The following is a 115,343-nucleotide window of genomic DNA, read 5'->3' as shown; positions in this document are numbered from 1 at the left end:
GGAAACCGCGTAGAAGACGTTGGAAATGCTATTCAAAAATACACTGAGGCGCATGGTTATGGTGTAGTTCGTGAATTAGTAGGTCACGGCGTAGGACAAAAAATGCACGAAGATCCTGAAATGCCAAACTATGGTAAAAAAGGAAGAGGAAAGCTTTTTGTTGAAGGAATGGTTGTAGCGATCGAGCCTATGATTAACATGGGAACCCGAAATATCAAACAATTAAAAGACGGTTGGACAATCCTTACTGCCGATGGAAAACCAAGCGCACACTTTGAGCATGATGTAGCTATAATTGATGGGAAACCAGAGATATTATCGACTTTTGGATACATCTACAAAGCGTTAGGAATTGTGAGTAATGAAGAAGATGAGTTTAGAAAAACACCTTTGGTATTGTAATGAAGAAACTATTTAAATTAATACTTAATACTATACCGCGTCCTTTACTGATCAGATTAAGCTATGTAGCACGTCCCGTTCTTGCCTTTGCATTAAAAGGAACTACATTCACTGATCCTATTGACGGAAAAAGTTTTAAAATGTTCTTGCCTTACGGTTACGGAACACAAAGAAACAATGTGCTTTCGCCAAGTACACTTTCATTGGAAAGACACCGTTTATTATGGTTGTATTTGAATGAGCAAACTAATTTTTTTACTTCAACAGCAAAAAAGAAAGTGTTGCATTTTGCGCCGGAACAAGCTTTTTATAAATTGTTTCGAAATCAAAAAAATCTGGAGTACACCACAACCGATTTATTTTCCCCTTTGGCAGATGTAAAAGCGGATATTTGTGATTTACCATTTGAAGACAATCAATATGATGTTATTCTTTGCAATCACGTTTTGGAACACATTCCAGATGATACTAAAGCAATGCAGGAATTGTATCGCGTTTTGAAACCCGGTGGAATGGCAATTTTACAAATTCCACAAGATTTGTCCAGAGCCACTACTTTTGCTGACGACAGCATTACGGATCAAAAAGAACGCGCTAAAATATTCGGGCAATACGATCATGTTCGAATTTATGGTAGAGATTATTTTGACAAACTAAGAAGCATCGGTTTTAAAGTCGTTGAAGAAGATTACACCAATAAAATAGCACCCGAACTAGTAGAAAAATATTGTTTGGCCAAAGGCGAAATTATTCCGGTATGCTTTAAATAGATTTGGAGTAAATCGAATCAACAATTGGCATAATAATAGTGTTGCTTAATTCATTACATTTACATTTCAGCAATTCAAAACACATGCTTAAAGCCTTTTTTCGAAAAATAGCATTTCTTTTTATAATTACCTCGGCAACTGCACAAGTAGAAAAAGAGGTCGCTCCACCCTATAATGTAAAGACGATTTCTTTTGTTCAAAGCAATCAAAATGTAATTCCAATTTTTAAATTAGGGGAAGGTTTTCAATTGCAATTCGACGACCTATTTGGCAATGAAGCTGATTACTACTATGAAATAACTCATTGTGATTATAATTGGAACCCAACAGACATTCCTAAAAGCGAGTATTTAAAAGGTTTTGATAACCAAAGAATTTCAGATTACACCAATTCTTTCAACACATTACAAATCTATTCTCATTATAGACTGGCAATTCCCAATCAGTACACACAATTATTAATCAGTGGTAATTACATCCTGAAAATTTTAAACGAAAATAAAGAAGTCGTTTTTTCCAGAAAATTTATTCTTTATGAAGATCTGGTTACAGTACCTACTCAAGTAAAAAGAGCGAGAACTGTTAGCAATTTAGATACTAAACACAATTTAGAATTCACTATTAAATCAAGCACCATTACTTTTCAAAATCCACTTAAAAACGTAAAAGTAGTTTTACTTCAAAATGGAAAATTAAATGATGCAATTACAAATATTGTCCCTCAATATACGATTGGAAACGATTTGATTTATAAGTATGACACTCAAACTCAATTTTGGGCAGGAAACGAATATTTATACTTTGAAAACAAAGACATTAGAGCTGCCAATAACAATGTGGCCCGTGTAGATTCAAATAATGAGATTTACAGCTCTTATTTATACACTAATAATGCACGAACTAATTTTTTGTACTCCGTAACACAAGATGTCAACGGGAATTTTGTCGTGAAAAATATAAACGCAACCAATAGCGAAATTGAAGCTGACTATGCATGGGCCTATTTTAGTCTTTCGGCTCCAACTTTTAGAATGAATAAAGACATTTACATCACCGGAATGTTCAACAATTATAATACAACTCCAGAATATAAAATGGATTATAATGAAAAAACGAACCGATATGAAAAAGCCATTTTAATAAAACAAGGATTTACTAGTTTTCAATATACAGTTGCTGACAGTAAAGGAATCATCGATCATGAAAATGCAATTGATGGGAATTTTTATCAAACAGAAAATGATTATTCGATAATGGTTTATTACAGAGAAAACACCAATCGATACGATCGAGTAATAGGAAAAGGAACTACAAATTCCATAAATACCATCAACTAAAAAAATTTATGAAAAAATGACTATACAAAATCAATTTTTTGTAAATTTGTCATTATTAAGCACCTATTCATATATTTAGTATGGTTTCGCAAATAACAAGAGGCATAAAGATATCAGTATTGACTAGTTTTGAAGGGACCTACTTCAAAAACTATAAAATTCACTTTGCTTTTAGTTATGAGATCACAATCGAAAATCACAGTAAAGATTCTGTTCAATTGATTTCTCGCCATTGGGAAATTTTTGATTCTCTAAATGATGTTGAAGTAGTTGATGGCGAAGGAATAATTGGAAAAAAACCTGTTTTAAAACCAGGCGAATTTCACACTTACAGCTCAGGTTGCTTATTATCGTCTCCTTACGGTGCAATGAAAGGGTATTTTAATATGATTAATTTTACTTCAACAAAAAATTTCAAAGTCATAGTACCTACCTTTAGATTGTGCGCTCCATTTGCATTAAACTAAATCATCACCTTAATTTCTGGAAGCTAATCCAGCTATTCATTACAAGTCCTCATAAAAATAATCATTTTTGAAAGCCCTAAAAAGAGCTTCCGTTGGTCGCTTTTTTAGAACTGCAAAAAAAGATTATTTTATTCCGGGCTTTTCATTTCTATCTGGGCTATAATACAAATGATATAATTTACCACCAATAGTTTTATACCTGCAAATGACGATTTTTAAAACAATCCTTCGTACTTTTGTGAAAAAATTTACCACACTTAAACATTCGCTAATTTTATAATTTTACAAATATGTTAAAAGGATTTTTTCATGTACCAAAAGCGGTAAACGAACCAGTAAAAGGATACGCACCAAATTCACCAGAAAAAGCAGCTGTTCAAGCAGCTTACGCAAAAATGTGGAATTCTAAAATCGATATACCATTATACATTGGAAGCGAAGAAATTAGAACTGGAAACACAAAAAACATGACCGCTCCTCACGATCACAAACATATCGTAGGAACGTATCATCTAGCCGAAAAATCTCATGTTGAGCAAGCAATTGCAAATGCATTAGAAGCTAAGACTGCATGGGCAAATATGGCTTGGGAACAAAGAGCCGCTATTTTCCTGAAAGCAGCTGAATTGATTGCAGGTCCTTACAGAGCAAGAATAAATGCCGCAACAATGATTGCGCAATCAAAAAATATCCATCAAGCAGAAATTGATGCTTCTTGTGAATTCATTGACTTTTTACGTTTCAACGTAGAATTCATGACACAAATTTACAATGATCAGCCAAAATCTAACTCTGATATGTGGAACCGCTTAGAATACAGACCTCTTGAAGGTTTTGTATACGCGATTACTCCATTCAACTTTACTGCTATTGCCGGAAATCTTCCTGCAAGTGCTGCAATGATGGGGAATGTTGTGATTTGGAAACCAAGCGACAGCCAAGTTTTCTCTGCACAAATCATCATTGAAGTATTCAAAGAAGCGGGAGTACCTGATGGCGTTATTAACGTTGTTTTTGGAGATGCTTTGATGATTACCGATACTGTTTTGGCAAGTCGTGATTTTGCAGGAATACACTTTACAGGTTCAACGCATGTATTCAAAGATATTTGGGAAAAAATTGGAACAAACATTCACCATTACAAAACATACCCAAGAATTGTTGGAGAAACTGGAGGAAAAGATTTCATCATCGCACATCCAAGTTCGAATCCAAAACAAGTAGCAACAGGAATTGTTCGTGGTGCATTTGAATTTCAAGGTCAAAAATGTTCAGCAGCTTCAAGATCTTATGTTCCTAAAAGTTTGTGGCCAGCGATAAAAGAACAACTGATCACTGATACAAAATCAATGAAAATGGGTTCTCCAGAAGATTTTGGAAACTTTATCACTGCAGTAATTCACGAAGGTTCTTTCGACAAATTAGCTCTTTTTATTGACCAAGCCAAAAAAGATACTGATGCCGAAATTATCGTTGGTGGTAATTATGATAAATCTGTTGGTTATTTTATTGAACCAACAATTATTGTTACAACAAACCCACATTATTCCACAATGGAAACGGAATTGTTCGGACCTGTAATGACGATTTTCGTTTACGAAGACGACAAATGGTTAGAAACTTTGGAATTAGTAGATACAACTTCAGAATATGCTTTAACAGGTGCGGTTTTCAGTCAAGATCGTTACGCAATTGAGCAAGCGACTACCAAATTGCAAAATGCGGCCGGTAACTTCTATATCAATGACAAACCAACTGGAGCAGTTGTAGGAATGCAACCTTTTGGTGGTGCAAGAGCATCAGGAACTAACGATAAAGCGGGTTCAGCATTGAACTTATTGCGTTGGGCTTCGCCAAGAACTATCAAAGAAACTTTTATCACTCCAGTAGATTACAGATACCCATTTTTGGGAGAATAAGCAACTCCTATAGCTTGAAAGCCGAAAGTCTTAAAGGACTTTTCTAAGATAAAAAAAGCCAAATCTAAAAATTTAGATTTGGCTTTTTTCGTTTTTTCAAAGACACTTCTATCTTTTGACTTTAAGACTTTTGAACTTATGACTATGATTGAAACTTCAACGGCAAATGCACCACTTTCTTAGTTTCAAAGAATTCATCTTCAAAAAAGTCTGCTAAATTATATTCCTTAGCTTTCGGGAAATCCTTCAACTCTTCCGTTAAATCACCGCCTTTTAGATAGAGAATTCCGTTTTTCAATTCATGTTTATTATTCTTTTTGATTTTGGTTTTTACCCAAGAAACAAAATCAGGCATATTCGTAACAGCACGACTCACGATAAAATCGAAATCTCCTTTTACGTTTTCAGCGCGTAATTGTTCTGCTTTTACATTTTTAAGTTCTAATGCTTCAGCAACAGCTTGAACCACTTTTATCTTTTTGGCAATAATATCAATCAGAAAAAAACGGGTTTCAGGGAAAAGAATCGCCAATGGAATTCCAGGAAATCCTCCGCCCGTGCCAACATCCAGAACATAAGTTCCCGGTTCAAATTTTATAATTTTTGCAATTCCCAATGAGTGTAGAATATGCTTGGTATATAAAGCATCAATATCTTTTCGCGAAATGACATTGATTTTTTCGTTCCAATCGTGGTATAAAAAATCCAATTTTGCGAATTGCTCTTTTTGAATATCAGTCAAATAAGGAAAATACTTAAGAATCTCGTCCATGTTCTAATTTTTTAACAAAAGTAATACTTTAGAGTTGAAATATTTATCTCAATTTTGTATATCCAAAAATTTATAATAATTACCTTTGAACTTTATTAAATCATATGAACAAGACCGCTCCTACATTTGCAAAGCAAGACAATCTGAAGTTTTTCAGAACTCTTAACTCGCGGGTAAACAATTACTTCAAGGAAAACAATATCCAAAAAACTGGAAATTGGAGACTTTATTTGAAAACCATAATCTTGTTTGCAGTTTTTCTTGCGCCTTATTTTTTAATCCTAACGTTAGATATGCCGTTTTGGGCACACCTTCTTTTAACAATCGTTATGGGAATTGGAATGGCCGGAGTAGGAATGAACGTAATGCATGATGGGAACCATGGTTCTTATTCCAATAAAAATTGGGTTAATAAATTCATGGGAGGAACTATTTATGTTCTTGCAGGAAATGTATACAACTGGCAAGTACAACACAACGTTTTACACCATACTTACACGAATATTCCAGGTCACGATGAAGATTTAGATGCCGGGCGTGTCATTCGTTTTACAAAAGAAGCTAAATGGTATAACTTTCATCGTTTTCAACAATATTACTCTGTTTTTCTCTATGGATTATTAACTTTCAATTGGGCTATTACAACTGATTTCAAACAGATGAGAAGTTACCTAAAAAGAAAATTATCCTATGGTGAAGCCAAAAGCCCAAAAATACTTTGGACCACTTTAATCATCACTAAAATAATTTACGTTTCCATCTGGATCGTTTTACCAATCGTTATTGGAATCACTTGGTGGAAAGTCCTTATTGGTTTCTTCGTGATGCATTACACTGCAGGATTAATTCTTAGCGTTGTGTTTCAATTGGCACATGTTGTGGAAGAAACGACCAATCCATCTCCAAATGAATTAGGGGAAATGGATAATACTTGGGCAATTCATCAATTGTTTACCACAACCAACTTTGCTCCAAAAAACAAAATTGTAAACTGGTATACCGGAGGATTAAACCACCAAATAGAGCACCACATTTTTCCAAATATCAGCCATGTACATTATGGTAAAATTGCGAATATTGTAAAAGAAACTGCTCAAGAATGCAACTTGCCGTATTACGAATATAAAACAATGCGAAGTGCTGTCATCGCACACTTTAAGCATTTGAAAGAACTGGGAATGAAACCGGAACTTACATAATAACAATACATCTTAATCGAAAACAAATAAACTAAAAAATAATAATTAACCTCCCTTAATTCCTAAATGGGAATACGGGGCTTTCAAAACTTTTTTAATGAATAATCCACTTTCAGACAGAATTAACAATCTAGCTACATCACAAACACTAGCAATGGCTGCTTTGGCCAGAGAATTAAAAGCACAAGGAAAAGATATCATCAGCTTAAGTTTAGGCGAACCTGATTTCAATACGCCAGACTTCATCAAAGAAGCAGCAAAAAAAGCAATTGATGAAAATTATAGCACCTATTCTCCAGTAGAAGGATATGCTGAATTAAAAGAAGCAATCTGCAGAAAATTCAAAAGAGACAATAATTTAGACTACAAACCATCTCAAATTGTAGTTTCAACAGGAGCAAAACAATCCTTATACAACATTGCACAAGTAATGTTAAACGATGGTGATGAAGTAATTTTACCAGCTCCTTACTGGGTTTCTTATTTCGAAATCGTAAAATTATCAGGTGGAGTTCCTGTAGAAGTTCCTACATCTGTAGATACGGATTTCAAAATCACACCAGAACAATTAGAAGCAGCCATCACACCAAAAACAAAAATGATGTGGTTCAGTTCTCCTTGTAATCCAAGTGGATCGGTGTACAACAGAGAAGAATTAACGGCATTAGCAAAAGTATTGGAGAAATATCCAAACGTTTACGTTGTTGCTGACGAAATCTACGAGCACATCAATTTCTCAGGGACTTTTTGCAGTATTGCATCAATCCCAGGAATGTTAGAAAGAACAATTACTGTAAATGGAGTTGCCAAAGCTTTTGCCATGACAGGATGGAGAATTGGATACATTGGCGCACCAGAATTCATTGCTAAAGCCTGTACAAAAATTCAAGGTCAGGTAACTTCAGGAGCAAATTCTATCGCACAACGCGCTACCATTACAGCAGTAGATGCTGATCCAAGTGTATTAAAACACATGGTTGATGCTTTCCATAGCCGTAGAGATTTAGTAGTAGGATTATTGAAAGAAATTCCAGGAGTAAAAATCAACGTTCCAGAAGGTGCTTTTTACGTATTCCCAGACGTTTCTTCTTTCTTTGGAAAAACATTGAAAGGAACCGAAATCAAAAATGCAATGGATTTATCAATGTACCTTTTGGCCGAAGCTAACGTAGCAACGGTAACAGGTGACGCTTTTGGAAATCCTGACTGTATCCGTTTCTCTTACGCAACCAGCGACGAGATCTTGAAAGAAGCATTAAAAAGAATCAAAGATGCTTTGGCACTATAGTCAAAACTCATAAAGTCGAATGCTGGAAAATCAAAAATCCAACTTAAAATACCATAAAAACCTCAAGATATTCTTGGGGTTTTGTTGTATTTGGGCGTGACCACAAGGGTCGGGCTTTTTGCTGCAATCTTTATATTTTTAAAGAAAAAAGATAAAGGATTTCCGCTGCAATCCCTCACGCAAACCCTGCCAAAATCCTATTTATTCTAATGTAGTACGGAATGTTCATTATTTGCTAAAATATTTATAATCAATCGATAAAATAACAACAATTTACAAATTTGTAATATTAATTGTATATATTAGCTCAAGAAATGAATCATTCTAAAAAATATTTTAAAAAATGTTTACAAACCAAGAAGCTGAATATTTATTAAATCTAGAAAAAGTTTTAGTAAACCCTTATCAAACTATTGATTTAAAAAACAAAAAGAATAGAATTGAATTAATTTCTAATCAAGATTCCGATTACGCCTTTTGGATTGAAATAACTACAAATCAAAAAATAATCCTTAAAACCTCAATTCATCATTTAGAGAGCAATTCACATATTGGTCTTCTTAGAATTGATTTTAAAGGAGGACATCATAATCCTGAAAATATTAATGATACATTACCCGAATTTTTAAAACCATATGCTGATAAATGGTTTCTACCGAGCGAACCACATATGCATATTTACGTCGAAGGTTATAAACCTCTAGCTTGGGCTATTCCATTGACAGAAATTGATTTCCCAATTAAAGAAATTAATCAATCATCAGATTTGTCGGATTTAATATTTAACTTTGCTAGAAGGATAAATTTAAAATCCATAATAAATATACAACACGCACTACTTTGAATTGGGTAAACACATCTGTCGACAATTATTATAATTGGTTAAGAGAAAAAACTTTTATCCAAAAAGACCTTACTACGGATTGGTTTTTAATAAATACACCTTTTATTGGTGCATTTAACGATACAATTGAAATTTATGCTCAAAAAAATGGTTCTCAATTAAAATTGAGTGATAATGGAGAAACAATATCTAATTTAGAAATTCAAGGATTACAAATCCAAGGATCAAAAAGAAGAAAATCATTATTAGATTCAATATTAATTAATTACGGTGTAAAAATTGATAATGACGAATTGGTAATTGAAACTAATATTGATAAATTTTCACAATCGAAACATAATTTTCTTTCAGCAATAATTGAGATAAATGACTTATATGTTTTATCAAACCATAATGTTGCATCAATATTTAAAGAAGATGTTCGAAATTATTTAGATTCCCAGAATATTATATTTACACCTGATTTTATTTCGAAAGGTTCGACTGGGTTAGAATTTAATTTTGATTTTCAAATTGCTCAAAGAGAGAAAGAAATAGTAATTAAATCTTTCAATACTATTAACAAATCCAACTTGCCTACATTTTTATTCTCTTGGGATGATATTAAACCTGTTCGAGAAAAAATCACAAAAAAAAATGTAACTGCTATTGCTATAATCAATGATATTGATAAAGAAGTTAAAACAGAATTTTTAGATGCCCTTAAATCTAAAAATGCTAACTTCATTCTTTGGTCTGAAAAAGATTCTGTTGAAAATAAAAAATTACTTGTTGCATAATCTAAATCCCGATAGTATAGCAACTCTTTCCGCACCTTTAAACAACAGCAACAGAAAAATAACCAAATTAATATCAATAATCAAACCCAAACCACCATGCTCACCGCCATCAACCCAAAATTACCCATGCGCAACAAAGCGATTACACGGGATTTCTATGTGAACCAATTGGGTTTTCAGGAATGGGGAAATGCCGACTTTGACGGGTATTTGATGGTGCAAAAAGACAGCATTGAAATTCATTTTTTTGAGTTTGCTACCCTTGATCCTACTGAAAATTATGGCCAAATTTACATTCGGGTGCAGGGTATTGAAAGCGTTTATAGCAACTTCTTGAACAACGGCGTTGCCATTCATCCCAACGGCCCTTTGGAAATTAAACCTTGGGGACAAAAAGAATTTTCTATCCTCGATCCAGACAACAACTTACTTACTTTTGGGGAAAGTTTGTAACTAAATCAGTGACAAACCGTGCAATGGAATTATTTCTAAAAAAATCGAGTGCTGAATTAGAAATCTTGGATAATTTATAGGAACTTTGTGGACTTTTTTAGGCGAAAGCCCAAAATCCTAAAGTTTTAGAAATTAATAATTTATCATCAACTCGATGAAGAAAAAAATAGAGATACTTGCTCCTGCTAAAGATTTAATTCATGGAATGGCAGCCATCAATAGCGGTGCCGATGCCGTTTATATTGGAGCACCACAATTTGGAGCCCGTTCTAACGCTACAAATTCTATCGAAGACGTAGCCGCATTAGTAAAATACGCACATTTATTCCATGCCCAGGTTTTTGTGGTTATCAACACCATTTTGTACGATAACGAACTCGAAACCTGCCGTCAGATGATTTGGAAATTGTACGACATTAAGGTTGATGCGCTAATTGTTCAAGACATGGCAATCATGGAAATGGACTTGCCACCAATCGTTTTACACGCCAGTACTCAAGCGAACAACCGCGATGCTGACAAAATTAAATTTTTGAAAGATGCAGGAATGAAACGTGTGGTTTTGGCCCGCGAATTGAATCTGCACCAAATCAAAGAAATAAGTTCCGCTTCGGATGTAGAGTTGGAGTTTTTTGTGACTGGTGCCTTGTGCGTTTCTTTCAGCGGAAACTGCTACATGAGCGTTGCCAATGGAGAACGTAGCGCCAACCGCGGTTCTTGTGCACAAAACTGTCGCTTGCCGTACAACTTAATCGACGGTCACGGTGAGACTTTAATCAAAAACAGCCACTTACTTTCTATAAAAGATTTTGACGTGTCTGACCAGATTCCCAATCTTATTGAAGCCGGAGTTTGCTCTTTTAAAATCGAAGGCCGATTGAAAGATATTGTCTACGTAAAAAATAATGTTTCGTACCTGAGACAAAAACTGGATGCTTTCCTCGAAGAAAATGATAGTTATGCCAAAGCTTCTTCAGGAAAATGCACCTTTACATTTGATGCGGCATTGAACAAAAGTTTCAACCGCGGCTATACTGATTATTTTGTAAATGAAAGACACCAATCCATTGGTTCTTGGGAAAGTCCAAAATCCAAAGGGCAATACATTGGTAAACTCATCAAAACTATTGGTGGCGCTTATGAAATCGAAAACGGAGAATTGTTAAACAATGGCGACGGACTGTGTTACATTAACGAAAATAATGAAGCTGATGGAATTTATGTCAACAAAGTCGAAAATGGCTTGGCATATCCAAACGTACTCAAAGAACTAAAAGCAGGAACTTTCATTTACCGCAATAATGATGCTGCTTTCATTAAAATAGTGGAGCGCGAGGACAGTGCCATTCGAAAAATTAGCACTACTTTATTGCTGACCGAAAACGAAAATGGTTTCGAATTGATTGCTACCGATGAAGATGATTATGTGAGTACCGTAAACTTGGTTCACGCCAAAGAGCAGACAAAAAACAACGAATCTATTGCTGAAAACATCAAAATACAATTGGCCAAAACAGGTTTCACACCCTACACCGCCGATGAAATAAACATACTATTTTCGCAAAACTGGTTTCTTCCTATTTCTAAAATCAACGAAATGCGAAGAACGGTTTACGAACAATTATCGGAAATTCGTCTCGCCAATTACAAATGCGAAGAACACCAAATAGTTAAAACATCGCATCCATATCCGGAAACCAAACTGGATTTCATGTACAATGTATCCAATAAACTGGCGCGAAAATTCTACGAACGTCACGGCGTTACCGAAATTGAAAAAGCATTCGAATTGCAATGGGACCCTGGAAAATCACGCGTGATGACCACCAAATATTGCATTAAATACGAATTAGAAAGATGCCCAAAATACCATCGTGAAAACATGGATCAAAAACTCAAAGAACCATTAGTCTTAAAACAAGGAGAACTGGAATACAAACTGAAATTCAATTGTAAACCTTGCGAAATGGAAATTTGGGAGAAAGACGCTGAATTCGAAATCGAAGAAGACCACGTTCACTAAAACACTAATATATTTTTTCAACCATTAAGAAATTAAGCGAAATGAAACTTAATTTCTTAATGGTTTTTTATTTGCTTAAAATGAATGGCAATCTTCATTTTTAAAACCTGCTATTGAACACAAAATAACTGGCACTTTTGCAGTCATAAAAAAGCAATTCAGTATTTTTACATTCCAATTAAGATCACAAAAAAAAATGAAAATACTACTGCTCGGCTCTGGTGAATTAGGAAAAGAATTTGTAATCGCGGCACAACGCATCGGGCAAACCGTAATTGCGGTTGACAGTTACGAAAATGCGCCTGCTATGCAAGTTGCCCATGATTTTGAAGTCATCAATATGCTTGACGGAGATGCGTTAGATAAAATCGTCGCCAAACACAAACCAGATTTCATCGTTCCAGAAATTGAAGCCATACGCACCGAGCGTTTTTATGATTACGAGAAGCAAGGAATCACTGTAGTTCCTTCTGCGAAAGCGGCAAACTTCACCATGAATAGAAAAGCGATTCGTGATTTAGCTTCTAAAGAATTAGGTTTAAAAACCGCAAACTACCGTTACGCAACAACTGCCGAGGAATTGCAAAAAGGAGTTGAAGCAGTAGGAATGCCCTGCGTGGTAAAACCCTTAATGTCTTCGTCTGGAAAAGGACAATCAACCATAAAAACCGAAGCCGATATTGAAAGAGCATGGAATTATGCTGTGGAAGGTTCCCGTGGCGATGTGGTAGAAGTAATTGTAGAAGCATTTGTCAAATTTAATTCGGAGATTACTTTATTGACTGTGGTTCAAAACAACAATCCCACTTTGTTTTGTGCCCCAATAGGTCATAGACAAGAACGCGGCGATTATCAGGAAAGCTGGCAACCCGCCAGAATTTCCGACAAGGATTTATACGAAGCGCAAGACATGGCCGAAAAAGTAACCGAAGCTTTAGGCGGTGCAGGACTTTTTGGAGTCGAATTTTTCCTGGCTGATGATGGGGTTTATTTCTCGGAATTATCGCCCCGTCCTCACGATACTGGAATGGTAACACTGGCAGGAACACAAAACTTCAACGAATTCGAATTGCATTTACGTGCTATTTTGAGTTTGCCTATTTTCGAAATTACATTAGAAAAAGCCGGAGCGAGCGCTGTAATTTTAGCTTCTGAAAATTCAAATAATCCAACGTACTCTGGTATAGAAAAAATTGCTGCTTTACCAAAAACTGATTTCAGGATTTTTGGAAAACCAACTTCTCGTCCGTACAGAAGAATGGGCGTTGCACTTGTCAATGATACTTTAGAAACACCAATTGAAGAAGTAGTAGAAAAAGCAAAAAATGCAGCAAGTTTGGTTATCGTACATTCGTAATTTAATATCGATGGTGTTGTCAAGTCGAGCGCAGTCGAGACTCAACGGTTAATCTCGACTGCGCTCGACTTGACAAACGTCTTAAGGAAACGGCATTGATTCCCCATTACTTTTTAAAAATGCGGAATGCCGTCGGAGTCATTCCATTATGTTTCTTAAACAATCTTGTAAAATACGAATAATCTTCATAACCCAATTCCGTTGCAATTTCATTGACAGTAAACTTTCTATCCATCAACATGCGTTTGGCTTCGAGTATGATTCTGCCTATAATTACCTCAGTGGTGGTTTTTTGCAGTATTTCATTGCAAATTCGGTTCAAGTGTTTTAGCGTAATATTGAGTTGAGCTGCATAAAAAGAAGGCGCTTTTTCCTTTTTAAAATTATTTTCTAAAACCAATTCAAATGTTTTGATTTTCACATTATACGAATGGACTTCGTGGAGATGTGTTTCATTATATTTTCTGGCAATTTCAATGTGAATAATGTCTAACAGATTCATGATTTTATCTTGCTTCAACAATTGATTTGCCTGAGTTTCTATAATTAGAGTTTCAAAATAAGGAAAAATCGCTTTCGACTCGAATACATCAAAAACTATTTCAGGCTTATTGTCTACCGAAGAATAAAACGGATAATCCCCAATGGTTTTTTGCCCAAAATAAAGATTATATATTTCCTGCGAATAAAAAATTACGAAGCCTTCTACATCATCAGATAAATCCCAATGGTGTATTTGTCCGGGTTGCAGGAAAAACATACTTCCAGGTTGAATGGCAAAAACATCAAAATCAATTTCATGCATTCCCGAACCTTTGGTAAAAAAAACCAGAACATACGAATTATGCCGGTGTGGCTCTTCAACAAAACTATGGTCGACTAAATGATTTTTGAATGTATTAATATACAAATCACTATTCACGGAAGTACAGTTAAACCGCTGAATGTTATATATAGGGTATTTTTTCATAATCAAAAAATGTCTTTATTGTGCTATAATAAGCGAATATAAAAAACATATACCACATGAATAAGAAATACCTTTGATAAAAATAATTGACCATGTCAAACGCTATTGTTCATATCCTCAATAATGATTGCCCTCATTGTGAAAAAGGCAAAGTTTTCAATGAAAAAAGTATATTTTTCAATTTTGGATTTCCCAAAATGAACGAATATTGCTCCCATTGTCACTATAAATTCGAAAAAGAACCTGGCTATTTCTTTGGAGCCATGTACGTAAACTACGGTTTGACAGTAGCTCAGGCAATTGCAACCTATGTTATTGCCCAATTTTTCTTCACCGAAACTTTTGATTTAAGAATCATTCCTATTATTGCCGTTGTCATTGTTTTCATGGCTTCTTTCAACATTCGCCTTTCCAGATTATTATGGATTTATATGTTTAAAAATTATTCTTTATAGAAAAACTGTTCCTCGTTTAACAATTACAAATGCGAACTTGATTAGAACCGTAAAAGTGCTAAAATAGCCCCGATAAAGCCGGTATCCTCGTAGCATAGCGAAGAGATAAAGGCGAAAGCGGGACAGTTCGTGATTAAAAAACAGAAAAAGAGCTGCTCCTAAAAGTCATTCCAATAAATCCCAAAAAAGTAGTATTTTTGCAATTCGATTGAAACTAATTTTTCAATCTTTACATTTTTCAATCTTTAAATTAAAAAAATGAAAGCATACGTATTTCCAGGTCAGGGTGCGCAATTTACAGGAATGGGCAAAGACTTATATGAAAACTCCTCATTAGCAAAGGAATTATTCGAAAAAGCTAATGACATTTTAGGCTTCCGCATTACAGACATCATGTTTGAAGGAACCGCTGAAGAGTTGAAAGAAACCAAAGTTACACAACCGGCAGTTTTCTTGCATTCAGTGATTTTAGCAAAAACGCTTGGTCAAGATTTCAAACCAGAAATGGTTGCTGGACATTCATTAGGTGAATTTTCAGCATTAGTGGCCAATGGCGCTTTGTCTTTTGAAGATGGATTAAAATTAGTTTCACAACGTGCTTTGGCGATGCAAAAAGCCTGCGAAATAAAACCTTCAACGATGGCAGCGGTTTTAGGATTAGCTGACAATATTGTGGAAGATGTTTGCGCTTCTATTGATGGAATCGTAGTAGCCGCAAATTATAACTGCCCAGGACAATTAGTAATTTCAGGAGAAACATCGGCAGTAGAAAAAGCTTGTGAAGCAATGAAAGCCGCAGGTGCAAAACGTGCTTTATTGCTACCCGTTGGCGGTGCTTTTCACTCTCCAATGATGGAACCGGCAAGAGAAGAATTGGCAGCTGCTATTGAAGCAACTACGTTTTCAGCTCCTATTTGCCCAGTGTACCAAAATGTAACCGCAAGTGCTGTTTCTGATGCTGACGAAATCAAGAAAAACTTAATCATACAATTGACTGCTCCTGTAAAATGGACACAATCTGTACAACAAATGATAAAAGACGGTGCTACTTTGTTTACCGAAGTAGGTCCAGGAAAAGTATTAGCAGGATTAATTGGAAAAATTGACAAAGAAGCTGTTACAGCTAATGCCTAATTAGTTTACTAAATTTATAATACTATCCTCATAAATTAAATTTTGTGAGGATTTTTTTTATCTTTATAGGATGAGTTCAATCAATTATTAATTTTTTTAAAATGAAAAAAATGAAAAAGGCACTTTTAGGATTAGCATTTGTTGCAACTTTAATGACTTCTTGTAAAAAAGAAACAAAAGACGAAGTACACGAAGCAACAGAAGCAGTAGGGAATGAAATGGATGAAGCTATAGATACAGCAGCAGTAAAAGTTAATGCTGCAGCAGATTCTACAAAAGTTAAAGCAGGAGAAGTTCTTGAAAAAGGAGCTAAAAAAATGGATGAAGCCGCTGAAAAACTAAAAGAAGCAGGAAAAAAATAATCCAAAAAAAGAAGTAAGCCATCTCAAAACATAATTTGAGACGGCTTTTTTTTATTTTCTAATTTTCTGCTCCCATTTCCAGGCACTAGCCATCGCTTCTTCAAGCGTGGATTGCGCTTTCCATCCCAGAATTGTATTCGCTTTATCAGTATTAGCGTAAGCCGAAGTAATATCTCCCTCTCTACGACCTACAATTTTATAAGGCAGTTTTTTACCGCTTACTTTTTCGAAAGTATGAATAACTTCTAAAACGGAGCTTCCAGTTCCAGTTCCAAGATTGAAAGTTTCTACTTTTGCTGTGTTTTTTTTATTTAACAAGCGTTGTAAAGCAATAACATGAGCTTTTGCCAAATCGACTACGTGAATATAATCCCGTACTGCTGTACCATCAGGAGTGGGATAATCATCACCGTAAACTGATAATTCAGTTCGCAATCCAAAACCCGTCTGAGTGATAAATGGTACTAAATTTTGTGGAACTCCAATAGGTAATTCTCCTATTTCAGTCGAAGGATGCGCTCCAATGGGATTAAAATAGCGCAACAGAATCGCATTAATATTGGTTACTTTGACAGTATCCGTTATAATTTCCTCTCCTATTTGTTTGGTGTTACCATAAGGCGACATAGCCGTTTGAATAGAAGCATCCTCAGTAATTGGCATTTTTTCGGCTTGACCATATACTGTACATGATGAACTGAAAATAAAACTAGCTTCTGTTTTTTGTTGTAATTCCTGTAGCAGATAAACCAAAGTATTGATATTATTTTCATAATATAATAATGGATCTTCAACGCTTTCGCCAACTGCTTTTGAAGCCGCAAAGTGTATTACTCCTGAAATATCGTGATGCCTTTTAAAAAAATTCTGCACTTTTTCTTTTTCGCGCAAATCCAACTTTTCAAAAGCAGGAACTTTTCCCGTGATATTCTGAATTCCGTCTAATACGCTCAATGATGTATTAGAGAGATTATCTACAATTACTACTTCAAAACCTTCGTTTTGCAATTCAACAACGGTATGAGAACCAATAAAACCTAAACCTCCTGTTACAAGTATTTTCATAGCTTATCTATTGTTATAAATGCGATTTTATCACATCTCAATTCATAAAAAAGACGCAATAAATTGCGTCTCTGTATTATTATTTTAAAAACTCTAAAACACTTTCCGTAATGAATTTTATTTGCTCATCATCCAATTCAGTGTGCATTGGTAAAGAAAGTACCTCTTTCACCAACTGATTGGTTACCGGAAAATCTTCTTCTTTATAACGCGAATCCAAATATGCTTTTTGCGAATGCAACGGAATTGGGTAATAAATAGCACAAGGAATTCCTTTATCTAATAAATGTTGCATTAAACCATTTCTATCAGCATCAATAATTCGTAATGTATACTGATGAAAAACATGGCAATCACAAATATCGCAAATGCTTGGTGCAATAATATTCTTATGCCCTTCAAAAGCCGCAGAATATTTTCTGGCAGCATCTTGTCTTGCTTTGCTATATTGATCTAATAAAGGCAATTTAGCATTTAAAACTGCCGCCTGAATGCTATCTAAACGTGAATTTACACCTACTACATCATGATGATAGCGCTCGTACATTCCGTGATTAACAATTCCGCGAAGTTTGTGAGCTAAAGCATCATCATTGGTAAAAATAGCTCCACCGTCTCCGTAACATCCCAGATTTTTAGAAGGAAAAAATGAAGTTGCTCCTACATGTCCAATTGTACCGGCTTTCTTTTTTGTTCCATCCGAAAATTTACAATTGGCTCCAATAGCTTGTGCATTATCTTCAATAACATATAAATTATACTCCTTAGCAATAGCCATAATTGCTTCCATATTAGCAGCACGGCCAAATAAATGTACCGGTACAATCGCTTTTGTTTTTGGCGTAATCGCTTTTTTAATTCCTTCGATAGAAATATTCATATTATACATATCCACATCAACTAAAACGGGTGTTAATTGCAGTAAAGCAATCACTTCCACTGTCGCTGCAAAAGTAAAATCGGCAGTAATAACCTCATCACCCGGTTTTAAACCCAATCCCATCATGGCAATTTGCAAGGCATCAGTTCCATTTGCACATGGAATTACATGCTTTACATCAAGATATTCTTCTAAAGACTTTTGAAATTGATGAACTTGAGGTCCGTTGATATAAGTATTTGTGTCTAAAACTTCCTGAATAGAGGTATTTACGACGGCTGCAATTTTATCATATTGACTTTTAAGGTCAACCATTTGGATTTTTTTCATTGAAATTTATATTTAAAGTTCAAAAGTTTAGGGTTTCTAAAAAACACAGACACTTTCTTAAACCGAACAACAAAAATAGTTATTTAATGAGTTTAAAGCAATGAAACCCTCATTAAAAAATAGCATCGAGATAACCACAGAAATCACAAGCAAAATTTAAATATTTCTTTCGGAAGAAATTAATATAAAGAAACCGTATTTTAGCCCCAAAATTTCATTGATGCTTTTTATTTATAATTTTATTGTTCGAATTGCTGGTTTTATATTAAAAATCGTGGCCCTTTTTATCCCAAAAATTAAACTTTTTGTGGAGGGTCGTAAAGTCGTTTTCCCCATATTGGAACAAAAAATAAAACCTTCTGACAAAACGATTTGGTTTCATGCTGCCTCATTAGGTGAATATGAACAAGGTTTACCTGTGATTGAAAAAATCAAAGAAAAATTTCCCCAACATAAAATCGTTGTCACTTTTTTTTCACCTTCGGGTTATGAAGTACGCAAAAACAATATTGTTGCGGATGTCACGGTTTATTTGCCATTGGACACTAAAAAAAATGCACAGGAGTTTTTAAAACTTGTCCATCCTGATTTAGTATTTTTTATTAAATATGAATATTGGCTGAATTACTTAAGCGAACTTAAAAAACAAAACACACCTACTTATTTAATTTCGGGAATACTAAGAGAAAAACAAATGTTTTTTAAATGGTATGGAGGTTTTTATAGAAAAGCGCTAGATACATTCACTTACTTTTTCGTACAAAATGAAAACTCCAAAAAGCTATTGTTACAATTAGGCAAAACAAATGTAGCTGTTTCTGGCGACACACGTTTTGACAGGGTTGTCGCTATTTTAGAAAAAGACAATACTTTGGATTTTATTGCTGCTTTTAAAAACAACACACTTACTATTGTGATTGGCAGTTCTTGGCCGAAAGATGAAAATTTATTAGTTGACTTTATAAATTCAAATAATTACAATGTCAAATTTATAATTGCACCACACAATATAAAAAACGAACAAATTCAACAACTAAAAAATAGCATTACTAAAAAAACTATACTTTTTTCTGAAAAAGGAAACGAGAATTTAGCGGACTATGATGTTTTAATCATCAATACTATTGGTATTCTGACCAAAATATACAGCTATGCAGATATTGCATATGTGGGCGGAGGGTTTGGCAATCCCGGTGTACATAATATTCTAGAACCAGCCACTTTTGGCATCCCAATAATAATAGGACCAAACTACTCTCATTTTGCTGAAGCAACTGCATTAGTAAATTTAGAAGGATGCGTTTCCGTTTCCAATAAAAAAGAACTCAATGCTGCTTTTACAAACTTAATTCAAAACGAGGTAGAACGACAGGAAAGAGGCCATATTTGCGACACTTTTGTACAAATGAATGAAGGCGCCACAAATGTAATTATGAATACTATTTCAAATTTTGAAATACATTAATATTTTAGAATTAAACAAAAGAGTCTTCATTTAATCGTGAGATTTATTCTTAATTTAGAATAAGCAAAGAATAATAAATTAAGCAAAATGCGTTAAGCAAAATTTTGCAAGAGTCGCATTTATCAAATAAGAACGAAAATAATTCATAAAATTGTCGTTCTGGCACAATAATTGGTACGAATGAGAGTGTTGTCAAAAAATATTATTTTTTAAAAAAAAAATAAAAAAATATTTTACATATTAAAAAATTTATATCTTTGCCACGAATTAATAATTAACCTTTTATAATAAAGTAAGATGAAAAAAGTATTTTTAAGTTTAGCTGTTGTTGCTGTTTTAACTGTTGTATCATGTAAAAAAGCTGAAGCTCCTGCTGAAGACGCTGCTGCTGTAGTTGATTCTGCTGCTGTTGTTGTTGATTCTGCTGCTGCTGTAGTTGATTCTGCTGCTGTTGTTGTTGATTCTGCTGCTGCTGTTGCTACTGAAGCTGCTGCAACTGCTACTGAAGCTGCAAAAAAATAATTAGAATTTAAATTCTAAAAATTTTAAAGCCATCCGCTAAGCGAGATGGCTTTTTTAGTTACTTATATCACTTGTTTAAAAAACTGATATAATACAAAAAGAGAGAGCCGTGTTTATTAACACGGCTCTCTCTTTTTTAAACACTATTCACAATAAACTACCAATCATCGAAAACGAATTGATCAACTGAAAAATCCAATATTTCTGCTTTTGAAGCATATAAAACAATTTCTTTTACCCCCTTCTCCAGCATTAATGCTGTAGTATATTTTCTGCTTGTTGCAAAATGACTCCCTCGAAACATTAGTTTAAAAAAAAACTTCCCACCAGATGTCTTAAACTTTAAAAAGTCAGCCGATACAATATCTTCCTTTAACTTTTCAATATCTTCCTGACACTCAAAATTGAGTTCATAACTTAAGCTTGTAAAAATAATTTTCCCCTTCCTAGAAGTGAAAACAAATTTATACTCATCATTAAATCTTTTACTAATAACAAAAGCTCCCATGAAATTGTAGATTTTAAATTGCAGACTTCATATTCTAAACACGGAGCTTAGAATTCACTTTTATAAAATTTATTTCTTAGCAGTTACAAATTCTTATAAAATAAAAAAGCTCCAAACATAGTTTGAAGCTTTTTAGTACTCAGAGCGGGACTTGAACCCGCACGAACATTGCTGTTCACTGGATTTTAAGTCCAGCGTGTCTACCAATTTCACCATCCGAGCATTATGTGGTGTTGGAGCGAAAAACGGGGCTCGAACCCGCGACCTCGACCTTGGCAAGGTCGCGCTCTACCAACTGAGCTATTTTCGCATTTTCAATTTTTTAAAAGAACCGCTATACTTGTTGTGTATTGCGGATGCAAATTTAGGACATTTATTGAATTAAACAAGTCTTTTTTATAAAAAAAACAGAGATAAAAGTTAACTTTCTGATAACGTAAACTTTAAAACAAAAAAAATTATTTTCTAGTCAACATTCTCTTAATTTCATTAAGTTTCATCAAAGCTTCCATAGGCGTAATGGTATTTATATCTAAGTTTATGATCTCTTCTTTTATTTCCTCCAATAAAGGATCGTCCAGATTGAAAAAGCTCATTTGCATTTCGTCTTTTGCAGCTTTGATTCCGTTCAACGCATCACTAGAATGATTCTTTTCTAATTTCTTTAAAAGTTTTTGCGCTTTCAAAATTACGATTTGAGGCATTCCAGCCATTTTAGCTACATGTATTCCAAAACTATGCGCACTTCCCCCTTTTACTAATTTTCGAATAAAAAGCACGGTATCTTTCAATTCTTTGACAGCAACATTGTAATTTTGAATTCTAGGCAATGATTCACTCATCTCATTCAACTCATGATAATGCGTTGCAAATAATGTTTTGGGCTTTGAAGGATGCTCATGTAAAAACTCAGCAATTGCCCAAGCTATTGAAATCCCATCATAGGTACTCGTTCCTCTCCCAATTTCATCTAATAACACCAAACTTCTATCAGAAATATTATTCAAGATAGAAGCTGTCTCATTCATTTCGACCATAAAAGTAGATTCTCCCATCGAAATATTATCGCTTGCTCCTACTCTGGTAAATATTTTATCTACAACCCCCATTCTCACGCTTTCTGCAGGAACAAAACTACCCATTTGAGACAAGAGTACAATCAAAGCCGTTTGGCGTAAAATAGCGGACTTCCCGGACATATTCGGTCCAGTTATCATAATCAATTGCTGTGTTTCTCTATCCAAGAAAACATCATTGGCAATATAAGGCACTCCAACAGGCAATTGTTTTTCTATAACAGGATGCCTTCCGTTTTTAATTTCCAGTTCGAATGATTCGTCGAGTTCTGGACAAACATATTTATTTTCGATAGCCAATTGCGTGAAAGAACACAAACAATCCAATTGCGCCACCAAATTTGCATTCATTTGAACGGGTTTGATATATGTGGCAATCCAACTCACCAATTGCTCGAACAACTCTACTTCTATTTTATGAATTTTCTCTTCGGCACCCAGGATTTTAGTTTCGTATTCTTTTAATTCTTCAGTAATATAACGCTCCGCATTAACCAAAGTTTGTTTTCGAATCCATTCGGTCGGGACTTTATCTTTATGCGTGTTTCGCACTTCAATGTAATACCCAAAAACATTGTTGAACGAAATTTTCAAGGAGGAAATTCCCGTACTTTCGGATTCTCTTTTCTCTATTCCTTCCAAGAATTCTTTTCCAGAAGTCGATATGGCTCGCAAATCATCTAATTCTGCATTAATTCCTTTAGCAATCGCATTTCCTTTGGCAATAGCAACCGGAGCATCTTGATTTAATACAGTTTTGATTTTTTCGCGCAATAATTCACAACTGTGCAAACTGTCACCAATTACTTTTACTGCCTCTTGCGAACTTTCTAACGCCAAGTTTTTTATTGGAATAATCGCATCTAATGATTCTTTCAAGTAAACTACTTCACGAGGCGAAACTTTTCCAGCGGCAATTTTCGAAATCAAACGTTCCAAGTCTGAAATTTGTTTGATTTGATTTTGAATGTTTTTCAAAACATCCTGATTCTCTTTTAAGTAAGAAACAACCTGATGACGTCGTTGTATTTTGACACTATCTTTCAAAGGAAGTGCTAACCATCGTTTCAACAATCGCCCACCCATTGGTGAAAGCGTTTTATCAATAACATCAAGAAGCGTAACTGCATTGGGATTATAACTGTGATATAATTCCAGATTTCGAATGGTAAAACGATCCATCCAAACGTAAGCATCTTCTGCAATACGCTGAATAGCAGTTATATGCTGCACTTTGTTATGCTGTGTTTCGGATAAATAATATAAAATTGCTCCCGAAGCAATAATCCCTTCTTTCAATTCTTCGATTCCAAATCCTTTCAAAGAAATGGTTTGAAAATGCTTAGTTAAGGTTTCGAATGCATAATCTTCCTTGTAAATCCAATCTTCCAAGTAAAAACTATGGTACTCATCACCAAAAATTTCTCGGAAATCATTTTTATTATTTTTTGGAATTAAAACTTCGCTAGGATTGAAATTCTGCAATAATTTATCAATATATTCTGCATTTCCTTGTGCTGTAAGGAACTCCCCGGTAGAAACATCCAAAAATGAAATTCCTATTGATTTATTAGCAAAAAAAACAGCCGCTAAAAAATTATTCGTTTTAGATTGCAAAACCTCATCATTCATAGAAACCCCAGGAGTAACGAGTTCCGTAACGCCGCGTTTCACTATGGTTTTGGTCATTTTTGGATCTTCAAGCTGATCACAAATCGCCACTCGAAGTCCCGCTTTGACTAATTTTGGTAAATACGTATTTATAGAATGATGCGGAAAACCTGCCAATGCGGTCTCCGTTTCTGACCCCGCTCCCCTTTTGGTTAACGTTATCCCAAGTATTTTTGAAGCACGAACGGCATCCTCTCCAAAAGTTTCATAAAAATCCCCTACTCTAAACAATAAGCACGCATCCGGATATTTCCTTTTGATCTCATTGTATTGCTTCATTAAAGGCGTTTCTTTAACCGTTTTCTCTTTAGATGCCAAGTTATTTTATATTTAAAAAATGAAAAAAAATGTGTCAGCGAATTTAAATATTTTAATGTGAATAAGTAGCACTTCAAAAATTTAATTTTTTTAAGGAAAAATTAAGTTATTGGCATGATTTTTTCTCTAAATTTGTTTTACTAATTTAAAAAACAAGAAAATGAAAAAAATAGTTACACTAGCGTTATTATTAGTATTAGGAGTTACTGCTTCTAATGCACAAGAAACATCAAAAGTTACAAAAAAAGCAAAAACTATAGCTGCTAAAGTTTCTACTCCAAAAGTAAATGGTGCCGGAATGGTATTTGTAACTGAAGTTATTGATTATGGAACAATTGCTCACAATGCTGATGGTAAACGTGAATTTGTTTTCACTAACAATGGTAACAAACCATTAATTATCACAAATACTCAAGGTTCATGTGGATGTACTGTTCCTACTACTCCAAAAGAACCAATTGCTCCAGGAGCAAAAGGTATTATTGGTGTTAAATATGCTACTGACAGAGTTGGTGCATTTACAAAAACTGTAACTGTAACTTCAAATGCTGAAGGGCAACCAACTAAAGTACTTACAATAAAAGGAACTGTTTTACCAGATGAGGCATCAAAAAGCTAAATTCTAAATTAATTATAACAAAAAAGCTTCCCCTAAATTAGGGAAGCTTTTTTTATTGACATAAACCCAAAAAAATATGAGAAAACTGGAAAACAGCGAACTCGAAAGAAAATCTATTGAAGCATTTAAACAATCCGAAAAAACACCGCTTATTTTAGTTTTGGATGACATTAGAAGTTTACACAATATAGGTTCTGTTTTTAGAACTGCCGATGCATTTTTGATAGAAAAAATATATTTGTGCGGCATAACTGCAACGCCACCAAACAAAGAAATTCATAAAACGGCACTTGGCGCTACTGAAACCGTGGCTTGGGAACATAATGACAATGTTCTTGAAGTTATTAATAAATTAAAAGAAGAAAACGTTACCACACTTGCTATTGAACAAGTGGAAAGCGCTGTTTTTCTTCAAGATTTTAAAGTTAAAAAAAACAAGAAATACGCTTTAGTTTTTGGAAATGAAGTTTACGGGGTTTCTCAAGAAGCAGTCGCTTTATGTGATGGTTGTATTGAAATTCCGCAATTAGGAACCAAACATTCTTTAAACATCTCCGTTAGTGCTGGGATTGTAGCTTGGGATTTGTTCCAAAAATTGAATTGGCCAAAATAAAAAAAATTAGTACTTTTATTGAATGAAAATTAATGTTTCTTTTAAAATAATTTTAATTCTGTTATCCTTCATTCCGAAGACTATATATGCTATAAATCCTCCTGTAATTAAAGCAACGGGGAATCAAATTTATTGTCCTGGAACCTCTTTAAGTATTGTACAAACAATAAATATTGCATTCGATCCGCTTGAGCCAACTACCAATGCCGTTTATATTCAAATCTCATCGGGATATGTTTTTGGACAAGACCTCTTAACGCTTACTGGCAGCCACCCAACGGTTTTATCAACTTGGATTCCATCAGAAGGAAAGTTGAAATTGTACACCGCAACCGGGAGCAATATTCCTTATGCTGATTTTGAAGCAGCCATTGCAGATGTCAAATTCAGTAATTCCTCAACTTCACCATCTGGGAACAAAACTTTTTCAATTAGTTTAGGTTCAGGTCAACTTAGTTATTTACCAAGAAACAAACATTTTTACGAATATGTACCCTATTTAGGGATTAATTGGACAGCAGCAAAATTAGCGGCAGAAACGAGGACTTATTATGGCTTGAAAGGCTATCTAGCCACGCTAACAGCTGCCGACGAAGCTCAATTAGCAGGAGCTCAGGCGCCTGGAGCAGGATGGATTGGCGGAAGTGACGCAGCATTAGAAGGCACCTGGAAATGGGTAACTGGCCCGGAAGGACTTGCTAATGGCGGAACAGGAACCACTTTCTGGATTGGAAAAAATAATGGAACAGCAACAGCTCCATTTTATTATGCCAATTGGAACGCACCATATGAACCGAATGACTCTAACAACAATGAGGATTACGCTCACATTACTGCTATTACAGTTGGAAATCCAGGAACATGGAATGATCTTTCAGAACAAGGAGACCCACCAGGAGATTACTACCCCAAAGGCTACATTGTAGAATACGGAGGAATGGTTCCAGGCGATGTTGACAACATTCAAGTTTCGGCAAGTACTTCAATAACAATGTCTCAAATTACAACCTCAATGCCACCAGGTCCTACTTGCGGTTTAGGGACATTTACGCTTCAAGCAACCTCAACAACTGGAACGATCAATTGGTTTGACTCTGCAACTGGTGGAATTCTTCTAGGAACAGCTAACACATTTGCAACTCCAACAGTATATACAACTACGACTTATTATATTGATAATGGATGTACGACTAGAACACCAATAACAGTAACTATTAAACCATTGCCTACTGTAAATCCGGTAATAATTCCTAGTCAATGTGATGACAATCAAGATGGAATAGTAACTTTTAATACAGCTACCCTTGAGTCTACTTTAATAGGAAATCAAACAAACATAAGCGTTACTTATTTTGACCAAAACAATAACCCACTAAAAAATTCAAATGGAAATTTAATAACTAGCCCATTTCCTGCTAATTTCAAAACAACATCACAAACGATAAAAGCCGTTTTAAAAAATGCGCTGTTATGTACTAACGAAACAAGTATTAAATTCATAGTAGATGATTTACCCGAAGCTTTCCCAGTTCCTGCATCCTTAACCACAACTTGTGATGACGAACCAAACCCATTAAATCAAGATGGCAAATTTGCTTTTGACACGACTACATTCGAAGCTTTCATTCTAAAAGGGCAAACTGGAATGACAGTCAAATATTTTGATAAAAATGGAAATCCATTACCAAGCCCGCTGCCAAATCCATTTGTAACTGCAACTCAAAATGTTTTAGCAACAGTTACGAATTCATCAAATACAAGCTGTACCGCAACTACAAATTTAAATTTTGTTGTCAATCCTTTGCCAATAGTAAACGATGTAACCATTATTCAATGTGATACTGATTTGATTCCAGACGGGAAGACTCTTTTTAATTTGACGGTAAATAACAATCAAATTTCCGCAAATTATACCAATGAAAACTTTACCTATTATACTTCACAATCAGGGGCTAAAGATGGTCTTACAACCGATTTAATTTCAAATGATTTGGCTTTCGAAAACACAACACCATCAACAATGACTGTTTGGGTGAAAGTTGCCAATAAAATTAGCGGTTGCTATAGCGTTGCCAAATTAACATTAAAAGTACCTACTACTAATCTTCTTTCAACCTATAAAATCACAGTTCCGCCTGTTTGCGATGATTTTTTAGATGCTAATAACAATAATAGAGACGGGATTACAACTTTTGATTTCTCTTGGACAAAAGCCACAATACAAGCTCAATTACCTATAAATCAAGTTTACACTATAAACTATTACAGAAACGAAGCTGATGCATTAGCTGAACTCAACGTAATAGCAGATATTTCAAATTACAGGAATATTGGCTATCGTGATTCTCAAGATATTTGGGTACGGGTAGAAAGTAGTTTAAATAATGCTTGTGTTGGTTTAGGGCCTTACATTACTTTAAAAGTCGAAGCTCTACCTATTGCTAATTCAGTTGTAATTCCAAGACAATGTGATGACAATCAAGATGGAATACTCACTTTTGACACCTCTACTCTTGAATCGAAATTATTAAAAGGACAAATGCTTACCGATGTTACTGTTACTTATTTTGATCAAAACAACAATCCATTACCAAGTCCGTTTCCGAATACTTTTATAACTGCTTCACAAACAATAAAAGCTATTGTAACGAACAAGACAGTTCAAAAATGTTTTGATGAAATAAGCATCCCATTTACTGTAGACCTTTCACCTAAATCATTTGCAATTTCTTCGACCTTAACTACAGCTTGTGATGACGAATTAGATCCTTTGATTCAAGACGGAAAATTTGCATTCGACACATCAACATTCGAAGCTACTATTCTAGGAGGACAAACCGGAATGACGGTTACTTATTCTTTACCAAACGGAACTGTGCTTTCAAATTTTTCACCCACCTTTACAACAGGGACTCAAAACATTACAGCAACACTAATAAATCCACTTAATACGACTTGTACTGCAACTACAACATTAAATTTCGTTGTTAATCCAATTCCGAAAATTAACTTGAATACCAATGGTGGCGAAAATGAATTGGTTTGTTCCAATCTTCCCACATTTTTCGTTACGCTTGATGCTGGAATTCAAGACGGATCACCTATAAGTAATTACACCTATATTTGGTCAAAAGACGGAACTGTGTTGATTGGTAAAACAGCATCAACTTTGCCCGTAAACACCGAAGGAACTTATGCTGTCGAAGTAACAAATAGTTCAGGTTGCAGTAGAATAAGAACCATAAAAGTTACTGCTTCGGATTTGGCTCATATCGATAGCATTGCTATTGTAGATTTGACCGATATAAATACAGTTACCGTAAACGTAACAGGAAAAGGAAAATATGAATATAGTTTAGACGAACCAAGTGGATTTTGGCAAGACTCCAATTTCTTTGATCAAGTGCCCGCAGGAATTCATGAAGTTTTTATCAATGACAAAAATGGCTGTGGTGTAGTTAGCAAAACTATTGCCGTTATAGGCTCACCAAAATTCTTTACGCCAAATAATGACGGTTATAATGATTATTGGACTGTAAAAGGAGTGAATGAAACTTTCAATTCAAAATCAATAATCTACATTTTTGACCGTTATGGAAAACTTATCAAGCAATGGGTTCCTTCATCAAGCCAGGGTTGGGATGGTACTTTTAATGGCAATTCTTTACAGGCAGATGATTATTGGTTTACCTTAAAATTAGAAGATGGTAGAGAAGCAAAAGGTCATTTTTCGCTAAAAAGGTAAATTACTCACTAATCTTCTTTTGGATTTCATTTAAAATATAAAGGTAATCTTCTTGATTTTTTACAAAATCTCGATCAGAAACATCAATGATTAATACATTTAATTCCGTTTGCGATTTAATATAATCAAGGTAACCGTTATTAATTTTGTCCAAATATTCTGCTGGAATTTTCTGTTCGTAGCTTCTGCCTCGCTTTTTAATATTTTGCAAAAGCCGCTCTGAATTTTGATACAAATAAATATACAAATCTGGTTTTGGCATTTCTCTGTAAATGATATCAAATAGGTTTCTATACAAGCGATATTCATCCTCAGCCAGCGTTATTTTGGCAAAAATCAAGGATTTAAAAATATGATAGTCGGCTACTAAAAAATCTTTAAACAAGTCAAATTGCGCTAAATCATCTGATAATTGTTGGTACCGGTCGGCAAGGAATGACATTTCAAGCGGAAAAGCGTATCGGTTTTGATCTTTATAAAATTTAGGTAAAAATGGATTATCTGCGAAGCGTTCTAACACGGTTTTAGCATTAAAATCCACAGCAATTTTCATAGCTAATGTTGTTTTTCCTGCACCAATATTCCCTTCAAAAGCCACGTAATTAAACCGTTCTAATGCAATACTTTGCAAAGGACTTTCTAAATCTTGCACTACTTGACAAGCACTTTGATCAGGAGAAACTTCAAGTAATTCCGATATTAATTTTTTTAGAATAGGATGTTTCCAATCTAAATTTAAATCCTGAATGGGTAACAAAACAAAATTTCTATTTTGCATTAATGGATGTGGAATCTGGAGCTTTTCAGTATCGATACTGTCTTCATCAAAAGAAATCAAGTCAATATCTATAACTCGAGATTGATAGCCTAATTCTTCACTTCGAATACGACCCAATTTTTTTTCAATTTTTAAAACCTGAGTAAGAATTTTATTTGCTGAACTATAACTATGAATTACCAATGCGCAATTGTAGAATGCATCACTATCAAAACCCCAAGACGGTGTTTCATATAGTTTTGAAACTTTGATAACCGTTCCCACTTCTTGGTGTATCAATTGCAAGCAACGCTCGATATTTTCTAATCGGTTCCCTTGATTGCTTCCTATCGACAAAATAACTTGATGTTGTGATTTCATATTAAGCACAAATTAACTAAAAGAATTTTAGAATAGAAGTATCTTTGCAAAGAGTGTTGATAACTAATTCAAGAATTATAAAACCTAGAGTTTGTAACAATTCAACCACTTTTCAGACTTATTAAAAAAATATAAATATGAAATTTTTAGGAAATGTGTTGGCGACCATCATAGGTATTTTCGTCTTTTTTATGTTGTTCTTTTTTGGAATACTAATTATAGGTGCCATTTTTGGAGGTGAGTCAGAAGGAATTACCGTAAAAAGCAATTCAGTTATAGAATTAAATTTAGAAGACATAAAAAACGACTACGCCGGTAAATTCAAAGATCCTTGGGTAACTATTTTTTCTGATGGAAAAAACATAGGTCTGACTGATATTATAAGTGCTATTGAAGAAGCAAAAACTGACGATGACATCAAGGGAATTTCTATTTTGAATGATGAATCTCAATTAGGAATGGCTCAAAGCAAAGCCTTAAGGGATGCTTTGGAAGATTTTAAAAAATCAGGCAAATTTGTGATGGCTTATGCTAATTCGTATTCTCAAAAAGAATATTATTTAAATTCGGTTGCAAAACCTATTTATCTGAATCCTGTTGGAGATATGGATTTCAAGGGATTGTCTTCGGAAATAATGTTTTTCAAAGATTTTCAGGAAAAATCAGGTATAAAAATGGAAGTGATTCGTCATGGAAAATATAAAAGTGCCGTTGAACCTTTTCTGGAAAATAAAATGAGTGATGCCAATAGGGAACAAACTTCAGCTTTATTGAATTCTATTTGGAATTCAGTTGTAACGGAAATTTCAAAAAGCAGAAATATTTCCGTAGCAAAACTGAACGAAATTGCAAACGGTCTTTTGGCACGAACACCTGAGATGGCAAAAAAAGAAGGATTGGTTGATGTTATAGCTTACGAAGACGCCTACCACAATGCTATTAGAAACTTATTAAAAGTAGCCAAAGACGAGGATTACAACAAAGTAAACTTATTGGATTATACCAAAAAAGTAGTGACTACTTCAAAAAATACTGATGCCGATGATAAAATTGCCATTATTTACGCTCAAGGCGAAATTCATAGCGGTGAAGGCGATGTAGATGTTATAGGTGAAGGTTCCATGCGTCGTTCGCTACAAGAAGCCAGAAAAGACAAGAATGTAAAAGCCATTGTCCTTAGAATTAATAGCCCGGGTGGAAATGCTTTAACATCAGATTTGATTTGGAGAGAAGTCGAATTAACCAAAAAAGTAAAACCTATAGTGGTTTCGATGGGAAATTATGCCGCTTCCGGTGGTTACTATATTGCTTGTAATGCAAATAAAATTTTTGCCGAAAACAACACGATTACGGGTTCTATAGGCGTTTTTGGAATATTGCCTAATTTTAGTCAATTAACAACAAAAATAGGAGTACATGTAGAGCAAGTAAAAACGCATGAAAATGCAGCAAACTACAGCCCTTTTGTACCATTGGACGAAAAACTAAGAGCAGTTACGCTTGAAGAAATTGAACATATATATAAAACTTTTGTTACCCACGTTGCCGAAGGAAGAAAAATGACATTTGCTCAAGTGGATGCGATAGCGCAAGGAAGAGTTTGGGCAGGTTCTGAAGCAGTTAAAATTGGACTGGTTGACAAAATAGGAGGATTAAACGATGCAATACAAGAAGCTGCAATTTTAGCAAAAACTAAAAATTACGCTACACAAAACTATCCTGAATATGAGAAAAATATTAATGATCTTTTAGCTAATTTGCCATTTGCTAAGTCTAAAGAATCTTTTATTAAGGAAGAAATTGGGGAAGAAAACTATAAAATCATGCAAGAAGTAAAAAGATTACAATCTCAAAAAGGCGTTCAAGCCATGATGCCTTTTGAAATTAACATCAAATAAATTCGTTTAAAATCTTTGGAAAAATCCGTTTAGGCAATTGCTTCAACGGATTTTTTTATATCAAAAAAAGCACTACTCCTTTATTTATGAAAACATTACAAATATCCTAAACTATAATCCGTTATTTTTGTAAGAAGTAAGGCATTATTTTTGCTACACTTATAAAATCTTAAGAAATCAAATTATGCTAAAGAAAATTTTAAAAATCATTGGGATACTAATTGTCCTACTCGCAGCCGCTTTATTTGCAATTCCCTATTTTTTTAAAGATCAAATAAAAGCCAAAATCGCCGAAGCTATCAATGAAAAAGTAGATGCTAAAGTCACTTTTGCAGATGCCGATTTGAGTTTATTTAAAAATTTCCCAAACGCAAATGTGACGTTGGATAAGTTGGTCATTATAAACAAAGCTCCTTTTGAAGGCGATACATTGGTTTCATTAGGCGAACTGAATTTAAAAATGTCCATCAAGGAACTTTTTAAGGGTAAAAACGAAGCAATGAATATTGACGGAATCTCTTCAAAAAACGGGTTAATCAATATCCTATTCAATAAAGACGGAATCGGGAATTATGACATCGCTTTGAAAGATAACAAAACCAAGGATGATGGTAAAAGCAGTCCATTATCATTGAAAATTCAAAATTATAAAATCGAAAATTTCAAGTTCAGGTATTTTGACGAAAGTTCCAAAATAAAAATGGTTATCGACAGCTTAAACCATGAAGGAACTGGAGATTTTGCAGCACAGAAATTAGATTTAGTCACTAAATCTACTGCGAAAATATCATTAGACATGGATAAAGTCAATTATATGAAAAACGTCTCTTTGACTTTAGATGCGGTTTTAGGGATTGATTTAGAAAAAAGCAAATACACTTTCAAGGAAAACAAGGCTTTAATTAACCAATTACCGTTAGAATTTGATGGTTTTATTCAAATGGTCGAGGCGGGACAACAATATGATTTGAAATTCAAAACGCCAACTTCTTCATTCAAAAATTTCTTAGGAGTTATTCCGGCCGCTTATGCTTCGAGTTTGGACAATGTAAAAACAACTGGCGATTTTACAGTTATGGGATTTGCACAAGGATTGTATTCAGATACTACTGTTCCAAAATTCAAAATTGAAATTGCGTCCAATAACGCCTCATTTCAGTATCCTAATTTACCGAAATCCGTTCAAAACATTGTTATTGACACTAAAATAATTAATGAAACAGGAATTCTGAACGATACCTATGTGAATCTTGATAAGCTTTCTTTCAAAATAGATCAGGATGTTTTCAATGCTAAAGCCAATATCAAAAACATCACTCAAAATGCAATTGTCGATGCCGCTTTAAAAGGAACTATCAACTTGGCCAATCTTTCGAAAGCGTATCCTATAAAACTTGACAAACCTTTGTCTGGAGTTTTAAAAGCAGATGTAACGACAAAATTTGATATGCAATCCGTAGAGAAAAGTCAATATCAAAATATTAATAATGCAGGAACAATGAGTTTATCCGGTTTCAACTATGTGGATGAAAACGGCAAAACAATGAACATCAGCAATGCCCTTGTTCAGTTTAACCCGAGTCAAGTGAATTTAAAACAATTGAATGCAACCACTGGAAAAAGTGACATTAGCGTAACGGGAATTTTAGAGAATTTTTACGGATTTATATTTAAAAACCAAGAATTAAAAGGGAATTTCAATATGTTTTCTAAGCAATTAGCCGTGAGTGATTTCATGACAACTGGTGAAACCACTAAGACTAGCCTGAGCGACAGCGAACAGGCAAAGCAAACTAAAAAAGCCGACGCCATGAAGATTCCGGCTTTCTTAAATTGTACGCTTACCGCAAAAGCGACTACGGTTTTATATAACAATCTGACCTTAAAAGACGTTTCGGGAAAACTGATTGTAAAGGATGAAAAAGTAACATTAGATAATGTAAAAACATCCATTTTTGGAGGAACAATTGGAGTAAATGGAGCAGTTTCGACAAAAGGGAAAACGCCAGTTTTCAATATGGATTTAAAATTAAATCAAGTCGACATTGCACAATCATTTACCCAACTGGACATGTTGAAAAAAATTGCGCCAATTGCCGGAATTATCAATGGTAAATTAAATTCAAGTATCAAATTGAATGGAAATCTTGACGCAACAGAACTAACACCTGATTTAAAAACACTGACCGGAGATTTATTAGGGCAATTGCTTTCAACTACTATTAATTCAAGTAATTCGACTTTGCTAACGGCTTTGGGTTCTAATTTGAAGTTCATCGATGTAAGTAAAATCAATTTGAATGATTTGAAAGCAGCCATTACTTTCAAAGACGGAAAAGTGAATGTAAAACCATTTGACATAAAATACAAAGACATAAAGGCTACAATTGGCGGTTCGCATGGTTTCGACCAAAGCATGAATTACAATATCAAATTTGATGTTCCAGCTAAATATCTGGGTTCAGAAGCCAATGCATTAATTGCTAAATTATCTGCTACTGATGCGGCTAAATTGGAAAATCTGCCTATCAATGCTATTTTAACTGGGAACTTCACTAATCCAAAAATTTCAACCGATATAAAAAGTGCCGTTAATAATCTGACAACCCAATTAGTAAAACAACAAAAAGAACGATTGGTAAAACAAGGGACTTCGGCTTTAACTGATTTTATCAATAAAAATAAGAAACCAAGCGACACTACAAAAACGGCAACTCCTACAACAAAGGAAGAAACTACAAATGCTGTAAAAACAAAAGCAGCCGATTTATTAAACGGATTGTTTAATAAAAAGAAAAAAGCAGAAGAACCTAAAGTTCAATAATAATAATAATAGCCACTTCACAAAATATGTTACATAAACAATTTATATTAGGAATTTAACCATTAAGAAAATAAGAAAATTTAAGCGCTACACCTTAACGAAACTTAATTTCTTAATGGTTAAAAAAACTCCAAAAAAGGCATTATAAACAAAACTGTAGGTTTTCTATATTCTAAAAGCAGGAATCTCTTCTTTGATTGAGATTCCTGCTTTTTTAATGGAGTTTTTATACATTAATCGATACCACATATCCTTCGGAACCACGGATATTGAAAACTGTTCCATCATCAAAAAGAAGGTATTGTCCTTTTATTCCGGTGAGTTTTCCTTGGAACTGAGGTGTTTTATCTAAACTCAAACTATTTACTTTATTTGGATAGTGTAAAACAGGATAATGCATTTCATACAAATCATTATTTTGCAAATAGAAATACTCATGAACTTCTTTTGGAATTAGATTCTCCACCTTCAATCTTTCAGCAATTAAATCGATTTGTTCGACATTATTGGTCAACATTTTACGCCAATTGGTTTTATCAGCATAATGATTTTTCAAAGCTACCTCCGTAATTCCGGCTAAGTATCGATTGGGCACTTCCACAATAGAAATTGCTTGGGTTGCGCCTTGATCAATCCATCGGGTTGGCACCTGAGTTTTTCTGGTCACTCCCACTTTGACTTCGCTGGACAAAGCCAAATACACGATATGCGGTTGCAATTGCACTTTTTCTTCGTAAGCCAAATCCCTATCCTGAATTCCAAGATGAGCTGTACTTAACTCCGGTTTCATTATCCAGTCCCCAACAGCAGCACTAGAATAGAAACAATCATAGCAAAATCCCTGACGGAATATCTTTTTCTTCTTTCCACAATTCAAACATTGGTAGCCTACAAAATTAATTTCAAGATTTTTATTCAGCAACTGATTCACATTCAAAAAACTATTCTCAAAAACCAAATAATATTGAATTGGATTTCCAAATTCAGTTTGCATTTTTGTAAGTACACCTTCGTAAGTCATTCTTTTTAAAGTTTCAAGTTTAACACATCAAGTTAAACAAATTTTGTTATTTTTGGTAAAGTTATAATTCGTAATTCATAATTCATAATTTAAAAATGCCACTAACCATAATCAATTCGTTTGCCTCTTGGGTTCTAAAACAAAGAATTCATCAGATCGAACTTTTCCTAAAATATCCAAATGAGGTTCAGGAAGAATTGCTTATGAATTTAATTCAGTCATCCAAAAATACTGTTTTAGGCAAAGAGTATGATTATGCTTCGATACATTCGTATGCTACTTTTACTGAACGAATTCCTATTTCTACTTATGAAGAATTGCAACCGCTGATTGAGAGAACTCGTAAAGGCGAACAAAATGTCTTTTGGGAAACCCCAATAAAATGGTTCGCTAAATCCAGCGGCACGACCAATGCCAAAAGTAAATTTATTCCGGTGAGTAATGAAGCGCTGGAAGACTGCCACTACAAAGGAACTAAGGATTTGTTGTGTTTGTATCTCAATAACAACGAAGAATCAGAACTCTTTATTGGCAAAAGCCTGCGTCTTGGTGGAAGCTCTCAAATATATGAGGACAACAATACATTTTTTGGAGACTTGTCTGCAATACTAATTGAAAACATGCCAATTTGGGCTGAGTTTAGTAGTACCCCAAGTAGCAAAATTTCGTTGATGAGCGAATGGGAATCAAAAATTGCAGCTATTATAAATGAGACGAAAAACGAAAATGTAACTAGTTTTGCTGGAGTTCCATCGTGGATGTTAGTACTAATGAATAAAATGCTGGAAGAAACCGGAAAGGGAAATCTATTGGAATTGTGGCCCAATGTGGAAGTATTCTTTCACGGCGGCGTAAATTTCGAACCCTATCGAGACCAGTATAAAAAAATACTTCCCAAAAAAGATTTTAAATATTACGAAATATACAATGCCTCCGAAGGATATTTTGCTATTCAGGATTTAAATAATTCCAGTGATTTATTACTGATGCTGGATTACGGAATCTTCTACGAATTTATTCCAATGGATTCATTTGGAACACAAGATCAAAAAGTAATTCGATTGGCTGATGTGGAACTTTTCAAAAACTATGCATTAGTGATTACAACCAATTCTGGTTTGTGGCGTTATTTGATTGGTGATACCGTTCGTTTCACTTCATTGAATCCCTATCGAATACGGGTTACAGGTAGAACCAAACATCATATTAATGTTTTTGGTGAGGAATTAATGGTCGAAAATACGGATCAGGCTATAGCCAAAGCCTGTAAATTGACTCAAACGGAAGTAGTCGATTATACTGTTGCACCTATATTTATGGACGGCAAAGAAAAAGGCGCTCATGAATGGATGATTGAATTCAAAGACAATCCCTCCGACATTTCCTTATTCCAGAAAGCATTAGATGACTCGATACAATCCTTAAACTCAGATTACGAAGCAAAACGCTACAATAACATGACATTGAATCCGTTAGTTATTAATATAGCCCGAAAAAATTTGTTTTATGACTGGTTGAAACAGAAAAACAAACTCGGCGGACAACACAAAATTCCAAGATTATCAAACCAAAGGGATTATCTGGAACAATTGAAAAACATGCAGTTTCAAACCGTATAATAAAATGAAAAATGCCTTGTCCATCTTCTTAATATTAGTTTTTCTGAGTTCCTGTGGACCACATAGAATGAGTTGTGGCCCCAGAGGAATTTGTAAATCTCCCGAAAAACAATCATTAGAAAAGCCAGAAAATCTATTTCGCTTTAAAGCATAAAAAAGGCTGTACAAAAATTAATTTTTCTGACAGCCTCTTTTGTGTATTATCATTTACATATTTACTCCTGTTCCATCATATCAATATGCCTGTCATGGTATCCTAAAAGGTATAAAACACCGTCCAGCCCCAGGCTAGATATTGACGTAGCAGCACTTTCTTTTACTTTCGGTTTGGCATGGAAAGCAATTCCTAAACCTGCTAAATTTAACATAGGCAAATCATTAGCCCCATCACCCACAGCAATAGTTTGATTAATGTGTATGCCTTCTTTTAGCGCTATGGCTTTAAGATATTCAGCTTTCTTTTGTCCATCAACGATTTCACCCAAATAGTTACCCGTCAATTTCCCGTCTTTAATCTCCAATTCATTGGCGTGAACGTAATCAATCCCCAATTCCTTTTGTAAATAATTACCAAAGTAGGTGAATCCTCCAGATAAAATAGCCGTTTTATAACCGTAATATTTTAAGGCTTTCATCAAGCGATGCGCTCCTTGTGTTATAGGAAGATTTTCAGCAACGGTTTGTAGTACCTCTTCACTCAACCCTTCTAACAAAGCCATACGTTTTTTGAAGCTTTCGCTAAAATCAATTTCGCCGTTCATAGCTGATTCCGTAATGGCTCTTACCTGCTCGCCTACACCCGCTAATTCAGCTAATTCATCAATAACTTCTGTTTGAATTAAGGTAGAATCCATATCAAAACACACCAAACGTCTGTTTCTTCTATACATATTATCCTCTTGAAAAGAGATATCCACATCTAGGGTTCTGGAAATTTCCATAAAACTGGCAGTCATCGATGCTTTATCCACAATATCACCTGTTACGGATAATTGCACACAAGAACGAGGAAATTCCTCTTTTTCGATAATAGAAACTCGACCCGTTAATCTTTTGATAGAATCAATATTCAAATTTTGGTCCGACATTATTCTTGTCACAGCCGCCAATTGTACAGCTGTTAATGTTTCTCCCAAAATATTGATAATGTAACGTTGTTTGCGTTGCGCTTTCACCCAAATTTCATAATCAGCAATAGAAATTGGAATAAACTTAACTTTAATACCCAATTCATAAGCTTTAAACAATAAATCTTTTAAAACTGGTCCTGAAGAAGAACCCGCTTTTATTTCAAATAAAATACCTAAAGATAGGGTGTCATGAATATCAGCCTGTCCAATATCTAAAATAGTGGCATCATAAGTCGCTAATATCGATGTTAGACCAGCAGTAACTCCAGGTTTGTCCTGTCCAGAAACTTTTAATAAAATAACCTCTTTATCTTCTACTTCCATTTTTATTAATATAGATTTACAAGGGGCAAAAATCGGCATTCTTATGGTGATAAAAAAGAATAATGTTTGTTTTTTTAAACAATAACAAATAGTTTAAATTACCCATAAAAAAACCTGTCCAAATGAATGAACAAGTTTAATACAATCATTACAATGCAATCATCAAACTTTTCGATACTAATTATTCCTCATTTTCATCAAAATTCACCATCCAACTGATTCCAAATTTATCTACAAACATTCCAAAATAAGCACCCCAAAAGGTTTGATTCATTGGCATCGTTACCGTTCCTCCTGACGAAAGTCCATTAAACAATTTATCAGCTTCGTCTTTACTCTTAGCATTGATTGAAAGCGAAACGTTTTGTCCAAAAGCAACTTCCCCACTTGCCGAATTGCTATCACTTCCCATCAGGACTGATCCATCACCTATTGGCAATGTAACATGCATTATTTTATTTCCATCTGCTTCAGAAAGTGCTGGATGACCTTCTATTGGGGGCATATCTTTAAACTTCCCAACATAGGGGAATTCACCACCAAATACAGATTGATAGAATAGGAATGCTTCTTCGCAGTTTCCATTAAAAATTAAATACGGATTAATTGACGCCATAATTTTATTTTAAGATTACTATTTTATTTTTTCTCTGAAAGTTTCTTTACTAAATCCAAGGCTTTTGGGAATGTAGCTCTGAAATAATCAATATATTTTTCGACTGAATCCATTTTAGCTTCTAAAACAGTCTGTCCTTTATTTTCGGTTAATCGGTAGGTTTCCATAGCGCCAGCCCATTCTTGATTGGCATCATCAACAGGCATTTCCTTAAAATTTTTGATTTCACTCAAATGTTTAAACGCAAGGTATTCATTATCAATTTTCTTGTAAATAATGCTGTTCATTCCCTCCCCATTTGGAGATAAAAAATGAATTTTACTGCCTTCTTTCCAATCGCTTACTGCATATGTTCCTTCACCAAAAACAGATGTCCATTGTTGGTATGTTTCTTCATTCCATAAAACGCCCCACACTTTTTCTTTTGGAGCATTGACCTCGATTTTAAATTCCAATGTTGTCATTTTGAGTGTTTTTTAGATTAACTTAAAACCTACTGTTTGGGTACTTTACTAAAATCCATATATAACATATTCCAACGATGCCCGTCTAAATCCGCAAAACCGCATCCGTACATCCAACCTTGATTTTCGGCAGGCTTAGCGAAAACTGTTCCTCCGGCTTCTTCAACTTTCTTTGCAAATTCATCCACTTCTTCTCTACTTTCGGCATCAATAGAAATTAGAATTTCTGAACTTACCTTAGTATCCGTAATTTTATTTCGTACAAAGCCTTCAAACATTGATTCCTCGAAAAGCATAATCACAAAATTAGCAGCTCCAACTAACAAGCATGTTGAATGAGGCGTATCGTGTTGCTCATTAAAGGAAAAACCTATTTTAGTAAAAAACTCTTTTGATTTCGCCACCTCTTTTACCGGTAAATTAAGCCATATTTGCTTTGTCATTTTGTTAGTTTTTAAGGGTTGAATTTTCAACATATTTTTTAAAGTTATCCAAAATGGACTGCCAGCCTTGTTGCTGCAATGCTTCGGGATTTTCTGTTTCGGGGTCAAATAGTTCTGTAAGCACAACCCCATTCGACAGAATTTCAAAGGTAATTTTCACTTTTCTGTCATCGGCAAGTATATATTCTATTAAAGAATGGTGTTTTACATCCGTATAAGTCCCTTCAAAATCAAAACTCATTGCTCCATCTTTTGAAGCCATAGTATATTTGAATTTTCCTCCAGCTTTCAAGTCATTCTCAGCAAAAGAAGTATGCCAATCTTCAGAGGCATTGTTCCATTTCATAATATGTTTCGGAATTGTCCATAAATCCCAGACTTTTTCAATTGAAGCGTTTATTGCACTTTGTATTGTTATCATTTTAAGTTTCCTTTTAAATTTCAGCTTATAAATTTACAAAATATTTAAAGTCTACAAATCTTTTATAATCAAGAATATAGCTTTTAAAAATAATTCATAAAAAAACCTGTTCAAATGAATGAACAGGTTTTATATTTTTAGAAAAGATCAAAAATTATTCTTTATCCGAATTCAAATTATGATGCAATCTCCAAACGTTTCAATAAATTTTTGTTCAACGTTTCTTTAGCATATTCAACATCAATTTCTAATGTTTTATCATCAGAACTTGGCAATTCATACATGGCATCGGTTAAGATAGCTTCGCATAAAGAACGCAATCCACGAGCACCTAATTTGTATTCCAGAGCTTTATCAACAATAAAATCCAATGCTTCATTTGTAATGGTAAATTCAACATCATCCATCAAAAACAATTTCTCGTATTGTTTGATTAACGCATTTTTAGGTTGTGTCAAAATCGCACGCAACGTTTCTCTGTCTAAAGGATCCATGTGTGTCAAAACTGGCAAGCGCCCAATAATCTCAGGAATCAATCCAAAATCTTTGATGTCTTTTGGAATAATATATTGCAACAAATTGTCTTTGTCGATATTATCCACATTTTTAGAAGTAGAATAACCAACTGCCTGACGGTTCAATCGTTTCGAAATAATTCTTTCGATTCCATCAAAAGCACCACCGGCAATAAACAAAATGTTTTGTGTATTTACCTCAACAAATTTTTGGTCTGGGTGTTTACGTCCTCCTTTTGGTGGTACGTTTACAACTGTTCCTTCCAATAATTTCAATAAAGCCTGTTGTACCCCTTCACCAGAAACGTCACGAGTAATAGACGGATTGTCACTTTTACGTGCAATTTTATCTATTTCGTCAATGAATACAATGCCGCGTTCTGCTTTCGCAACATCATAATCAGCAGCTTGTAAAAGACGCGTCAAAATACTTTCGACATCTTCCCCAACATAACCTGCTTCTGTAAGAACAGTCGCATCAACAATAGCTAAAGGCACATCCAACATTTTTGCAATGGTTTTAGCCACCAATGTTTTTCCTGTTCCTGTTTGTCCCACCATGATGATGTTACTTTTTTCAATCTCTACCTCATCGTCAAGTTGCTGTTGCATCAAACGTTTGTAGTGATTGTAAACTGCAACCGACATTACTTTTTTAGTTTGGTCCTGTCCAATTACATATTGATCCAAGAACGCCCTGATTTCTTTTGGTTTCTTTAAAATCAAATCTCCAACTAGTTTTGAACTTCCGCTGGATTTTAATTCTTCTAAAACAATTCCGTGTGCTTGTTCGATACATTTATCACAAATATGCGCATTGATACCAGCAATCAACAAATTGGTTTCTGGCTTCTTTCTTCCACAAAACGAACACTCTAATACTACTTTTGCCATTCTTTTAGTCTAATGTCATAAAGTCAAAAGTCGTAAAGTCTCAGCTATGCTTTTGACTTTCGGACTTTTGACTTTCGACTAATAATTTATCCTCTTATTAAAACCTCATCAATCATTCCGTATGCTTTTGCTTCTTCAGCAATCATCCAATAATCACGTTCACTGTCGTTGTGTACTTTCTCGAAAGTTTGTCCGGAGTGGTGAGAGATAATTTTGTATAATTCATCTTTCAGTTTCAACATTTCGCGTAAGTTGATTTCCATATCAGTAGCAACTCCTTGCGCTCCGCCTGATGGCTGGTGAATCATTACTCTTGAATGTGGCAAAGCCGAACGTTTTCCTGCAGCACCTGCACATAACAACACCGCTCCCATAGAAGCTGCCATTCCTGTACAAATCGTTGCTACATCTGGTTTAATGTATTGCATCGTGTCATAAATCCCTAATCCTGCGTAAACGCTTCCTCCTGGAGAATTCAAATAAATTTGAATATCCTTAGAAGCATCAGCACTTTCAAGGAACAATAATTGTGCTTGAACGATGTTTGCAATTTGGTCATCAATTCCTGTTCCAAGGAATATAATTCTGTCCATCATCAATCTTGAGAAAACGTCTAATTGTGAAATATTCAACTGACGTTCTTCGATGATATATGGAGTCATGTTTTTAGGAGTCATTGCGCTTACGATTTTATCGTAATACATGGAGTTTACGCCGTGGTCCTTTGTAGCAAATTTTTTAAATTCTTTACCGTAGTTCATATTTATTAGTTCTAAGTTTTACGTAATATCTTGTTGTTCCTATTAATGCAAAGGTCATACCTATTTACAAATGATGTCAATATGTCTTATTTTTAGCCCAGATGGAAGTAGAAAGCTTTTTGAATTCCGTTTTTTAGTTTTTTTATTCTTGCAAAGCGACTGAAAGAAGCTCTTGCAGGAATTTAAAAAACTTAAACGGAAGAAAAAACTTGAAACGTACAGCTGGATTGGCTCCCGAAACTAATTGAAACAAAAGAGCGCCAAAAAATATTTTTTCTGACGCTCAAATATAACTATTTTTTATTGTTTACAATCTGTAATCAAATCATAAAATTTGAAACAACTAACGAAATTGTTTTCCGTTTTTTCAACTTTTGACTTTATGACATTTGACTTTAAGACTAGAATTTATTCTCCGTAAGACGCAGCAATAAATTCTTCGTAAGTTACTTCTTTAGTAGTAGGATTTGCTTTCTCTTTGAACAATTCCAATAATTTCTCAGCAACAACTTGGTCAGAAAGTCTTTTTACTTCGTCTTGGTTAGACAAAACTCTTGCAACAATTCCTTGAACTTCTTCGTCAGTAGGATTTGTTTGCCCGAATTGAGCCATTTGTTGTTTGATTGATTTTGTAGTGAATGTTTTCAAGTCTTCAAAAGTAATTTTGATATCGCTTGTAGCCATTGCTCTACCTTCGATCAACTGAAAACGCAATCCTCTTTCAGAACGTGCATATTCTACTTCAGCTTCTTCAGGAGATAATTTTTTCTCACCTACAGTTTGCAACCATTTTTTCAAGAATTCAGCTGGCAAGTCGAATTTTGTGTTTTCGATCAAGAAATCCTGAACATCAGCCAATAATTTTTGGTCTGCTTGTTGTGCAAATTGAGATTCAGCATCTTCCTTGATTTTTCCTTTCAATTCTTCTAGAGAAGCTACAGTTCCAGCTCCAAAAAGTTTATCGAACAATTCTTGGTTCAATTCAGCCATTTCAGTTGTATTGATCGCTTCAATAGTGAAATCTACGTCAACCGCAAGTTCGTGAACCTCATCATGACTTACTTTCAACACGTCCATCAATTGGTGTACGTCTTCAAATAAATCTTTTGTATTTACAGTCACAACATCACCTACTTTTTTACCGATAAATTTATCAGCAGTAGCTTTGTCTTTGAACATATCCAAAGAAATTGTTGTTGTGTTATTGATTTCTTTTTCTTCGTTTGTGAAAGTTCCAGTCAAATCTGCACCCGCTACAACCACTTCTTGAGGAATAGCTTTTCCAAATTGTTTTTGGATTCTTTCTACTTGACCTTCTATCAATTTATCATCAGCAGAAACCACATATTTTACGATGTCATTTTTAGCTTCTAAGTCTAAAGTGAAGTTTGGCACTAAACCAATTTCATATTCAAAAACCAATTCTTCAGTATCCCAAGAGAAATCTTCGTTTACTTTTGCAAGTGGCGTTCCAAGAAGGTTTAATCTTTCTGATTGTACGAAACGCTCTAAAGCCAAGTCAACCACTTTTTGAACTTCTTCTTGTTTGATTGCTTTCCCGTATTGTTTTTCAACAAGATCTTTAGGCACCGCTCCTTTTCTAAACCCTTTAACAGTTGCCAAAGGCATTTTTTCGTTTATTCTTTTTGCAACCTGACCTTTGTAATCCATGTGAACTACAGTCATTACAATTGTCTCAGTTACTGCGTCTATTGCTACTCTTTTAATATCCATCTTCTTCTTTAATTTACATAATAAAATTGGACTGCAAAATTATAAAATTTTTGCAACCCAAACAAGTTTTTTATTCACGTTCCCAATCCCGATCCCGAAACGTCGGGACGGAACGAAATGCGACTGAATTTTAGCCGTTTATTTGAAAAAATCACAGGTCTGAAACGGAAAATAATTTGGGCGTGTCCCTCCAGATTGCTTCGTCGTTCCTCCTCGCAACTGCGGGTCAGGCTGTACGTTACAATCTTTTATTGCGCTTCGCTTCATAAAAGGATTTTCACTGCCATCCTTCACGCGGATCGCGGTAATCAACAATATAAAGTTGCTTTTATATTTTGTAATATTTTATTTATATATTTGAAAATAGATAAAACGAAACAAAGTAGCGTGAAGCCAACCAAATTTGGGTGCATAATCGCTAATCTGTACCGGGTATACACAAGGTAGCGGTAATATTACCTAAAAACATAAAATTCAACACATTAGCACAATAATATGAAATTAGAAATAATAAAAATTGAAAATTATAAAAGTATTCAATCATTAGAATTTAGTGTTGTTGAAATAAATAAAAGTTATACATATTCACTTTTAGGAATTAATGAATCAGGAAAAAGTAGTTTTTTAAAAGCAATTTCATTAATTGAAAATTATGAAGATTTAGTTTATCCAAATGATTATTTTAATGAATCAGAATCGATTGTAATCAATTTTCATTACTTACTTGGAGAAAATGAATCAATAGCGCTTTTCAAACACCTTTCAAAAAATCATAGTTTTGAAAAAAGTATATTAGATAAAATTAAAATTGAGTTTATTGACATTGAGACTTCTTATGAAGCAAATCCTAACAAGCAGAAAGAATACATTGAGAAAATAAAATTTACTCAAAATATTTTCCCTGATTATACTGACAAAGAAGGAGTTGTTTCAAAAAAAGGACCGAATGAAAAAGAATTAGAGGATTTAAATCTAAATGATTATTTTTTAATTCACTTGCCCGAATATTTTTGGGTTTTAAGCCATAAAATCGTTTTTTGGAAACCGACACCTGAATATCTATTATTAGATGAAATTGATTTAGTTAGCTTTTCAAGAACACCAAGCCAATTTTCAGTTCCATTATTAAATTGCTTTATTTTATCGGGATTTAAAGAATCTCAAATAGAAAATGAAGTTGCAAAATTAAATTCTCCAGTTGCAATAAATAGTTTACAATCTAGATTAAGTGAATTAACAACAAAACATATAAATAATGTTTGGCCTGAACATCCAATTACAATAACTTTTCAAATAAATAATAACAAAATAACTTTATTGATTGAGGATAATGGTGTCAAATTTAAACCTAAGACTACAAATCAAAGAAGCGATGGTTTAAGCAGTTTATTTCCTTTTTATTGACAATATCTATCGAAAACTATAATAAAGGTTTATACAATACAATTTTATTAATAGATGAACCCGAAACTCATTTGCACCCACCTGCACAGATAAATCTTTTGAATGAATTAGTAAAAATCACATCTAACAGTAATGGAAATATTTTATTTTTTGCAACCCATTCAAATTATTTAATTGATAAACTCAATTTAGATAGAAACTTTAAGGTAGAAAAAGTTAAGAATTCTTATACAGATATTACAAGAATAACAAAAAAAACAAGTACATACGCTGAAGTAAATTATGAAGTATTTGGAATAAATAATAGTGATTACCATAACGAACTTTATGGCTATATTGAATCCGAAGGAAAAACAAAACTAACGTCACTTGAAAAAAGTAAAAATTGGATTGATTCAAGAAATGGGAAAGAAAAAGATGTCTCGTTATCAGAATTCATAAGACACTCTATACATCATCCTGAAAATAGCTTGAATAAAAAATTTACTGATATTGAATTAAAAGAATCTATTGAAATATTAAAAAAAATAAAAGAGACTTTATAAAAATACTCCCAGCCCCAGCTCCGCAAAGTGTTCTTTCAAAGAATAAATTTATCGTAAATGCACGCAAACTTCTCTGACTTTGCGCACACAATAATGAGCAAATAATAAATTGATGTAAAGTGTTACCGCAATATAGGATTTGGTACAAAGTCAGGAGACTTTGCACTAGCGGTGTAAATAATTATGTTAAACAAAAAAGAGACTGTCTTTCGGGGAAAAAACAGCCATTTTCAACTTAAAACTAACTTATATTTTAGCAAAGATGTTTGTGTAATAATTTCTACCTGTAACAGGGTCTTTTCTTATTGAGATTCCAAAATGCGTAAAATTACCTTCAATATTTTCTTTATGCCCCGAACTTGCCAACCATGCTTTTATAGCTGCTTGAGGAGTATTATAATTATAAGCTATATTTTCACCAACCAATTTTGCCCCTAAAACTTTTATTATATCTTCTGAACGAGAAACAAAATTATTATGATTAACTGTATTAGTAGTAATCATATAATTGTCATGTTCTTCTGATTTACGAGAGATATAATCTATTTTTTCTAATGCATTTAACCCTACACTAACTCTATAGGCATTAATTAAATTCATAGTTTCAATTTCGGATGTACTGTAACTATAATTAACTACTTTTAGAGATGCAGTGTTGGCTGATTGTACATCAGATGAGTCTGATGAGCATGAATTCATTGTAATAATTACTGTAAACATCAATAAAGCACGAAAAAAATTAGTTATCATAATAGTAAAATTTGTTATATTTTGAAAAAAAATAATTCCTATATTGACACATCTTAATTAGGAGTTATTGTCTTATTGTTAAACAAAACTACTTTGAAGCTGGAAAAAAAAATAAAACCAATCGATGAAATGCGCTTTTCTGTATTTAAAAGGTAGACAATATTACTTTGATTTGAAATTTAGAATACCAGTTCCGCAAAGTATTAACGGCATATAGGATTTGGCACAAAGTCGGGAGACTTTGCACAGCTGATAAAACTTGTTCTCGAACAAAACACGGAAACATTATACAACATACCAATAATTGAAATTAAATAAATTGACAAAGCATTTAAAATATCTGATTTCTCTCTTTCTGGCTTTTGGCCTGATGGTGAATGATGGTGCTTTAGATTCTCAATCAAATTCAGTAGATTATTATCAATTCTCGAACGTAATTCTCAGAAGAGAATTAAACGATAAGGGTTCGAAATTATATGTTTTCAATCAGACAAATTCGACTGGAGAAACTTCCTTCTTATTTCACTTAATTTACCTCCAGTTTCAAGATAGTTACAGTCTTCAAATTCCGGTTCTTCTAAAATTACAAACACTGCTTTATCAAAAAATAAATTCATTTACAGCCCAACACCTCTTTGTAAATGAGATGATTACTTCCAGAAACTCCTGTAAAATTTTATAGATAGCCTAGAAATTTCTTTTTACGCATTTATGCAATTCCATGCATAAAGAGGATACCAAATGTCTAATCATTTATCATTTACAAAATGTATAAACACAATAATAAAGCACGTTTAGAGCAATCTAAACGCCCTATTCTTTGGGCAAAAAGAAAAATTATGTTAATTATCACTGCCTTTATGATAGGAATGTCAAGCGGAATGAACGTGGGTGATCATACGATTCACGGAAATCAAAATCAAACAGAACAACATAAAAAAGATTAATTTGATTGCTTGTAAATATGTTGTACTACAGTAAATCAAAAAAGTTAGGAGTAAAATCTTAGCTTTTTTGATTTTTTAAAACACCCAGCTCCGCAAACACCCCTGACTTTGCACCTACCCTAATGACAAATAATTAGCGGGCACAAAGTGTTATAGGGCGATATAGAATTGTTATACGAATTAAAAATCTTCGTATAGTGTGGTCATTCCAAATAAAACCACCTCAATATGTGAATTATAGAACTTATTTTAAAATTTTTGTAACGGTTCGCTTTTAAAAAATGCGGATATTAGTATTGCAATAATTGCCGTTGCAAATTAATATGTAAATAAAATTTTATTGATTTTTACAGGAGCATTTGTGCGGAAAAGTCCGCCCACCTCAAATTTACAAACCGTTAGCTGCAACCTGATACCATTCACGAATCTAAAAAAATAGCTTAAATGAAAAAAATAATATTATTTAGATCAATCCTTAACTTATTCACACTCTTACTAGTTATGACAATTACAACACTGAATGCACAGAAGCTACAGACTGTTCCCAATGTAGACTTGAATAAATATGTCGGAAAGTGGTATGAAATTGCTTCCTATCCGCAAATATTTCAGAAAGGCTGTCACTGTACCACGGCGGAATATACGCTGAGTGAAAAAGGATATATGATTGTAGAGAACCGCTGCAATCGTGACAGTGTGAATGGCAAACAATCTTACATAAAAGGCAAAGCTTTTGTTGAAAAGAATTCAGGTAATGCAAAATTGAAAGTGCAATTTTTTTGGCCATTCAAAGCGAAGTACTGGATAATTGATTTGGCTGATGATTATAGCTATGCAGTCGTTAGCCACCCGAACAAAAAATATTTATGGATTCTATCCAGAAAATCAAAAATGGACGATACGGTTTATCAGGAGATTATTTCCAGACTTAAATTGAATGGATTTGATTTATCAAAACTCCAAAAAACGAAACAACTGTGACTTGCTGCCCATCAGCAGTAAAAATTCAATAGATCGAACACCAAGACATTCGCTAACAACACCTTATACAGATGAATTAGATTAATTTACACCAAAAATACCCGCCTTAATTTGTTGCTGTTTTGTGTTTGAATTATCCCATTTTTGCCCCCGTTTAAGCCTCAGAAGCGTCAGTGCCCTTCCAGTTCCACCAAAGACACATTTTTTTCATTACAACAAAAACCAACTCAACATGTGAATTATAAAACTTATTTTAAAGTTTTTGCAACGGTTCGCTTTTAAAAAATGCGGATATTAGTACCGCAGTAATTCAGTTGCAACTTAATATCTAAATAAAATATGTGGTGGCAGTATTTATTGGTCTTTGCAGGCGCATTTTTGTTTGATGTAGTTCCAATTCCTTTTCCCCCGGCTTTTTCAATTATGGTTCCTTTACAAATACTGTTTGGGTTAAATACTTGGTTGGTTATTGTAATAGGAGTTGCTGGTTCAATTATAGGACGATTTGTCCTAACTCTTTATATACCATTGCTGGCAGATAAAATATTTAAACCAGAAAAAAATAAAGAGGTTCAGTTTCTCGGAAATAAAATGAGTGAAAAAGGCTGGAAAAGTCAATTGATAATAGTGGCTTATTCTTTATTACCACTCCCTACAACTCCACTGTTTTTAGCAGGTGGTATGGCCCGAATAAAACCAATCCAAATTATTCCTGCCTTTTTTGTTGGCAAATTCATAAGTGATTCTGTTGCAGTTCATCTTGGTAAATTTGCATCAAAAAATTTTGATGGTATTATAAATGCATCTCTATCATGGAAATCGATTGCTAGTTTGGTTCTTGGTTTACTACTCATCTGTGCCTTGCTTTTTATTGACTGGTTTTCGCTCCTTGAAAAGAAAAAATTTAAACTAAATTTTAAAATTTGGAAGTAAAAGAAACTCAAATAGCACTATAATCCCCAGATGCAATGGCCAGAAAAACAGATTAGAAATACGAATCACAAAAAATACTTACAGTATATAAAATCGGGACACTATACCAATGTGGTACAATGCTTTCCTAATACCAATCTATCTATAACAAGGATAGTCACATCCAGTAATAAAAAAAGCCTCGAAAAATAATTTTCGAGGCTTTTGAATTTGTAGTCTATGAATTGAATTAACTTACATCTTTACATAAAGACATGAATTATAATTCTAAATCACTTTATTTAAAATTGTAGCCCGTAGCGGAATCGAACCGCTCTTACATGGATGAAAACCATGCGTCCTAACCGATAGACGAACGGGCCCTGTTTTTTTGTTTCGGGTGCAAAAATAGTACTATTTTTGAAATGCACAAAGCCAAATCTAAAAACCTTCAAATAAAAACTGTATCTATTGAATTAGTAAATCGTAATCAATTCATAATTAACACCTACCCCAAAAAAAAGATTGTTTTTTTTGAACAATCTTTTTTTTCAAAGAACTAAATTAACTTAATAATTCAAATTCACTCCAAAACCAAAACCCATGTCGCTGTCATAATGCGTGGTAATTCCAAAATTTCTCTTAACAATATAACGCAAACCGGCCATATATTCTTTGTCTGTATTTACCATAAAACTCATTCGCAATCTTTTTGAAACAGGAATATCATTGCGCATTATCTGCATTCTGACTTTTCCATCACTAAAAACTTCGGTTTGAAATTTCAATAGCATCGGCAATGTATATTCAAATCCCAAGCTTGCAACTGCTCGTTTGTTTTTGGTACTTTCTTGGCCAAAAATATTTTTATCCATTACTCCCATTTCCATTTTTCGATACCTCCAGTCAAAACCAATGAACGGCATCAGCCATTGCATTTTCCCTATGTATCTTCCAATATGTGTTTCAGTTTCATAACCGTGCATATTGCTATAACCCAAACGCCATTCGGTACCAATACTCCAACGTGTATTTCCTAACATTGCCATTCCATCGTTACCATTGGTAGCAAAATCATTTTCGGCCATAAGGTGAAAAGCTCTGTCATCCGCAAATAACCTTCGTTGCGCTAATTTTGGATTTGGAATTTCTGGATTAGCCGGCGAGTTTTCATAACTAAAAACCCGACCCATTCCGCTCATCATGTGATATAGAATATGGCAGTGAAAAAACCAATCACCACTTTCGGTTGCTGCAAATTCGAGCGTATCGGTTTCCATTGGCATGATGTCAATCGTATTTTTTAATGGTGAATATTCTCCTTGCCTGTTAATCACTCTGAAATCGTGCCCGTGCAGGTGCATTGGATGGCGCATCATCGAATTATTGTGAATTATCATACGGATAATTTCTCCTTTTTTTATTAAAATCTTATCCGTTTCTGAAACTACTTTATTATCTAAACTCCAAACGTAGCGATTCATATTTCCGGTTAGTTCAAATTTCAATTCTTTTACCGGTGCGTCTTTTGGAAGTGTTGTTTTCGTTGGTGATTTAAGCATTGCATAATTCAAGGTCGTGATATCTGAAAGTTCGTTACTGTTATAGTCCTCTTCCGCCATTTTCATGTTGTCCTCTTTTGCAGAAGAGTCATCCATTTTCATTTTTCCCATATTATGTGAAGAATGAGAATGATCAATTTCACCTTCTTTTTGAGCTCCCTCTTTGATAGTTGCGGGACCAGTAATTTCTGGATACATCACTACATTCATATCCATTTGATTCAGTGCCATTTTCATACCCATGTCATCTAAGTCACCGTTCATTTTCATCATTCCGTTCATCATCTTCATGCCCTCAAAATATTTCAGTTTAGGCAGTGTAGTTGTCAATTGCTTGATCCCATTTCCCAAATACAAGGAAACCGATTTTGTACGGTCTTCAGGAGTTACCAAGAATTCATACGCTGTTTTATCTGCAGGAATTGTCACAACAACATCATAGGTTTCAGCAACAGCTATAATGAGTCTATCGACTTCAACAGGGTTTACATCATTCCCATCATTGGCAACCACTGTAATTTTTCCACCGGCATAAGTCAACCAAAAATACGTTGATGCACCACCATTTGAAATTCGCAATCGTACTCTATCACCACCTTTAAATTGCGTTAATTGACTTTCTCTTTTCCCATTAATTAAAAATTCATTGTAGTACACATCACTAACATCCATAGCATTCATTCGCTTCCACTCGTTTGTAATTTTAGTTTTAAAATGTCCTTGTTTTATAGCTTCAGCATAACTTTGTGTTGTTCCTTTTTGAATCGCAAACCAGTCCGTAGCATTGTGCAACATACGATGTACATTTTCTGGTTTCATATCCGTCCATTCACTTAGGATAATTGGCACCGTTGGTAAATCATCGATTCCTTTTCTAAAAGTGGAATCTTCATTTCTTTTATTCATGATAAAGGAACCGTACATCCCGATTTGTTCCTGCAAACCCGTATGGCTGTGGTACCAATGCGTTCCGTTTTGAATTATAGGAAATTTATACACATGCTCCGTATGCGGTTTAATTGGCATTTGTGTAAGATTAGGCACTCCGTCGTATTGATTCGGTAAAAATAATCCGTGCCAATGCAACGAAGTATCTTCGTCTAATTCATTATGCACATGAATTTCGGCAATATCACCTTCGTTGAACGTGAGTGTAGGCATAGGAATTTGTCCGTTGACTGCAATCGCTCTTTTAGGGCTATCACCAAAAGTGACAATGGTATCTTTTACATATAAATCGTAGCGAACAGTTCTCGCCGGCACATTTTTGACTATTCTATCAACTGGTTCCTCTTTACGTTTTGTGTCACCATCAGAAACACTTGAATGATTTTGGAGCAAATCATCATCTGTTACTTTAGTTTCACTAATGTTTTGTTTTGCAGATACCGCTTTTTTGACAACTACTTTTGGTGCTTGGTTTTTTTGAACCGTTTTTTTTACCGTTTTTTCTTTAATTAAATTCATACCGCATTTGGGACATTTCCCAGGTTTATTAGCATGAATTTCAGGATGCATTACACAAGTATAGGTTGTCTGCGCTTGCACAAAAGAGCAGAAAGCTAAAATTAATGTTACTACTATTATTCTTCTCATTATTAAGATTCTAAATTTTGCATTATTATTTTCTTCCTTTGAACCTGTTTGATCCTACCAATAGTATTAAAAGAATAATTACTATAAAACCCCACCAAAACATGTGCATTCCCATGAAAGAATATTCACTCATGTGCATTTCTCCGTTACCGTTATTCAACATAATTCTTTAGTATTAAAGTTTAAATTAATGATGCGCTTTATGATCTTCTTTCTTTCCCGTTTTTTGGTCCATTCCTTTCATTTTACTCCTATCCATTTTTTCTTTTTTCATTTTCTCCATCATTTTCATCATTTTTTCACTTCCCATCATCTCTTTGCACATTCCTGACATCATAGCATCATCCTCTTTTGATGATTCCATCATGTTTGACATCATGTTTTTCATCATATCTGGATTATTCTTCATCATATCCGACATCATATTTTGCATCATTTCTGGATTTTCTTTCATCTTTGCCATCATTTCGGCATGCTTTTCTTTCATCATTTCTGGATTTTCTTTCATCATTTCTGACATCATACTTTTCATCATTTCTGGATTTTCCTTCATCATTTCTGACATCATATTTTTCATCATTTCTGGATTTTCTTTCATTTTTGCCATCATTTCTGAATGCTTTTCCTGCATCATCATTTTACCGTTTTCACTTTTCATCATAATACCCATCATTTCATCTGACATACTCTTACTGTCAGCGATTGTGTTCATGATTTCCATTCTTTTATCTGATTGTGAAAGAACCTGTTTACTCGATTGACAGGAATAAATCAAAGTAACTAAAGCCAGTAAAAGCGTAATTTTTTTTAGTGTTTTCATGATTGTAAATTTTAATTGTTATACTTAAAGTGAATTCATTTTCTCAACATAAAATCAAAACTTTTAAACAAAACCATTTATATTTTAAACTAATCTCTTATTACTTTTTTTTAAAGCTTTAAACTTCGCAATCGCAATGCATTGGCAATCACAGAAACCGAACTAAAACTCATTGCCAAAGCCGCTATCATTGGCGAAAGCAAAACACCAAAAAACGGATATAAAACACCTGCAGCAATTGGAATTCCCAACACGTTATAGAAAAATGCAAAGAATAAATTTTGCTTAATATTACGCATCACAGCATGACTTAAGTTTTTGGCCTTGACAATGCCTTGTAAATCTCCTTTCACCAACGTAATTTTGGCACTTTCGATAGCCACATCCGTTCCGGTTCCCATAGCAATTCCTATGTCGGCTTGCGCCAAAGCCGGAGCATCATTTATCCCATCACCTGCCATGGCGACTATTTTTCCTTCTGCTTGTAATCGTTTAATTTCTTTTAGTTTATCCTCTGGTAAACAACCCGCTTTATAAGAGCTTAAATGCAATTCCTGAGCGACTGCTTTTGCCGTATTTTCGTTATCACCTGTAAGCATAATGACGGCAACACCTTGAGCAATTAATTCTTTTATAGCTTCGACACTTGTTGGTTTTATGGCATCCGTTATCGACACAAATCCTACAGCAATTCCGTCCACTGAAATATACGAAACTGTTTTTCCCAGTTTTTGTTCGGCTATAATTTGATTTTCTAATTCATCCGAAACAATACCGTTCACTTGTTCCATTAATTTTTTATTTCCAAGAGCCACTTTTTGATTGGTTACCGTTCCAATGACTCCTTTCCCTGAAATAGCTTCAAAATCCTTTACTTCGATTAAGGTAACTTCTTTCGCTTTCGCAAAATTGACTACCGCTTGCGCCAAAGGATGTTCACTGTACTGATTTAAAGAAGCAATACTTTGCAATAGCGAATTTTCGTCATTTTGCACAGAAAATACTTTTTCAACAGAAGGTTTTCCTTCGGTAATCGTTCCGGTTTTATCCGTTATCAGAACATTTACTTTGTTCATATTTTCCAGTGCTTCGGCATTTTTTATCAAAACTCCTGATTGCGCGCCTTTACCAACACCTACCATTACTGACATGGGTGTGGCCAATCCCAAAGCACAAGGACAGGCGATAATCAATACCGCAATGGCATTGATGAACCCATAAACCAATGCAGGTTCAGGACCAAATTTTGCCCAAACAAAAAAGGTTATTAGGGAAACCCCAACTACAATTGGTACAAAGTATTTGGCAATTCTATCCGCTAATTTTTGAATGGGCGCTCTGGAACGACTGGCATCATTTACCATTTGTACAATTTGCGAAAGCAAGGTTTCCGAACCTACTTTCTCGGCAATCATCACAAAGGATTTATTTCCGTTTATGGTTCCCGCTATAACGGAATCATCTGTTTTTTTATCAACGGGTATCGGTTCTCCTGAAATCATCGATTCATCAATAGTACTTTCTCCATCAGTGATTTTCCCATCAACCGGAATTTTATCACCTGGTTTTACTCGCAATAAATCACCTTTTTTGATATCATGAATTGAAATTACCTTATCAGCTCCATCGACAACCAAAGTAGCTTCGGTTGGTGCTAATTTTAATAGTTCTTTTATTGCGCCACTGGTTCGACTATGCGCTCTGGCTTCTAATAATTGCCCCAATAAAACCAATGTTAATATGACAGTTGTTGCTTCAAAATAGAGTGAAACTGTTCCGTTATGCGTTTTAAATTCCTCAGGAAAAATATCAGGAAAAAACAAACCAACCAAACTAAATAAAAAAGCAACACCAGAACCAATTCCGATAAGCGTAAACATATTGAGATTCCATGTAATAATGGATTTCCAAGCACGCTCAAAAAACATCCAACAGGTATAAAAAACGACCGGAAGTGATAAGGCAAACTGTACCCAATTCCACTTTTCGGCATCCATAATTTTCATCAATGGATTATTATGAATCATATCTGACATGGTTATAATGAAAATAGGAACCGTAAAAACTACAGCAATTTTCATTTTACGCACCAGGTCGTCATAAACCTTATTTTCTTCGGCATCGGTAGGCTCCATTGGCACTAAATCCATTCCGCAAATAGGACAAGAACCCGGACCTTCCTTGATTACCTCAGGATGCATAGGACAAGTATACATCGTTTTACTATTTACTACCGCTGCTTCTTTAACTAAATCCATTCCACAAACTGGACAATCCCCTGGTTTATCATAAACCTTTTCGCCTTCACAATGCATCGGACAATAGTATTTGCCTTTTGCATTAGTTGGCAAAACTACAGTCGATTTGTCTTGACCCTTATTCGAACTGCAGCATGCTTTTTCTACTGGTTTGTCCACTTTTTCAGGAGAACCAGCAGCGTTGTTCATTTCTATTTTATATTTTCCGGCAGCTGTTAATGCCGCTTGTAATTGAGTAGTTGGAACGTGCTTATCCATCGTTATTGTTGCCGTTGGCGGATTCAAAGTAACTATTGCTTGAACAGCATCTATAGCATTCAATGTTTTTTCCACTTTGGATCGACAACCGTCGCAAGACATTCCCGTAACTGTGTAAGTATGTTTCATAAGTTTGGATTAAAAAAAACGGTCCTATAAAATTACAGAACCGATTTTGAAAAAAAATTTAATGTTGATGATCCTCTTCCTTTTTATCACTTCCTTTTGGAGTCATTTCCATTCCACATTTAGGACACTTTCCAGATTTATCACTCATTTGTTTTGAGTGCATTGGACAAGAGTATGCTAATTTTTCAACTTTTTCAGCGGTCATTTTCATTCCGCATTTAGAACATTTTCCAGGTTCATCAGAAGTTATACCATCCATCGTACAAACGTATTTTGAAACTACTTCTGTTTTTGTTCCTTTGCCCGAGGTGTCGTGTTTTAAAGTTTTTACTAATTTCATTCCGCATTTACTGCACGCTCCTTCTTTACTGCTCATTTCATTGGGATGCATAGGACACGAATACATTTCTTTATGAGTTTCTTTTTGGGAGGATTTTACAGCTTCTTGAGCTGATGCCATTGAATTCACTGCTAAAAATAAGCTTAGTACTGCAATTAATTTTTTCATTTTTCTACTATTAAAATATTAAACTAAAGATTCATTTCTATTAGTCAAAGGTACAAGACCTTCTATTTTTGCTTGTTGTAGAATTTTGGAAATGATTTGTAATTTTTACAATCCATCGATTTGCAATCTGTTATTTTCTTTTAATCGTTTGAAATGAGTAGGTGTCACACCTGTAATTTTTTTAAATTGATTGCTCAAATGTGCTACATCCGTATAATTCAATTTAACTGCTATTTCACTTAACGTTAATTCATTATACATTAATAACTCCTTGACTTTTTCAATCTTTTGGGCAATAAAATAATGCTCAATAGTGGTACCTTGAACTTCTGAAAATAAATTACTTAATCCATTGTAATCTTGCCCTAGCTGCTCTGACAAATAGCTTGACAAATTAATTTTCAATTCATTATTTTGATAATGCACCAAATTAACAATTAGGCATTTAACCTTCTCAATAGTTATGGTTGTTTTATCCTCTAACAATTCAAATCCGAGCGATTGTAATTTAATTTCTAGAACTTGCTTCTGATTGTCTTTAAAATTTTCTAATAATTCGACTTCACCTAACGCTACTGATATAGGAAAAATTCCTATTTTTTCTAATTCTGATTTCACAACCATTTTACAACGATCGCATACCATATTTTTAATAAAGAGCTTCATTTTACAATATTATTTTGACACATACCCTTATTTAACAGCGCGCTTACACTCCACATATAACTTATCTTAGCTATGAAAATTTTCAAGCAAACAGTAGATTTTCATATTAAAAAACAAAAAATCTTGTTTTATTTATTACTTTTTTCAGGAGTTTCAGCAACAGGTTTCGTTAATTTCATTCCACACTTTGGACATTTATCATTTAACTTACCTTGAACTTCAGGATGCATCGGACAGGCATACATTGTTTGATTATTTTTCATCATTTTTGTGTTATTACCCATCATCGTTGAATCATTACGCATCATTGTAGAGTCAGAATTCATCATAGTGGAGTTATTATCCATCATATGAGAATCATTTGTTGGAGTTTCTTTATTTTTTTGATTGCAGGAAACCATGATAAAAGACATTATCAGGCTAAAAAAAAATATTTTTCTCATTGCATAAATTTATTAATTGCAGATTTATTTCCACTTCTGTAATATTACAAAAAATAGTTTTATAACTATTGTAGTTTTATTAATTTAAATTACATAATTCACTCTATATCAACATAAAAAAAAGGCTCCAGACTCTAGATTTCTGAATTTATTAACTATAATAGCAGTTAATATTCAGAAATAAACTTCTTCAGATAAATGCACATTATAGTGCCAAATTCTTTTTAATGCACAGTTGATACACTATCTTTTATCTTATTAATCCAATTTATTACTTCATTTTTTTGTGCAGGTGACAGTATTGCATTTTTATGAATCAATGTATAAGAAGTCAAAGGCATTCCGTCCGATTTTATTTCCTTAAGCATTCTGTCTAGTTTGTTTCCCTGTTTTCTCTTGGAATAGCTTCCAAATTCGTTAAGGTTTAAATTTTCTTTACCTTCCTTGATATGACTTTCCATAAAAAAACCTACGGGCTGAACATACGAATACAAAGGATAATTGGTATTATTACTATGACAATCATAGCAAGATGTTCTTAATATTGTTTCTACATTTTTAGGAACAGCATACACTTTTGTATAATCGGTAGTGACATCTTGTTTGGAATTTATATTTCTGGCAGGTTGATACAATTGCATCAACAAAAAAACAATTAATACTATAAAAAATGTTTTCTTGATACTTTTCTTCATTTTATAATGTTTTTTTTATTGAACCACAAGTAAGCATATTAGCACCATAATAAGGATTTTTTATTTCCTTGGTTTCACTAATCCAATAACCACTTTTCCCTTCGTCATACATTGGACAATAATCCTGATATAACTTTTGTTTTGTTCCAAAGGTTGCAATCAGATCATTTATATCTTTACTCAACATTGCAAAATGTTCTCGTTGGTGGTCAATTTTTCCTGCATTATTTCCGATGTGTTCCGCATGTTCTTTGGCATCATTAGCAATTTCAAGATATTCAGCTTTTAATTTTGCATTTACACTACTGGTATTTACACTATTTAAAGCAGTATATACTATTTTCCCAACAGCAGCCGCACCTTTAGAATCATCTTTTATCAACGAATTTTTAAGTTTTAAATAGCTATTTACAATTTCCTCAATAGAAAACGTGGAGGAAACAACTGGTTGCACTTCAGATTCAGTCGCAACAACAGTAGCAGTTTTTGTTTCTATTGCAGGAGCTCCGGTAAAAGGCTCTGTCAATTCCATACCGCACTTAGAACACGCTTCGCCTTTTTTACCTGTAATTTCAGGATGCATCGAACAGGTATATAGGGCTGAAGAACTATTTGTTGTTTGGGAATTTATTGGTTCGGTTTGCTTATTTTTTTGGTTACAAGCTGTAAACAGGAATGCACATGCAATCGAGGAAAGAATTATATTTTTCATGTTTTATTATTACTGATTATTAATTTTATTTTAAAGTCACTGCTGAAATTTACTGCTGCTCATTACTTAATTGTTTCTATTGTTTTACCGCAGCTCAACATTTGAGAGCCGTAATAGGGATTTTTAATCGCATCCTCTTTACTCAACCAATTAGCCCCTTTGCCATCATTTGCCATTGGGCAAAACTGATAAAAAACAGGAGTTTCATACTTAGCCACTTTTATCAAATCATGCATATTAATCGACAAAGACATAAATAGTGATCTTTGTTTTTTAATGTCTTGCGTTTCAGAAATGTTTTTGGCACCAGCCATCAAAGCTTTCATTACTTTCATCCAAACCAAATGAACATCCATCGCCAATTCATCCATTTTCACAAGATTCAATGACGCCAATAAATCTTTTGCTACCGTTGAAACTGCTTTGCCATCAGTTTTCACCAAAGCATCTTTCAACGAAAAGTAATTATCAAAAACTGGTTTCAATTGATCCATTTTAGGCTTTTCAGTATTATTTTCCATAGTTGTCATACGCTTCCCCTGTTCGCTATCACTCACGTCAATTTTAGTTTCGGATGTAACAGCAACTTTAGCTTCTCTGTCGTATTGACAACACCCGGAAAGATTATTGTAAGCTGCTTCAGGAGCAAGAAAACTAGTACTGTCATATCCTGCCAAGGCTATGCGTTTTAGGATTTCCTCTTGATTTGTTTTTTGTGAATCGTAAGTCAGAATGGCCATTTTACTATCTTTATTCCAATCTACTCGTGCTATCTTTTTTATGTTTCCTGCTTTTTCTATGGTTGTTTCACACATCCCACAATTCCCGTAGATTTTTACTGTTTCAGTTTGCGTATTTTTAATTTGCGCATTGACGCTTGTGACTGAAAGCAATACAATAATTGCCATCACTATTTTTTTTATTGAGTTCATTGTTTTAAATAATTTGAAGTGAGTTTGTCACAAACAATATTGGAGCAATAATTTGTATTGCTAAAAATTGAATTTGACTATAAATTTAATGATTTTAAACCACTAATACTCTGAATTAAACCTTTTTATGGCTATCAAAAAAAAGAATTTAACTTATTTTAGGCGGAAGCCAAACGGATCGGAAATCAGAAGAAATAAAGATTTCTGAATAATAATAATTTTGTTTCTCAGATGAAAAACTAAAGAATTGACTGTTAAATTCAATATAAAACGGTGAAGATAAAGCCAAACTAACTACAGAACTGGTACAAGAAACATGCTTACATCCTCCGTTACAACTCTGATGACTTTTTGATTTTTTTTCCTTATTACAACAAGCCATTTGCTCCGTTTGCGAAACGGCTACTTTTTTGCAACACGCTTTCTCCAATTTAGTTCCACATGCAAAAGCTATGCTTGGCATCATAAAGAAACCAATCATAACAAGTAGCACTATGTAAAACTTTTTTGTCATTACTTAACTTTTGTAAAAAACAAAGGTATTAAATTAAGGATTATTGCTATTTTACTAACTCACAATTACTTGTTAAAACAGCTAATCACTTTCCTTCTCCCAATATCCCATTCATGATGGATTGTGAAAGTGACAATATGATACTGAAAAGAAAGGCAGTCCAAAATGAATCAACGCTAAATCCACCTACAATATTGGTACACAATAAAATAATCAAAGCATTGATAACTAACAAAAACAAACCCAATGTAAGTATGGTAACTGGTAGCGTTAAAATAACCAAAATTGGTTTAATGAATATATTAAGTAAACCCAAAACAACTGCTACAATTAATGCTGTAGTAAATCCAGCGACATGGACACCCGGCATAAAACGGGAAATAAGCAGCACCAATCCTGAAGTAACAAGAATTCTGATCAATAGATTCATAGTTTTTGTTTTAAAATTTTAATAAATGTAAGAAAAATTTAAATCCTATTGCTTTATTTTAAGAATGAGATAACGGTTTCATAAAATAAAACAGGGTTTTCGGCGTGAAGCCAATGTCCAGCATTAGGAATTGTTTTAATTGTTGCCGCTGGAAAATGGTGTTTTATATTTTCGAAATCGCTGTCCAAAATATAATTAGAATTTCCTCCGCGGATAAACAAAGTTGGTTTCTCGAAAATTAAATTTTCTGGCAAAGGAACTCCTATTTCATCCATTTTAGTATTGAAAACTTCCAAATTAAATCGGAATGCGAGTTGTCCTGGTTCTTGCCAATATAAATTTTTCATTAAGAATTGTCTGGTTCCAAAATCAGGAATGTATTTTGCCATAATTTCCTCGACTTCGTTACGGCTTGGTTTTATTGAAAAATCAACGGCGTTCAATCCCGCTAAAATATCCTGATGGTGTTGCGGATAAAATTTTGGTCCAATATCAGCGACAATCAATTTGTCTACTAATTCGGGATGCTTTGTTGCTAAAAGCATTGCGACTTTTCCGCCCATAGAATGCCCGATGATATTTATGTTTTCTAAATTATGAGCTTGACAATATTCGAAAACATCCTGAACCATGATTTCATAATTGAATTCTTCAGAATGCAAGCTTCGGCCATGATTGCGTAAATCAAGGATGTGAACTTGAAAATAAGCAGCAAATTGTGTTCCGAGTGTTTTCCAATTGTCAGACATTCCCAGAAATCCGTGGAGAATTAAAAGTGGTTTTCCTGAGCCTTCTATTTTTGAGTAGAGCATATTGATTTAAGATTTATTTTTTACAACCAAAACATCTTACAAAGGTAAAAATCTAATTTCATCTGATGCGTATATTGTAATTAGGTTTTTTAGTGAATATCACCAAAAGTGGGTATTGTAAGAATATTCTAATTAGATTATTTTTGCATAGATCAAAATTGTAGGTTATTATTTAATAAAAAAATATTTTATAAACTGCCATAAAATTAAACTATAATGGTTTGATTCCATTTATTTCTAACTTCAAATTTACCCCATGATTAAAAAAATCATTTTCTTTTCAGTGATTATTTCACAACTTACAATCTCTTGTAGTAATAATGACGAACCCGCCAATCTTCCTGAAGAAAGCTTAAGCGAGCAAATTGCAAGCATTACTAAACAACCATATTCCAAATTAACTCCATCTCAACAAAAAATAAAATTAGAAGCAGAAGCCAATGATATGTTAGTTCAAATGGACAAATCAAAAACATCTGGAGCGATTGAAGCCGTTCAAAATCTTGGAAATTTATTAAATATTAGTTCGGTAGACATATTTAATGGAAAAAATGATAATCAGATAGAAGACATCCTAAATGTTTCTGGTGTCTATGGAATTTACACATGGAATAATTCGAAACAGATTTGGATTAAAACGACATCTATTACTGAATTAAAATTTGTTTTCCCTGCAAAAGCAAGTCAAACTGCTAACAACGCATCATTATCATCTAAAAGCACCTCTTCAAATATAAAAGTAAAACTTGAAGACACATACGGAGACTGGGTTTACGACTCTAAAACTGATAGTTATATCCAAACTCCATCTATAAATGATGCATTTTATTTACCTACTTCAGTTGATGCTACTTTAACTATTGATAATGCACAAGCTGCAACTTTTGCAACGAATGCAAAATACACCGGTACAGTAGAAACGCCAGACGAATCTAGTTTTAAAATGGTCTTAAATGATGGCTATACATTTGAAATCAGTGGAAAAAAAGCAACTGAAAATACTGCAAAATCATCTTTTACCTATAACGGGAAAAATTTAGTTTCATTTAGCTCTGGAAGTACTGCCAATATCGCTGAACTATTAAAAGATGACGCGCTTATTCAATATAGAGGTACAGCTAATGGATTAGTTCAAATCATGGATAACTTTTTGATTATAGCAGATATGGATATTGCAGCACAGGCAAAAGATGAAGAAGCACTTGAGACAAGTTTGGTGCATCCTTCTTATCCTGATTATGAAAGTTCTAAAACTGACTTCAAAGCCTACTACACAGCTGAAAACACATACAATAAAAAGTATTCAGAAGGCAATGTGATTAATTCTAATAAAAATGCTAAACTGATTTTAGTATCTAAAAAAGACGGAACTAAGATAGCGGACGTTGTTACACGTTCAGAAAAAGGATATAGCTATATTGCTGAGTTACCAATATGGGTTAAAAATCCAAATTATACCGCTGGCGGATATTGGTCATCAAATGGTAATGGTGAAATGATTACCGTTCAATATTACGATGAAGTACTTTACTTGAAATTTGGTGATGGTACTGAAGTTGCTATGAGCTCGTACTTCTCTACAGGATTTGATGATCTAGAAACTAAATTCGAAAATTTCTTGAAATCTTTTGAAAGATAAATAATTTAGCCTTTTTATTTAAAGCCGAACTGAAAATTACTCAGTTCGGCTTTATTTTTTTGGAGGTGTTTTAACTAATATCACGTTTTGACCGTAGCCTGCCCAAATACCAATCCCACCTTTAATATTTGATTTCAGACTTGTGTTAGATGGATAAATAGGATTTCTACTGTTGACAATTTCATTCTGCCAACTATTCCAAAAATCAAATGCATCTTTATTCATAGTTCTTAATTTTATAAAAATTAAATCTCCGTCGGTAAAATAGGGTTTGAATTTAGTTTTAGGAAAAAGCAACACACCTCTATTTACTTGCAGAGCAATTTTTGACGAATCAAAATTTTTATCATCTAGATTACCATAAAAAGCGGGAACAAAAATAGGCTCTTGTCCATCTAATCTTGTTGCAACTTGATAGTAATTTTTTTCATTTAAAGGATCGTCAAATTTCACAAAAACATATCCAGTGGAATCCGTGGCATTCTTTTTTATAAATTCTGCACTGGTAAGAGCCACTGTTTTAGGTATACTTGTACTTGCTGCAACTATTCGGTTTAAATATTCTATTTTCAACGTATAGGTCTTGCCCGCTTTTCCTTTTAATCCTGTTCCAAAATAGACAAACGGAGGAACTCTATCTTTATCATTTTTAACTCGCAAAACCTCTATTGTTTGACCATCAGAAACAGTCACCTTTGCAGAACGTATCACATGATCTAAAACATTAGTTGAATCAATAACATCACCTATAGGAATACTACTAGATAATATAACTTGAGGAACATCTCCTTCTTCTATCCAACCTTCAACAACTATTTTTGACTCAAGATCAGTTTCATTACCAATAGTATCGTTATTACAACTGAATGCTATTATTAAAAAGAATAAATAATATTTTTTCATCATTTAAAATTTAAACCTCCAACTTATTGAAGGAAGTATTTTGTACAAGACCTTATTTTCAGGCTTTACAATGACACTGTCTTTGTTTTCATTAACCGTAACATTCAAAACGACATAAATAGGATTTTCTATATTGAAAGTATTATAAACCGAAAAATTTAATGCACTTTCCTTTTTTGCCGTTTTAATAAAAAAATAATTAACCGAAATATCTGTCCGAATGTAATTTGGCATTTGAGCGTTATTATATCCTGAATACTCTTTGACTGGGTTATTATTTATAAAATACCATGATGTTGGCATTGTAAAACGATTTCCCGAGCTGAAAATCTGTGTAACTCCAAAATTCCATTTTGAATTTAAATCATACATTCCTACAAGTGACAAATTATGACGTCTGTCGTATTTAGCAAAATACGTATTCCCATTATTGAGTTCATCAAAATTTCTATTGGACCAACTCAAGGTATAACTCAACCATCCCTTGAACTTTCCATTATTCTTTCTCAGCATCATTTCTAAACCATATGCTTTTCCATTTCCACTAAGCAAATCCTTTTTTAGTACTGAGATTTCATTAAACTGAGTGACTCCATAAGGATATTCTAATAAATTTTTCATTGAACGATAAAAGCCTCCAAATGAAGATGTAATATTTCTTGAAATAGTTTGGTTGGAACCAATAGAAAATTCATTGGATGATTGCGATGGAATTCCGTCTGAGCTTGCAATCCAAAAATCCGTTGGAATCCCAACACTTGAAGTAGTTATTAGATTTAAATATTGATTTTGTCTATTATATGAAGCATAAACCGAGAAATTTTTATGTGGATAATAATTCAACACAATACGAGGTTGTAAATGCAAGAATGAATTAGACTTTAATCCTGAACTATAATAGCTAACTCTTAAACCCAATTCTGCCATTAGATTATCAAACAATTTAGGTTTTGCAGTTGCAAAAACAGCAATTTCGTTTGCTTTAATTAAGTTGTTTTGCTCTCTATTACTATCCGCACCTAAATTCTCTATTCGAATTTTTTGCGGTTGTAAATTGTGAAAAACGTATTGTAAACCTGATTCGAAGGGTATTTCTTTAACAAAAAAACAAACCGAATTTGTAAATCCAAAATCCTGAACATAGGACGAAACTCCCATTTGAATTGTAGATTGTTTCATATTTAACTCATTAGTATATTGAGTAAAGTAAATAGCATTTGACATGCTGGTTTTAGGAGATAATTTAGAAATCAATGTTGGTGACACTGCAAAATTATCCCATTTCAAACTGGATTGTAGCGTCAAATTAGAATCTTTAATTTTCAATTTATCAGAACTTAAAAATGCATCTACCGTCAGCAAGCTATTTTTAGAGATCTCTGTAATAAAGGTTAAATTACTATCCAAAAAACCATATTTCATATCTTGAACATCATTGTTTTTTGATCCAGAATTTAATATTGGAGCTATAACCTCATCAATATATGTTTTTCTACCTGAGATAAAAAGTCCTGATTTTTCAGTAATAGGAATTCCTAAAGTCAACTGTGATGCTAATAAACCAACATTGCCCTGCATTGTTGCTTGCGGAGGGATTTTTTTAGTAGGAATTAGTAAAGTAGTAGAACTTAAACGTCCTCCATACTTTGCATTAGAACTAGATTTATCAAATTCTACTTCTTGTATATGGTCAGTATTATAAAAAGGAAAAACACCTAATAAATGAGACATCCCGTATATTGGGGTTCCATTATATAAAATTGAATTATGGCCGGGATCACCACCTCTAACATACAAATATCCATTAGCATCACCAGAATTCTGTACACCAGGTGTCAATTGTAAAAGCTTGATTATATCTGTTGTTCCAAGAACAGTGGGTAGTGAAGATAATTCTTTTAGAGTAAAAGATAATTTACCTCCTGATAGAGTTGTTATAGAATTTTTCTTGGTATTAGAAACCAACACCTCGTTTAAAAATGAAATATCTTTTTCTAATACTATAGAAAGTAAGGTATCCTTCTTCAAATCAAAATTCAACTCTTTTTCTAAATAACCCAAATAATTAATCGTTACCCTAACTAATCCTAATTTAAGGTCTGCAGAAAATATCCCTAAAGTATCACTTTGAGAATATTTTTTTTGATCTTTTACATTAAAACCAATACTAGCGCCAATTAAATTCAAATTTTCGACTGACTTTACATTCCCACAGATAGTAGCCTTTGATTGCGAAAATAAATTAGAAAAACAAAATAAACAAAATAAAATAATTGATTTCAAAAGTATAATTTTAACAAGAAAAATGCTAAGATAAACAATTGTAATCTAATAAAACTTGGGTTATTATTTTATTTAGTTATTTCAAATCGTTACTATATTTCACAAATAAATAAGGCATTAAAATCAAAAATATTGATTTTAATGCCTTATTTAAAATTAGACCAAAAGACAAACTATTTTAATTTTTGCAAATACATATTAATCACATTATCCAATCCCAGATAAATGGCTTCAGAAATTAAAGCGTGTCCTATAGAAACTTCGAGTAATCCTGGTATGTTATCTTTAAAGAACTGAATGTTATCCAAACTCAAATCATGGCCAGCGTTGATTCCCAAACCTATTTGATTGGCTAAAATCGCTGATTCCATATACGGCTGTATGCCTCTTTCGTTACCCAAACTGTATTCGTGTGCGAATGCTTCGGTATACAATTCAATTCTTTCGGTACCAATTTTTTTCGCTCCCTCAATCATTTCGAGAACCGGATCAACAAAAATAGATGTTCTGATTCCATTGCGTTGAAATTCCTGGACAATCTCTTTAAGATAATCAGCATGTTTTATCGTATCCCAGCCTGCATTTGAAGTTATCGCATCGACAGCATCAGGAACCAAAGTCACTTGGGTAGGTTTTATTTCGAGGACGAGATCGATAAATGTTTTTTCAGGATTTCCTTCAATATTATATTCCGTATAAACAATGGATTTCAAATCGCGGGCGTCTTGATAGCGAATGTGACGCTCATCCGGACGTGGATGTATGGTGATTCCTTCGGCTCCAAATTTTTGAATGTCGGTTGCGACTTTTAATAAATCAGGAACATTTCCTCCACGAGCATTTCGTAAAGTAGCTATTTTATTGATGTTTACACTTAACTTTGTCATTGGAACACTTTTTGATTGTGATAATACTATTTATTGGAACAAAAATACAAAGTAAAACTTAGGAGTTTTTGCTTATTTTTGATTATTTTGCATGAAATATTGCCGATTGATTTATGACAGAAATAACAGAATATATTACCAACGATTTTAAAGCGATTGACAGCCATGATACGATTGCGGTTGTTCAAGAGTTTTTTGATGAATTGCACTTTTCACACTTCCCAGTGATTGAAGAGGGAATTTATATTGGCAGTATTGCATCCGACGATATAGAAACTTTTGATACCGATAAGAAAGTAGCTGATTACCGATTTACTCTTGAAGGATTTTTTACAAGAACCAATACCATTTGGCTGGATGTTTTAGAAATTTTCGCTAAAAACCACACTAACTTAGTGCCGGTTTTAGACGAAAACAATAAATACGTTGGTTATTATGAAATAGAAGACATCATGAAATTTTTTCACGAAACTCCTTTTCTAAAAGAACCAGGCGGAATTATTGTTGTTAAAAAACCAGTTTTAGATTACTCAATGAGTCAGATTACCCAAATTGTTGAAAGTAATAACGGGAAGCTTTTGGGTTTATTTATATCCGAAGCCGATGTTCAAAGTGTTCAAATAACTATGAAAATAAGTTTAGGAGCTATGAATGAAATTATACAAACTTTCAGGAGGTATAATTATGAAATCATATCAGAGCATCAAGAAGATAATTATATCAATAATTTAAAAGAACGTTCTGATTATTTGGACAAATACCTTAATATATAGTTTACTCTTTAATTTGTTATTTATCCCAATAAATTAACAGACAAAACTAAATAACTATTAGACAACAGATGAAAGTAGCTATATACGGACAATACTATCTTGTAAGCACAGAACCAATCATAAAAGACATTTTTGTTTTCTTTAATAAAAATAATGTTGAAATGGTTATTGAAGCAGAATTTCTTAAAATGCTTTATGAAAAGAAAATAATACAACGGGAATACAAAACTTTTTCATCTCATACTGAATTAGATAAAAGTTTTGATATGCTAATAAGCATTGGTGGTGATGGAACTATTTTAAGAGCCGTTACACTAGTTCGGAATTCTGGGGTTCCAATACTAGGAATAAACGCAGGTCGATTAGGCTTTTTGGCTACGGTTCAAAAAGAGAATATTGCTGCATTTATGAGGTTTGTCATTGACAAAAAATATACCATTTCAAAAAGAACACTCTTAAGCTTGTCCTGCACTCCCGAAAATGAAGCGCTATTAGACATCAATTTTGCCATGAACGAAATTTCAGTTAGCAGAAAAGATTCTACCTCGATGATTACAGTAGAAACATACCTGAATGATGAGTTTTTAAATTCCTATTGGGCAGACGGTTTAATTATTTCTACTCCTACAGGATCAACAGGATACAATTTAAGTTGCGGGGGGCCTATTTTAACACCAGATGTAAAAAGCTTAGTAATAACTCCTATTGCTCCACATAACCTCAACGCCAGACCTCTTGTTGTCCCAGACGAAACAGAAATCAAATTAAAAGTCTCCGGTAGAGAAGAGCAATACCTAGTATCCCTTGATTCCAGAATTGCATCTGTAAAAAACGAATCTATTCTAACCATTAAGAAAACTCCATTTCAGATAAATATGGTAGAAATCCCGGAAGAGACCTTTTTAAAAACATTGCGCACTAAACTACTTTGGGGAGAAGACAGAAGAAATTAATTCATTTTAGTTAAACACTATACGATTCCATCTATTTTTCACGTTTGGATTTATCTAATGCCTATTTATTGTGAATTACTCAAAAGAGGGCACAATTACTACAATAGGTATTGAATCGTATTGATAATTATTATATTTGCACGCAATTTTAACTAAATGAACAAAATTTTTAATATATTTTTATGTGTTTTCCCATTTTTAGCAATTCATGCTCAAATTCATGAAATTGGTATTTTTGCAGGAGGCAGTAACTACATTGGAGATGTTGGTCCTACAAGCTATATTTCTCCAAACGAGCCTGCTTTAGGATTGCTTTATAAATGGAACAAAAGCCCCAGACATTCCTATAGATTTTCCTACACACAATCAAAAATAACCTCAAATGATTTGGATTCTGAAGAAGCTGGAAGAAACCAAAGGGGTTATCGTTTTGAAAATAGCATAAAAGAAGTATCTTTAGGCCTTGAATTCAATTTTTTTGATTTTAATCTTCATGAAATGAAGAATAAAATCACACCTTATATATATTCTGGAATAAGCTATTTTAGATATGATGAATTATATATTTTGTCCGGTGTAACACGGAAAGATAAGAGCGCTGGTTCATTTGCAATACCAATGAATCTGGGAATAAAATCAAACATAACACCTAATTTTATATTAGCTTTAGAAGTCGGGGCAAGATATACATTAACGGATAATCTAGATGGAAGCAACCCGAAAAACAATAATTTAGAAACGTTACGATTTGGAAATTTAAATAATAATGACTGGTATGTGTTTTCGGGATTGACCCTAACCTATACCTTTGGAAACAAACCTTGTTACTGTGCAGAATAAAGAAATGGATTTACTAAATACGATAGACACAACCAATCTACCAAAACATTTAGCCATCATTATGGATGGTAATGGTCGTTGGGCAAAACAAAAAGGGCTTTTGAGAGCTTTTGGACACGAAAGTGGAACAAAATCAGTAAAAAAAATAATTGAAGCCAGTGCTAAATTAGGAATACAAAACCTTACTTTATATGCTTTCTCTACGGAAAACTGGAACAGACCAAAACTCGAAGTCGAAACTTTAATGAGAGTTCTCATAAATTCCTTGAAAAAGGAACTTATAACACTCCAGAAAAACAACATCAAACTAAACGCAATAGGTAATCTTGAAAAATTACCACAGTCAGCTCAAAAGGAACTTCTCGACGTAATAAATAAAACAAAGGACAACACGAAAATGACATTAACACTGGCATTAAGCTATGGTTCTAGAGAAGAATTAGTCACAGCGGTTAAAAACATTTGTAGTAAAGTTAAAAATAATATAATTTCAATAGACGCTATTGACGATTCAATTATAAATGAGCATCTTTACACGCAAAATTTACCGGATGTAGATTTATTAATACGAACAAGTGGAGAACATAGAATAAGTAATTTTTTGTTGTGGCAAATCGCCTATGCAGAATTATATTTTACTGATATATTGTGGCCTGACTTTAAAGAACAAGATTTATATGAGGCTATTATTAGTTATCAAAAAAGAGAACGTAGATTTGGAAAAACAAGTGAACAAATTAAATAATTTTTTAGTGTTACATAAAAGCATAAAAACAGTCCTTACAATTTTAATCTTTGGTAGTTTTACTCAAATTAAGGCTCAAGAAAGAGTTCCTTTTGATCAAGGAAAAAAATACATTTTAGCAGATGTAGCAGTTGTTGGAAAAATAAGTTTCAATTCTCAGACCGTAGTAACTTTTGCAGGACTTCAAAAAGGACAAGAAATAACTATCCCAGGTGAAGAAATAAGCAGCGCCATAAAAAAACTTGGAAAATTAGGGCTTTTTGATGAGATCTCTTTTTATGTTAACCGAATACAAAATGACAGCATCTATTTAGATTTAAATATTGCAGAATTACCTAAGTTAAATCAGGTAAAATTTGCGGGAATTAAGAAAAATAAAACCGAGGCTTTAATTAAGGATAATAGCCTTACCAAAAATAAAATTGTCAACGAAAATTTAATTACTACGACTAAAAACTACATTGAAAATAAATACAAAAAAGATGGTTTTTACAACACTAAAGTAACCATTAATACCACCAAAGACACTACAACAATTAATCAGGTTAATATGCTTGTGAATATTGACAAAGGTGATAAAATAAAGATTAGCAATATTGACTTTGTTGGAAATGAAAAACTTTCAGACAAAGCATTGCGTAATGCAATGAAAGACACCAAACAAAAAAACCCAATTCGTCTATTAAAAGCATCGAAATTCATTCAAGCAAAATACAAAACCGATTTAGAAAAAGTAATTGCTGCTTACAAAGAAAAAGGGTACCGTGACGCAAGAATAATTTCAGATTCAGTCACTTACAACAAAAGCAAAAATGCTTTGTCTATTAAAATAAATGTAGAAGAGGGAAATAAATACTATTTTGGAAACATTAAATTTTTAGGAAACACTATTTATTCAGATCAATTATTGAGCAGAATATTAGGTGTCAAAAAAGGGGAAACATATAATGGTGTGCTTCTTGAAAAAAGAATTGCTGATAAATCTAAACCAGATGGCGAAGACATTACCAATTTATACCAAAATAATGGCTATTTATTTTCGAATATAAATGCTGTAGAAGTAAAGACAGCTAACGACACTATCGATTTTGAAATCAGAGTTACTGAAGGTCCGTTGGCTTATTTCAACAAAATTACAGTTGTAGGAAACGACAAAACTAATGACCATGTAATTTACAGAGAATTAAGAACAAAACCTGGAGAAAAATACAGTAAAGAAGAACTTGTAAGAACCATAAGAGAGATTGGACAGTTAGGTTTCTTTGATCCTGAAGCAATTGATCCAAAATTTAAAAATGTAGATTCCGGTGCCGGAACTGTTGACATAGAGTACAATCTTGTTGAAAAGGGTTCTAGTCAAATAGAGCTACAAGGTGGTTATGGCGGAGGCGGTTTCATAGGAACATTGGGATTGTCTTTTAACAATTTCTCTGCAAAAAACCTTTTAAACAAAGAAGCATACAAACCTTTACCAATGGGAGACGGACAAAAAGTTTCTTTGAGATTACAAGGAAGTACTTACTTTCAAACCTACAGTATGTCGTTTTCTGAACCATGGTTTGGCGGAAAAAAACCTGTTCAATTCAGTACGTCATTATCGTATAGCAAGCAATTTTTAAATAATTATATAACTTACAAAGTAGACAAAAACAAAAGCTTTAATATCCTGACTTTATCTGTTGGTTTAGCCAAAAGATTAACTGTGCCAGATGATTTCTTTGTACTGTCACAATCCATAAGTTACCAACATTATGATTTACATAATTACAACACAGGATTGTTCACATTTGGAAATGGAACTTCTAGAAATTTTGCTTATACAGTAGGATTAACAAGAAGCAACAAAGGGGTAAATCCTATTTTCCCAACGTATGGTTCGGAGTTTAGCATTTCAGCGAAATTAACACCTCCTTACTCGTTGATAAACGGGACTGATTATGCAACATTAGGTGATAAAGAAGAATATAAATATAAATACACGGGTGCAACTTATACTGGATCAAACGGTATTCAAGTCAATGAAGGAGATTATGTTGAAGTCATTCCTAGTACAACAAACCCTACTCCAAATAAAGTTTCTAACTATCAAGATGCTGCCGCTGATCCTGCAAAAGTAGATCAGAAGAAATTTAATTGGTTAGAATATTACAAAATTAAGTTCAAAGGCGACTGGTACACAAAAATTTATGGTAAATTAGTATTGCGAACTTTAACCGAATTTGGATTCCTTGGAGCATATAACCAAAATAGAGGTGTTGTTCCATTTGAAAGATTTTATGTGGGTGGTGACGGATTAGCAAATTATTCTATGGATGGTAGAGAAACCATTCAATTAAGAGGATATCCAAACAACTCTTTGACACCAGTAAACAGTGCTGGAGAACAAATTGGAGCTACAGTTTATAACAAATTTTCATTGGAAATGCGTTATCCTATAACATTAAAATCATCGGCATCAATTTATGCATTAACGTTTTTAGAAGCTGGTTCTTCTTATGCTAATTTCAAAAGCTATAATCCATTTGCATTAAGTCGTTCTGCAGGAGCTGGTTTACGTGTTTTCATGCCTGCGTTTGGATTATTAGGAATTGATTTCGGTTATGGTTTCGATGCCTTACCAGGTACAACTAAGCCAAATGGATGGGAAACTCATTTCATCATTGGACAACAATTTTAAAATAAATTAGTTAAAAATTTTTCTAATACATTAAAGTTATGAGAAAAGAATTTTTATTTATATTTTTAGCACTGCTTGTAGTAAGTAAATCCCATGCGCAAACTAGAGGTACCAAAATAGGGTATATAGATATGGAGTATATCCTTCAAAATGTACCGGATTATACGGAAGCAAAAATCCAATTAGAGCAAAAAGCTCAAAAATGGAAACAAGAGATTGAAGTAAAAAAAATTGAAATCGATAAGTTAAAAAATGCTTTAAAAGCAGAACAAGCCTTATTGACAAAAGAACTTATAAATGAAAGAGAAACAGAAATTAAGTTCCTTGAAAATGAATCTTTAGATTATCAGCAAAAAAGATTTGGCTCCAATGGAGATTTGATTCAACAAAAATCAATGCTTGCAAAACCAATACAAGATCAAGTTTTCACTGCTGTTCAAGATATTGCCGAAGCAAAAAAATATGACTTTATCTTTGACAAATCTTCTGATTTAACCATGCTTTTTTCAGCAAAAAGATTTGATGTTAGCGATCAAGTTTTACGTATAATAAACCGAACTGAAAAGAGAGAACAATTAAGCAAAAAGCAACTAAAAGAAGAAGAAGCCAAAGAAAATAAAGAAGATGCTCTTGATGCAAATCCAGCTTTAGCGGATCGACAAAAAGCATTGGATGAAAAAAAAGCAGCCAGAGACAAAATTATAGCTGACAGAAAATTACTTCAGGAGGAGAAGAAAAAAGAATTTGACGAAAGAAGAAAACAACTCCAATCAGAAAGAGATTCTAAAAAAACGGGAGATATTGCAACTGAAAGTAATAAAATTGCACCAACAACCGATAAAGCAGAACAAATAGAAGCCTCTAAAATTGCTGCTGCCGAGGCAAGACAAAAGCAAATGGATTTGAGACAAAAAACTGTGGAAGATCGCAAAAAAGCAGTTGAAGAAAAAAGACAATTATTACTCGAAGAAAGAGAAGCAAAAAAAGCTGGCACGATTTCTGCCTCTTCTAAAACAGAAGAATTAAAAGCTAAAACAGTTCCTACTGACTCTATTAAAGTAGAAACAAAAAAAATTACAGAAAATGCTAAAGAGAAACAAATAGAGCAAAAAGCGAAAATTTTAGAAGACCGTAAAAAAGTATTAGAAGATCGTAAAAAAGTATTAGAAGAAAAAAGAAAAATAATATTAGAAGTACGAGAAGCTCTTAAAAAATCAAAAGAAAAAAAATAAAAGAAAATACTAACAAAAATTAATACTAAATATTTTAAAAACGATGAAACAAATCAAAACTTTACTAATTGCTGCAATACTTTTATTTGGTGCAAACCAAACTATTAACGCACAAGCAAAAACTGCTCATGTTGATGTGAGTGAAATTATGGCAAAAATGCCAGCTATGTTAGAAGCACAAAAACAACTTGAAAAATTAAGTGGTACATACGATGCAGATTACAAAAAAATGGTTGAAGAGTACCAAGCAAAATTAAAAAAATACGAAGCAGAATCTGCAACAGTTACTGAGGTTGTAAATGGAGAACGTTCTAAAGAAGTTCAAGATATGCAAAAAAGAATTGTTGATTTTAGAGACAATGCTCAAAAAGAATTACAACAAAAAGAATCTGATATCGTAAAACCTTTAATGGAAAAAGTAAGAACTTCTATCCAAAAAGTAGGTAAAGCAAAAGGATTTCAATATGTGTTAGATGGTTCTACACTTTTATTAGCTGACGGTCCAAACTTGACTGCTGATGTGAAAAAAGATTTAGGTTTCTAAAAATAACACACAAATAGTTTAAAGACTGCTCAACCTAAAATATAGGATCGAGCAGTTTTTTTTTGTTAAAATAAATTTTAGGATATTTAAATGGCAGCACTTAACTTTGTTTCTATGAACAACAATCAACCAATAGGAATTTTTGACTCAGGCATTGGAGGCACTTCAATTTGGAGAGCAATTCATGATTTGCTCCCTAACGAAAAAACAATCTATTTAGCGGATAGTAAGAACGCTCCTTATGGTCAAAAATCAAAAGAAGAGATTGTTGCACTAAGTATGAAAAATACTGATTTCTTGCTAAAATTGAACTGTAAATTGATTGTAGTAGCTTGTAATACCGCAACTACTAATGCCATTCGAGAATTACGAGAAAAGTATAACGTTCCATTCATTGGTATTGAACCAGCCATAAAACCGGCCGCAACACATTCTAAGACACAAATTATAGGAATACTTGCTACACAAGGCACATTAAACAGTGAACTTTTTAACAAGACCGCTGAGATGTATCAAGACACAAAAATAATTGAACAAGTAGGCCACGGACTAGTACAGCTAATTGAAAACGGCAATATAGATTCCCCCGAAATGACAAAACTACTTCAGTCCTATCTTACTCCCATGATTGAGGCTAATATCGACTATTTAGTATTGGGCTGCAGTCATTATCCATATTTGATTCCTCAAATCAAAAATATACTTCCGGAACACATCCATATAATCGATTCTGGTGAAGCTGTAGCGAAGCAGACTCAAAAAATATTGCGCGAAAAAATAGGTTTTTCTTCAGCTGAAAAAAATGAACCTATTTTTTATACCAACAGCAATTCTAAAGTTTTAACTGAAATTTTAGATAATAAATATAATGTCGAAAAAATAGATTTTTAATCTATTCAAATTTTCTTTTAACAAACCAAATTCCATCTAAACATAAATTAAGTGACAATTTATGATAATTTTCTTTGATAAGTCCATCGCTGATTCTTCCTTTTTGTCCATAAGAATACGTAATATTCAATGCTGAAAAAGTATTTTCGATAGGTAGTGAAACCCCTACTGAAATAGCCATAGAATTAATTCTTTTGTTATCAACCTCCAGATAACCCGTATCATAATTAAATCCTGTAGCGTACTGAATTCTATCAAAATAACTTCTTATATTTTTTGATTTACTATATGAAAATCCTAAAGCCATTTTATCTTGATTTATGAAATTACCATACAAATCCGATTGATTGGTACTATTCCACAATCCTTTTCCGTAATCAAGTGTTACATTCAAATTGTTTTTAAAAACTTTACTTACACCGATACCTATTTCCAACGGAATAAAATAATCATCCGTATCTGAAGCAAGCTCCGACTCGATTGTTGTAGTGCCAGAATTATTGACTGAGGATACTGATTGCACTTTTGTAGCATTTATTTTTGTAGGTGATTTTAAATTCATCCCCAGAGTAAAAGTAGAATCTAATTTTAACTGAGCTCCTAAAGATGCTCTAACACCACTATAATTCGTTTTTTTATAAATATTGGTTACTGAGTTCGAAATAGTATAAGACCTATCATCAATTGTGTTTCCAAAAAGCAAAGAAGTTGAAATTCCTAATGCTAATTTCTTTCCTATTCTATAACCATATGAAAGATCCAAATTATTCAACCCTCCAGTTCCAGTAGCACTCAAAACATAGTTTTCCTGGCTATCTAGAATTGGCAATGTCAAGTTAGATATTTTAAATGTAGTGCTAGAATATGGTTTTAGTGCTATACTAAAAGCCGATCTTTCAGTCACAGGAGAAGCAAAAGCAATATGGGAAAACTGAACATTATTTCGATTTTCTTTCGTAGAAATGTTTTCATAGCTCGATTGAATAGCCTTCCCTCCTACATCAAATAAAAAGTGATTTTGATACATAAATCCCAAAGATGCAGGATTCAAATTATTGATAAATCGATTTGAAGGCAAAGCAATTCCTGAAGAACCAATAGAAGGAATTGAGCCAAAATCGGAATCATACAAGCTTCCTAAACCATAAAGTGAGTAGGGCGAACTAGAAATACTTTGTGAAAATGAAGCAGTTGTCATAAAAAAAAACAAAGCTATGAATGCAATTTTATTTTTCATCTAATAAGAAATATAATAAATTTTCAATTGAATTTTATTGTTGGCAATTTTTTGATCGCCTAAAACTAGTCTGTCAACAGCTTTTGAAATACTGGGTAATGTGAGAATTAATGAAGATTTAGAATCCGATTCTTTTAGCATTTCACTTTGCAAAAAGGATCCTATCGAAATTTTATACCCAACGTTTTCATTGAACTCATCACTTGTATTATTCAAAATTGCATAAATAGGTTTTCCAGCTATGGTATTAAGTGTACCTTTAATTCTATTTAATTTATCACCAACAAGAACCCGTAATGAATCTACTAAAGGATACGTGTCTGAATAGGTATTATTTACAGGTTTTATCATTAACTCAGCATCTACAATTGCCCCATTATCTGAGAGGTATTTCAATTGCTTTATGTTAGGAAAATCTAATCGGCAAGCAATCCCAGTTCCAGATTGAATAAAAGCTTTATTGCCTGTTTGCAAACTAGATAACTTACTCGATGAAATAGGCAAATCCTGAATTTGAGTTCCAGTTTTATCTAAAGTGATATTATTAAATTGTTTGGACACATCCAAAATAGAGAAATTTTTAATCAAAGAGGTTTCTGTATCATCAAGATATTTGGAATAATACAACCGAAGTGCGCTAGACATATTGAAACCAACAATGCTGGAAGAATTACCAGAAGTCGACTTGACAACAAATCCTTTGAGATATTCTGTAAATTCAACAAAATTTGTTATTTCATTCTTTTTCAATTTTAGAAAAAGAGCATTCCCAAAATCTTTATTCAACTTAACAACTACTGAATCCTTGCTATTTGGCTTTGGTTTAAATGAGATACTGCCTAAACTTTCAGTATCATAACTTAAACTGGATTTATTATAAAAATTATCATCATCTAAATTTGGCTTAACCTTTTGTGTCAATCTATGAATACTAAGAGATTGCACTTTTGTTGTATCGCCATAGAAATACTTATCCTCTTTTAAAACCAATCTAATGGAGTCAAACACATAATTTGGAGCATCTGTATCTGAGCTTTCATTGTACAAATTATAGGTTGCTGCCGACATTTGAAAATAACTGTCTGATTTTACTTTTCCAAAAATAGGATCATCATAATTCCCAACTAGAATCCTGCTTTGACTAGATGAAATTAAAGAATCAAAATCAATAGTAGCAACATCGACCGTTAATGTATCAATCAATATAACTTTATTATTAACCGATAAATAATCTGAACCTACAACAAATTCTCCTGTGTCAGAATCCGAATTACATGAAATCACCATAACTCCAAAAAACAGCAACAACAATACCTTATACATAAATGTTTTTTGAACAAATATATAGGAGACCACTTTATACCGCATAACAACATATACAGTTCGAAGTTTTTTGTCTATAAAAAGCCAATTCTAATCTACAATTAAGATACAGATAGTAATTATTCATTCGACCGAACAAATGCCTTGTTTGTCTATGAAATTGGGCGGTACATATATCTTCTTTTTTTTTATTGGATAACGTATCTACTTTTGAAACAATAAAAAAATAATGAGAATAAAGACTTTAGCAAACCTGTTATTTATGATTTCAATTCTTAACGCATCGGCACAAAGCGGATACTCCTTAGAGTTGAACCTAAAAACACAACCCACTGAAAAAATTACAGTGAATGAAACCGGAATTGGATTACGTTTTTTTGATAACATTGATTCGAATAACAAAATAACCAACACACTCAAATTTAAAAATATTGGACTCGATTATTCATTGGAAAATTATGATTTACAAAATAGTCTGAATCAGTTTACTAGTATAGAAAATGATTTTGAATTTTCTCATCAATTAACTGGAAATACAAAATTGAATTTAGAAATTAATCCAACTGTTAATTTTGAGCGCAATCTTGGAATTTCTGATGTGTCGATTCTCGGTGGTTTAGAAGTTAACCATTCTTTAAATTCTACAAATACCATTAGTATTGGTGTAAAAAGAATGACGCTTTTTGGCAAACCGGAAATTCTTCCTACTTTTTCTTTTTATCATCAAATCAACCAAAATGCTTTTGTAACCATAGGATTTCCTAACTCAACAATTTCTTATTCAAATAACATTCGAAATACATTCAGTATTACAAATAGTTTCAATGGGAATTTATATAATCTAGACGGACCGCGAGTTGTAGATAATTTAAATACTGCAACAAAAGTTAGTTTTTCGCAAATGACATCCACCTTACAATATGAAAGAAACTTGGATTCAAACTGGTTTGTCAATTTAAAAGGAGGATATGAAATTAACAAAAATTACAACTTGACAAACAATAATAGAGACTCAAAATTTGATTTTAAAAGCACTAATGGCTACATTTTTAACATTGGAATAAAATACAAACATTAATAAATAAATACATTATGAATAGTTTAAAAAAAGGAATATTGTTCACCACACTTTTTGCAAGTTTAGTATTTACAGGCTGCAGTAGTGATGATTCCGAAGATTTAGTTGGTAACTGGATTAAAAAATCTTCCTTTGACGGACCTGCAAGATCAAGCGCTACTAGTTTCGTCATTGGCACTTATGCATTTATAACTACTGGATATACAGGAGATGAATATCTAAAAGATCTATGGGCCTACAATTCAACGGGTGATTATTGGGAACAAAAAGCTGATTTTATTGGAGCAGCAAGAAGTTCTGCCTCAGGATTTGAATTAAACGACAAAGGTTATGTAGGTCTAGGTTATGATGGCACTAATAAATTGAAAGATTTCTATCAATACGACCCTATCAGCAATACTTGGACACAAAAAGCTGATTTTGCAGGAACAGCACGTTACTCAGCCGTAGGATTTCAAGTAGGTGATAAAGCGTATTTTGGAACTGGTTACGATGGGAATTATCTAAAAGATTTTTATCAATACAACCCAACTTCAAATTCTTGGACATTGGCAACAGGCTTCAGTGGAAATAAGAGAAGGAATGCAACCGTATTTGTAATTGACGATAAAGCCTATCTTGGAACAGGAATAAATAGCGGAGTATATCAAGTTGATTTCTGGATGTTTGATCCCGCAACTGATGTATGGACAAGGAAACGCGACATTGATCAAGACACAGAAGATGATTATGATTACAACGATGATTATGTAATTGTTCGTTCTAATGCATCCAGTTTTTCTATGAACGGATTAGGATATGTTGCTTGTGGTGAAAGTTCAAAATCAATTTGGGAATACAATCCATCAACTGATATTTGGTTAGAAAGAACACCGCTGGAAGGATCAGCAAGAACAGATGCTACTGGTTTTTCAATTGACCAAAGAGGTTTCATAATGCTGGGAAGAACTGGAACATCATATTTTGATGATTCATGGGAATTTAAACCTTTAGAAGAACAAAATGATGATGACAATTAATTCAATTAATAAATTCTTCTGGACAGCAATCCAGAAGAATTTATCATTTCTAACTACAAGAAATAATGCATTCCTACTTCTAGGTTTACTACTTTTTATATCTTGTAACAAAAATGAAGATTTAAATATAAAATCCCTGAAAACACCTACAGGCTGGGGTTATTATATAACTAACAATGATAAAATTATAATAAAACAAACCGTAATACCCGTTATCAGCGAAAATAAAAGTTTTAAAACCGAAGAAGAAGCAATGAAAGTAGGGAACTTAGTATTGCAAAAATTGAAACACGATTTATCGCCTACCATAACAAAAAAAGATTTATTTTTATTAGCTGTAAAAATCTAGATGAACATAGAAGGAATTAAAAACAATAATCTAAACCAAATACTTTTTCATAGTATGATTTGGTGCTTCTTCATTGTTACCTCATTAATCCAGTTTTACGAAAGCCCTTTTAGCATTAATACTGATTTCTATGCCCAGTGGATTACGGGAATCCTATTATTCTATCTGAATTATTTATATTTAGTTCCTGTATTGCTTTTGCAAAAAAAATATTGGGAATATTTTACTATTCTAATTTCTATAATAATCCTCTTTATGGTTATCCGGTATAATTTTTTTATGCCTGAATTTAAAGATATGAGACCAATCAGAATGATTAATTCATCTGGAAAAGAGATTTTAGCGAACCCTCATTTCAAAAGAAAGCAACCGTTTTTTTTAAAATTGGCTCCTTCTTTTTTCTACATACTAATCATTACAATTGGTACAATTATTAAAACCTTATCTGAATTATACAACAATCAGCAAAATAAATTAATTGCCGAAACACATCGTGCTTCAACAGAATTAAACTATCTGAGAAAACAAACTAATCCCCATTTTTTATTTAATTCGCTAAATAGCATTTATTCATTAGCCTATAAAAAATCTGATTTAGTCCCAGATGCAATAGTAACTTTATCAGAAATGATGCGATATATGTTGTATGAAACCGATAATAAATCGGTGTTTTTGGAAAAAGAAATTAATTACATTAAAAACTATCTTGAGTTACAAAAACTACGATTGAATAATATTGAAAATATCACCATTAATATTCACGGTGACACAAAAAATAAATACATCGAGCCGTTACTTTTGATTTCATTTATCGAAAATGCGTTTAAATACGGTACTGATTACAAAGGAGCCGCTTTTGTAAAAATAAAAATAATAATTGAAGAGGATATTTTAGATTTTTGGGTAGAAAACAAAATTGAAAATCATAAGAAAGATCCTGAAAATTCAGGAATAGGAATGAAGAATATAGAAAATCGACTGAATATTCTTTATCCTAATGCACATCAACTTACAATTATTGAAACTGACACTAATTATAGTGTTCATCTAAATTTAAAATTAGACCAGATTTAATCTTCTTTTGATTAGAAATTTGATGTAGATTGGACTTATTTTAATTAAAAAAACAAAAAAATGAAATGTGTAATCATAGATGATGAACCTTTAGCGGTTGATTTAATTAAAGAATTTGTTAGTAAAGTGGATTCTCTGGAACTAGTCAATACATTCACTAATGCTATTGATGCCATTTCAATAATCAATCATTCTAATATTGATTTGATTTTTTTAGACATAGAAATGCCTCATTTTTCTGGTATTGATTTTATTAATGCCATTGAAAAAAAGCCTCTAATCATATTTACAACCGCATATTCTAATTATGCTGTAGAAGGATTTAATCTTGGTGCAGTCGATTATTTAGTAAAACCTATTCCGTTTCATCGCTTTTTAAAATCCGTTTTACGAGCACAACAAATTTTCAATCCACAAAATTTACCTGCAAGTACAAATCTGATTTCCACTCCTGAAATAGAACAGGATTTCATGTTTGTGAGAGCTGAATATGAAAATGTAAAATTGAATTTTGCAGATATATTATTTATTGAAGGATTGAAGGATTATGTCAAAATATACACTACTGACAATAAATACACACTAACATTAATAAGTCTTATAAAACTGGAGAATTTACTTACCAGCAAAGGATTTGCACGAATTCACAGGTCGTATATCATCAATATTAAACACGTAAAATCTATCCAAAAAAACAAAGTGATAATTGCTGAAAAAAGAATACCGATCAGTGAAAGCTACAAAAACTCATTCTTTGAAAAAATCAATTTATAATTTATATACATAAATTATTTAATGATATTCAACATAACCAACATGGTTATAATAAACAAAGAAAAAAGTCCTATCAGAAAAATTATATCTGCTGTTTTTTCGAATCGTGCACTAGGCTTTTTAGTCTTTCGCATGGACAAAAATGAAAGAATACTGCTTGTCATGAACATAACAATAGAAACAGCAATGAGTTGATCAATAATCGTATTTTCATTTGTATTATTCAAATGAATCGATGTAAGAACAATAAAACAAATTCCGAGTAAAGTTGCCGAAGTGTTTAATATATGCGACGCTTTATCTTTTCTTTTTCCCATTGCCTTAATTATTGAAAAGTAAATAAAACCTATTCCTCTTTAAACCAGCTGGAATACATTACGTAATTATTAGAAATACGCTCAATTTCTCCTGCAAAATCAGATTGGTCAATATCTTTGACCTTTTTGGCAGGAACTCCGGCCCAAATCGATCCTGAACCAACAACTGTATTTTGGGTAATAACAGCTCCGGCAGCAACAATAGAATTACTTTCAACAACACAATTATCCATTACAATCGCTCCCATTCCAATCAATACATTATCATGAACGGTACAACCATGCACAATAGCATTATGACCAATTGACACATTATTCCCTATAATTGTTGGATGTTTTTTATATGTACAATGAATAACAGCCCCATCCTGAATATTAACTTTATTACCTATTTTAATAAAATTGACATCCCCTCTTATAACTGCATTAAACCAAACACTACAAGAAGAACCAAAACTAACATCACCAACAATAGTAGCATTCTCGGCTACATAACAATCCTCAGGTATTAAGGGTGTTTTTCCATTAACAGATTTGATTAACATGGAATAAAATAATTAATTAATTGCCGGGCAGTTACATTCGTATTTTTCAGGCTTACAAAATAAGTTGATTCCCAAGGTGATTTGGTGAAAGCCACCATTATCAAATTTCACAGGACCTGAAACATGTGAGTAGGTATAAGCAAACATGAAATTATTATAATTAACTCCAACTATAGGAGTTATGTATTGAAGTTTTTGTTTAGAAATTCCTGAACCATTAGTATATTCAGCCCCGTCTAAACTTCTACGGTAGGACAAACCTCCCCAAAGCTTTCCGAAATCCATGTTTTTGTATGCTTTAATGTTGAAGTCAATTGATTTTTCTTTGGTCTTGTCGACCAGTTGAAATAAAAATGACGGTTCCCACAATACTCTATCTTTATCTCCAAAAACATAACCAGCGCTCAACAAATATTTTCTTAAATTATCACTTTCATATTCCGTATAAATATCTCGTCTGGTTTCAACAGCATTTTTTACTGTACCGTGCACATAAAAATCTAAATAATTATAGGATGCTCCAATATCAAAATTGAAATACGAATCTTTTTGCACAACAGTCCCATTAATAATAGGATCAAAGTCACCTGATTGTAAAAAACTGGTTTCATCTAGTTGGCTTTGAATCAAACCTGCACTAATCCCAAAAGATAGTTGATTTAAATCAATTTCATCTCTAGAAAACATAAGATGATACGCATAAGTAAACTTAACTCCTTTCTGAGAATGATATCCATTTTTATCATTGAACAAAATAATCCCCGCACCAGCCTTTTCTCCCACTCTACCATTAAAACTAAGTGTTTGCAATTCTGGTGCATCTTCCTGGCTAAACCATTGTTTACGGGCTGTAAGTCTAATTTTTGCGCAATTTGACGCTCCAGCCATAGACGGATGGATCAAATAATAATTATCCGACAAATAATCAGAATACACCGCAATACCCTCTTGTGAAAAAGAATATTGGTACATAAAAAAGAAGACTGCTAATAATTTAATTTTGTTATACATAGAAAAACTAATATATAAAATGATTCGTTAGCCAATAAAATGCAGTAACAACTCTTTAGATAACTAAATTATTGTTAATTTATTTTATTAAAATTCAAATATAGCTATTCGTGGAAAATAACTTTACTAAATTTGTAAAAATTTACAAAGATCATGATAAAAGTTACCATAAAAGAAACTCAAAACCCAACCATATTAAAATTTGAATTTCAGGATTTCATTACTCAAAATGAAAGTTTTGAATTCAAAAATATAGATGAGGCAAAATCTTCACCATTAGCACAACAATTATTTTACCTACCATTCGTAAAAACAGTTTACATCTCTGGAAACTTCATCGCTATTGAAAAATACAGCATTGTAGAATGGGAAGATGTAAAAGATGCGGTGTCAGAGCAAATAGAAACATTTGTAAATAATGGCGGAATAATCATTACACCAGACGAAAACAAAACAAAAAAACAGCCTATAACAGTTTACGGAGAAACAACTCCTAACCCATCCGCTTTAAAGTTTGTAGTAAGCAGAATGTTGACCAAAAATGCTGTTGAATATAAAAACATTGATCAAACTGGTTCATCGCCATTGGCTAAAGAACTTTTCAAATTTCCTTATGTAAAAGAAGTCTTCATTGACGAAAACTACATATCTGTAACCAAATATGAAATCAATGAGTGGCAGGAAATCACCTTAGAAATAAGAAGTTTCATCAAGCAATATATTGAAAACGGAGGAACCGTTTTAGATGAAAATTTTATCCAAGCAGCAACCGCAGAAGAAAACACTAAAGCGCAAAGTTTTGATAATCTAGATGTCACTTCACAACAAATCATCAACATATTAGAGGAATATGTAAAACCAGCCGTACAAGCTGACGGAGGTAATATTGCATTTGACTCTTATAACGAAAGTGACAAAACCGTAAAAGTAATCCTTCAAGGTGCTTGCAGTGGCTGTCCTTCATCAACATTTACCTTAAAAAGCGGTATTGAAAACATGCTAAAAAGTATGTTGAATGACGAAGGAATCAAAGTGGAAGCAGTAAACGCATAACTCAATAAAAACATATAATACTGACAATGTTATAGTTATATTAAAATAGCCTTTGATTTTAAATAAAATAGGTACATTTAATCTTTAACTTAACAAATAGAAATTATGTCAGTATTAAAAGTAATTGAAGTACTTTCCAGTTCAGATATAAGTTGGGAAGACGCAGCACGAAAAGGTGTTGCAAAGGCGGCTAAATCCGTAAAACACATACGTTCTGTATACATTAAAGACCAAAGTGCAACCGTAAGTGGAGGAGAAATAACAGAATATAGAGTAAATTTAAAATTAACTTTCGAACTCGAATAGCTTAATTTGACCCAATTAATTTAAGCGTTTCATTTGAGACGCTTTTTTTTTATAATTTATTTTCAGAAGCTATTTCATGCTTATCAAAACCAAACATATTTAATCCCAAACACTGATTTTCAGCAAATTATTAATGATTCAATAAAGCGTTCTTAGAAAAAATTGCTTAATATTGTAAGACTAATCAAAATAAATATCATGGGACTATCTTCATTTTTTAAAAATTTATTTGGCTCAGCCAAAGAAACTGCTGGTCAATTAGCAGACAAGGCAGAAACAACTTTTGAACAAGCAAAAGAAACTGCAGCACCTTATATTGAAAAAGCAGAGGCATTTGCAGAAGAAACTTTAGACAAGGCAAAAGAAGCTGCCACTCCAATTTTAGATAAAGTAGAGACTTTTGCATCTGAAACAATAGACAAAGCAAAAGTGGCTGCCGCCCCAATATTAGACAAAGCAGAAGTATATGCTGACCAAGCCAAGGAAGCTGTAAGTGACTATTCTGAAAAAGCAGGTGATGTTTTAGGAAAAGTAGTAGAAACTGTAAAAGAAAAAGCTGCCACAGCAGTAAACAAAGTTGAGGACGTAGTAAGTGAAACTAAAACAATTGCAACTGACGCTGTTGATACGGTTTCTGAAAAAACGAGTACTTTTATAAGTGATGCTGATTCTGAAGCCACTCAAACTGCTAAAGAAAACATAAATAGAATAGAAGAAGACGCTGATTAATTTATATAAAAATAATTTATTTGTATTTTTGCACTTCAAAACTTAACCTTCTCTTTTGAGAGGGTTTTTTATTATTAAAAAAATGATCTTAAATCCTAATCAAATTACTGATTACGCCAGTACTTTTATTCAACTATTAATCGATTATTCTCCCAAATTAATTTCTGCTGTTGTTGTTTTGTTTGTAGGGCTTTATGCCATTCGACTTATCAATAGATTAATCAGAAAAATAATGGTCAAGAGAGATTTAGACCCTACTTTAACTAAGTTTCTTGCCGATATTTTACTTTGGGTTTTAAGAGTATTACTATTTGTAACTTTTATTTCAAATCTAGGGATAGAAACCTCTTCTTTTGTGGCTATATTAGGAGCAATGGGACTTGCAGTAGGTTTATCACTTCAAGGCTCTTTATCCAATTTTGCAGGTGGAATGCTAATTATTATGTTCAAACCATTTAAAGTAGGACATACTATTGAAGCACAAGGTAACATAGGAACAGTTAGCGAAATCCAAATATTTGTGACCAAATTAATCAACGGAAACAACCAAACTATTTTTATTCCAAATGGATCATTATCCAATGGCACTATCATCAATTATTCTTTACAAGGATTTAGAAGAGCCGATTTGACTATCGCTATTTCCTATGACACTGATATAAAAAAGGCAAAAGATATTATTACTGCTGTTTTAAATAGTAACCCAAAAATACTTAAAACTCCCGCTGCTGAAGTTTCAGTGAAGAATTTGACTGATAATGCCATCCAACTTGCAGTTAGGCCATGGGCAAATAATGAAGATTTTGGTGCCGTTTTCTCTCAAACTTTAGAAAGCTGCAAGATAGCTTTTGATGCTGCAGGAATCGTTATTCAGCCATTTGCAAAAGGATTATCTAGAACAGATTCTTAATTATATGATGTTATTTCTTTGAAGTAGTAATCATAAAATCTTTCAAATAAAAAGGTTCAAAATAAGCGACATCTACAGTGTCGTTTGTTTTGAATTTTTCAAAACTTAACAAACTCATTTCCTTAGCTGAAGGATATTTGATATCTTCCAAGAAAACAAAATTATCTTTGGTTAAAACTGTTTTGCATTTCTCCGCACAATCTCCCACAAAATAAAGCGTTTCCTGAAAATCTTCAAATGAATTTTCAGTTATAATTTCAGCTAAAGTTCCTCTCCTATTCTCAAAATTAGAAGTAAAAATAGCGCTGTACACTTCCATTCTTCTGGCATCAATCATAGGAATAATCAATCCATCTGAAACAGTTACCTGAGAAGCTAAAGTTTTCAAGGTATCAATAGCAATCAAAGGTATATTTAAAGCGAAACACAGCCCTTTTGCGGCAGAAACTCCTATTCGCAATCCCGTATAAGATCCAGGACCTTGACTTACCGCAACAGCAACTAAATCGTTCAAAGTAATTCCTGCTTCCTGTATTATTTCTTCAATAAAAACGTGTAACCGTTCGGCGTGAGAATACCCTTCTTCTGCAATTTCTTTGCACAGAATCGTTTTTCCTTCTTTTGCAAGAGCAACAGAACAGTTTTTTGTAGCGGTTTCGATGTTAAGTATGTAATCCATTTTTATTTTTAACGTGAAAATCACAACCATAAAATAAAATTTACAATTGTGATTTTCAAATATAGGTACTTTATGTATTATTTCTTGCTTTCTTCCTTATCTTTTTCTGTTTTTAATGTCACTTTATCTCCAGAATTAAGCTCTTTAGAAACTGTAGTGTATGGACCTGTAATAACTACATCGCCTTTTTTAAGTCCAGTTAAAACTTCAATATTTGTATCATCCTGAATTCCAGTTTTAATGATTCTTATTTTAGCCTTATCGCCTACTTTTACAAAAACACATTCAAATTTCTTATCACTTTTAGGTGCTACTTTTTTCTCCTCAGATTTAGGATCCTCAATTTTTATTTCCTTAACCGCAGCTGTATCTGATTTTACCACAACGGAACTAATTGGCACAGACAATACATTCTTTTTTGTTTTAGTAATAATATCTACTGTTGCGGTCATTCCCGGTCTAAAAGGAGAATATGCCGCTGGTCTTCCTTCTAATAAATCCTGATATGATTCTTTAAGTATTCTTACTTTTACTTTAAAATTAGTTACTTGATCAGCGGTCAAAGAAGAACTTGCCGAGTTAGAAATACTGGTAACAATTCCTTTAAACTGTTTTTTCAAATAGGCATCAACTTCAACTTTTGCTTCGTCACCTACTTTTATTTTTACAATATCATTTTCATTTACATCAACTTCAACTTCCATGTTATTTAAGTTCGCAACTCGCAACAATTCTGTTCCAGCCATTTGTTGCGTTCCCAAAACACGTTCGCCAAGCTCTACATTAAGTACTGAAACTGTTCCATCGGCAGGTGCATAAATAATTGTTCGTCCAAGATTATCTTGAGCTTCATTAACCGAAGCAGAAGCGCTTCTAACATTAAAGTAAGCAGTTTGCTTCGCTGCTTTTGCAACCTCAAATGACGCAATTGATTTATCCCAATCTGATTTGGAAATAATTCCTTTATCGAATAACGTTTTGTTTCTGTCATAACTTGCTTTGGCTTCTTTAAATGAAGCATCTGCCTGACTCAAACCTGCTTTCGTTCCTGATAAATTAGCAACAGTTCTGTTTAATCCAGAAGTATATAAATCAGGATTTATCTTTACCAACAAATCTCCTTTTTTGACTACTTGTCCTTCTTTTATTGGTAAGGAAATAATTTCTCCTGAAACCATTGAGGATATTTTCACTTCAATTTCAGGCTGAATTTTTCCAGTAGCAGAAACCGTTTCAACTATAGTCGTAGCATCAACATTTGCTATTTCTACTTCTTTACCTTTATCTTTATTCCCAATAATTCCATTTTTTGAAAGCACTACTAATAATGCAATAATAACGACAGCACTACCAATTAAGATATAAATTGTTTTTTTTGACATAATAATCTAGTTTTTAATGATTGGAATTCCAAAATAGAATTCTAAAATTTTAATTTTAAAAATGTAATCGTATTTTGTTCTAAGAACCTCAGATTGTGCATTGGTGAGCAACGTTTGCGATTGATTAAAATCAAAAGAATTCATCAAACCTACAGCATATTTTTCTTTCGCATAATTATAGGCTTCTTGTCTTGATTCTAATGCTACAATGGAAGATTCATGCGCATTTAAAGCGCCTTTAGCATCTGTAAATGCAGTAAAAACATTTCTCTGCAAATCTAAATCCTGTTGTTCTAATGCAATTTTTGACTTCTCTAAACTTACTTTAGAACGTTCCACATTATTTCTTGCCGAAAATCCATTAAAAATTGGAACAGACAATTGCGCCCCAAAAGATTGTCCTTTATTATTGCTAAATTGATCCCAAAATGGCAATGCATTTCCTAATACTGGAGAAAAATTATTTTGCAAAACATTTTGATTTGTTCCTTGTACATATCCAACTACAGATGTAGGATTTGAAGTATTAGGCTGAACACCAACTACCCTGTCACTGTAAGCAACTCTAGAACTAAAACTATAAAATCCTTGAAGAGTCGGTTGAAAAGCGCCTTTTGCAATCGCAACATTTTTCTCGGCTATTTCTAAATTAGTTTTGGCAATTTTCAATTCAATTTTAGTTTCTTTTGCCTTATCGTAAATTGCTACTGGAGTTTGTGCTAAAATATTGTTCTCATCTTTAGCATTAGTGTCATCAATGATGTCAAAGCTCTCAAATTCTTTTAATTGTAATAACTGAGCTAAACTCAATTTTGAAATCAATAAAGCATTCTCAGCTGTAATAACATTTTGATTATTAGATGCAACTGTTGCTTTGATGTCTAACAAATCGCCACGAGGAATTGACCCTGCCTTAACTAATTCTTCTGAACGAGAATATTGTTTTTGATTAATTCCCAATTGTTCTTGTTGCACTTTCAAATTCTCCTTATTAAAAAGAATCTGTAAAAACGCATTGGCAACATTTAGTGCAACATCTTCCTGCATTTTTTGCAATTGATATTTAGCTGCAACTATTGAAAGATTGGCTTTGCGAAGTGTATTTTGGTTTTGCAAGCCTTTATAAATATCAATCCCAATATTTGCTCCTGCAGAGGTAAACTGAGTTGTTTTATTTTGTAAAAGTCCTGTTGTAATATCCTGATTCAAACCAATATTCCAAGAGTGGGACGCATTAGCATTTAAAGAAGGAAGAAAATTTCCTATTGCGCCTTTTTTATCAATTGCAGCCGTTTTAGAATCTAATTCGGTTTGCTTGATAGAAATATTGTTTTGTATAGCATATTTTACACATTCTTCTAAGGTCCACTTTTTAGATTGTGCCTGAATAGTAATGCTAAAAACTAACATTAGAATTAAACTAAGAAAACTTCTTTTTCCCATATATTTCGAATAAAAGTGCAGTATCACTGCTAAACAAATTTAACTTTTTCTATTAAAACTTGTGAGATAAAGTAAATAATTTATCTCATAATCCGTTATAAAACAATTAGACTTTGAAAATTAGCATTTGTTACAAAAAATCCCAAAAATATATTTGTTTTGTTATTTTTGCTTTTTAAACTTATATAAAATGCTGAAATTCTTTTCATTCTTACTCTCGATAGCGCTTATCATTTTAATTTCCGGTTGTTCTACTTCTCAAAAAATAGCAACTTTAAAACCAGAACCTGATGACGCTGTTCCATTAGTTTACGAAAATATTCCTTCCTTTATTAATTTACCTATCAGCATAAGGCTAAAAGATATTGAAAACCAAACGAACACAATCTTAAATGGACTAATCTATGAGGACAACAATATTGAGGACGACGATATTGAAATAAAAGTTTGGAAACAGGCACCAATTACGATTACAAATGACAAAGGCGTTTCTGGAGAAAAAATAAAAACTATTTTACCGTTGAAAGCCATAGTGAAATATAGAATCGGAACAAAAAAAATGGGCGTTGAATTTTACGACACACGAGAATTCAATCTAGATGGCGTGGTGACTTTAATAAGTGAAACCGGATTAATTAATTGGAAATTAAATACTAAAACAGAACTAAAATCATTAGATTGGAACGAAAGTCCGACGATGTCCATTTTTGGAAAAAATATTCCCGTAACATACCTGATAAATCCCGGAATCAAACTTTTTAAATCGAAAATTGAAAAAAAGATTGACGATGCTATTGCAAAATCTATGGACTTCAAACCTAATGTTCTTTCCGCATTAGAGAAAATTTGCACTCCTTTTCAAATGAATGAGGAATATGAAAGCTGGCTTCGTATTATTCCAATTGAAATCTATTCCACTACTGCAAAACTAAAAAACGATTCTTTCTTGCTAGACATGGGCATGAAATGCACAATGGAGACATTAATAGGAAAGAAGCCAGAATCGAGATTTGACAAAAATAAAATTGCTTTAAAACCCGTCTTTAAAATCCCCGAAGATATCACTGCCAATATTATTGCAGTTTCTACTTATGAAGAAGCTTCAAAAATAATGACTAAGAATTTTTCCGGACAGGAATTTAGCGCAGCAAATAAGAAAGTAAAAGTTCAAAATGTAACTATTTGGCACAAAAACGGCAAAATGATAATTGCTTTAGATCTATTGGGATCTGTAAACGGAACCATTTATTTAGCAGGTTTCCCTCAATATAATGATAAAACAAAAGAAGTGTTTTTTGACAAGTTAGATTATGCATTGGACACAAAAAGCAAATTAATGCGTACTGCAAATTGGCTTGCCCAAGGGTTAATTTTAAAGAAAATTCAACAAAATTGTCGTTACTCCATAAAACCAAATTTAGATGAAGGCAAAAAAAGCATGATGAATTATTTGAAAAATTATTCCCCAATGCCGGGTGTTTTTGTAAATGGAAAATTGGAGGATATTCAATTCCAAAAAATTGAATTAACCAATCAGGCTATCATTGCTTTTATAAAAGTAAGAGGAACGGTAAATGTTTCGGTAGATGGTTTAAAATAATCTTGATAAAAAACTATTTCGATTTATTCTTTCTCATGCGATACACTGCATAACCAATACCTGCAACAAGAACATATGGTATGACCATTAAATAAACAATTCCGTCATTTACGGCTGCTGCTTTGACCTTATTCCCTTCGCCAGATAATGCAGCACGGCACATGGCACACTGAGCATTTACCGGTAGGTATAAAAATAAAGACACCAGAAGAAAAAAACTCGTTTTTACAAATCTTGAAAATGGCATTGACACACTCTTTTTCATTTTTTCTTTATTGAACATAATAAGGAGAAATCATTAAGTAAACAACTACGCCAGTAACTGCTACATATAACCAAATAGGAAAAGTTATTTTGGCAATTTTTTTATGCTTATCGAATCTTGATGACAAAGCTCTAACATAAGTAATCATAACAAGAGGAATAATTACTATTGATAATATAATATGTGTAATCAAGATGAAGAAATATACGTATCTAACAACTCCTTCACCACCAAATTTAGTAGAATCAGCAGTCATATGATAAGCTACATACATTACCAGAAAAGCTACTGACAACACAATTGCACTTGTCATTAACTGTTCGTGTAATTTTCTTTTGCCATTTTTTATTGCAATTACAGCTACAACTAAAATAATAGCCGTTAATCCATTTGTTGTTGCGTAAATCGGTGGTAAAAAAGATAGTGGCTCCACACTGTAACCAAAATCTTTTAACTTTACACCAAATAAGATAGCAACTACTACAGGAATTACAACCGAAATAATTATAATAAATTTGCTGAATTTTTCTTCAAGTGAATTCTCTTCCATTTTTAATCTTTTAATAAAATATTAATATCTTGTTGAATATCTCTAACCCCTTTTTTATCTAATCCATCATAATATAAAATCGGGTTACCAAAATCATCTTTTCTACAACGGATATTTCCATTTTTATCAATTAAGGCAAACAATCCTGAATGCTCAAAACCACCACTTACTTTACTGTTTTCCCCAACATATAAATTGAAGCCTTTATTGGCAAGTCCAAAAATATATTCTCTGTCTCCTGTAAGGAAATTCCAATTAGATGATTTTACCCCCAATAATTTAGCATGTGCTTTCAAAATAGCCGGAGTATCATGTATAGGGTCTATAGTAATTGATACAATTCCAAAATTAGGATTTCCAAAAAAAGTATTTTCAATAGCTAACATACTCAAATTCATCTTTGGACAAATAGAAGGACAAGTAGTAAAGAAAAATTCTAAGACATAAACTTTATCCTTATAAGTCTCATTTGTAATTTTAACATTATCCTGGTTCACTAATTCAAATTTTGGAGCTGGACCAATTTTCACTAATTTGTCATCATGTTTAGCAGTTAATCCTACTTTATCCAATCGATCTCCTTTTACTACATCATTGTTTTCTATTCTATTAATTATTTTTGGTACTGCATAAATTCCAAAAAGTAAAATTATAAAGGAGATTCCTATGTAAGATTTGTTTTTAAGCATTATTTCTAAAAATTAAAGTTCTTTAGTTGCATTATGATTTTTCTTAAGGGCTGCACGGTATTCATATAAAATCACCCTAAAATCATCAAGCATCTCGTTACTCAAATCGGCTGGATGAAAGGTATTATATCCTTCTTTGTATTCCTTATTCTTCTTTCTTCCTCTTAGATTTCTGACTTTATCTACAATATAAACATTTGGAGTCCCTAAATTTTCATCAAGTTTTCCAACTAGTTTAAGTTGTTTATAATAACCACTTATTTCTTGCGGTGAAGTAAACACAAAATGCCATTGGCTAACATCTGTAAAAGCTCCTAATGCAGTTACTACTTTATCAGCATCCTTTTCAGTTCCTAAAGGACAAATCACAACAAATTGTAAATCTTTGAAAGTGTGGTATTGCTGATATATTTTTTCATTAAGATTAAAAAAATTACCTCTGTTTTTAAGAATTTCAGTCCCCGAAAAACCTAAAATAGTTATCTTATTATTCAAACTAACTTTTTCACCTTTAAGTGATTTCCAGTTTCCAAAATCAGCAACTTTAGGAGTAATAATAGGTAACTTAGTAAAACTATTTATACCTGATGCAAAAAAAAGATAGGCTACAATAGGCAAAATAAAAAGTACAAAAAGAACAATATTTTTTTTCATTACAATGATAAAATTTAAAGTACAAAAATAAAAAAAGGCACGCAATGCGTACCCTTTTTTTGAATTAATATCTTGTTAAAAATTCCATTTAATCGTAGAATTCTTAAAAACCTCATAAATATAATTCCCTTCAGTCAAAAGAATGAAAAGTAAATATAATATTAAAAAAATTACTGGTAAAACAACTGCATTTCTTAGAGTACTTTTTTCTCCTTCCATGTGCATGAAGGCCCATACAATAAAATATGCTTTTACAAGTGTTAAAATTATGAATAACCAGTTTAACAAACTCATTGCCATAAAACTATTCATATGAAGAGCATCTGGCTTTATAATTCCAAAAATTACTTCAACAATAGTTATTACAGACAAAAGAGCAAAAACTGTCCAAATTCTTTTTGTATTAGAAACATGTTCGTGTGACATAATGATAAATCTAAAATTAAACTAAGTAGAAAAACGTAAATACAAATACCCAAACTAAATCGACAAAGTGCCAGTATAACCCCACTTTTTCAACCATTTCGTAACTTCCTCTTTTTTCATAAGTCCCTACTAGAACATTGAAAAATATGATGATGTTAATGATTATACCTGAAAATACGTGAAAACCGTGAAATCCTGTTATGAAGAAAAAGAAATCAGCAAATAATTTACTTCCGTATTCGTTGTGGGTTAAATTAGCTCCTTCAATAACCAAACTTCCTTGAGCTAATCTCAATTCAGAATCTTTTCTTGATAGAATAGTTTTCTGTTTTTTAGCAGTGATAGTTTCTGTTCTAATCAAAAGATCAGGATGTGCTTTAAAACCTGCTTGAACTTCAGCTACAGAATAAGTCGAAATAGCCGCCTCATCCATAAACCATTTACCTTTATTTCTTGTCAATTGCTCTCTATCCTCTGGCAAAGTTGCCGCAAAATCAGCAATAGCTACTCGGTGACCTTCTTTATCAACAAACTGAAGTAAACTCCCACCTTTTGTCTCAATAGCTCCGTACTCCCCTTTAATAAAGTTTTTCCATTCCCAAGCTTGAGAACCAACGAAAATAATACCTCCAATGATTGTTAAAAACAAATATATTGTCACTTTGTCTTTTTTCATCTGATGACCAGCATCAACAGCTAAAACCATTGTTACTGATGAAAAAATCAAAATAAAAGTCATCAATGCCACATAATACATCGGGGCCGAAACGCCGTGCATAAATGGGAAGTGAGTGAACACTTCATCGGCCAAGGGCCACGTTTCAATAAATTTAAATCTAGAAAAACCATAAGCTGCTAAAAAACCAGAGAATGTTAGTGCATCTGACACGATAAAAAACCACATCATTAATTTGCCATAACTAGACCCCATTGGCTCATTGCCGCCTCCCCAAATTTTTCCTTCACTATTTGCAGTAGTAACTGTCGCTTCCATATAAGTTATTCGTTAAAAAGTTCCCAAATTTACGTTTTTTTATTATTTAAAGAAATATAAAAATAAAAATAAATAAACCCATAAGAAATCAAGAAAGTGCCAATACATCGCACCTAGTTCAATTCCAAGAGTTTGAGCTGAATTGTATTTTTGTTTAAAATGATTATAAATTATAATTAGAAGTGAAATTACCCCCCCAGCAAGGTGAATCAAGTGCACAACCGTTACAATATAGAGAAAAGTAGTCGTTATAGAACTTTCACTTCCGGTAAAATAATAACCATTAGCCACTATCTGTCCAAAACCTACAAACTGTAAAATAACAAATAATATTCCCAATGCTAAAGTAGACAAAAGAAATAATGTAGTCGCACTTTGTTTGTCTTTTTGAATTGCTTTTTTTGCCAAATGAAAAGTAATACTGCATCCGATGATTGCAACCGTACTAAAGTAAAATGCCGTTGGCAGTTGAAAATCTTTCAACCAATCTGTTCTAGACTTACTTACCACAAAAGCACTAGTAAGTCCCGCAAACATCATAGTCATACTAACCATAGCAAACAGCAAAATCAACTTATAGGATCGCGCTGTTCTCAATTTATGTTCATCTGTTGTCATTGTAATCTCCATAACTATCTTAAAAATTTATCAAATATATAAACCAATTGTAACAACGTAATATAAGAAACGCTTACAAGCATCAATGTTCTCGCTGCTTTAGCCGTTCGTAATTTATATAATTGTACTCCATAATAAAGCATCCAAAGTCCAAGTAAAAATACAATAATAGCAGCAACAGGCGTGATAAACAACTGACCCGTATAACCCAAAACAGGTAAAAGTGAAGCTATAATCAACCAAACTGTGTATAAAATAACCTGTAAAGCAGTTGATTTATCTTTTTTTCCTGTAGGGAGCATAAAAAAACCTGCTTTTTCATAATCTTCATATAAGAACCATCCAATAGCCCAAAAATGAGGAAACTGCCAGAAAAATTGAATTAAAAATAAAGTCCCTGCTTCAATTCCAAATTCTCCAGTTGCAGCGACCCATCCCAACATAAATGGAATTGCTCCAGGAAATGCTCCTACAAAAACAGACAACGAAGTCATTGTTTTCAAAGGCGTATAGACACTTGTATAAAGAAATATAGAAATTGCGCCAAACATAGCAGTTTTAGAATTGATTGTATACAACAATACAATTCCAATAATAGTAAGAAGACTTGCAATAATCAAAGCAGTATTAGAAGACATTCTGCCCGCTGGAACGGGTCGGTTTTTTGTCCGATCCATCAAAGCATCTAAATCCTTTTCAATAACCTGATTAAAAGCATTAGAAGCCCCTACCATACAATACCCGCCAATAGCAAGCTTTAATAATACTATCCAACTGAAAGTATGTATATCAGTAATCCCGAGCATAAATCCAGCAATAGACGAAAACACAACGCTAACAGCGAGACGTGCTTTAGTAATCTCACGGAAATCAATATAGGCAGACTTTAATGAAAGGGTATTTTGTGTTGCGTTCAATACTAATATTTATTTGCTTTGTAAAAACTTTTGCAAAAGTAGTTTATCAAAAGGGATTTGACAAAAAACAATTCATAAAAAAGCTTTTTTAGAAATATTATTAATGCTAATAATCAAAATACCAGTTAAAAACATCAGAACGCACCCCTAAAGTAAACCAATTAGTACTTTCATTAAAAGTAGTTGCGGTATTCTTTGTTGGATCAAAACTTCTATAAATATAGCTTCCAAAAAGTTTTAGATTAGTTGATGGATTTATCAAATACCCAGCTTGAATATCCGTGATAAAAACCGACGTTTTATTGCCCTGACCTACTTTTACACCGCTATCTAAAGCTCTGTTTTCGTCATAATCCTTATAGATATTACCTCCATAATTATAACTATCTTCTGCTGTATCAAAATCCAATCCTCGGGTACCCATAGTTATTTTTGCATCAGCAAAATACCTATCTTTATGATAACGGGCTATAACTAAAAATTCCTTGAAATTCCCTCCCCATTGATGCCCTATACTTTGATTGTTATGTCCATAATTTGTAATGGGATTACTATGGGAATACACATAAGGACGTACATGATTGTACTCTAACTGCAATACCAAATTATCAATATGAAAAGCATTATAATATTTCAACCCTAATTGATATCCAAATTTATTTTTCCAACTATTGTCGCCTTTTTTTACATCTCCAAGAGAAAATTCATCAAGAAGAAACTGTCCGTAGGTATTAATTTGATTATTCACTTTATATTTATAAGTCAATCCCAAAAGCGCATTTCCGCTTCTCGCTGAGGAAGCAAATTCAACTGATCGATAAAATATAATTGGGTTAACAAAATTCATATCAAATCCTCTGTTATTCGTATCTGTCCAAATTACAGATTCAAAGAAACCAAGATTCAATTTATTAGACACATTCCAACTCAAATAATGATTTGCCATAAATTTCGTAGCATATGTTTTTTCTAGAGTAACCTCCGGACGAACATCTTTAAGCCACATGTAGGTATTTGTATATTTAATTTTCCAAAAATTAGTATTTATTTTAAAATATGGATACGGACTCGCTCCGTCACTTTCTAGCAAGGAACGGTATCCATCTCCTATAAAATTTCTCCCATAACCCAATTGCAAATCAAAATATTTACTAGGAGCAAAAGTTAAATTAGCTTCAGCCAAAGGAAAATCATACGCATCTGTTTTAAAATCCTTAGCAATTCCCATACCTGGAATAATTGCAGGATTCCCACCTGAAGGCTTTATAGATACTGCATACCGATTATAGTAATCCGCAAATCGTCCCTGACTTTCAAAAACAGTAGCCGTAAAATTAATTTGCGTTCCTAATCCTCCACGAAAATTAATCCCTCGAGTATTTACGTAAGTGTAATTAGCTTTAGTTTGAGATGCCTTACCAACTTGTAAATCTAAAATAGGATTAAAAGTGAACCAGTAGCCGTCTCCTTGAATTTCGACTGTACTTTCATTCCATAGTTTTCTTGCCCACCAACCGGAAACATTTTTCTTTAGCTTATCATTTACCGAATTAAAATCATAATATTTTGAAACTTCTGTATACGTATACGGTTTTGATGCGGTGTGATTATTGCTGCCAACTTGATTTAAAGATGCATCAAACTGAGAATAAAAACTATGCGAAAAAGGAATATTCAAATGACTTTCAAACTGAGGGCTATTGAATTTTTTATAAACAATACTATCTAATTCGGTAAGCTGTTTAGTTTTATTTGGCAAAATTTCTGCACGAGTGAGCACTTCGGAGGCTAACAACTCTGGGTTTTTTAACGGAATCGCAATGGTAATTGTGTACCTAGAATACATTGGTTTTCCATTATAAGTTGACGATTTAATTTTTGGGAATACTCCAAAAACTCGTTTAGTTTCTTTTATCAAACCCTCATCAGTAGCATTTACATAAATTACTTTAAAAACGCCATTAGCATCAACTTCAAAAAGCACTTCCACATTACCTTTGAAATTATTTTGTTTTAGATTTTCAGGAATTTGAAAATTCTGAAAAACAAAATTTTGCACTTGGTAATAAAAACACTTCTCCAATTGCTTAGATTGCAGATTTTCGCAATTCAAAAAAACAGGAAATCGTTCAGCTGAAAGTCTTGATTGATTTTCAATATTATTTATGTCTTGCGAATAAATAAAAAACGAATAAAATAATAAAAGTAACGTTAACAACCCCTTTTTCATATTGGTTTTTCTTGTGAATTTAATAATCTATTTTTTAATTTTGTCCGTTAGCAATTGCTTTTGCTCCAGAAGTCCCTATTCGTTTTACCCCCAGACGAATCATCTCAACAGCTTCTTCATAAGTTCTTACTCCACCAGCTGCTTTAACAGGAAGCGGCGAAGCATTTTCTAACATCATAATAATGGCTGGAATTGTGGCTCCGTTTGGCAAATTATGTTCAGTTTTATAAAACCCTGTTGATGATTTTACAAAAACCGATTGGTACAATTCTTCTTTAAAATTTGAAATAACTACATTTTTTATCAAAGCAGATAATTGCACAATCTCTTTATCGTTTAATGCAGCCACTTCTATAATCCATTTTACAACTTTATTATTTTCAAGCCCTAATAGTGTACATTTTAGAACTTCATCTTTAACCAAATCAATTTCGCCATTTTTGAACGCTTCATAATTACAAACAAAATCTAAATCATCAGCTCCATATTCTATGGCTTTAATTGCTTCTAAAAGTTTATCTTCCACACTAGACTTTCCTTCTGGAAAATCAATAACGGTGCCTATTTGCAAATTCGAATGAGCATCAATTATCATTTGTTGAGCGATTGAAACCATATTTGGACGAATCATTATAAGCTTAAAATGCTCATTAATAGCTTCCAGAATAAATTTTTCAACAATAACAATATTATCAGCTTCACTAAGCCCTGCCTGTGTTGCTGTTTTTAAATAAGTAGAATCTAAATATTGTTTAACATTCATTTTTCTAATAGCTTGATAAAACCTATTACTATCCAATTAGCAAAAATACATTTTAAATTCACATTTATTAAATATTAATACTTACTTCGTAAAGATGCAATCTTATTTTAAAATTTCTTGCTTGTTAAAAATAAAAAGCATTTTTAATAAATAAAAAAAATCCCACCGAAGTGGGATTATAATCCGTATCAAACTTTATTTAAGTTCGTGTACTTATTAAAAAACAAAATTATACAAACAGCAAGAGTCGCTCCAGATAAATTTGCTAAAACATCAAGCAAATCACCTTTTCTGGTTGTTGTAAATAATGTCTGTGCAATTTCAATCGCTATTCCAAAAAAAATGGAAATTATAAAGGAAAATACCAAAGGCTTAAAAATAGCTAAACTATTTGATTGCTTCTTAAGAAAGAAAAACCAAAGTAATGTAAGCACCAAATGAAAAAATGCATGTACAACTTTATCTAAATTTGTAATTTTAACAACAGGAATATCACTTGATTTAATTAAACAAAAAAAAATGATTAAACCTGTCCAAGTTAAAGCTGTCCAAAAATAGAATTGTTTAGGCACCAATGAGTTCTTTGTAAGATTCACTTGAAAGCAATGAATCAATTTCAGCTTCGTTTGCAATTTTAATTTTTATCATCCATCCAGCACCATAAGGGTCAGAATTTACACTTTCCGGTGTATTTTCCAATGCTTCATTAAACTCTATAATTTCCCCCGACAATGGAAGAAACAAATCAGAAACCGTTTTAACTGCTTCAACAGTTCCAAAAACCTCATCTTTTTCTAAAGTCTGGTCTAAAGTTTCTACCTCAACATATACGATATCCCCTAATTCTTTTTGTGCAAAATCAGTAATTCCCACTGTTGCAATATCGCCTTCAATACTAACCCATTCGTGATCTTTAGTGTACTTTAAATTTGCTGGTATGTTCATATAAATACTAATTGATAATTATTAATTGATAATTGAATTTTATGTGACAAATGTAACAATCTCAATTCAAATCTTGTTTAGATTTTAAAAAATTAATTTCCAAAATTATAGCGCATGGTAAATCCTGATCTTATATTTGTCAACGGGAAAGAAGTTGATATTACAGCTTTTGAAAAGGAATGATCATAATAGAAAATCGCGGTCAAATTTTTACTGAATGCATAATCCGCAGTTATTTTTAGAGACCATATATTTTGCCCTCCGGCTAATTGATTATTATCGTAATCTAAATATCGAACAATCGTTTGATTGTTTCGATAGGAAAGATCAGCTTTCAAGTTAATATCACTTTTTATAATTCCTGTTGGATTATCTGCAAGTCTAGAAGAGAAAATGACATCTTTAAATCGGTAACCAAGCCCTACAACATACTCAATACCTTTTACCTCGGTCAATAAATTATTATCAAAACTCATTGATAAAGCTCTATCTTTCTTTATTTCGGTAAGCACTTTTAAAGAACTTTTCAACTCAAAATCCATTCTAATAAGCGGACTGAATTGCTCAACTAAATTGACATTTGACATGATTGTGCTATTGAAAAAATTACCGCTCGCATCTGAACCGTTTGGTGTTTTATCATACTCAAAGTTAGATCTAAATGCACTAATCGTATAAGAAGCCCTATAACTATGTTGCATCGAAAAGCGCTTAAAATTCTTTTTGAAAAAATTATATCGCATCAAACCATTGTACTTAACTGCCCAATTGGGTATTGGAAAACTTCTAAAAATTCCTAACGATACTCCCGAAGCATTAGATCCGGAATACGCCGCTAAGAAAGCAGGCAGTAAAACAGCTTGATTATTTTTACCATAACCTACAGGATATCCTTCTGCATCAAGATTAACCGGATTACTAATATCTATTCCACGTTGGGTTGCTAATCGATTTGCAACGGTAAGTCTATTACTTCTAAAATCATCAAAAGCTGCAGATGAATTTTCATCACTTGTTGAAAACGATGTTCTTATAAGAACTGTAGAAATGGAGAAAAGACCATAACTATAAGGAGATCGAGCATTATACTGCCCATCAGTTATATCATATTGCTCTGAAAAATTTTTGGAATACGATCGATCCAATGACAAATCGATTTTTAAATCTGGGAACAAATCAACATTTGCAGTAGCTTTAAATAACTTATTAGTCACTTGAGAATAATTTTGATTAAAATTAGGATAATTAGTAAGCCAGCCGTTCTTAGCCGCCTCATAACGCACATCATCTTGACTTCCAAAAATAAAACCTAACGATGGTCTAGACGAACCTAGGAACCCAACACTTGGTGTATACCCTGGCAATATTGTACCACTATTCTCTGTATAATTCATTTGAATGTTTTTGACACTAGTCAAAACCCCAATTAAGCCATCAACAAATTCATTGCTTTTTGCAATTTGCTGGGTATTTGTATTTACAATTTTTTCACCGGGTTTTGGCGCAGCTGCTTTTGGCTTAACAACTGATTTATTATTGTTTTTTGTCAATCCTAAATACTTGTACAATGCATCCATATTGAATGTAGCATTCAAATTATTGGAACTAGCATTTTGAACCGTATTTCCTAAGTTATAACTAGCACCATCAATCTCTATTTGTGATAATGCATTCGAAGATCGTTGCCAACTATAATCGCCCGTATAAGAATAATTTGCTTTTACAAAACTAAATAGCGGGATTTTATTAATTGGTATCTCATAATTTAAAACCAATTGCTGCATATGCTGATTAGGATCCCCAATATTCCAATAACTGTCCCATATTGTAAAACTATCAATAGGTTCATTATCCTTATTAAGGTAGCTTTTTACAATATTGCTAGAAGATGCCGTATAGTTTAATTTTAATGATTTTGTCAAATTAAAATTAAATCCATACTGGTAGTTGAATGCAAAATTCCTTCTATATAATGGATCCAAGCCTATTCCTTCTACATCAACTTGTCTAAATTGTTGGCGATTGAATTGTCTAATAATATTGGTATTAAAAGAAATATTAGAAGGAAGATAATTAAAATTAAAATCACTTAATAATTTCCAGTAATTGCTTTTCTTCATGAAAGCAGTTTTCTTGAACGGTTCGACTGGTTTTGACTGAAAAGTATATGCGTAATCTACAGATGAATTCGCATGCTGATCTACATAATCTTCTATTTCAAAATCATGTCGCTCTACCTGATTAAAAGATTGAGAAAAAGTGAAATTTTCAACGTCATAAACGTGTTGCTTCTGCTCTGCTCTTCTTTCTTTTCTAACCCCGATAAAATTGATACTTTGACGTTTAGTGTAATCAGTTGCTCTACTTTGAATATTATCTCTTTCGGCTTTATCTGAAGTATTATTTAATAACTGTTTTAATTTGATATCCTGATTAAAAGGATCATATTCCGGCGTAATCATTTCTTCACCAATTGCGTAATTGAACGGTAAATTAACACCCCATTTTGGAGGTAATAATTTCCCTAAATTAACATTGGTAACTATATTATATTGTTTTGTATCTTCTCTACTTCGCTCATTTGGTCCTTGTTCTAAAGCTCCAAAACCAATAGTGCTTTTTTTACCAGTTGCAGATACCGTAGCAAAATCAGCAAAGTTTGAATCTACATTCAATACAGCAGCCATACCGCCTTTATTATCCATATCCGCTAAGCGCAACTCATTAAACCAAACTTCTCCTTTAATGTCTTGATGCGTTTCATTACTTTTCACACCCACCATTAAAGTTCGTGCCTGGCCAAAATTAGGATTTCCTTTTATACCCAATCTCAGCTTGTTACTTTTGTTTGCCAATGACTTATCAAGATCATCTTCATATTGATAATAAATCCCATCCAGTGGAAGCGTACTTTTGTCAATACTCATTGCCTGAATCTTCAATTGTGTCAATAATGCTAATGACAAATCAATTTCATTATCTTCTGGCCAAACTGTTTCGGCACTTAATGCTGAACAATCCGAAGTGGATGAAGAGGACGGGACAGTAACTTTCAAAGGAATTTCGATTTGGTAAAAATTCTGTGTAAAGTCATTCCCAAAACGAATAAAACCTACCATTTGATTGTCTCGAAGCGCAATTTCATTTGGTAAAGATTCAGCATGTAAAAACATTTTCAATTTTTTAAACTGACGCATATCAATACTCACATTTTTAAAAACTGCTCTTGAATCCTCTGGTTCCAATCCATTCCCAGAAACCCTTAACGATAGCGATTGTTCATTTTGATTAATAACCGTATTATTGTTGTACAATTGTTCTCGTACTACTCCTGGTGGAGTAATATAATTCACCGGACATCTTTCGTTATTTTCTTGAACATTTACAGCTAACACATCTAAATCAGTTTTATCATCTGCAACATTCGTATCATTAAAATCAAGCGCACTAGTATAGCGTCTCCATTCACCTCTAACTAAATCCAGTGCTCCAAAACGAACGGTTACCAAATCATTAAAACCGGTCATAAACATTCTCATGAAACGAATTGATCTAAAATCAGAGATATTTCCAATTGTATTTTCAGGTTGTGAAACTGGTATTTTAAACTGAATCCATCTAGCTTCTGTTGTAGCTCCATTAGGCAATGTAACTTGAGTATTTCTGATATCGGTAATGTAATTTTGACCAACATTCATATTAGGCTTAACATCAATACTATATTCGTAATAGGCATTGATAGTATTCATGGTGTTGTCTCTATTGATATCTTCTACATCTGGAAACGAAGTCGAGCCTCTATTAGGATCATTAATATCAACAGCAGAATTACCATCTACACCATTATAGTTTTTATAACGGTCTAAAACATTTCCTGAAGCATTCAAATAATAGTTGTAATCATCTGCTGCAGGATCTGATTCTGATGCAAAATTACTATAAATCGCAGCTTCTTTGGCATTAGCCAAACCATCTAAACCAACATCCTGATTCGTTCTATTGGCTGCATTAGTATCAAATGCATATATTAAAGATTGTGAAGCAGGAACGTCTCCCCAAATAGACTGAGGATTTGCCAATATTTGATCTGGTCCAAGTCCATTTTCATATTGTTTTCGACCATCTTTCAAAACATCCTCTGAGACTTCACCTAAATTGAAATAGATTTTACCGGTATTTGACTGAGGTATTTCGCCACTTCCCACATAAGGATCTAATATCCAAAACTGAATATACTCTACATTTCCTTGTTCGAAATTAGTAGAATTCAATGACCTCATAATCCCACCAAAATTAGAAGTTGGATTTGCAGCTACATTTGCATTATTATTATACGGACCTCTTTCAGAAGGATAATAACTTAAATCAAGTGTATTAACTACTTGGGATTGTCCTTGCGCTATATCCGTCAATGGATACAACTCTTCACTAAAAATCCTTCTGGTTGTATTGAAAGATAATTCTTCATTTGTAATTCCAGATGGTTTTTGAGTATAAAAAACAGGATCTACTGAGTACCATGCTAGCTTTGCTCTTTTAAAACCATAACTCAAATCATTGGCACTAGCATTGAAATCATAAGTACTTCTAGTGTTTTTCTCTGGAGTCGATGACAAGCTCCAAGCATATGGAGAACGCATATCAATAGTTGATTGAGATCCTTCAAAATCATCAACATAAATAGTAGATTCACCTTGAAATTGATCTGCTTTTGGGGAATCCGGTTTCAAAAATGCAATTTCTCCTCTTATAGAAAGATTTGAAGGGACATCAGTATCTATATTAGGTAATTTATTCACTAATCGAGTAAAGAATGGCACTTCAGTTGAGAAATTGGTATTAAATCCAAAAATGGTATTATTAACAGATTCTTGTCCAAAACTAGATTTTTGAGTAAATGGTTTCTCCGTCATTTTTAAAAAAGTCGCTCCCACCAAAAAATTATCAGAAATTTTGTGTTCAACATTTACACCCATAAACCTTCTGGTTTGCTGACCAAAAACAGAATTGTTTTCCAAAGAAACACTAATCGGTGTATTTGATGCTTGAAGCGAAGGATCTAAAATCTGAACTCTACCCAATTGATAATTCACACTGTAATCAATTCCTTCAACCAAAACCCTTCCTCCAGCAGTGACAACAACTGAACCTCTTGGAACATTGAAAGCACCAATTGGGATTCCATCGCCACCAGTAGATTTATATTTACCTCTTAATAAAAATTTATTCTTATCACTATCTTGTAAAGCACCAGATTGCGTATTTCGATACATGTTTCTAAACACATATTTCTTTTGATTTGGATTGTACGAATTAACATCATTATAACTTTCTCCACCATTTGATAATTTAGAAAACAAAAGCTCTCCAAAGGGCTCTTTGGTAGTAAATATAATTCTACCATTTTGAGCATCTATCGTCAAGCCCTGCATAAAATCAAAAAAACCATCACCACCTGTTTGTGGATCGTTATTATAATTGAGTTTATCTAAATTGAATACTTTCAACAAAGGTGTTTCAGCAACTTTGTTATCTGCTGTTGGATTAACCGGAAAAGGACTTCCAGAAACCTCAGTAATATAATTTAAAGGCGATGGATCTGTATAAAGAATGTTGAATCTAAAATCTTCCTGCTTTACTTGATAGGCGCCTTGAATCTGATAAATATTCTTCATCATCAAGTTCCAAACTGGATTTTTGACATTGGTCAAATTACTTTTTAGCATTTTCAATATCAAACTCTGTGTAATAATTGCCTGATTTGATTGAGTAGTCCCAGTTACAACAGTTGCATCGACTCCGTCATTACCAAATTCACCCACCTGATACACTTTATCACCAATTGTATATTGATACGCAACCGCTAAAACCTCATCATTTGCTAGTCGCTGTTGTAATGAAATATACCCTAATTGCGCATTAAAAGTATATTCGTTGGGATTTAATTTTCTTGCATTTTCGAGTTTAGAATAGTCTTGTCCTTCACTTACTGTGGCATTAAAACCTGAACTTGAAGTTACTATTTCACGTATATTACTATTCAACAAACCCGTGCCTGAAGCTATTTGGGCAGGATCGTAATCATTATTTGAATTGTCAGAAGGAGAATCAATTTGATTATTGAAGATACCTGTAGAAGGATCTAGCACTACCACTTCATTATCTGCCAAACCCGTTAATCGTCCTTCTCCTAAATCCTGAAGTGCAATAATATTTCGCAAATTATTACTGGTAGTATTTACTCTATTTTGCTTATTGGTAACCCAAACCTCTAATCTTGAAATTTGAACTCTACTGTCAATAAAAGGATAATTTTTTAAGGATGCATCGTATTTGTTTCTAAAATATTGTGACAAGAAAAAGTGTCGGTCATTGTCATAGTCCAATGCATACATATCAAAATCCTGAATCGTCCCACCTCCTTGAGCAATGATGCTTTTTGTCTGGGATTTTTGTTCTGAAAATATACCTGTAACGGTTGTTTTACCAAATTTTAATTGTGTTTTTACTCCAAATAAACTTTGAGCACCTCTAATTAAAGAACTATTCAAAGGTAGACTTACATTTCCGACTTCAATTTTTTGAATAATATCATCTTCTGAAGGAGCGTATTCTAACTTAATTAAGTTTTGAAAAGCAAAAGTAGACTGTGTATCATAATTAGCATTTACATTGAGTCGCGTCCCTACTTTCCCCATCAAACTCATACTTATTCTTTGATTAAAGTCAAAAGAAAGATTCGATCTGTTTCTAGGTGAAAATGAAGGATTGTCTTGTTTTGTATAACGCATTCCTAAATCCATTTCTATTGATCCGGTAGGTTTTACGTCGATTGTATTACTTCCAAAAATAGATTCAAAAAGCCCAGATTTTACATAATATCTTGGCAATAAATCTTTTTTGGCGGCTTCACTGCCTTCTTTTTTTCCATCAATAGCATCTGCTTTTTTCTTGAAATAATCTCTCATAGATTCTTTCAAAACCAAGTTTTCATACTCTTTTGGAGTTAGTATTATGGGATAATTAATAGAAAATCCATCAACTGAATTGGTGTAAATATACCTATCAGTAACTGGATCATACGTATAGGCTGAAAGAACACTTTGTGGATCTTTTAACTGAACTTTCCCTGTAGAGAAACCAGTTTTAATTGTATCCTGAGCGGCTGGTGTCACCTGAGCTTGCGATACATAACCACAAAATATGACTAGCAAAAAAGTACAAATTTTATGCATATAATCCGTGTTTTGGGTGCCTTTATAAGTTTTTTAAAGCTTTTTTAATAATTGATTCAACAGACGCATCTGGATCCTCTTTTACAATTTTTTCAACGATTCGTTCAGAAGTTTTTCGGACAAAACCTAATACCTCCAAAGCAGATAACGCTTCATCTCGATTTGTATTGCTTTGCGACATAGAAACTTCATCTAAATCATACAATTTTAATACTTTTTCTTTCAAATCGAGTATTACTCTCTGTGCCGTTTTACTCCCAATTCCTTTAATAGATTGTATTGTGACAACATCACCTGATGCAATAGCATTTGTAATTTGTTTAGGATCTAATGACGACAACATTGTTCTTGCAATGCTGGCACCAATACCTGAAACAGATAATAATAACTTAAAAATCTCTCTTTCCGATTTTTCTACAAAACCAAACAAAGTATGCGCATCTTCTTTTATTTGAAGATGCGTATACAATTTTATAAAGTCTGCATTAGGGAGTAACGAGTATGTATGTAAGGATATGTTTACATGATACCCAACACCTCCACAATCAATAACTACTTGTGTTGGTGTCTTTTCGACTAATTTCCCTTGTATGTGTGTAATCATTTTTTTATAAAATATGTGACCAAATATAATAAAATTAGCACATAATTAACAAAAATTAATTTAGATGCCCTTGTTCTAAAAGCAACCTTACCCTACATTTATTTTTTTATTCTGTTTTTCCTGAGCATCAATAACAGCAATAGCTGCCATATTAACCATCTCTTCTACACTTGCTCCTAATTGAAATATGTGAACTGGTTTTCCCATTCCTAACATTATTGGTCCTATTGAATCAACTTTATTCAGTTCTTTCAACAGTTTATAGGTAATATTAGCCGATTCTAAATTAGGGAAAATTAAAGTATTTACTTTTTTACCTGCTAATTTTGAAAACGGGAATTTCTCTTTTAACATTTCAGGATTCAAAGCAAAATCAGCTTGCAACTCACCATCTATAATCATTTCCGGATGGTTTTTATGTAAATAAGCAACTGCTTCCCTAACTTTTGCAGCGCTTTCATTTGTTGAAGAACCAAAATTAGAATAAGATATCATTGCTATTACTGGTTCAACTCCAAACATTTTTGCTGTTTTTGCTGTCATTATAGCAATTTTTGCCAAATCATCTGCAGAAGGATTTATATTTATTGCAGTGTCAGATAAAAACATTGGTCCACGAGCCGTCATCATCATATTTGTAGTAGCTACAAGAGAAGCGCCATGGGCTTTTTCAATAAGTTGTAACATGGGTTTCACAACAGACGGATAACTTCTGGAATGACCTGTAACTAGCGCATCAGCTTCACCTTCATTGACCATCATCGCGGCAAAATAGTTTCTTTCACGCATTAATTTCTGAGCATCAAATAAAGATATTCCACGTCTTTGTCTTGATTCCCAATAGGTTTTGGCAAACTTATTTCTTCTAGGCTCTTCTTCTTTTATTTTTGGATCTATAATTTGAACATCCGCATCAAAACCTAGCTCTTCTTTTAATTCTAAAATAATTTCCTTATTTCCCAATAAAATTGGAAAACCAATTCCTTCTTCCAATACAATTTGAGCTGCTTTAAGAACATCTAAATGATCAGCTTCCGCAAAAACGATACTTTTTGGATCCATTTTAGCTCTATTGGTAATCAATCGAACCATTTTATTATCATTCCCTAAACGATCTAAAAGTTCTTCTTCATACTTTTTCCAATCAGTAATAGGATTTAATGCTACCCCTGAATCCATAGCAGCTTTTGCAACAGCTGGTGCTACAATAGTTATTAACCTTGGATCGAATGGTTTAGGAATAATGTATTCTTTTCCGAAAATTAATTTTGTAGCTCCATAAGCAACATTTACTTGTTCAGGAACTGATTCTTTAGTTAATAAAGCTAGTGCTTTTACAGCTGCCATCTTCATTTCTTCATTTATTTTAGTTGCACGAACATCGAGTGCCCCTCTAAAAATATATGGAAACCCAAGAACATTATTCACCTGATTAGGAAAATCAGAACGCCCCGTAGCCATGATAACATCTTTTCGAGTTGCGACAGCCAGATTATAATCAATTTCAGGATCTGGATTTGCCATTGCAAAAACGATTGGATTTTCGGCCATTCCCATCAACATTTGTGGAGACATAATTCCTCCTGTAGATAAACCTAAGAAAATATCGGCACCAACTAATGCTTCTTCAAGACTCATTGGTTTTATGTCTTTGGCATATTTTTGCTGTAAAGCAGAAAGGGAAGCATTGTCTTTTGTCAAAACTCCTTTACTGTTAAACATCAATATATTTTCGACTTTTACCCCTAACAAAACATACAAATCGGCACAAGCCAGAGCCGCAGAACCTGCTCCCGAAACTACCATTTTCACATCTTCTGATTTTTTATTAGCCAACTCTAATGCATTCAATAAAGCGGCCGACGATATAATTGCAGTTCCGTGTTGATCATCGTGCATTACCGGAATATTCAACTCTTCTACTAATCTTCTTTCAATTTCAAAAGACTCAGGAGCTTTAATATCCTCTAAATTTATTCCACCAAAAGTTGGTGCTATATTCTTTACAGTTTGGATAAATTCTTCAATGTCTTTTGTCCCAATTTCGATGTCAAATACATCAATATCGGCAAATATTTTAAACAACAATCCCTTACCTTCCATTACTGGCTTAGATGCTTCAGGACCTATATCTCCAAGCCCTAAGACTGCAGTACCATTGGTAATTACAGCAACTAAATTCCCCTTTGCAGTATATTTATAAACATTGTTAACATCTTTAGCAATCTCCAAACATGGCTCGGCCACACCAGGTGAATAAGCCAAAGATAAATCTCTTTGTGTTGCATATTTCTTAGTGGGAACTACTTGAATTTTACCAGGAGTTGGCTTTGCGTGGTATAATAATGCTTCTCTTCTTTTACTGTTTTTATCCATTGTTTTAGATTTTTTGCTATCACACAAAGATAGAAGACTTGGTTTAAAAAGTCAGCTTTTATCCTATTCTTTTATAAAAAACAGATACTTCCCGCAAAAACAAATAAAAATAGCTGCAAAAATTTGCAGCTATTTTAGTTATTGGACTATAAAATTTTTATTGTGTGATGTATGAATTTAAATGTTGAATTGTATCTTTTTGAATTTCTATTATTGCTTTTACAACATCACTTATAGATATAATTCCTATGACAGTATCGTTTTCTAAAACAGGTAAATGTCGTACTCTTTTAGTACTCATTAATTCCATGCAATAATCTAAATTATCGGATGGTTTTACTGTAACTACATTTGCCTCCATAATTTCATGAACCAATGCTTTCTTTGAAGATTTAGCTTTCAAAACAATTTTTCTGGCATAATCTCTTTCAGACAAAACTCCTTTGAGAATTCCTTCTTCAATAATAAGAATTGCTCCAATGTTTTTTTCGCTCATCACTGTCAATGCTTCGTATACAGTGTTAGTGGAAAGTATGGAATACACTTCCTTCCCTTTTGTGCTTAATATTTGATTAACAGTCATAATAGATAGGTTTAATTTATTATAAAGTTAAAAAAAATAGCATTCAAATGATTTATTTATTTATTTATTTATTTATTTATTTCACATTAAAACAATTCATCGGGAGAAGTCAGTTTATTTAGTTCTTCTTTCAAATTGACACTCAATATTTCCAAACCGTATTGGTATGATGCATTCACCCAACCAAACCCTTCCTTGGCGATATAATCAAATTCGGTTCCCACATTACCATATTCAGCAAAAACCTTATGCGAACTTATTTCTAAATCAAATTTTTCAGGAATAGTTCCGTTATATTCAACTGCATTTTTAGTAATTAACCACAACCATCTGTAAACCATTTCCTGAGCCTTATTGAAGAATTTATATTTAATCAAACCCTCCCACAATAACATTTGATGTGGTGCCCAACCAAACGGATAGTCCCATTGTCGTTGTGGTCCGTCTTTTGAAAAACTATCACTACTCGCTTTTGTACTTCCTGTAATTCCCCCTGTTTTTATAAATTGCGGCAAGGCTATTTCTACTAGTTTTTTAGCTTGGTGTTCATTACATAACCCAGCCCATAAAGGAAAAAATGTAGTTGCTGCTTCAAATGGAAATTGTTTTTTATTTACAAAATCATAATCAAAATACATGCTTAATTCTTCATTCCAACACAATTCATCAATTTTCTCTTTTCTAAAAAGTGCTTTATGTTCCCATTCTTCCGAAGTATACGTCACATCTCCAACTTGGAAAACATTATTGAAATACTCTTTTACCAAATACGCAATGTCCTTTTCGTATTTATAAAGAAAGCTATTGATATCTACCGAGTTTAAATTGGCACATGTATTTATAAGTCTATCGGTTGTATCGTGACCGCTTTCTCTCAAGCTACGATCATGAACAAAATAGACATCAAGATCCGCATCAACAAGAGTTCGGTTTAAATATTGTTTTTCAAACTCCCGAATTGGCAAATTATATTTTTTAGCAAACGGTTCAAGAACATCATCAAAGTGCCCCGGTTCTACTTCAAACGGCATTCCTACACCATCAGCTTTGTAACGATTTAAACCTGTTGGAGTCAATCGGTTTCCTTGAACCATCCAAACCGTATTATATTCCAAAATAACTGTTTCCAAATGACTTCGCAACCATTCTAAACTTGGCACTTTATTTTTTGCAATTTCAATTAATAAGGAAGAATACAAAGGAGGTTGCGTTCTTGTTAAGTAATAACTTCTGTTCGCATTTAGAATTTTACCGTAATGTATAATTTGATATTTAAAGT

Annotated in this window: 106 protein-coding genes and 3 tRNA genes (2 of these 109 running past the window's edge); 48 read left to right on the top strand and 61 right to left on the bottom strand. The window is 33.1% G+C overall.

The window, feature by feature from the left end; genetic code table 11:
- The 5 genes from map to pruA all read left to right on the top strand — a co-directional run.
- Positions 1–402, top strand: the end of a protein-coding gene (map, locus tag T410_RS07355) for a type I methionyl aminopeptidase (protein WP_035670043.1). The gene continues 417 nt to the left of window position 1, outside the view; 402 of the gene's 819 nt are visible here — the last part of the coding sequence; the start codon falls outside the window, past its left edge; the stop codon is at positions 400–402.
- The gene (locus tag T410_RS07350) at positions 402–1,172 is read left to right on the top strand and encodes a class I SAM-dependent methyltransferase (RefSeq protein WP_035670041.1); all 771 of its coding nucleotides are present in this window, start codon (positions 402–404) and stop codon (positions 1,170–1,172) included. Before map ends, T410_RS07350 begins: the two co-directional genes overlap by 1 nt.
- 83 nt (positions 1,173–1,255) lie before the next feature.
- Entirely contained in the window at positions 1,256–2,509 is a 1,254-nt protein-coding gene (locus T410_RS07345) for a DUF5103 domain-containing protein (protein ID WP_035670039.1), read from the top strand.
- A gap of 80 nt (positions 2,510–2,589) precedes the next feature.
- Complete coding sequence (gene apaG, locus T410_RS07340; protein WP_035670036.1) at positions 2,590–2,976, top strand: Co2+/Mg2+ efflux protein ApaG; 387 nt, start codon at positions 2,590–2,592, stop codon at positions 2,974–2,976.
- A gap of 290 nt (positions 2,977–3,266) precedes the next feature.
- Positions 3,267–4,895, top strand: coding sequence for an L-glutamate gamma-semialdehyde dehydrogenase (gene pruA, locus T410_RS07335; RefSeq protein WP_035670033.1), 1,629 nt, complete (start codon positions 3,267–3,269; stop codon positions 4,893–4,895).
- A 142-nt stretch (positions 4,896–5,037) separates the two neighbouring features.
- Here pruA and rsmG read toward each other — a convergent pair whose 3' ends face one another.
- On the bottom strand, positions 5,038–5,667 hold the full coding sequence (rsmG, locus tag T410_RS07330; RefSeq protein WP_035670030.1) for a 16S rRNA (guanine(527)-N(7))-methyltransferase RsmG: 630 nt from the start codon (positions 5,665–5,667) through the stop codon (positions 5,038–5,040).
- 104 nt (positions 5,668–5,771) lie between these two features.
- On the opposite strand from rsmG, the gene T410_RS07325 reads away from it, so the two are divergent.
- The 7 genes from T410_RS07325 to purT all read left to right on the top strand — a co-directional run bounded on the left by T410_RS07325 (position 5,772) and on the right by purT (position 13,610).
- On the top strand, positions 5,772–6,866 hold the full coding sequence (locus T410_RS07325; RefSeq protein ID WP_035670027.1) for an acyl-CoA desaturase: 1,095 nt from the start codon (positions 5,772–5,774) through the stop codon (positions 6,864–6,866).
- A 97-nt stretch (positions 6,867–6,963) separates the two neighbouring features.
- The gene (locus tag T410_RS07320) at positions 6,964–8,154 is read left to right on the top strand and encodes a pyridoxal phosphate-dependent aminotransferase (protein ID WP_035670024.1); all 1,191 of its coding nucleotides are present in this window, start codon (positions 6,964–6,966) and stop codon (positions 8,152–8,154) included.
- A 343-nt stretch (positions 8,155–8,497) separates the two neighbouring features.
- Positions 8,498–8,998 (top strand): hypothetical protein, encoded by a 501-nt coding sequence (locus T410_RS07315; RefSeq protein WP_035670022.1) that lies wholly within the window; start codon positions 8,498–8,500, stop codon positions 8,996–8,998.
- On the top strand, positions 8,995–9,777 hold the full coding sequence (locus tag T410_RS07310; protein WP_035670019.1) for a DUF1828 domain-containing protein: 783 nt from the start codon (positions 8,995–8,997) through the stop codon (positions 9,775–9,777). The genes T410_RS07315 and T410_RS07310 overlap by 4 nt, the downstream gene beginning before the upstream one ends.
- A 96-nt stretch (positions 9,778–9,873) precedes the next feature.
- Positions 9,874–10,230 (top strand): VOC family protein, encoded by a 357-nt coding sequence (locus T410_RS07305; protein WP_035670017.1) that lies wholly within the window; start codon positions 9,874–9,876, stop codon positions 10,228–10,230.
- A gap of 154 nt (positions 10,231–10,384) precedes the next feature.
- Positions 10,385–12,253, top strand: a complete 1,869-nt coding sequence (locus tag T410_RS07300; protein ID WP_035670015.1) for a U32 family peptidase — start codon at positions 10,385–10,387, stop codon at positions 12,251–12,253.
- A 196-nt stretch (positions 12,254–12,449) separates the two neighbouring features.
- The gene (gene purT, locus T410_RS07295; protein ID WP_035670014.1) at positions 12,450–13,610 is read left to right on the top strand and encodes a formate-dependent phosphoribosylglycinamide formyltransferase; all 1,161 of its coding nucleotides are present in this window, start codon (positions 12,450–12,452) and stop codon (positions 13,608–13,610) included.
- A 106-nt stretch (positions 13,611–13,716) separates the two neighbouring features.
- Here the strand turns inward: purT and T410_RS07290 are convergent, their stop codons facing one another.
- A complete protein-coding gene (locus T410_RS07290) occupies positions 13,717–14,580 on the bottom strand; it encodes an AraC family transcriptional regulator (RefSeq protein ID WP_035670012.1) in 864 nt (287 codons plus the stop codon).
- Between the two features lie 92 nt (positions 14,581–14,672).
- Here T410_RS07290 and T410_RS07285 point away from each other — a divergent pair, with 92 nt between their 5' ends.
- The 3 genes from T410_RS07285 to T410_RS07275 all read left to right on the top strand — a co-directional run bounded on the left by T410_RS07285 (position 14,673) and on the right by T410_RS07275 (position 16,531).
- A complete protein-coding gene (locus T410_RS07285; RefSeq protein ID WP_035670009.1) occupies positions 14,673–15,035 on the top strand; it encodes a DUF983 domain-containing protein in 363 nt (120 codons plus the stop codon).
- 258 nt (positions 15,036–15,293) lie between these two features.
- On the top strand, positions 15,294–16,169 hold the full coding sequence (fabD, locus tag T410_RS07280) for an ACP S-malonyltransferase (RefSeq protein WP_035670007.1): 876 nt from the start codon (positions 15,294–15,296) through the stop codon (positions 16,167–16,169).
- Between the two features lie 110 nt (positions 16,170–16,279).
- The gene (locus T410_RS07275; RefSeq protein ID WP_035674238.1) at positions 16,280–16,531 is read left to right on the top strand and encodes a hypothetical protein; all 252 of its coding nucleotides are present in this window, start codon (positions 16,280–16,282) and stop codon (positions 16,529–16,531) included.
- Between the two features lie 51 nt (positions 16,532–16,582).
- On the opposite strand, the gene galE is transcribed toward T410_RS07275, so the two are convergent.
- Both galE and T410_RS07265 read right to left on the bottom strand, forming a co-directional pair.
- Positions 16,583–17,596, bottom strand: coding sequence for a UDP-glucose 4-epimerase GalE (gene galE / locus T410_RS07270; RefSeq protein WP_035670005.1), 1,014 nt, complete (start codon positions 17,594–17,596; stop codon positions 16,583–16,585).
- A gap of 79 nt (positions 17,597–17,675) precedes the next feature.
- Positions 17,676–18,806: a DegT/DnrJ/EryC1/StrS aminotransferase family protein gene (locus T410_RS07265; protein WP_035670003.1), complete on the bottom strand. Its 1,131-nt coding sequence runs from the start codon at positions 18,804–18,806 to the stop codon at positions 17,676–17,678.
- A gap of 220 nt (positions 18,807–19,026) precedes the next feature.
- Between T410_RS07265 and T410_RS07260 the strand changes: the two genes are divergently transcribed.
- Positions 19,027–20,271: a 3-deoxy-D-manno-octulosonic acid transferase gene (locus T410_RS07260; protein WP_035670001.1), complete on the top strand. Its 1,245-nt coding sequence runs from the start codon at positions 19,027–19,029 to the stop codon at positions 20,269–20,271.
- Positions 20,272–20,568: 297 nt separating this feature from the next.
- On the top strand, positions 20,569–20,793 hold the full coding sequence (locus T410_RS07255; RefSeq protein WP_035669999.1) for a hypothetical protein: 225 nt from the start codon (positions 20,569–20,571) through the stop codon (positions 20,791–20,793).
- 157 nt (positions 20,794–20,950) lie between these two features.
- Here the strand turns inward: T410_RS07255 and T410_RS07250 are convergent, their stop codons facing one another.
- The 4 genes from T410_RS07250 to mutS form a co-directional block, all read right to left on the bottom strand.
- Positions 20,951–21,301 carry a hypothetical protein gene (locus T410_RS07250; protein WP_035669997.1) on the bottom strand — a complete coding sequence of 117 codons (351 nt, stop codon included), beginning with the start codon at positions 21,299–21,301 and terminating at the stop codon, positions 20,951–20,953.
- Positions 21,302–21,437: 136 nt separating this feature from the next.
- A tRNA-Leu gene (locus T410_RS07245) sits at positions 21,438–21,523 on the bottom strand.
- Between the two features lie 12 nt (positions 21,524–21,535).
- Positions 21,536–21,611 (bottom strand) — tRNA-Gly (locus T410_RS07240).
- 148 nt (positions 21,612–21,759) lie between these two features.
- The gene (mutS, locus tag T410_RS07235) at positions 21,760–24,366 is read right to left on the bottom strand and encodes a DNA mismatch repair protein MutS (RefSeq protein WP_035669994.1); all 2,607 of its coding nucleotides are present in this window, start codon (positions 24,364–24,366) and stop codon (positions 21,760–21,762) included.
- A 160-nt stretch (positions 24,367–24,526) separates the two neighbouring features.
- Here mutS and T410_RS07230 point away from each other — a divergent pair, with 160 nt between their 5' ends.
- The 3 genes from T410_RS07230 (at position 24,527) to T410_RS17210 (ending at position 29,343) form a co-directional block, all read left to right on the top strand.
- Positions 24,527–24,985 carry a DUF1573 domain-containing protein gene (locus T410_RS07230; RefSeq protein WP_035669992.1) on the top strand — a complete coding sequence of 153 codons (459 nt, stop codon included), beginning with the start codon at positions 24,527–24,529 and terminating at the stop codon, positions 24,983–24,985.
- Between the two features lie 76 nt (positions 24,986–25,061).
- Positions 25,062–25,598 carry an RNA methyltransferase gene (locus tag T410_RS07225; RefSeq protein ID WP_035669990.1) on the top strand — a complete coding sequence of 179 codons (537 nt, stop codon included), beginning with the start codon at positions 25,062–25,064 and terminating at the stop codon, positions 25,596–25,598.
- Positions 25,599–25,620: 22 nt separating this feature from the next.
- Positions 25,621–29,343 carry a T9SS type B sorting domain-containing protein gene (locus tag T410_RS17210; protein WP_051929372.1) on the top strand — a complete coding sequence of 1,241 codons (3,723 nt, stop codon included), beginning with the start codon at positions 25,621–25,623 and terminating at the stop codon, positions 29,341–29,343.
- A 1-nt stretch (position 29,344) separates the two neighbouring features.
- Here T410_RS17210 and folK read toward each other — a convergent pair whose 3' ends face one another.
- A complete protein-coding gene (folK, locus tag T410_RS07210; RefSeq protein WP_035669985.1) occupies positions 29,345–30,481 on the bottom strand; it encodes a 2-amino-4-hydroxy-6-hydroxymethyldihydropteridine diphosphokinase in 1,137 nt (378 codons plus the stop codon).
- Positions 30,482–30,618: 137 nt separating this feature from the next.
- Between folK and sppA the strand changes: the two genes are divergently transcribed.
- Positions 30,619–32,379, top strand: coding sequence for a signal peptide peptidase SppA (gene sppA / locus T410_RS07205; RefSeq protein WP_035669984.1), 1,761 nt, complete (start codon positions 30,619–30,621; stop codon positions 32,377–32,379).
- Positions 32,380–32,563: 184 nt separating this feature from the next.
- Complete coding sequence (locus tag T410_RS07200) at positions 32,564–35,203, top strand: AsmA family protein (RefSeq protein ID WP_035669983.1); 2,640 nt, start codon at positions 32,564–32,566, stop codon at positions 35,201–35,203.
- A gap of 226 nt (positions 35,204–35,429) precedes the next feature.
- Here the strand turns inward: T410_RS07200 and T410_RS07195 are convergent, their stop codons facing one another.
- Complete coding sequence (locus tag T410_RS07195) at positions 35,430–36,224, bottom strand: DUF2797 domain-containing protein (protein ID WP_035669977.1); 795 nt, start codon at positions 36,222–36,224, stop codon at positions 35,430–35,432.
- A gap of 95 nt (positions 36,225–36,319) precedes the next feature.
- Between T410_RS07195 and T410_RS07190 the strand changes: the two genes are divergently transcribed.
- Complete coding sequence (locus T410_RS07190; RefSeq protein ID WP_035669974.1) at positions 36,320–37,843, top strand: GH3 auxin-responsive promoter family protein; 1,524 nt, start codon at positions 36,320–36,322, stop codon at positions 37,841–37,843.
- A gap of 215 nt (positions 37,844–38,058) precedes the next feature.
- Here T410_RS07190 and serB read toward each other — a convergent pair whose 3' ends face one another.
- The 8 genes from serB to T410_RS07150 form a co-directional block, all read right to left on the bottom strand.
- Positions 38,059–39,297, bottom strand: coding sequence for a phosphoserine phosphatase SerB (serB, locus tag T410_RS07185; RefSeq protein WP_035669971.1), 1,239 nt, complete (start codon positions 39,295–39,297; stop codon positions 38,059–38,061).
- 181 nt (positions 39,298–39,478) lie between these two features.
- Entirely contained in the window at positions 39,479–39,913 is a 435-nt protein-coding gene (locus tag T410_RS07180) for a VOC family protein (protein ID WP_035669968.1), read from the bottom strand.
- Positions 39,914–39,936: 23 nt separating this feature from the next.
- Complete coding sequence (locus T410_RS07175; protein WP_035669966.1) at positions 39,937–40,377, bottom strand: SRPBCC domain-containing protein; 441 nt, start codon at positions 40,375–40,377, stop codon at positions 39,937–39,939.
- A gap of 29 nt (positions 40,378–40,406) precedes the next feature.
- Entirely contained in the window at positions 40,407–40,820 is a 414-nt protein-coding gene (locus tag T410_RS07170; RefSeq protein ID WP_035674230.1) for a VOC family protein, read from the bottom strand.
- Between the two features lie 4 nt (positions 40,821–40,824).
- The gene (locus T410_RS07165) at positions 40,825–41,241 is read right to left on the bottom strand and encodes an SRPBCC family protein (protein WP_035669963.1); all 417 of its coding nucleotides are present in this window, start codon (positions 41,239–41,241) and stop codon (positions 40,825–40,827) included.
- 176 nt (positions 41,242–41,417) lie between these two features.
- Positions 41,418–42,650, bottom strand: coding sequence for an ATP-dependent Clp protease ATP-binding subunit ClpX (clpX, locus tag T410_RS07160; RefSeq protein ID WP_035669960.1), 1,233 nt, complete (start codon positions 42,648–42,650; stop codon positions 41,418–41,420).
- A gap of 86 nt (positions 42,651–42,736) precedes the next feature.
- Entirely contained in the window at positions 42,737–43,411 is a 675-nt protein-coding gene (clpP, locus tag T410_RS07155) for an ATP-dependent Clp endopeptidase proteolytic subunit ClpP (RefSeq protein ID WP_035669957.1), read from the bottom strand.
- A 408-nt stretch (positions 43,412–43,819) separates the two neighbouring features.
- Complete coding sequence (locus T410_RS07150; protein ID WP_035669953.1) at positions 43,820–45,145, bottom strand: trigger factor; 1,326 nt, start codon at positions 45,143–45,145, stop codon at positions 43,820–43,822.
- Positions 45,146–45,640: 495 nt separating this feature from the next.
- On the opposite strand from T410_RS07150, the gene T410_RS07145 reads away from it, so the two are divergent.
- Together T410_RS07145 and T410_RS07140 are read left to right on the top strand one after the other, a co-directional pair.
- Positions 45,641–46,549, top strand: coding sequence for a hypothetical protein (locus tag T410_RS07145; protein ID WP_035669950.1), 909 nt, complete (start codon positions 45,641–45,643; stop codon positions 46,547–46,549).
- Positions 46,546–47,094, top strand: coding sequence for an AAA family ATPase (locus T410_RS07140; RefSeq protein ID WP_035669948.1), 549 nt, complete (start codon positions 46,546–46,548; stop codon positions 47,092–47,094). The genes T410_RS07145 and T410_RS07140 overlap by 4 nt, the downstream gene beginning before the upstream one ends.
- Before the next feature lie 246 nt (positions 47,095–47,340).
- Here T410_RS07140 and T410_RS07135 read toward each other — a convergent pair whose 3' ends face one another.
- A complete protein-coding gene (locus T410_RS07135) occupies positions 47,341–47,793 on the bottom strand; it encodes a CAP domain-containing protein (protein ID WP_238567355.1) in 453 nt (150 codons plus the stop codon).
- A gap of 370 nt (positions 47,794–48,163) precedes the next feature.
- On the opposite strand from T410_RS07135, the gene T410_RS16900 reads away from it, so the two are divergent.
- From T410_RS16900 to T410_RS07115, 4 genes are all read left to right on the top strand, one after another.
- Positions 48,164–48,526, top strand: coding sequence for a hypothetical protein (locus T410_RS16900; RefSeq protein WP_152556939.1), 363 nt, complete (start codon positions 48,164–48,166; stop codon positions 48,524–48,526).
- A gap of 85 nt (positions 48,527–48,611) precedes the next feature.
- Positions 48,612–48,791, top strand: a complete 180-nt coding sequence (locus tag T410_RS07125; protein ID WP_035669942.1) for a hypothetical protein — start codon at positions 48,612–48,614, stop codon at positions 48,789–48,791.
- Between the two features lie 501 nt (positions 48,792–49,292).
- The gene (locus T410_RS07120; RefSeq protein WP_035669939.1) at positions 49,293–49,772 is read left to right on the top strand and encodes a lipocalin family protein; all 480 of its coding nucleotides are present in this window, start codon (positions 49,293–49,295) and stop codon (positions 49,770–49,772) included.
- A gap of 339 nt (positions 49,773–50,111) precedes the next feature.
- Positions 50,112–50,705 (top strand): hypothetical protein, encoded by a 594-nt coding sequence (locus tag T410_RS07115; RefSeq protein WP_035669936.1) that lies wholly within the window; start codon positions 50,112–50,114, stop codon positions 50,703–50,705.
- A 290-nt stretch (positions 50,706–50,995) separates the two neighbouring features.
- Here the strand turns inward: T410_RS07115 and T410_RS07110 are convergent.
- From T410_RS07110 to T410_RS07050, 14 genes are all read right to left on the bottom strand, one after another.
- Positions 50,996–51,067 (bottom strand) — tRNA-Glu (locus T410_RS07110).
- A 186-nt stretch (positions 51,068–51,253) separates the two neighbouring features.
- Complete coding sequence (locus tag T410_RS07105; protein ID WP_081897817.1) at positions 51,254–53,842, bottom strand: multicopper oxidase domain-containing protein; 2,589 nt, start codon at positions 53,840–53,842, stop codon at positions 51,254–51,256.
- A gap of 25 nt (positions 53,843–53,867) precedes the next feature.
- Positions 53,868–54,005, bottom strand: coding sequence for a hypothetical protein (locus T410_RS17040; RefSeq protein ID WP_193743730.1), 138 nt, complete (start codon positions 54,003–54,005; stop codon positions 53,868–53,870).
- A gap of 24 nt (positions 54,006–54,029) precedes the next feature.
- The gene (locus T410_RS07100) at positions 54,030–54,662 is read right to left on the bottom strand and encodes a hypothetical protein (protein ID WP_035669935.1); all 633 of its coding nucleotides are present in this window, start codon (positions 54,660–54,662) and stop codon (positions 54,030–54,032) included.
- Positions 54,663–54,772: 110 nt separating this feature from the next.
- Positions 54,773–57,307 (bottom strand): heavy metal translocating P-type ATPase, encoded by a 2,535-nt coding sequence (locus tag T410_RS07095; RefSeq protein ID WP_035669933.1) that lies wholly within the window; start codon positions 57,305–57,307, stop codon positions 54,773–54,775.
- Between the two features lie 58 nt (positions 57,308–57,365).
- Positions 57,366–57,815: a heavy metal-binding domain-containing protein gene (locus tag T410_RS07090; protein WP_035669930.1), complete on the bottom strand. Its 450-nt coding sequence runs from the start codon at positions 57,813–57,815 to the stop codon at positions 57,366–57,368.
- Between the two features lie 105 nt (positions 57,816–57,920).
- On the bottom strand, positions 57,921–58,481 hold the full coding sequence (locus T410_RS07085) for an AraC family transcriptional regulator (protein ID WP_035669927.1): 561 nt from the start codon (positions 58,479–58,481) through the stop codon (positions 57,921–57,923).
- A gap of 128 nt (positions 58,482–58,609) precedes the next feature.
- Complete coding sequence (locus T410_RS07080; RefSeq protein ID WP_152556938.1) at positions 58,610–58,894, bottom strand: heavy metal-binding domain-containing protein; 285 nt, start codon at positions 58,892–58,894, stop codon at positions 58,610–58,612.
- Positions 58,895–59,148: 254 nt separating this feature from the next.
- Entirely contained in the window at positions 59,149–59,619 is a 471-nt protein-coding gene (locus tag T410_RS07075; RefSeq protein WP_035669921.1) for a heme-binding domain-containing protein, read from the bottom strand.
- 1 nt (position 59,620) lies between these two features.
- Complete coding sequence (locus T410_RS07070) at positions 59,621–60,331, bottom strand: DUF3347 domain-containing protein (RefSeq protein ID WP_035669919.1); 711 nt, start codon at positions 60,329–60,331, stop codon at positions 59,621–59,623.
- 62 nt (positions 60,332–60,393) lie between these two features.
- Positions 60,394–61,263, bottom strand: a complete 870-nt coding sequence (locus tag T410_RS07065; protein WP_035669917.1) for a DUF3347 domain-containing protein — start codon at positions 61,261–61,263, stop codon at positions 60,394–60,396.
- Positions 61,264–61,411: 148 nt separating this feature from the next.
- The gene (locus T410_RS07060) at positions 61,412–61,777 is read right to left on the bottom strand and encodes a hypothetical protein (RefSeq protein WP_035669915.1); all 366 of its coding nucleotides are present in this window, start codon (positions 61,775–61,777) and stop codon (positions 61,412–61,414) included.
- Between the two features lie 85 nt (positions 61,778–61,862).
- Positions 61,863–62,207 carry a phage holin family protein gene (locus tag T410_RS07055; protein ID WP_035669914.1) on the bottom strand — a complete coding sequence of 115 codons (345 nt, stop codon included), beginning with the start codon at positions 62,205–62,207 and terminating at the stop codon, positions 61,863–61,865.
- Positions 62,208–62,260: 53 nt separating this feature from the next.
- On the bottom strand, positions 62,261–63,019 hold the full coding sequence (locus tag T410_RS07050) for an alpha/beta fold hydrolase (protein ID WP_035669912.1): 759 nt from the start codon (positions 63,017–63,019) through the stop codon (positions 62,261–62,263).
- A 256-nt stretch (positions 63,020–63,275) separates the two neighbouring features.
- On the opposite strand from T410_RS07050, the gene T410_RS07045 reads away from it, so the two are divergent.
- The gene (locus T410_RS07045; protein WP_035669910.1) at positions 63,276–64,658 is read left to right on the top strand and encodes a hypothetical protein; all 1,383 of its coding nucleotides are present in this window, start codon (positions 63,276–63,278) and stop codon (positions 64,656–64,658) included.
- 51 nt (positions 64,659–64,709) lie between these two features.
- On the opposite strand, the gene T410_RS07040 is transcribed toward T410_RS07045, so the two are convergent.
- The 3 genes from T410_RS07040 to T410_RS07030 form a co-directional block, all read right to left on the bottom strand.
- Entirely contained in the window at positions 64,710–65,561 is an 852-nt protein-coding gene (locus tag T410_RS07040; protein WP_035674226.1) for a DUF4249 domain-containing protein, read from the bottom strand.
- Positions 65,562–65,564: 3 nt separating this feature from the next.
- The gene (locus T410_RS07035) at positions 65,565–67,844 is read right to left on the bottom strand and encodes a TonB-dependent siderophore receptor (protein WP_238567354.1); all 2,280 of its coding nucleotides are present in this window, start codon (positions 67,842–67,844) and stop codon (positions 65,565–65,567) included.
- Positions 67,845–68,017: 173 nt separating this feature from the next.
- Entirely contained in the window at positions 68,018–68,731 is a 714-nt protein-coding gene (locus tag T410_RS07030) for a pyridoxine 5'-phosphate synthase (protein ID WP_035669906.1), read from the bottom strand.
- A 113-nt stretch (positions 68,732–68,844) separates the two neighbouring features.
- Here T410_RS07030 and T410_RS07025 point away from each other — a divergent pair, with 113 nt between their 5' ends.
- From T410_RS07025 to murI, 8 genes are all read left to right on the top strand, one after another.
- The gene (locus tag T410_RS07025; RefSeq protein WP_035669904.1) at positions 68,845–69,504 is read left to right on the top strand and encodes a CBS domain-containing protein; all 660 of its coding nucleotides are present in this window, start codon (positions 68,845–68,847) and stop codon (positions 69,502–69,504) included.
- Between the two features lie 68 nt (positions 69,505–69,572).
- Positions 69,573–70,457, top strand: coding sequence for an NAD kinase (locus tag T410_RS07020; protein ID WP_035669901.1), 885 nt, complete (start codon positions 69,573–69,575; stop codon positions 70,455–70,457).
- A gap of 156 nt (positions 70,458–70,613) precedes the next feature.
- The gene (locus tag T410_RS07015) at positions 70,614–71,297 is read left to right on the top strand and encodes a DUF6089 family protein (protein ID WP_035669899.1); all 684 of its coding nucleotides are present in this window, start codon (positions 70,614–70,616) and stop codon (positions 71,295–71,297) included.
- A 4-nt stretch (positions 71,298–71,301) separates the two neighbouring features.
- Positions 71,302–72,042, top strand: a complete 741-nt coding sequence (locus tag T410_RS07010; RefSeq protein ID WP_035674224.1) for an isoprenyl transferase — start codon at positions 71,302–71,304, stop codon at positions 72,040–72,042.
- Positions 71,975–74,719: an outer membrane protein assembly factor BamA gene (bamA, locus tag T410_RS07005; RefSeq protein ID WP_035669898.1), complete on the top strand. Its 2,745-nt coding sequence runs from the start codon at positions 71,975–71,977 to the stop codon at positions 74,717–74,719. The genes T410_RS07010 and bamA overlap by 68 nt, the downstream gene beginning before the upstream one ends.
- A gap of 38 nt (positions 74,720–74,757) precedes the next feature.
- Entirely contained in the window at positions 74,758–75,951 is a 1,194-nt protein-coding gene (locus tag T410_RS07000) for an OmpH family outer membrane protein (protein ID WP_081897816.1), read from the top strand.
- Positions 75,952–75,994: 43 nt separating this feature from the next.
- Entirely contained in the window at positions 75,995–76,495 is a 501-nt protein-coding gene (locus T410_RS06995) for an OmpH family outer membrane protein (protein WP_035669896.1), read from the top strand.
- A 114-nt stretch (positions 76,496–76,609) separates the two neighbouring features.
- Positions 76,610–77,386, top strand: a complete 777-nt coding sequence (gene murI, locus T410_RS06990; protein WP_035674219.1) for a glutamate racemase — start codon at positions 76,610–76,612, stop codon at positions 77,384–77,386.
- Between the two features lies 1 nt (position 77,387).
- Here murI and T410_RS06985 read toward each other — a convergent pair whose 3' ends face one another.
- Both T410_RS06985 and T410_RS06980 read right to left on the bottom strand, forming a co-directional pair.
- Entirely contained in the window at positions 77,388–78,623 is a 1,236-nt protein-coding gene (locus T410_RS06985) for a hypothetical protein (RefSeq protein ID WP_035669894.1), read from the bottom strand.
- Complete coding sequence (locus T410_RS06980; RefSeq protein WP_035669891.1) at positions 78,624–79,946, bottom strand: DUF4270 family protein; 1,323 nt, start codon at positions 79,944–79,946, stop codon at positions 78,624–78,626.
- 229 nt (positions 79,947–80,175) lie between these two features.
- Here T410_RS06980 and T410_RS06975 point away from each other — a divergent pair, with 229 nt between their 5' ends.
- Genes T410_RS06975 through T410_RS06955 form a run of 5 tightly spaced genes read left to right on the top strand, consistent with a single transcriptional unit; the run spans position 80,176 to position 84,240 of the window.
- Entirely contained in the window at positions 80,176–81,024 is an 849-nt protein-coding gene (locus T410_RS06975) for a DUF6268 family outer membrane beta-barrel protein (RefSeq protein WP_035669889.1), read from the top strand.
- A gap of 14 nt (positions 81,025–81,038) precedes the next feature.
- Positions 81,039–82,043, top strand: coding sequence for a kelch repeat-containing protein (locus tag T410_RS06970; RefSeq protein WP_035669886.1), 1,005 nt, complete (start codon positions 81,039–81,041; stop codon positions 82,041–82,043).
- Positions 82,027–82,392 carry a DUF4907 domain-containing protein gene (locus tag T410_RS06965; RefSeq protein ID WP_238567353.1) on the top strand — a complete coding sequence of 122 codons (366 nt, stop codon included), beginning with the start codon at positions 82,027–82,029 and terminating at the stop codon, positions 82,390–82,392. Before T410_RS06970 ends, T410_RS06965 begins: the two co-directional genes overlap by 17 nt.
- Positions 82,393–83,466, top strand: a complete 1,074-nt coding sequence (locus tag T410_RS06960; RefSeq protein ID WP_035669881.1) for a sensor histidine kinase — start codon at positions 82,393–82,395, stop codon at positions 83,464–83,466.
- A 60-nt stretch (positions 83,467–83,526) separates the two neighbouring features.
- Positions 83,527–84,240 (top strand): LytTR family DNA-binding domain-containing protein, encoded by a 714-nt coding sequence (locus T410_RS06955; RefSeq protein WP_035669879.1) that lies wholly within the window; start codon positions 83,527–83,529, stop codon positions 84,238–84,240.
- A gap of 14 nt (positions 84,241–84,254) precedes the next feature.
- On the opposite strand, the gene T410_RS06950 is transcribed toward T410_RS06955, so the two are convergent.
- The 3 genes from T410_RS06950 to T410_RS06940 are packed head-to-tail and all read right to left on the bottom strand — an operon-like array spanning position 84,255 to position 86,113.
- Positions 84,255–84,557: a hypothetical protein gene (locus tag T410_RS06950; protein ID WP_035669878.1), complete on the bottom strand. Its 303-nt coding sequence runs from the start codon at positions 84,555–84,557 to the stop codon at positions 84,255–84,257.
- Positions 84,558–84,586: 29 nt separating this feature from the next.
- Complete coding sequence (locus tag T410_RS06945) at positions 84,587–85,102, bottom strand: gamma carbonic anhydrase family protein (protein ID WP_035669877.1); 516 nt, start codon at positions 85,100–85,102, stop codon at positions 84,587–84,589.
- 12 nt (positions 85,103–85,114) lie between these two features.
- Positions 85,115–86,113 carry a type IX secretion system membrane protein PorP/SprF gene (locus tag T410_RS06940; protein WP_035669876.1) on the bottom strand — a complete coding sequence of 333 codons (999 nt, stop codon included), beginning with the start codon at positions 86,111–86,113 and terminating at the stop codon, positions 85,115–85,117.
- Positions 86,114–86,266: 153 nt separating this feature from the next.
- On the opposite strand from T410_RS06940, the gene T410_RS06935 reads away from it, so the two are divergent.
- From T410_RS06935 to T410_RS06920, 4 genes are all read left to right on the top strand, one after another.
- A complete protein-coding gene (locus T410_RS06935; protein WP_035669874.1) occupies positions 86,267–87,166 on the top strand; it encodes a NifU family protein in 900 nt (299 codons plus the stop codon).
- Positions 87,167–87,271: 105 nt separating this feature from the next.
- Entirely contained in the window at positions 87,272–87,472 is a 201-nt protein-coding gene (locus T410_RS06930) for a dodecin family protein (RefSeq protein WP_035669872.1), read from the top strand.
- A gap of 198 nt (positions 87,473–87,670) precedes the next feature.
- Positions 87,671–88,201, top strand: coding sequence for a hypothetical protein (locus T410_RS06925; protein WP_081897815.1), 531 nt, complete (start codon positions 87,671–87,673; stop codon positions 88,199–88,201).
- An 82-nt stretch (positions 88,202–88,283) separates the two neighbouring features.
- On the top strand, positions 88,284–89,111 hold the full coding sequence (locus T410_RS06920) for a mechanosensitive ion channel family protein (protein WP_035669871.1): 828 nt from the start codon (positions 88,284–88,286) through the stop codon (positions 89,109–89,111).
- Positions 89,112–89,121: 10 nt separating this feature from the next.
- Here the strand turns inward: T410_RS06920 and tsaB are convergent, their stop codons facing one another.
- The 3 genes from tsaB to T410_RS06905 form a co-directional block, all read right to left on the bottom strand.
- On the bottom strand, positions 89,122–89,790 hold the full coding sequence (gene tsaB, locus T410_RS06915) for a tRNA (adenosine(37)-N6)-threonylcarbamoyltransferase complex dimerization subunit type 1 TsaB (protein WP_035674213.1): 669 nt from the start codon (positions 89,788–89,790) through the stop codon (positions 89,122–89,124).
- A 77-nt stretch (positions 89,791–89,867) separates the two neighbouring features.
- Positions 89,868–91,172, bottom strand: a complete 1,305-nt coding sequence (locus T410_RS06910; RefSeq protein WP_035669869.1) for an efflux RND transporter periplasmic adaptor subunit — start codon at positions 91,170–91,172, stop codon at positions 89,868–89,870.
- Positions 91,173–91,178: 6 nt separating this feature from the next.
- Positions 91,179–92,615, bottom strand: coding sequence for a TolC family protein (locus T410_RS06905; RefSeq protein WP_035669866.1), 1,437 nt, complete (start codon positions 92,613–92,615; stop codon positions 91,179–91,181).
- 190 nt (positions 92,616–92,805) lie between these two features.
- Here T410_RS06905 and T410_RS06900 point away from each other — a divergent pair, with 190 nt between their 5' ends.
- Entirely contained in the window at positions 92,806–94,215 is a 1,410-nt protein-coding gene (locus T410_RS06900) for a DUF4403 family protein (RefSeq protein ID WP_152556936.1), read from the top strand.
- A gap of 13 nt (positions 94,216–94,228) precedes the next feature.
- Here T410_RS06900 and T410_RS06895 read toward each other — a convergent pair whose 3' ends face one another.
- From T410_RS06895 to T410_RS06815, 17 genes are all read right to left on the bottom strand, one after another.
- A complete protein-coding gene (locus tag T410_RS06895) occupies positions 94,229–94,480 on the bottom strand; it encodes a hypothetical protein (protein WP_238567352.1) in 252 nt (83 codons plus the stop codon).
- 7 nt (positions 94,481–94,487) lie between these two features.
- Positions 94,488–95,030, bottom strand: a complete 543-nt coding sequence (locus tag T410_RS06890; protein ID WP_035669862.1) for a DUF420 domain-containing protein — start codon at positions 95,028–95,030, stop codon at positions 94,488–94,490.
- A 2-nt stretch (positions 95,031–95,032) separates the two neighbouring features.
- Entirely contained in the window at positions 95,033–95,719 is a 687-nt protein-coding gene (locus T410_RS06885; protein ID WP_035669859.1) for an SCO family protein, read from the bottom strand.
- 12 nt (positions 95,720–95,731) lie between these two features.
- Complete coding sequence (locus tag T410_RS06880) at positions 95,732–96,373, bottom strand: hypothetical protein (RefSeq protein WP_035669856.1); 642 nt, start codon at positions 96,371–96,373, stop codon at positions 95,732–95,734.
- Positions 96,374–96,448: 75 nt separating this feature from the next.
- Positions 96,449–96,799 (bottom strand): cytochrome C oxidase subunit IV family protein, encoded by a 351-nt coding sequence (locus tag T410_RS06875; RefSeq protein WP_035669853.1) that lies wholly within the window; start codon positions 96,797–96,799, stop codon positions 96,449–96,451.
- Positions 96,800–96,815: 16 nt separating this feature from the next.
- Positions 96,816–97,793: a cytochrome c oxidase subunit 3 gene (locus tag T410_RS06870; RefSeq protein ID WP_035669850.1), complete on the bottom strand. Its 978-nt coding sequence runs from the start codon at positions 97,791–97,793 to the stop codon at positions 96,816–96,818.
- Positions 97,794–97,835: 42 nt separating this feature from the next.
- Positions 97,836–98,423 carry a cytochrome c oxidase subunit 3 gene (locus tag T410_RS06865; RefSeq protein WP_035669846.1) on the bottom strand — a complete coding sequence of 196 codons (588 nt, stop codon included), beginning with the start codon at positions 98,421–98,423 and terminating at the stop codon, positions 97,836–97,838.
- A gap of 2 nt (positions 98,424–98,425) precedes the next feature.
- Positions 98,426–99,328 carry a heme o synthase gene (gene cyoE / locus T410_RS06860; protein ID WP_035669843.1) on the bottom strand — a complete coding sequence of 301 codons (903 nt, stop codon included), beginning with the start codon at positions 99,326–99,328 and terminating at the stop codon, positions 98,426–98,428.
- Between the two features lie 106 nt (positions 99,329–99,434).
- Entirely contained in the window at positions 99,435–101,558 is a 2,124-nt protein-coding gene (locus tag T410_RS06855) for a hypothetical protein (protein ID WP_035669841.1), read from the bottom strand.
- 34 nt (positions 101,559–101,592) lie between these two features.
- Positions 101,593–102,321 (bottom strand): deoxyribose-phosphate aldolase, encoded by a 729-nt coding sequence (gene deoC / locus T410_RS06850; RefSeq protein ID WP_035669838.1) that lies wholly within the window; start codon positions 102,319–102,321, stop codon positions 101,593–101,595.
- 188 nt (positions 102,322–102,509) lie between these two features.
- Positions 102,510–102,893 carry a VanZ family protein gene (locus T410_RS06845; protein ID WP_035674208.1) on the bottom strand — a complete coding sequence of 128 codons (384 nt, stop codon included), beginning with the start codon at positions 102,891–102,893 and terminating at the stop codon, positions 102,510–102,512.
- Positions 102,886–103,266, bottom strand: coding sequence for a glycine cleavage system protein GcvH (gene gcvH, locus T410_RS06840; RefSeq protein ID WP_035669835.1), 381 nt, complete (start codon positions 103,264–103,266; stop codon positions 102,886–102,888). Before gcvH ends, T410_RS06845 begins: the two co-directional genes overlap by 8 nt.
- Positions 103,267–103,358: 92 nt before the next feature.
- Positions 103,359–110,501, bottom strand: coding sequence for a cell surface protein SprA (sprA, locus tag T410_RS06835; protein ID WP_035669833.1), 7,143 nt, complete (start codon positions 110,499–110,501; stop codon positions 103,359–103,361).
- A gap of 22 nt (positions 110,502–110,523) precedes the next feature.
- Positions 110,524–111,105 (bottom strand): Holliday junction branch migration protein RuvA, encoded by a 582-nt coding sequence (gene ruvA, locus T410_RS06830; protein WP_035669830.1) that lies wholly within the window; start codon positions 111,103–111,105, stop codon positions 110,524–110,526.
- An 87-nt stretch (positions 111,106–111,192) separates the two neighbouring features.
- Positions 111,193–113,481: an NADP-dependent malic enzyme gene (locus T410_RS06825; RefSeq protein WP_035669829.1), complete on the bottom strand. Its 2,289-nt coding sequence runs from the start codon at positions 113,479–113,481 to the stop codon at positions 111,193–111,195.
- Between the two features lie 157 nt (positions 113,482–113,638).
- Complete coding sequence (locus T410_RS06820; protein WP_035669826.1) at positions 113,639–114,064, bottom strand: CBS domain-containing protein; 426 nt, start codon at positions 114,062–114,064, stop codon at positions 113,639–113,641.
- 86 nt (positions 114,065–114,150) lie between these two features.
- On the bottom strand, positions 114,151–115,343 hold the 3' portion of the coding sequence (locus tag T410_RS06815) for a trehalase family glycosidase (protein ID WP_035669823.1). 673 nt of this gene lie beyond the right edge of the window; only the last 1,193 of its 1,866 coding nucleotides appear in the window; the start codon falls outside the window, past its right edge; it ends in the stop codon at positions 114,151–114,153.

Origin of the sequence: Flavobacterium sp. 83, from assembly GCF_000744835.1 — a bacterium.
Classification (GTDB): domain Bacteria; phylum Bacteroidota; class Bacteroidia; order Flavobacteriales; family Flavobacteriaceae; genus Flavobacterium.
The sequence above is the reverse complement of the archived record's forward strand: the minus strand, read 5'-3'. Positions and strand labels throughout refer to the sequence as shown.

Coding starts and splice junctions, on each gene's coding strand:
- T410_RS07350 (WP_035670041.1), top strand. CDS start 402: ATGAAGAAACTATTTAAATTAATACTTAATACTATACCGCGTCCTTTA.
- T410_RS07345 (WP_035670039.1), top strand. CDS start 1,256: ATGCTTAAAGCCTTTTTTCGAAAAATAGCATTTCTTTTTATAATTACC.
- apaG (WP_035670036.1), top strand. CDS start 2,590: ATGGTTTCGCAAATAACAAGAGGCATAAAGATATCAGTATTGACTAGT.
- pruA (WP_035670033.1), top strand. CDS start 3,267: ATGTTAAAAGGATTTTTTCATGTACCAAAAGCGGTAAACGAACCAGTA.
- rsmG (WP_035670030.1), bottom strand. CDS start 5,667: ATGGACGAGATTCTTAAGTATTTTCCTTATTTGACTGATATTCAAAAA.
- T410_RS07325 (WP_035670027.1), top strand. CDS start 5,772: ATGAACAAGACCGCTCCTACATTTGCAAAGCAAGACAATCTGAAGTTT.
- T410_RS07320 (WP_035670024.1), top strand. CDS start 6,964: ATGAATAATCCACTTTCAGACAGAATTAACAATCTAGCTACATCACAA.
- T410_RS07315 (WP_035670022.1), top strand. CDS start 8,498: ATGTTTACAAACCAAGAAGCTGAATATTTATTAAATCTAGAAAAAGTT.
- T410_RS07305 (WP_035670017.1), top strand. CDS start 9,874: ATGCTCACCGCCATCAACCCAAAATTACCCATGCGCAACAAAGCGATT.
- T410_RS07300 (WP_035670015.1), top strand. CDS start 10,385: ATGAAGAAAAAAATAGAGATACTTGCTCCTGCTAAAGATTTAATTCAT.
- purT (WP_035670014.1), top strand. CDS start 12,450: ATGAAAATACTACTGCTCGGCTCTGGTGAATTAGGAAAAGAATTTGTA.
- T410_RS07290 (WP_035670012.1), bottom strand. CDS start 14,580: ATGAAAAAATACCCTATATATAACATTCAGCGGTTTAACTGTACTTCC.
- T410_RS07285 (WP_035670009.1), top strand. CDS start 14,673: ATGTCAAACGCTATTGTTCATATCCTCAATAATGATTGCCCTCATTGT.
- fabD (WP_035670007.1), top strand. CDS start 15,294: ATGAAAGCATACGTATTTCCAGGTCAGGGTGCGCAATTTACAGGAATG.
- T410_RS07275 (WP_035674238.1), top strand. CDS start 16,280: ATGAAAAAGGCACTTTTAGGATTAGCATTTGTTGCAACTTTAATGACT.
- galE (WP_035670005.1), bottom strand. CDS start 17,596: ATGAAAATACTTGTAACAGGAGGTTTAGGTTTTATTGGTTCTCATACC.
- T410_RS07265 (WP_035670003.1), bottom strand. CDS start 18,806: ATGAAAAAAATCCAAATGGTTGACCTTAAAAGTCAATATGATAAAATT.
- T410_RS07260 (WP_035670001.1), top strand. CDS start 19,027: ATGCTTTTTATTTATAATTTTATTGTTCGAATTGCTGGTTTTATATTA.
- T410_RS07255 (WP_035669999.1), top strand. CDS start 20,569: ATGAAAAAAGTATTTTTAAGTTTAGCTGTTGTTGCTGTTTTAACTGTT.
- T410_RS07250 (WP_035669997.1), bottom strand. CDS start 21,301: ATGGGAGCTTTTGTTATTAGTAAAAGATTTAATGATGAGTATAAATTT.
- T410_RS07230 (WP_035669992.1), top strand. CDS start 24,527: ATGAAAAAAATAGTTACACTAGCGTTATTATTAGTATTAGGAGTTACT.
- T410_RS07225 (WP_035669990.1), top strand. CDS start 25,062: ATGAGAAAACTGGAAAACAGCGAACTCGAAAGAAAATCTATTGAAGCA.
- T410_RS17210 (WP_051929372.1), top strand. CDS start 25,621: ATGAAAATTAATGTTTCTTTTAAAATAATTTTAATTCTGTTATCCTTC.
- folK (WP_035669985.1), bottom strand. CDS start 30,481: ATGAAATCACAACATCAAGTTATTTTGTCGATAGGAAGCAATCAAGGG.
- sppA (WP_035669984.1), top strand. CDS start 30,619: ATGAAATTTTTAGGAAATGTGTTGGCGACCATCATAGGTATTTTCGTC.
- T410_RS07200 (WP_035669983.1), top strand. CDS start 32,564: ATGCTAAAGAAAATTTTAAAAATCATTGGGATACTAATTGTCCTACTC.
- T410_RS07195 (WP_035669977.1), bottom strand. CDS start 36,224: ATGACTTACGAAGGTGTACTTACAAAAATGCAAACTGAATTTGGAAAT.
- T410_RS07190 (WP_035669974.1), top strand. CDS start 36,320: ATGCCACTAACCATAATCAATTCGTTTGCCTCTTGGGTTCTAAAACAA.
- serB (WP_035669971.1), bottom strand. CDS start 39,297: ATGGAAGTAGAAGATAAAGAGGTTATTTTATTAAAAGTTTCTGGACAG.
- T410_RS07180 (WP_035669968.1), bottom strand. CDS start 39,913: ATGGCGTCAATTAATCCGTATTTAATTTTTAATGGAAACTGCGAAGAA.
- T410_RS07175 (WP_035669966.1), bottom strand. CDS start 40,377: ATGACAACATTGGAATTTAAAATCGAGGTCAATGCTCCAAAAGAAAAA.
- T410_RS07170 (WP_035674230.1), bottom strand. CDS start 40,820: ATGACAAAGCAAATATGGCTTAATTTACCGGTAAAAGAGGTGGCGAAA.
- T410_RS07165 (WP_035669963.1), bottom strand. CDS start 41,241: ATGATAACAATACAAAGTGCAATAAACGCTTCAATTGAAAAAGTCTGG.
- clpX (WP_035669960.1), bottom strand. CDS start 42,650: ATGGCAAAAGTAGTATTAGAGTGTTCGTTTTGTGGAAGAAAGAAGCCA.
- clpP (WP_035669957.1), bottom strand. CDS start 43,411: ATGAACTACGGTAAAGAATTTAAAAAATTTGCTACAAAGGACCACGGC.
- T410_RS07150 (WP_035669953.1), bottom strand. CDS start 45,145: ATGGATATTAAAAGAGTAGCAATAGACGCAGTAACTGAGACAATTGTA.
- T410_RS07145 (WP_035669950.1), top strand. CDS start 45,641: ATGAAATTAGAAATAATAAAAATTGAAAATTATAAAAGTATTCAATCA.
- T410_RS07135 (WP_238567355.1), bottom strand. CDS start 47,793: ATGAATTCATGCTCATCAGACTCATCTGATGTACAATCAGCCAACACT.
- T410_RS07125 (WP_035669942.1), top strand. CDS start 48,612: ATGTATAAACACAATAATAAAGCACGTTTAGAGCAATCTAAACGCCCT.
- T410_RS07120 (WP_035669939.1), top strand. CDS start 49,293: ATGACAATTACAACACTGAATGCACAGAAGCTACAGACTGTTCCCAAT.
- T410_RS07115 (WP_035669936.1), top strand. CDS start 50,112: ATGTGGTGGCAGTATTTATTGGTCTTTGCAGGCGCATTTTTGTTTGAT.
- T410_RS07105 (WP_081897817.1), bottom strand. CDS start 53,842: ATGAGAAGAATAATAGTAGTAACATTAATTTTAGCTTTCTGCTCTTTT.
- T410_RS17040 (WP_193743730.1), bottom strand. CDS start 54,005: ATGTTGAATAACGGTAACGGAGAAATGCACATGAGTGAATATTCTTTC.
- T410_RS07100 (WP_035669935.1), bottom strand. CDS start 54,662: ATGAAAACACTAAAAAAAATTACGCTTTTACTGGCTTTAGTTACTTTG.
- T410_RS07095 (WP_035669933.1), bottom strand. CDS start 57,307: ATGAAACATACTTACACAGTTACGGGAATGTCTTGCGACGGTTGTCGA.
- T410_RS07090 (WP_035669930.1), bottom strand. CDS start 57,815: ATGAAAAAATTAATTGCAGTACTAAGCTTATTTTTAGCAGTGAATTCA.
- T410_RS07085 (WP_035669927.1), bottom strand. CDS start 58,481: ATGAAGCTCTTTATTAAAAATATGGTATGCGATCGTTGTAAAATGGTT.
- T410_RS07080 (WP_152556938.1), bottom strand. CDS start 58,894: ATGTCTTTTATCATGGTTTCCTGCAATCAAAAAAATAAAGAAACTCCA.
- T410_RS07075 (WP_035669921.1), bottom strand. CDS start 59,619: ATGAAGAAAAGTATCAAGAAAACATTTTTTATAGTATTAATTGTTTTT.
- T410_RS07070 (WP_035669919.1), bottom strand. CDS start 60,331: ATGAAAAATATAATTCTTTCCTCGATTGCATGTGCATTCCTGTTTACA.
- T410_RS07065 (WP_035669917.1), bottom strand. CDS start 61,263: ATGAACTCAATAAAAAAAATAGTGATGGCAATTATTGTATTGCTTTCA.
- T410_RS07060 (WP_035669915.1), bottom strand. CDS start 61,777: ATGACAAAAAAGTTTTACATAGTGCTACTTGTTATGATTGGTTTCTTT.
- T410_RS07055 (WP_035669914.1), bottom strand. CDS start 62,207: ATGAATCTATTGATCAGAATTCTTGTTACTTCAGGATTGGTGCTGCTT.
- T410_RS07050 (WP_035669912.1), bottom strand. CDS start 63,019: ATGCTCTACTCAAAAATAGAAGGCTCAGGAAAACCACTTTTAATTCTC.
- T410_RS07045 (WP_035669910.1), top strand. CDS start 63,276: ATGATTAAAAAAATCATTTTCTTTTCAGTGATTATTTCACAACTTACA.
- T410_RS07040 (WP_035674226.1), bottom strand. CDS start 65,561: ATGAAAAAATATTATTTATTCTTTTTAATAATAGCATTCAGTTGTAAT.
- T410_RS07030 (WP_035669906.1), bottom strand. CDS start 68,731: ATGACAAAGTTAAGTGTAAACATCAATAAAATAGCTACTTTACGAAAT.
- T410_RS07025 (WP_035669904.1), top strand. CDS start 68,845: ATGACAGAAATAACAGAATATATTACCAACGATTTTAAAGCGATTGAC.
- T410_RS07020 (WP_035669901.1), top strand. CDS start 69,573: ATGAAAGTAGCTATATACGGACAATACTATCTTGTAAGCACAGAACCA.
- T410_RS07015 (WP_035669899.1), top strand. CDS start 70,614: ATGAACAAAATTTTTAATATATTTTTATGTGTTTTCCCATTTTTAGCA.
- T410_RS07010 (WP_035674224.1), top strand. CDS start 71,302: ATGGATTTACTAAATACGATAGACACAACCAATCTACCAAAACATTTA.
- bamA (WP_035669898.1), top strand. CDS start 71,975: ATGAGGCTATTATTAGTTATCAAAAAAGAGAACGTAGATTTGGAAAAA.
- T410_RS07000 (WP_081897816.1), top strand. CDS start 74,758: ATGAGAAAAGAATTTTTATTTATATTTTTAGCACTGCTTGTAGTAAGT.
- T410_RS06995 (WP_035669896.1), top strand. CDS start 75,995: ATGAAACAAATCAAAACTTTACTAATTGCTGCAATACTTTTATTTGGT.
- murI (WP_035674219.1), top strand. CDS start 76,610: ATGAACAACAATCAACCAATAGGAATTTTTGACTCAGGCATTGGAGGC.
- T410_RS06985 (WP_035669894.1), bottom strand. CDS start 78,623: ATGAAAAATAAAATTGCATTCATAGCTTTGTTTTTTTTTATGACAACT.
- T410_RS06980 (WP_035669891.1), bottom strand. CDS start 79,946: ATGTATAAGGTATTGTTGTTGCTGTTTTTTGGAGTTATGGTGATTTCA.
- T410_RS06975 (WP_035669889.1), top strand. CDS start 80,176: ATGAGAATAAAGACTTTAGCAAACCTGTTATTTATGATTTCAATTCTT.
- T410_RS06970 (WP_035669886.1), top strand. CDS start 81,039: ATGAATAGTTTAAAAAAAGGAATATTGTTCACCACACTTTTTGCAAGT.
- T410_RS06965 (WP_238567353.1), top strand. CDS start 82,027: ATGATGATGACAATTAATTCAATTAATAAATTCTTCTGGACAGCAATC.
- T410_RS06960 (WP_035669881.1), top strand. CDS start 82,393: ATGAACATAGAAGGAATTAAAAACAATAATCTAAACCAAATACTTTTT.
- T410_RS06955 (WP_035669879.1), top strand. CDS start 83,527: ATGAAATGTGTAATCATAGATGATGAACCTTTAGCGGTTGATTTAATT.
- T410_RS06950 (WP_035669878.1), bottom strand. CDS start 84,557: ATGGGAAAAAGAAAAGATAAAGCGTCGCATATATTAAACACTTCGGCA.
- T410_RS06945 (WP_035669877.1), bottom strand. CDS start 85,102: ATGTTAATCAAATCTGTTAATGGAAAAACACCCTTAATACCTGAGGAT.
- T410_RS06940 (WP_035669876.1), bottom strand. CDS start 86,113: ATGTATAACAAAATTAAATTATTAGCAGTCTTCTTTTTTATGTACCAA.
- T410_RS06935 (WP_035669874.1), top strand. CDS start 86,267: ATGATAAAAGTTACCATAAAAGAAACTCAAAACCCAACCATATTAAAA.
- T410_RS06930 (WP_035669872.1), top strand. CDS start 87,272: ATGTCAGTATTAAAAGTAATTGAAGTACTTTCCAGTTCAGATATAAGT.
- T410_RS06925 (WP_081897815.1), top strand. CDS start 87,671: ATGGGACTATCTTCATTTTTTAAAAATTTATTTGGCTCAGCCAAAGAA.
- T410_RS06920 (WP_035669871.1), top strand. CDS start 88,284: ATGATCTTAAATCCTAATCAAATTACTGATTACGCCAGTACTTTTATT.
- tsaB (WP_035674213.1), bottom strand. CDS start 89,790: ATGGATTACATACTTAACATCGAAACCGCTACAAAAAACTGTTCTGTT.
- T410_RS06910 (WP_035669869.1), bottom strand. CDS start 91,172: ATGTCAAAAAAAACAATTTATATCTTAATTGGTAGTGCTGTCGTTATT.
- T410_RS06905 (WP_035669866.1), bottom strand. CDS start 92,615: ATGGGAAAAAGAAGTTTTCTTAGTTTAATTCTAATGTTAGTTTTTAGC.
- T410_RS06900 (WP_152556936.1), top strand. CDS start 92,806: ATGCTGAAATTCTTTTCATTCTTACTCTCGATAGCGCTTATCATTTTA.
- T410_RS06895 (WP_238567352.1), bottom strand. CDS start 94,480: ATGAAAAAGAGTGTGTCAATGCCATTTTCAAGATTTGTAAAAACGAGT.
- T410_RS06890 (WP_035669862.1), bottom strand. CDS start 95,030: ATGGAAGAGAATTCACTTGAAGAAAAATTCAGCAAATTTATTATAATT.
- T410_RS06885 (WP_035669859.1), bottom strand. CDS start 95,719: ATGCTTAAAAACAAATCTTACATAGGAATCTCCTTTATAATTTTACTT.
- T410_RS06880 (WP_035669856.1), bottom strand. CDS start 96,373: ATGAAAAAAAATATTGTTCTTTTTGTACTTTTTATTTTGCCTATTGTA.
- T410_RS06875 (WP_035669853.1), bottom strand. CDS start 96,799: ATGTCACACGAACATGTTTCTAATACAAAAAGAATTTGGACAGTTTTT.
- T410_RS06870 (WP_035669850.1), bottom strand. CDS start 97,793: ATGGAAGCGACAGTTACTACTGCAAATAGTGAAGGAAAAATTTGGGGA.
- T410_RS06865 (WP_035669846.1), bottom strand. CDS start 98,423: ATGGAGATTACAATGACAACAGATGAACATAAATTGAGAACAGCGCGA.
- T410_RS06855 (WP_035669841.1), bottom strand. CDS start 101,558: ATGAAAAAGGGGTTGTTAACGTTACTTTTATTATTTTATTCGTTTTTT.
- deoC (WP_035669838.1), bottom strand. CDS start 102,321: ATGAATGTTAAACAATATTTAGATTCTACTTATTTAAAAACAGCAACA.
- gcvH (WP_035669835.1), bottom strand. CDS start 103,266: ATGAACATACCAGCAAATTTAAAGTACACTAAAGATCACGAATGGGTT.
- sprA (WP_035669833.1), bottom strand. CDS start 110,501: ATGCATAAAATTTGTACTTTTTTGCTAGTCATATTTTGTGGTTATGTA.
- ruvA (WP_035669830.1), bottom strand. CDS start 111,105: ATGATTACACACATACAAGGGAAATTAGTCGAAAAGACACCAACACAA.
- T410_RS06825 (WP_035669829.1), bottom strand. CDS start 113,481: ATGGATAAAAACAGTAAAAGAAGAGAAGCATTATTATACCACGCAAAG.
- T410_RS06820 (WP_035669826.1), bottom strand. CDS start 114,064: ATGACTGTTAATCAAATATTAAGCACAAAAGGGAAGGAAGTGTATTCC.